97 protein-coding genes and 3 tRNA genes (1 of these 100 cut by a window edge) are annotated in these 113,721 nt (G+C 67.5%); 53 read left to right on the top strand and 47 right to left on the bottom strand.

Features of this window, described 5'->3' with window-relative positions; genetic code table 11:
• The first annotated feature begins 82 nt into the window (after positions 1–82).
• Genes AC5P7U_RS08720 through AC5P7U_RS08710 form a run of 3 tightly spaced genes read left to right on the top strand, consistent with a single transcriptional unit; the run spans position 83 to position 4,712 of the window.
• The gene (locus tag AC5P7U_RS08720) at positions 83–1,321 is read left to right on the top strand and encodes an efflux RND transporter periplasmic adaptor subunit (protein ID WP_053511439.1); all 1,239 of its coding nucleotides are present in this window, start codon (positions 83–85) and stop codon (positions 1,319–1,321) included.
• Positions 1,318–3,276 (top strand): MacB family efflux pump subunit, encoded by a 1,959-nt coding sequence (locus AC5P7U_RS08715; protein ID WP_006427858.1) that lies wholly within the window; start codon positions 1,318–1,320, stop codon positions 3,274–3,276. The genes AC5P7U_RS08720 and AC5P7U_RS08715 overlap by 4 nt, the downstream gene beginning before the upstream one ends.
• Positions 3,273–4,712, top strand: coding sequence for a TolC family protein (locus tag AC5P7U_RS08710; protein ID WP_053449236.1), 1,440 nt, complete (start codon positions 3,273–3,275; stop codon positions 4,710–4,712). The genes AC5P7U_RS08715 and AC5P7U_RS08710 overlap by 4 nt, the downstream gene beginning before the upstream one ends.
• A gap of 75 nt (positions 4,713–4,787) precedes the next feature.
• Here AC5P7U_RS08710 and rlmB read toward each other — a convergent pair whose 3' ends face one another.
• From rlmB to rnr, 3 genes are all read right to left on the bottom strand, one after another.
• Complete coding sequence (gene rlmB / locus AC5P7U_RS08705) at positions 4,788–5,531, bottom strand: 23S rRNA (guanosine(2251)-2'-O)-methyltransferase RlmB (RefSeq protein ID WP_006427854.1); 744 nt, start codon at positions 5,529–5,531, stop codon at positions 4,788–4,790.
• Positions 5,532–5,637: 106 nt separating this feature from the next.
• Entirely contained in the window at positions 5,638–6,120 is a 483-nt protein-coding gene (locus tag AC5P7U_RS08700) for a GFA family protein (RefSeq protein ID WP_049456573.1), read from the bottom strand.
• 94 nt (positions 6,121–6,214) lie between these two features.
• A complete protein-coding gene (rnr, locus tag AC5P7U_RS08695) occupies positions 6,215–8,674 on the bottom strand; it encodes a ribonuclease R (protein ID WP_197564795.1) in 2,460 nt (819 codons plus the stop codon).
• A 128-nt stretch (positions 8,675–8,802) separates the two neighbouring features.
• Between rnr and AC5P7U_RS08690 the strand changes: the two genes are divergently transcribed.
• Positions 8,803–8,887: transfer RNA gene (locus AC5P7U_RS08690), tRNA-Leu, on the top strand.
• A gap of 53 nt (positions 8,888–8,940) precedes the next feature.
• On the opposite strand, the gene AC5P7U_RS08685 is transcribed toward AC5P7U_RS08690, so the two are convergent.
• Both AC5P7U_RS08685 and AC5P7U_RS08680 read right to left on the bottom strand, forming a co-directional pair.
• Positions 8,941–9,327 (bottom strand): cupin domain-containing protein, encoded by a 387-nt coding sequence (locus AC5P7U_RS08685; RefSeq protein ID WP_049457565.1) that lies wholly within the window; start codon positions 9,325–9,327, stop codon positions 8,941–8,943.
• 76 nt (positions 9,328–9,403) lie between these two features.
• Positions 9,404–10,228, bottom strand: a complete 825-nt coding sequence (locus tag AC5P7U_RS08680; protein ID WP_006427721.1) for an AraC family transcriptional regulator — start codon at positions 10,226–10,228, stop codon at positions 9,404–9,406.
• Positions 10,229–10,350: 122 nt separating this feature from the next.
• Here AC5P7U_RS08680 and AC5P7U_RS08675 point away from each other — a divergent pair.
• Positions 10,351–10,435: transfer RNA gene (locus AC5P7U_RS08675), tRNA-Leu, on the top strand.
• Positions 10,436–10,620: 185 nt separating this feature from the next.
• On the opposite strand, the gene AC5P7U_RS08670 is transcribed toward AC5P7U_RS08675, so the two are convergent.
• Entirely contained in the window at positions 10,621–11,367 is a 747-nt protein-coding gene (locus AC5P7U_RS08670; protein ID WP_197564794.1) for a sulfite exporter TauE/SafE family protein, read from the bottom strand.
• Between the two features lie 99 nt (positions 11,368–11,466).
• On the opposite strand from AC5P7U_RS08670, the gene AC5P7U_RS08665 reads away from it, so the two are divergent.
• The gene (locus AC5P7U_RS08665) at positions 11,467–12,366 is read left to right on the top strand and encodes a LysR family transcriptional regulator (protein WP_197564793.1); all 900 of its coding nucleotides are present in this window, start codon (positions 11,467–11,469) and stop codon (positions 12,364–12,366) included.
• Positions 12,367–12,416: 50 nt separating this feature from the next.
• Positions 12,417–12,503, top strand: a tRNA-Leu gene (locus AC5P7U_RS08660).
• A 150-nt stretch (positions 12,504–12,653) separates the two neighbouring features.
• Here AC5P7U_RS08660 and emrB read toward each other — a convergent pair.
• From emrB to emrR, 4 genes are read right to left on the bottom strand one after another with little or no spacing between them, the layout of a single operon-like run.
• Positions 12,654–14,243 carry a multidrug efflux MFS transporter permease subunit EmrB gene (gene emrB / locus AC5P7U_RS08655; RefSeq protein ID WP_006427717.1) on the bottom strand — a complete coding sequence of 530 codons (1,590 nt, stop codon included), beginning with the start codon at positions 14,241–14,243 and terminating at the stop codon, positions 12,654–12,656.
• Positions 14,244–14,250: 7 nt separating this feature from the next.
• A complete protein-coding gene (emrA, locus tag AC5P7U_RS08650) occupies positions 14,251–15,432 on the bottom strand; it encodes a multidrug efflux MFS transporter periplasmic adaptor subunit EmrA (RefSeq protein ID WP_197564792.1) in 1,182 nt (393 codons plus the stop codon).
• Positions 15,433–15,443: 11 nt separating this feature from the next.
• Positions 15,444–16,937, bottom strand: coding sequence for a multidrug efflux transporter outer membrane subunit EmrC (gene emrC / locus AC5P7U_RS08645; RefSeq protein WP_197564791.1), 1,494 nt, complete (start codon positions 16,935–16,937; stop codon positions 15,444–15,446).
• Positions 16,934–17,377 carry a multidrug efflux system transcriptional regulator EmrR gene (gene emrR, locus AC5P7U_RS08640; RefSeq protein ID WP_005408766.1) on the bottom strand — a complete coding sequence of 148 codons (444 nt, stop codon included), beginning with the start codon at positions 17,375–17,377 and terminating at the stop codon, positions 16,934–16,936. The genes emrC and emrR overlap by 4 nt, the downstream gene beginning before the upstream one ends.
• A 172-nt stretch (positions 17,378–17,549) precedes the next feature.
• On the opposite strand from emrR, the gene AC5P7U_RS08635 reads away from it, so the two are divergent.
• On the top strand, positions 17,550–18,431 hold the full coding sequence (locus tag AC5P7U_RS08635; RefSeq protein ID WP_197564790.1) for a helix-turn-helix domain-containing protein: 882 nt from the start codon (positions 17,550–17,552) through the stop codon (positions 18,429–18,431).
• Between the two features lie 60 nt (positions 18,432–18,491).
• Complete coding sequence (gene parC, locus AC5P7U_RS08630) at positions 18,492–20,735, top strand: DNA topoisomerase IV subunit A (RefSeq protein ID WP_006427619.1); 2,244 nt, start codon at positions 18,492–18,494, stop codon at positions 20,733–20,735.
• Positions 20,736–21,059: 324 nt separating this feature from the next.
• Here the strand turns inward: parC and bfr are convergent, their stop codons facing one another.
• Positions 21,060–21,548, bottom strand: a complete 489-nt coding sequence (gene bfr / locus AC5P7U_RS08625) for a bacterioferritin (protein WP_004151115.1) — start codon at positions 21,546–21,548, stop codon at positions 21,060–21,062.
• Positions 21,549–21,673: 125 nt separating this feature from the next.
• On the opposite strand from bfr, the gene AC5P7U_RS08620 reads away from it, so the two are divergent.
• The gene (locus AC5P7U_RS08620) at positions 21,674–24,001 is read left to right on the top strand and encodes a penicillin acylase family protein (protein WP_197563065.1); all 2,328 of its coding nucleotides are present in this window, start codon (positions 21,674–21,676) and stop codon (positions 23,999–24,001) included.
• 82 nt (positions 24,002–24,083) lie between these two features.
• Here AC5P7U_RS08620 and asnB read toward each other — a convergent pair whose 3' ends face one another.
• Positions 24,084–25,775, bottom strand: a complete 1,692-nt coding sequence (asnB, locus tag AC5P7U_RS08615) for an asparagine synthase B (RefSeq protein WP_133934219.1) — start codon at positions 25,773–25,775, stop codon at positions 24,084–24,086.
• A 343-nt stretch (positions 25,776–26,118) separates the two neighbouring features.
• Between asnB and AC5P7U_RS08610 the strand changes: the two genes are divergently transcribed.
• Positions 26,119–26,997, top strand: a complete 879-nt coding sequence (locus AC5P7U_RS08610; RefSeq protein ID WP_197563067.1) for a tetratricopeptide repeat protein — start codon at positions 26,119–26,121, stop codon at positions 26,995–26,997.
• Between the two features lie 118 nt (positions 26,998–27,115).
• On the opposite strand, the gene dapE is transcribed toward AC5P7U_RS08610, so the two are convergent.
• The 6 genes from dapE to map are packed head-to-tail and all read right to left on the bottom strand — an operon-like array spanning position 27,116 to position 33,988.
• Positions 27,116–28,243 carry a succinyl-diaminopimelate desuccinylase gene (gene dapE / locus AC5P7U_RS08605; protein WP_197563069.1) on the bottom strand — a complete coding sequence of 376 codons (1,128 nt, stop codon included), beginning with the start codon at positions 28,241–28,243 and terminating at the stop codon, positions 27,116–27,118.
• Positions 28,240–28,611: a Spx/MgsR family RNA polymerase-binding regulatory protein gene (locus tag AC5P7U_RS08600; protein ID WP_197563071.1), complete on the bottom strand. Its 372-nt coding sequence runs from the start codon at positions 28,609–28,611 to the stop codon at positions 28,240–28,242. Before AC5P7U_RS08600 ends, dapE begins: the two co-directional genes overlap by 4 nt.
• A gap of 31 nt (positions 28,612–28,642) precedes the next feature.
• Entirely contained in the window at positions 28,643–29,509 is an 867-nt protein-coding gene (locus AC5P7U_RS08595; protein ID WP_197563073.1) for a hypothetical protein, read from the bottom strand.
• 2 nt (positions 29,510–29,511) lie between these two features.
• Entirely contained in the window at positions 29,512–30,573 is a 1,062-nt protein-coding gene (gene dapD / locus AC5P7U_RS08590) for a 2,3,4,5-tetrahydropyridine-2,6-dicarboxylate N-succinyltransferase (protein ID WP_197563075.1), read from the bottom strand.
• A complete protein-coding gene (locus tag AC5P7U_RS08585) occupies positions 30,573–33,182 on the bottom strand; it encodes a [protein-PII] uridylyltransferase (RefSeq protein ID WP_481458200.1) in 2,610 nt (869 codons plus the stop codon). The genes dapD and AC5P7U_RS08585 overlap by 1 nt, the downstream gene beginning before the upstream one ends.
• Before the next feature lie 20 nt (positions 33,183–33,202).
• Positions 33,203–33,988 (bottom strand): type I methionyl aminopeptidase, encoded by a 786-nt coding sequence (map, locus tag AC5P7U_RS08580; protein WP_006427380.1) that lies wholly within the window; start codon positions 33,986–33,988, stop codon positions 33,203–33,205.
• A 230-nt stretch (positions 33,989–34,218) separates the two neighbouring features.
• Here map and AC5P7U_RS08575 point away from each other — a divergent pair, with 230 nt between their 5' ends.
• The 24 genes from AC5P7U_RS08575 to AC5P7U_RS08460 all read left to right on the top strand — a co-directional run bounded on the left by AC5P7U_RS08575 (position 34,219) and on the right by AC5P7U_RS08460 (position 62,519).
• Positions 34,219–34,749: a Csu type fimbrial protein gene (locus AC5P7U_RS08575; RefSeq protein ID WP_006427378.1), complete on the top strand. Its 531-nt coding sequence runs from the start codon at positions 34,219–34,221 to the stop codon at positions 34,747–34,749.
• The gene (locus AC5P7U_RS08570) at positions 34,749–35,498 is read left to right on the top strand and encodes a fimbrial biogenesis chaperone (RefSeq protein WP_180878265.1); all 750 of its coding nucleotides are present in this window, start codon (positions 34,749–34,751) and stop codon (positions 35,496–35,498) included. Before AC5P7U_RS08575 ends, AC5P7U_RS08570 begins: the two co-directional genes overlap by 1 nt.
• Positions 35,499–35,505: 7 nt before the next feature.
• Positions 35,506–37,884, top strand: a complete 2,379-nt coding sequence (locus AC5P7U_RS08565; protein WP_197563077.1) for a fimbria/pilus outer membrane usher protein — start codon at positions 35,506–35,508, stop codon at positions 37,882–37,884.
• Entirely contained in the window at positions 37,881–38,912 is a 1,032-nt protein-coding gene (locus AC5P7U_RS08560; protein WP_495220997.1) for a Csu type fimbrial protein, read from the top strand. The genes AC5P7U_RS08565 and AC5P7U_RS08560 overlap by 4 nt, the downstream gene beginning before the upstream one ends.
• Positions 38,913–39,004: 92 nt before the next feature.
• Positions 39,005–39,250, top strand: a complete 246-nt coding sequence (locus AC5P7U_RS08555; RefSeq protein ID WP_414715700.1) for a hypothetical protein — start codon at positions 39,005–39,007, stop codon at positions 39,248–39,250.
• Positions 39,250–39,951, top strand: coding sequence for a molecular chaperone (locus tag AC5P7U_RS08550; protein WP_197563081.1), 702 nt, complete (start codon positions 39,250–39,252; stop codon positions 39,949–39,951). Before AC5P7U_RS08555 ends, AC5P7U_RS08550 begins: the two co-directional genes overlap by 1 nt.
• A 220-nt stretch (positions 39,952–40,171) precedes the next feature.
• Positions 40,172–40,978: a 30S ribosomal protein S2 gene (gene rpsB / locus AC5P7U_RS08545; protein WP_006427162.1), complete on the top strand. Its 807-nt coding sequence runs from the start codon at positions 40,172–40,174 to the stop codon at positions 40,976–40,978.
• Between the two features lie 126 nt (positions 40,979–41,104).
• Entirely contained in the window at positions 41,105–41,980 is an 876-nt protein-coding gene (gene tsf / locus AC5P7U_RS08540) for a translation elongation factor Ts (protein ID WP_006427160.1), read from the top strand.
• 250 nt (positions 41,981–42,230) lie between these two features.
• Entirely contained in the window at positions 42,231–43,769 is a 1,539-nt protein-coding gene (locus AC5P7U_RS08535; protein WP_008265479.1) for a sensor domain-containing diguanylate cyclase, read from the top strand.
• 121 nt (positions 43,770–43,890) lie between these two features.
• Positions 43,891–44,619, top strand: a complete 729-nt coding sequence (gene pyrH, locus AC5P7U_RS08530) for a UMP kinase (RefSeq protein ID WP_006427124.1) — start codon at positions 43,891–43,893, stop codon at positions 44,617–44,619.
• A 96-nt stretch (positions 44,620–44,715) separates the two neighbouring features.
• The gene (gene frr / locus AC5P7U_RS08525) at positions 44,716–45,270 is read left to right on the top strand and encodes a ribosome recycling factor (protein ID WP_008265041.1); all 555 of its coding nucleotides are present in this window, start codon (positions 44,716–44,718) and stop codon (positions 45,268–45,270) included.
• A gap of 5 nt (positions 45,271–45,275) precedes the next feature.
• Positions 45,276–46,043: a polyprenyl diphosphate synthase gene (uppS, locus tag AC5P7U_RS08520; RefSeq protein WP_049456922.1), complete on the top strand. Its 768-nt coding sequence runs from the start codon at positions 45,276–45,278 to the stop codon at positions 46,041–46,043.
• The gene (locus AC5P7U_RS08515) at positions 46,040–46,876 is read left to right on the top strand and encodes a phosphatidate cytidylyltransferase (protein WP_197563083.1); all 837 of its coding nucleotides are present in this window, start codon (positions 46,040–46,042) and stop codon (positions 46,874–46,876) included. The genes uppS and AC5P7U_RS08515 overlap by 4 nt, the downstream gene beginning before the upstream one ends.
• Before the next feature lie 2 nt (positions 46,877–46,878).
• Positions 46,879–48,069, top strand: a complete 1,191-nt coding sequence (locus AC5P7U_RS08510; protein ID WP_006426998.1) for a 1-deoxy-D-xylulose-5-phosphate reductoisomerase — start codon at positions 46,879–46,881, stop codon at positions 48,067–48,069.
• Between the two features lie 55 nt (positions 48,070–48,124).
• On the top strand, positions 48,125–49,483 hold the full coding sequence (gene rseP / locus AC5P7U_RS08505; protein ID WP_008264625.1) for an RIP metalloprotease RseP: 1,359 nt from the start codon (positions 48,125–48,127) through the stop codon (positions 49,481–49,483).
• Positions 49,484–49,557: 74 nt separating this feature from the next.
• Complete coding sequence (gene bamA, locus AC5P7U_RS08500) at positions 49,558–51,921, top strand: outer membrane protein assembly factor BamA (protein WP_049456919.1); 2,364 nt, start codon at positions 49,558–49,560, stop codon at positions 51,919–51,921.
• Between the two features lie 441 nt (positions 51,922–52,362).
• Positions 52,363–53,385 carry a UDP-3-O-(3-hydroxymyristoyl)glucosamine N-acyltransferase gene (gene lpxD, locus AC5P7U_RS08495; protein WP_006426903.1) on the top strand — a complete coding sequence of 341 codons (1,023 nt, stop codon included), beginning with the start codon at positions 52,363–52,365 and terminating at the stop codon, positions 53,383–53,385.
• Complete coding sequence (fabZ, locus tag AC5P7U_RS08490) at positions 53,382–53,840, top strand: 3-hydroxyacyl-ACP dehydratase FabZ (protein WP_006426901.1); 459 nt, start codon at positions 53,382–53,384, stop codon at positions 53,838–53,840. The genes lpxD and fabZ overlap by 4 nt, the downstream gene beginning before the upstream one ends.
• Before the next feature lie 15 nt (positions 53,841–53,855).
• The gene (gene lpxA / locus AC5P7U_RS08485; RefSeq protein ID WP_006426899.1) at positions 53,856–54,647 is read left to right on the top strand and encodes an acyl-ACP--UDP-N-acetylglucosamine O-acyltransferase; all 792 of its coding nucleotides are present in this window, start codon (positions 53,856–53,858) and stop codon (positions 54,645–54,647) included.
• A 53-nt stretch (positions 54,648–54,700) separates the two neighbouring features.
• A complete protein-coding gene (lpxB, locus tag AC5P7U_RS08480; RefSeq protein WP_312564150.1) occupies positions 54,701–55,903 on the top strand; it encodes a lipid-A-disaccharide synthase in 1,203 nt (400 codons plus the stop codon).
• Complete coding sequence (gene rnhB, locus AC5P7U_RS08475; protein WP_197563087.1) at positions 55,900–56,568, top strand: ribonuclease HII; 669 nt, start codon at positions 55,900–55,902, stop codon at positions 56,566–56,568. Before lpxB ends, rnhB begins: the two co-directional genes overlap by 4 nt.
• Before the next feature lie 353 nt (positions 56,569–56,921).
• Positions 56,922–60,512: a DNA polymerase III subunit alpha gene (dnaE, locus tag AC5P7U_RS08470; RefSeq protein ID WP_197563090.1), complete on the top strand. Its 3,591-nt coding sequence runs from the start codon at positions 56,922–56,924 to the stop codon at positions 60,510–60,512.
• Positions 60,513–60,576: 64 nt separating this feature from the next.
• Positions 60,577–61,446 carry a hypothetical protein gene (locus AC5P7U_RS08465; protein WP_197563092.1) on the top strand — a complete coding sequence of 290 codons (870 nt, stop codon included), beginning with the start codon at positions 60,577–60,579 and terminating at the stop codon, positions 61,444–61,446.
• A 113-nt stretch (positions 61,447–61,559) separates the two neighbouring features.
• Positions 61,560–62,519, top strand: coding sequence for an acetyl-CoA carboxylase carboxyltransferase subunit alpha (locus AC5P7U_RS08460; RefSeq protein WP_133934198.1), 960 nt, complete (start codon positions 61,560–61,562; stop codon positions 62,517–62,519).
• Between the two features lie 134 nt (positions 62,520–62,653).
• Here the strand turns inward: AC5P7U_RS08460 and AC5P7U_RS08455 are convergent, their stop codons facing one another.
• Positions 62,654–63,109 (bottom strand): CopD family protein, encoded by a 456-nt coding sequence (locus AC5P7U_RS08455; RefSeq protein WP_006426717.1) that lies wholly within the window; start codon positions 63,107–63,109, stop codon positions 62,654–62,656.
• 149 nt (positions 63,110–63,258) lie between these two features.
• On the opposite strand from AC5P7U_RS08455, the gene AC5P7U_RS08450 reads away from it, so the two are divergent.
• Together AC5P7U_RS08450 and AC5P7U_RS08445 are read left to right on the top strand one after the other, a co-directional pair.
• A complete protein-coding gene (locus tag AC5P7U_RS08450; RefSeq protein WP_197563094.1) occupies positions 63,259–63,849 on the top strand; it encodes a class I SAM-dependent DNA methyltransferase in 591 nt (196 codons plus the stop codon).
• Between the two features lie 93 nt (positions 63,850–63,942).
• Complete coding sequence (locus AC5P7U_RS08445; RefSeq protein ID WP_197563096.1) at positions 63,943–65,250, top strand: polyhydroxyalkanoate depolymerase; 1,308 nt, start codon at positions 63,943–63,945, stop codon at positions 65,248–65,250.
• 200 nt (positions 65,251–65,450) lie between these two features.
• On the opposite strand, the gene AC5P7U_RS08440 is transcribed toward AC5P7U_RS08445, so the two are convergent.
• Both AC5P7U_RS08440 and AC5P7U_RS08435 read right to left on the bottom strand, forming a co-directional pair.
• Entirely contained in the window at positions 65,451–66,440 is a 990-nt protein-coding gene (locus AC5P7U_RS08440) for a sensor domain-containing protein (protein WP_197563098.1), read from the bottom strand.
• Positions 66,437–66,802 carry a PadR family transcriptional regulator gene (locus AC5P7U_RS08435; RefSeq protein WP_049458153.1) on the bottom strand — a complete coding sequence of 122 codons (366 nt, stop codon included), beginning with the start codon at positions 66,800–66,802 and terminating at the stop codon, positions 66,437–66,439. Before AC5P7U_RS08435 ends, AC5P7U_RS08440 begins: the two co-directional genes overlap by 4 nt.
• A gap of 136 nt (positions 66,803–66,938) precedes the next feature.
• Between AC5P7U_RS08435 and AC5P7U_RS08430 the strand changes: the two genes are divergently transcribed.
• Positions 66,939–67,841, top strand: a complete 903-nt coding sequence (locus AC5P7U_RS08430) for a peptidylprolyl isomerase (RefSeq protein ID WP_197563100.1) — start codon at positions 66,939–66,941, stop codon at positions 67,839–67,841.
• Positions 67,842–68,416: 575 nt separating this feature from the next.
• Here AC5P7U_RS08430 and AC5P7U_RS08425 read toward each other — a convergent pair.
• A complete protein-coding gene (locus AC5P7U_RS08425; RefSeq protein WP_049456459.1) occupies positions 68,417–69,289 on the bottom strand; it encodes a DMT family transporter in 873 nt (290 codons plus the stop codon).
• Between the two features lie 115 nt (positions 69,290–69,404).
• Between AC5P7U_RS08425 and AC5P7U_RS08420 the strand changes: the two genes are divergently transcribed.
• Together AC5P7U_RS08420 and AC5P7U_RS08415 are read left to right on the top strand one after the other, a co-directional pair.
• Positions 69,405–70,349, top strand: a complete 945-nt coding sequence (locus AC5P7U_RS08420) for a LysR substrate-binding domain-containing protein (RefSeq protein WP_197563102.1) — start codon at positions 69,405–69,407, stop codon at positions 70,347–70,349.
• Between the two features lie 69 nt (positions 70,350–70,418).
• On the top strand, positions 70,419–70,712 hold the full coding sequence (locus tag AC5P7U_RS08415) for a hypothetical protein (RefSeq protein WP_005408721.1): 294 nt from the start codon (positions 70,419–70,421) through the stop codon (positions 70,710–70,712).
• A gap of 41 nt (positions 70,713–70,753) precedes the next feature.
• Here the strand turns inward: AC5P7U_RS08415 and AC5P7U_RS08410 are convergent, their stop codons facing one another.
• Together AC5P7U_RS08410 and AC5P7U_RS08405 are read right to left on the bottom strand one after the other, a co-directional pair.
• Entirely contained in the window at positions 70,754–71,536 is a 783-nt protein-coding gene (locus tag AC5P7U_RS08410) for a DUF4349 domain-containing protein (protein WP_006426389.1), read from the bottom strand.
• A 32-nt stretch (positions 71,537–71,568) separates the two neighbouring features.
• Positions 71,569–71,925, bottom strand: a complete 357-nt coding sequence (locus tag AC5P7U_RS08405; protein ID WP_006426388.1) for a GFA family protein — start codon at positions 71,923–71,925, stop codon at positions 71,569–71,571.
• A 112-nt stretch (positions 71,926–72,037) separates the two neighbouring features.
• Here AC5P7U_RS08405 and AC5P7U_RS08400 point away from each other — a divergent pair, with 112 nt between their 5' ends.
• A complete protein-coding gene (locus tag AC5P7U_RS08400; RefSeq protein WP_006426386.1) occupies positions 72,038–73,846 on the top strand; it encodes a DUF885 domain-containing protein in 1,809 nt (602 codons plus the stop codon).
• An 84-nt stretch (positions 73,847–73,930) separates the two neighbouring features.
• Here AC5P7U_RS08400 and AC5P7U_RS08395 read toward each other — a convergent pair whose 3' ends face one another.
• Positions 73,931–74,167, bottom strand: a complete 237-nt coding sequence (locus AC5P7U_RS08395) for a hypothetical protein (RefSeq protein ID WP_049456456.1) — start codon at positions 74,165–74,167, stop codon at positions 73,931–73,933.
• A 165-nt stretch (positions 74,168–74,332) separates the two neighbouring features.
• Here AC5P7U_RS08395 and AC5P7U_RS08390 point away from each other — a divergent pair, with 165 nt between their 5' ends.
• Positions 74,333–75,331: a polysaccharide lyase gene (locus tag AC5P7U_RS08390; RefSeq protein WP_006426384.1), complete on the top strand. Its 999-nt coding sequence runs from the start codon at positions 74,333–74,335 to the stop codon at positions 75,329–75,331.
• A 9-nt stretch (positions 75,332–75,340) separates the two neighbouring features.
• On the opposite strand, the gene agp is transcribed toward AC5P7U_RS08390, so the two are convergent.
• The 3 genes from agp to AC5P7U_RS08375 all read right to left on the bottom strand — a co-directional run bounded on the left by agp (position 75,341) and on the right by AC5P7U_RS08375 (position 80,076).
• Positions 75,341–76,552, bottom strand: a complete 1,212-nt coding sequence (gene agp, locus AC5P7U_RS08385; protein ID WP_197563104.1) for a bifunctional glucose-1-phosphatase/inositol phosphatase — start codon at positions 76,550–76,552, stop codon at positions 75,341–75,343.
• Entirely contained in the window at positions 76,549–78,381 is a 1,833-nt protein-coding gene (gene smrA / locus AC5P7U_RS08380; RefSeq protein ID WP_197563106.1) for a multidrug efflux ABC transporter SmrA, read from the bottom strand. Before smrA ends, agp begins: the two co-directional genes overlap by 4 nt.
• A 132-nt stretch (positions 78,382–78,513) precedes the next feature.
• Entirely contained in the window at positions 78,514–80,076 is a 1,563-nt protein-coding gene (locus AC5P7U_RS08375; protein ID WP_197563108.1) for a serine hydrolase, read from the bottom strand.
• Positions 80,077–80,186: 110 nt separating this feature from the next.
• On the opposite strand from AC5P7U_RS08375, the gene AC5P7U_RS08370 reads away from it, so the two are divergent.
• The gene (locus AC5P7U_RS08370) at positions 80,187–80,630 is read left to right on the top strand and encodes a VOC family protein (RefSeq protein WP_197563110.1); all 444 of its coding nucleotides are present in this window, start codon (positions 80,187–80,189) and stop codon (positions 80,628–80,630) included.
• Positions 80,627–81,502 (top strand): DUF72 domain-containing protein, encoded by an 876-nt coding sequence (locus tag AC5P7U_RS08365; RefSeq protein WP_197563112.1) that lies wholly within the window; start codon positions 80,627–80,629, stop codon positions 81,500–81,502. Before AC5P7U_RS08370 ends, AC5P7U_RS08365 begins: the two co-directional genes overlap by 4 nt.
• Here the strand turns inward: AC5P7U_RS08365 and AC5P7U_RS08360 are convergent.
• On the bottom strand, positions 81,423–82,037 hold the full coding sequence (locus tag AC5P7U_RS08360) for a Pr6Pr family membrane protein (RefSeq protein WP_197563114.1): 615 nt from the start codon (positions 82,035–82,037) through the stop codon (positions 81,423–81,425). The two genes, AC5P7U_RS08365 and AC5P7U_RS08360, sit on opposite strands and share 80 nt — an antisense overlap.
• A 79-nt stretch (positions 82,038–82,116) precedes the next feature.
• On the opposite strand from AC5P7U_RS08360, the gene AC5P7U_RS08355 reads away from it, so the two are divergent.
• On the top strand, positions 82,117–83,064 hold the full coding sequence (locus tag AC5P7U_RS08355) for a DMT family transporter (protein WP_006426303.1): 948 nt from the start codon (positions 82,117–82,119) through the stop codon (positions 83,062–83,064).
• A 30-nt stretch (positions 83,065–83,094) separates the two neighbouring features.
• Here AC5P7U_RS08355 and AC5P7U_RS08350 read toward each other — a convergent pair whose 3' ends face one another.
• From AC5P7U_RS08350 to AC5P7U_RS08325, 6 genes are all read right to left on the bottom strand, one after another.
• A complete protein-coding gene (locus AC5P7U_RS08350) occupies positions 83,095–84,255 on the bottom strand; it encodes an AAA family ATPase (RefSeq protein WP_197563116.1) in 1,161 nt (386 codons plus the stop codon).
• Positions 84,256–84,417: 162 nt separating this feature from the next.
• Positions 84,418–85,488: a sensor domain-containing diguanylate cyclase gene (locus AC5P7U_RS08345; protein WP_197563118.1), complete on the bottom strand. Its 1,071-nt coding sequence runs from the start codon at positions 85,486–85,488 to the stop codon at positions 84,418–84,420.
• Positions 85,489–85,611: 123 nt separating this feature from the next.
• Positions 85,612–86,334, bottom strand: coding sequence for a pseudouridine synthase (locus AC5P7U_RS08340; protein ID WP_005408708.1), 723 nt, complete (start codon positions 86,332–86,334; stop codon positions 85,612–85,614).
• 34 nt (positions 86,335–86,368) lie between these two features.
• Positions 86,369–88,033 carry a sensor domain-containing diguanylate cyclase gene (locus AC5P7U_RS08335; protein ID WP_006426225.1) on the bottom strand — a complete coding sequence of 555 codons (1,665 nt, stop codon included), beginning with the start codon at positions 88,031–88,033 and terminating at the stop codon, positions 86,369–86,371.
• 109 nt (positions 88,034–88,142) lie between these two features.
• Positions 88,143–90,563: a putative bifunctional diguanylate cyclase/phosphodiesterase gene (locus AC5P7U_RS08330; protein WP_053449187.1), complete on the bottom strand. Its 2,421-nt coding sequence runs from the start codon at positions 90,561–90,563 to the stop codon at positions 88,143–88,145.
• A gap of 227 nt (positions 90,564–90,790) precedes the next feature.
• Positions 90,791–92,737 carry a DEAD/DEAH box helicase gene (locus AC5P7U_RS08325; RefSeq protein ID WP_197563120.1) on the bottom strand — a complete coding sequence of 649 codons (1,947 nt, stop codon included), beginning with the start codon at positions 92,735–92,737 and terminating at the stop codon, positions 90,791–90,793.
• 268 nt (positions 92,738–93,005) lie between these two features.
• Here AC5P7U_RS08325 and AC5P7U_RS08320 point away from each other — a divergent pair, with 268 nt between their 5' ends.
• On the top strand, positions 93,006–93,227 hold the full coding sequence (locus AC5P7U_RS08320) for an RNA-binding S4 domain-containing protein (protein ID WP_006426190.1): 222 nt from the start codon (positions 93,006–93,008) through the stop codon (positions 93,225–93,227).
• Between the two features lie 11 nt (positions 93,228–93,238).
• Here the strand turns inward: AC5P7U_RS08320 and ubiM are convergent, their stop codons facing one another.
• The 4 genes from ubiM to AC5P7U_RS08300 form a co-directional block, all read right to left on the bottom strand.
• The gene (ubiM, locus tag AC5P7U_RS08315; RefSeq protein WP_197563122.1) at positions 93,239–94,417 is read right to left on the bottom strand and encodes a 5-demethoxyubiquinol-8 5-hydroxylase UbiM; all 1,179 of its coding nucleotides are present in this window, start codon (positions 94,415–94,417) and stop codon (positions 93,239–93,241) included.
• 80 nt (positions 94,418–94,497) lie between these two features.
• Complete coding sequence (locus AC5P7U_RS08310; RefSeq protein WP_197563124.1) at positions 94,498–94,887, bottom strand: MAPEG family protein; 390 nt, start codon at positions 94,885–94,887, stop codon at positions 94,498–94,500.
• A gap of 11 nt (positions 94,888–94,898) precedes the next feature.
• Complete coding sequence (locus AC5P7U_RS08305; RefSeq protein WP_164087909.1) at positions 94,899–95,444, bottom strand: DUF4019 domain-containing protein; 546 nt, start codon at positions 95,442–95,444, stop codon at positions 94,899–94,901.
• 58 nt (positions 95,445–95,502) lie between these two features.
• Positions 95,503–96,666: a COG3904 family protein gene (locus tag AC5P7U_RS08300; protein WP_197563126.1), complete on the bottom strand. Its 1,164-nt coding sequence runs from the start codon at positions 96,664–96,666 to the stop codon at positions 95,503–95,505.
• Between the two features lie 417 nt (positions 96,667–97,083).
• Between AC5P7U_RS08300 and AC5P7U_RS08295 the strand changes: the two genes are divergently transcribed.
• The 3 genes from AC5P7U_RS08295 to AC5P7U_RS08285 all read left to right on the top strand — a co-directional run bounded on the left by AC5P7U_RS08295 (position 97,084) and on the right by AC5P7U_RS08285 (position 100,418).
• Entirely contained in the window at positions 97,084–98,562 is a 1,479-nt protein-coding gene (locus AC5P7U_RS08295; protein WP_197563128.1) for a DNA-3-methyladenine glycosylase 2, read from the top strand.
• Positions 98,559–99,050, top strand: a complete 492-nt coding sequence (locus AC5P7U_RS08290; RefSeq protein WP_006426103.1) for a methylated-DNA--[protein]-cysteine S-methyltransferase — start codon at positions 98,559–98,561, stop codon at positions 99,048–99,050. The genes AC5P7U_RS08295 and AC5P7U_RS08290 overlap by 4 nt, the downstream gene beginning before the upstream one ends.
• A gap of 117 nt (positions 99,051–99,167) precedes the next feature.
• The gene (locus tag AC5P7U_RS08285) at positions 99,168–100,418 is read left to right on the top strand and encodes an alkaline phosphatase family protein (RefSeq protein ID WP_197563130.1); all 1,251 of its coding nucleotides are present in this window, start codon (positions 99,168–99,170) and stop codon (positions 100,416–100,418) included.
• A 100-nt stretch (positions 100,419–100,518) separates the two neighbouring features.
• Here the strand turns inward: AC5P7U_RS08285 and AC5P7U_RS08280 are convergent, their stop codons facing one another.
• Both AC5P7U_RS08280 and AC5P7U_RS08275 read right to left on the bottom strand, forming a co-directional pair.
• Positions 100,519–100,698, bottom strand: coding sequence for a 30S ribosomal protein THX (locus AC5P7U_RS08280; protein ID WP_004150462.1), 180 nt, complete (start codon positions 100,696–100,698; stop codon positions 100,519–100,521).
• Between the two features lie 110 nt (positions 100,699–100,808).
• Entirely contained in the window at positions 100,809–101,222 is a 414-nt protein-coding gene (locus AC5P7U_RS08275; RefSeq protein ID WP_008264835.1) for a MerC domain-containing protein, read from the bottom strand.
• Positions 101,223–101,357: 135 nt separating this feature from the next.
• On the opposite strand from AC5P7U_RS08275, the gene AC5P7U_RS08270 reads away from it, so the two are divergent.
• From AC5P7U_RS08270 to AC5P7U_RS08255, 4 genes are all read left to right on the top strand, one after another.
• Complete coding sequence (locus AC5P7U_RS08270) at positions 101,358–103,568, top strand: TonB-dependent receptor (protein WP_006426032.1); 2,211 nt, start codon at positions 101,358–101,360, stop codon at positions 103,566–103,568.
• Positions 103,569–103,795: 227 nt separating this feature from the next.
• The gene (locus tag AC5P7U_RS08265) at positions 103,796–104,362 is read left to right on the top strand and encodes a TetR/AcrR family transcriptional regulator (protein WP_049458880.1); all 567 of its coding nucleotides are present in this window, start codon (positions 103,796–103,798) and stop codon (positions 104,360–104,362) included.
• Positions 104,362–106,035: an MFS transporter gene (locus tag AC5P7U_RS08260; RefSeq protein ID WP_006426028.1), complete on the top strand. Its 1,674-nt coding sequence runs from the start codon at positions 104,362–104,364 to the stop codon at positions 106,033–106,035. Before AC5P7U_RS08265 ends, AC5P7U_RS08260 begins: the two co-directional genes overlap by 1 nt.
• A 10-nt stretch (positions 106,036–106,045) precedes the next feature.
• Positions 106,046–107,206 (top strand): HlyD family secretion protein, encoded by a 1,161-nt coding sequence (locus AC5P7U_RS08255; RefSeq protein ID WP_006426026.1) that lies wholly within the window; start codon positions 106,046–106,048, stop codon positions 107,204–107,206.
• Positions 107,207–107,313: 107 nt separating this feature from the next.
• Here the strand turns inward: AC5P7U_RS08255 and AC5P7U_RS08250 are convergent, their stop codons facing one another.
• The 6 genes from AC5P7U_RS08250 to creC all read right to left on the bottom strand — a co-directional run.
• Positions 107,314–107,805, bottom strand: coding sequence for a Fur family transcriptional regulator (locus AC5P7U_RS08250; protein ID WP_004150412.1), 492 nt, complete (start codon positions 107,803–107,805; stop codon positions 107,314–107,316).
• A 34-nt stretch (positions 107,806–107,839) separates the two neighbouring features.
• On the bottom strand, positions 107,840–109,243 hold the full coding sequence (gene gltX / locus AC5P7U_RS08245; protein WP_006426024.1) for a glutamate--tRNA ligase: 1,404 nt from the start codon (positions 109,241–109,243) through the stop codon (positions 107,840–107,842).
• 153 nt (positions 109,244–109,396) lie between these two features.
• On the bottom strand, positions 109,397–110,953 hold the full coding sequence (locus AC5P7U_RS08240; protein ID WP_197563134.1) for a M20/M25/M40 family metallo-hydrolase: 1,557 nt from the start codon (positions 110,951–110,953) through the stop codon (positions 109,397–109,399).
• A 242-nt stretch (positions 110,954–111,195) separates the two neighbouring features.
• Entirely contained in the window at positions 111,196–111,606 is a 411-nt protein-coding gene (locus tag AC5P7U_RS08235) for a hypothetical protein (protein WP_006426005.1), read from the bottom strand.
• 10 nt (positions 111,607–111,616) lie between these two features.
• Positions 111,617–112,936, bottom strand: a complete 1,320-nt coding sequence (creD, locus tag AC5P7U_RS08230; protein ID WP_006426004.1) for a cell envelope integrity protein CreD — start codon at positions 112,934–112,936, stop codon at positions 111,617–111,619.
• 81 nt (positions 112,937–113,017) lie between these two features.
• Positions 113,018–113,721 carry the end of a two-component system sensor histidine kinase CreC gene (gene creC, locus AC5P7U_RS08225; RefSeq protein ID WP_006426003.1) on the bottom strand. Its footprint extends 757 nt past the window's final position, so only the last 704 of its 1,461 coding nucleotides appear in the window; the start codon falls outside the window, past its right edge — the gene reads right to left on this strand; its stop codon occupies positions 113,018–113,020.

Raw genomic sequence — 113,721 nt, 5'->3', positions numbered from 1 at the left:
CCCCGAGGATTGGCCCCCTGCCGGTCGATCTTCACAATGCCCACCAACGCCGCTGCCGCGGCCCCGAGAGTGAAGCCACGACGTGAGTTTCCGCCTGCTGCCCGCGACCCGCCGGGGTCGACTGATACTGATCGCCCTGCTCGCCCTTGCCGTTGCCGTCGCTGCCTGGTGGCTGCTGCGCAAGCCTGCCGCCCCGGCGGTGGCGACCACCCCGGTCAGCCGCGGCGACATCGAGCAGACCGTGGAGGCCACCGGCGTGATCGATGCCTACAAGCTGGTCAGCGTGGGTGCGCAGGCCTCGGGCCAGATCAAGTCGCTGAAGGTGCAGCTGGGCGACACGGTGAAGGAAGGCGACCTGATCGCCGAGATCGACGCCACCACCCAGCAGAACCAGGTGCTCAACGCGCAGGCCTCGCTGGACCAGGTCACCGCCCAGCGCGCGGTGCAGCAGGCCACCCTGCGCCAGGCCGAACTGGAGTTCGCGCGCCAGCAGCAGATGCTGGCCGCCGAGGCCACCTCGCGCCAGGAATACGATGCCGCCGAGGCGCAGCTGAAGACCGCCCGTGCCCAGCTGCAGTCCTACGAGGCGCAGATCAAGGGCCGCGAAACCGAGCTGGGCACCGCCCGCGCCAACCTGGCCTATACCCGCATCACCGCGCCGATGGACGGCACCGTGGTCGCGGTGGTGGCCGAGGAAGGCCGCACCGTCAACGCCAACCAGACCGCACCGACCATCGTCATGCTGGCGCGGCTGGACGTGGTTACCGTCAATGCCGAGATCTCCGAGGCCGACGTGGTCAAGATCAAGGCCGGCATGCCGGTGTACTTCACCACGCTGGGCGACCCGGACCGCAAGTACCACGCCAAGCTCCGCCAGATCAATCCGGCGCCGGCCTCGATCGCCAACGAGAGCTCGTCCAGTTCCAGCAGCTCGTCCAGTTCCAGCTCCAGCAGCGCGGTCTACTACAACGCGCTGTTCGACGTGGAGAACCCGGACGGCACGCTGCGCATCGACATGACCGCGCAGGTCTCGGTGCTGCTGAAGCAGGCCAAGGGCGTGCTGATGGTGCCGTCGGTGGCACTGGGCCCCAAGCGCCGTGGCGATGAGCGCACGGTGCGGGTGCTGGACGACAAGGGCCAGCCGCAGCCGCGCAAGGTCACCGTGGGCATCAACAACGGTGCATCGGCCGAGATCCTGTCCGGGCTGAAGGAAGGCGAGCGCGTGGTGGTCGGCGAAGCCAGCGCGGCCGGCGCCGCCGGCGGCGGCAACCGAGGCGGCATGCAGATGCGGGTCGGTGGCCCGGGCATGGGGCGCCGATGAGCATGACGGCGCCGCTGCTGCGCCTGCGCGACCTGCGACGCGAATTCCCGGCCGGCGAGGATGTCATCGCCGTGCTGCGCGACGTGAACCTGGATATCCATGCCGGCGAGATGGTGGCCATCGTCGGCCAGTCCGGTTCGGGCAAGTCGACGCTGATGAACATCCTCGGCTGCCTCGACCGCCCGACCCGCGGCAGCTACCAGGTGGCCGGCCGCGAAACCGGAAAGATGGAGCCGGACGAGCTGGCCGAGCTGCGCCGCGAGCATTTCGGTTTCATCTTCCAGCGCTACCACCTGCTGGGCGACCTGGATGCGCGCGGCAATGTGGAAGTGCCGGCGGTGTACGCCGGCAGTCCCGGCCCGGTGCGCAACGCGCGTGCCGAGCAGCTGCTGCAGCGGCTGGGCCTGGGAGACCGCATGCACCACAAGCCGGGCCAGCTGTCCGGCGGCCAGCAGCAGCGCGTATCGATCGCGCGCGCGCTGATGAATGGTGGCGAGGTGATCCTGGCCGATGAACCGACCGGCGCACTCGACACGAAATCCGGCGAGGAAGTGATGGCGATCCTCGGCGAGCTGCACGCCGAAGGCCACACCATCATCATCGTCACCCATGACATGAGCGTGGCCCAGCACGCACAGCGCATCATCGAGATCCGCGATGGCGAGATCATCGCCGACCGCGCCAATCCGGACGCGCCGAGCTACCGCGCGCAGCGCGAAGCCAGCACCGGCGTCTCCCACGGCAACAGCTGGCGCGCCGCACGCGACCGCTTCACCGAAGCGTTCCGCATGGCGCTGCTGGCGATGAACGCACATCGGCTGCGCACCTTCCTGACCATGCTCGGCATCATCATCGGCATTGCCTCGGTGGTCTCGGTGGTGGCGCTGGGCAACGGCTCACAGCAGCAGATCCTGCAGAACATCAGCGCGCTGGGCACCAACACCATCGACGTGTACCCCGGCCGCGGCTTCGGCGACATGCGCTCGGCACGCGTGCAGACGCTCAAGGCCAGCGATGCCGACGCCCTGGCCAAGCAGAGCTACGTGGACAGCGCCACCCCCAGCGTGTCGACCTCGGTCACCGCGCGCTACCGCAACCAGTCCTCCACCGCCCAGGTCAGCGGTGTTGGCGAGCAGTTCTTCCGGGTCAAGGGCGTGACCCTGCTCAGCGGCAGCTTCTTCGATGCCGATGCGGTGAAGGGCCTCGGCCAGGTGGCGGTGATCGACGAGAATACCCAGACCCAGTTCTTCCCCGATGTCGACCCGGTCGGCCAGGTGATCCTGCTCGGCAACGTGCCGGCGCGGGTGGTGGGCGTGGCCAAGCGCCAGAGCTTCGGTTTCGGTGGCAGCACCAGCCTGAGCGTGTGGGTGCCGTACACCACGGTGATGTCGCGCATGCTGGGCCAGAGCCACGTATCCAGCATCACCGTGCGTGTGGATGACAGCACACCGATGGATGCCGCGCAGGAGGCGATCACCCGCCTGCTGACGATGCGCCACGGCACCGAGGATTTCTTCCTCAGCAACAGCGCCGAGATCCGCGACACCATCGAGCAGACCACGCGCACGATGACCCTGCTGATCGGCGCGATCGCCGCCATCGCACTGCTGGTCGGCGGCATCGGCGTGATGAACATCATGCTGGTCTCGGTGACCGAGCGTACCCGCGAGATCGGTGTGCGCATGGCCGTCGGCGCCCGCCAGAGTGATATCCGCCAGCAGTTCCTGATCGAAGCGGTACTGGTGTGCCTGCTCGGCGGCGTGCTCGGCATCGGCCTGGCCCTGCTGCTGGGCTCGATGATCGGCCGCTTCGCCAGCGACTTCCAGGTGCTGTTCTCCACGGCCTCGATCATCGCTGCGTTCGCCTGCTCGACCCTGATCGGCGTGGCGTTCGGATTCCTGCCGGCACGCAACGCGGCGCAGCTCGACCCGGTGGAGGCCCTGGCCCGCGAATGAAGATGATGACCCGACTGCCCTTCCCTGCTCCCTCGCGCCTGCTGCTGGCTGGCGCCGTGCTGCTCGCCCTGTCGGCCTGTGCGTCGGTCGGCCGCTATCCGATAAAGGAACCGGACGTGGCGGCCAGCTACGGCCGGGGCGATGCCACCCTGAACGCACCGGCCGACGACCCGCGCAGCAGCCTGGACACACCGGGCCGCGACATCCGCCAGGACACCTGGTGGACCGGCTTCGGCGATGAACGCCTGGACCGCCTGGTGGCGCAGGCACTGGCCGCCAACAGTGACCTGGCCGCCGCCGGCCTGGCGGTGCAGCGTTCGCGCCTGCAGGCCGGGCTGGCCAGCAACGCGCTATGGCCGCAACCGTCGTCATCCGGCGTCAGCGGCAGCGCCAGCCGCGCCACCGACCAGGCTGACGACTGGCGTCGCAGCTACTCCACCGGCGTCTCGCTGGGCTGGGAAGTGGACCTGTGGGGTCGCCTGCGCACCCAGCGCGACATCGCCCGCTGGGAGGCCGAGGCGAGCGAGGAAGACCGCCAGAACACCGCGCTGCTGGTGATCGGCGACACCATCAACCAGTACTGGAACCTGGCCTACCTCAACCAGTCGATCGCCACCGGCCAGGCCAACCTGGAGCGCCTGGAGCGCACCCGTGAACTGGTGCAGGCCCGCTTCGACGCCGGTGCGGTATCGCGCCTGGAAGTGCGCCAGGCACTGCAGAACCTGCAGTCGCAGCGCTCCTCGCAGAGCGCGCTGGAACAGCAGCGGGTGGAGGCGCGCAATGCACTGACCGTGCTGCTGGATGGCACGCCCTGGCCGCAGCAGGACGAACCGCAGGACCTGCTGGGCGCACGCAGTCCCGCCATCACCGAGGGCCTGCCGACCGACCTGCTCGGCCGCCGTCCCGACCTGCGCGCGGCCGAACTGCGCCTGCGCAACAGCCTGAAGACCATCAAGGTGACCGCCACCCAGTACTACCCGGCGCTGAGCCTGACCGGCAGCCTCGGTTCCAGCGCCACGTCATTGGGTGATGTGCTGCGCAACCCGGTGGCCACGCTGGGCGCCGGCCTGTCGTTGCCGTTCCTCAACCTGCAGCGCGCGCAGCTGGATACCGACATCGCGGGCACCGCCTACCAGATCGCCGCCACCAACTTCCGCAAGACGCTGTACACCGCGCTCTCGGAAGTGGACAACGCGCTGTCGGCACGTGAGCAGCTGGCGCGCCAGGTGGCGGCCTCGCAGGCCTCGTACGACGAAGCGGTGGAAGTGGAGCGCGCGCAGGAAGTGCGCTATCGCGTGGGTGCCACCGACCTGCGCACCTGGCTGGAGGCACAGCAGACGCGGCGCGATGCCGAGCTGTCGCTGGCGCGCGTGCGCCAGGGCCAGCTGAACAACGACGTGACCCTGTTCAAGGCGCTGGGCGGCAGCGCGGGGTGAGGCATTGGGAGCGCCAACCAAGGTTGGCGGCTACCGGTGGGTGTCGACCTTGGCCGACACGATCCCTCCTGCCGATCAACCGCGCTGGCGCACGACCTCGAACAGGCTGACGCCGGCGGCGACGGAGACGTTCAGGCTTTCGATCTCGCCCGGCATCGGGATCTTGACCAGGCCATCGCAGTTCTCGCGGGTCAGGCGGCGCAGGCCATCGGCTTCGCCGCCCAGCACCAGCGCGATGTTGCCCTTCAGGTCCAGCTGGTACAGCGAGGCGGTCGCTTCACCGGCCAGGCCGTAGATCCACACGCCCTGCTTCTGCAGGTCCTTCAGGCAGCGCGACAGGTTGGTCACCGCCACCACCGGGATGCGATCGGCGGCACCGGCCGAGGTCTTGCGCACGGTGGCATTGACCGTGGCCGACTTGTCCTTGGGAATGATCACCGCCGTGGCACCGGCAGCGGCCGCCGAGCGCAGGCAGGCGCCGAGGTTGTGCGGGTCCTGCACCTCGTCCAGCACCAGCAGCAGGGCCTTGCCCTCGGCCGCGGTGACCAGGCCTTCCAGCTCATTCTCGCTGTAGGTACGGGCGGCGGCATAACGCGCGGCCACACCCTGGTGGCGCACCGAACCGCCCACGCCATCCAGCGCCTGGGCGTTCACCTTGCGCACGTCGATGCCCTTGCGGCGGGCATTTTCCTCGATTTCGGTCAGGCGCGGATTCTTCGCACCGGCCTCGACCAGCACTTCGCGGACGTTCTCGGCGTCGTTCTCGATGGAGGAGGCGACGGCGTTGACGCCGACAATCCACTGGCTGTTCTTGCTCATGCGGGCGGGGACCGGAAAGGGGGTGGCTATGGTAGAGCATCGGCGGGCCGGGCGCTGCGGCGGCGGCCACCCGCCAGCCGAGCGTGGGCCCGGCTCTACAGGTGGGTCATCGGCTGCGCGGCGGCCAGTGCGGGGTGTCGTGGTCGGGGTGCTGGTGGGACACGATCGTGGCCAGGAACTCGAGGGCGGCGACGTCGTCCTCGGTGCGCCGCGCCGGCAGGCCGCCCAGCGCATCGACGAATGGCAGCTTGCGCTCCACCCCGTACTGGATCGTCGGCGGCAGGCGCTCGGGCTCGTCGAAGGCGCCGGCAGCGATTGCCACGCCGTCGGGCGCCTCGTAGGTCAGCGGGGTGCCACAGTCGGCACAGAATCCCCGCCGGACCACGTTGGACGACTGGAAGTAACGCGGCTGGCCGCGGGTCCAGCTGAACTGCACGCCGCGCACCGACACCAGCGGCGCGTAATAGGCACCGAAGGCCTTCTGGCACATCCGGCAGTGGCAGATCGAGCTGTCGGTCAGCGCACCGCGCACCTGGAAGCGGATCGCGCCGCACTGGCAGCCGCCGCTGTACTCGGGTTGGCCCTGCATGCGATGTCTCCTGGTGGTGCCGGCCGCTGGCCGGCAACCCGTCGGTGCCGAGGGTGCCATGGATGCCGGCCAGCGGCCGGCACTACCACGGCCATCAATATTTCTCTTTCTTCCGTTTGGCCGGCTTGCCACGCTCGGGCAGCGGCGGCAGGCCATCGCCTTCGTCCTCGCCCTTGTGCTCGACCAGGCGGAAGTCGATCTTGCGTTCTTCCATGCTGGCCTTCAGCACCAGGATGCGCACGCGGTCGCCCAGCCGGTAACTGCTGCCACGGCGTTCGCCGGTCAGCGTCTTGCGGGTGGCGTCGAACTTGTAATAGTCCTGCGGCAGCTGGGTGACATGCACCAGGCCCTGCACCTTCGACTCGTCCAGTTCCACGAACAGGCCGAAGCTGGTCACGCCGCTGATCACGCCGTCGAACTGCCCGCCGACGTGCTTTTCCATCCACGCCGCGCGGTAACGCTCGTCGACCTCGCGTTCGGCCTCATCGGCGCGACGCTCACGCTCGGAACACTGCAGCGCCAACGCGGCCATCTCGCGCGCGTTGTAGGTGAACTTGTCCAGCGGCTTGCCGGACAGCGCGTGCTTGATCGCACGATGCACCAGCAGATCGGGGTAGCGGCGGATCGGCGAAGTGAAGTGCGCGTAGGCCTCCAGCGCCAGGCCGAAGTGGCCGTGGTTGTCCGGGCTGTAGATCGCCAGGCTCTGGCTGCGCAGCAGCACCGATTCCAGCAGCGTGGCATCGGGGCGGTCGCGGATCTTCTTCAGCAGCTTGGTGTAGTCGCCCGGGCGCACCTTCGACCACGGCGGCAGGCTCAGCTTGAACTCCTTGAGGAATTCCAGCAGGTCGGCGTACTTGGTTTCCGGTGGCTTCTCGTGGATGCGGTACGGCGCCGGCACGTGGCGCGACAGCAGGTACTTGGCCGCCTCGACGTTGGCCGCGATCATGCATTCCTCGATCAGCTTGTGCGCGTCGTTGCGCACCAGCATGCCGGCCTGGGTCACTTCGCCGCGGTTGTCCAGCACGAAACGCACTTCGCTGCTTTCGAACTCGATGGCACCGCGCTTGGCGCGCGCCTTCGACAGCACCTTGTACAGCTGGTGCAGGCGCTGCACCTGCGGCAGCAGATCGCCCATCCAGGCCTTGGTATCGGCATCATCCTCGCCCACTGCCTTCCACACCTGGGTGTAGGTCAGGCGCGCGTGCGAGTTCATCACCGCTTCGTAGAAGCGCGAATGGGTGACCAGGCCGTCGCGGTCGATCTGCATGTCGCAGACGAAGCACATACGGTCGACCTTGGGCATCAGCGAGCAGATGCCGTTGGACAGGGTCTCCGGCAGCATCGGCACCACGAAGCCCGGGAAGTACACCGAGGTCGCGCGCTTCTGCGCCTCCTCGTCCAGCGGCGTGCCGGGGCGCACGTAGTTGGAGACATCGGCGATTGCCACCACCAGGCGGAAACCATCGGCATTCGGCTCGCAGTACACCGCGTCGTCGAAGTCCTTGGCATCCTCACCGTCGATGGTGACCAGCGGCGTGCTGCGCAGATCGACACGGTCGCCGATCATCGACGGCTCGACCACCAGCGGTACCGACGCAGCTTCGTCCAATACTTCCTGGGGGAACTCGAACGGCAGTTCGTGGCCGTGGATGGCGGTCTCCACCACCAGCGAGGCGGTCAGCTTGTCGCCGAGCACGGCGATGATGCGGCCGATCGGGGGGCGGCGGCTGTCCGGTGCCTGGGTCAGTTCGCAGACCACCAGCTGGCCATCGCGCGCGCCACCGGTCTGGTCCGGCGGCACCTGCACGTTGCGCTGCACGCGCTTGTCGTCGGGCACCACGTAGTTGATGCCCATCTCGACGCTGAAGCGGCCGATCAGGCGGGTCATGCCACGTTCCAGCACGCGGGCGATGCTGCCCTCGCGGCGGCCGCGGTGGTCGATGCCGGTCACGCGCGCCAGCACCTTGTCGCCGTGCATCACCTTGCGCATTTCATACGGCGGCAGGAACAGGTCGTCGCCGCCTTCGACCGGGCGCAGGAAGCCGAACCCTTCCGGGTTGGCGATCACCACGCCGGTGACCAGGTTCAGGGTCTGGATCGGGGCGAAGCCACCGCGCCGGTTCTGCACCAGCTGGCCATCGCGGACCATGGCGCCGAGCCGGCGCGACAGCGCTTCGGCCCGGTCCGGCGCACCCAGGCCCAGGCGCGCGCCCAGTTCTTCGGCGGTCTGCGGCCCTTCGCAACGCTCCAGCAGGGCCAGGATGGCCTCGCGGCTGGCGATGGGCTGCTCGTACTTTTCTGCCTCGCGGGCGGCATAGGGATCGTCGATCACCTTGCCGGTCGGCGGCAACTTGCGGCCCGGGGCCGGGCCCGGTGCATCATCACCATGGCGCTTGCGGCCACGCGGCGGCGCGCCGCCGTCATTCAATTCGGGGAACCAGCCCGGCAGCGGCTTGCCCGGCTTGGTGGTGCGGGCCGCGCCCGCCTTGGCGCCCTTCTTCGGGGCCTGGCTGCGGGACTTGCTCCCGCCCTTGCTTGGTTTTTTGGTAGTCATCGCCCTACATGGTAGCCGGTGACGGCGTGCAGAACGGGTCAGTGGCCGCCTTGAAGGCACTGCGTGAAAAAATTGCAGGAAGTCGTTGACAGCCTGCGGATTCATCTTCACAATTGCGCCTCTGGAACGCCCAGGTGGCGGAATTGGTAGACGCACTAGTTTCAGGTACTAGCGGGTAAAACCGTGGAGGTTCGAGTCCTCTCCTGGGCACCAAACATGAAAAACCCCTGAGAAATCAGGGGTTTTTTGTTATGCGCACAGTTGAATCATGCCCACACGTCGTTCGGCGCCGTACGCGCTCCCCCTGCGCTGCCTGTATTGGGTACCCCGCGCGGCTCGATAAGCATCAATTCCACCTCACGGTCAGCACACGTTCGATGCTCGACGCCTCGCGGCACCACGAAGAGCTCTCCCGCGCGCAACGCGACGTGCCTATCCCGCAGCTCAATGCGGAGCTCTCCCGTAATGACGATGAACGCCTCATCGGTCGTGGCATGGGCATGCCAGATGAACTCACCCTGCAGCCGCACGATTTTGAACTGATAGTCGTTGAGCTCAGCAACGACTCTGGGCATCCATGAGTCCTTCAGCGCGGCAAATTTTTCTGCGAGGTTGACCGGCTGGCAAACGGAGGGGCGGATCAGGGAATTCATTACATGGGCCTGCGATCTGGTTGGAAACACAAGCATCCGGATCTTGCCTGCAACCCTCTTGTACGATCGTGCAGCCTCATCGGCCATGAGGACCCCTCCCCAAACGCTGTAACCAGCGGGCCGGCGGAGAGCCGTAGACCGAAGCGAAATGCCTTGCCATGTGGCTCTGGTCATAGAACCCAGCCTCAAGCGCCGCGAGAGCGATGGGCGCGCCCTTGACCAACAGGGCCCTTACCCGGTCCAGACGGCGCATGGTGAGGAAGCGATAGGGGCTCGTACCCAGCACTGCGCGAAAATCCCGGCTCAACTGCCAGCGGTCCGTACCGGCAACTGATGCCAGGTCGTCCAAGGTCACCCCCTGGTTCAACCGATCAAGCATGTACTCACGCGCACGAGCGACCGCAAAGAAATCCGGACGCGTCTTTGTCTGTGGACGTCCCGCTGCAGCCACCAGGCTCCGGGCAAGATCATGGAGCGCATCCAGGTGCTGCAGCGGGTCCGGGCGGGCATGCAGGCGCTGCAGCAGGAGGGCGATCGCCGCCCTCAACCGGGGATCGCGCGACACGCCTCCGTCGATAAAAGGGAGCGACGTCCCGCCGAGCATCTGTTGGATGTGCCACGGTGATACGTAGGCCATTCGATACCGGAAACCCTCCGCCGTACCCGCCTGGCCGTCGTGAAGTTCATCAGGATGCAGCACCAACACGGTGCCGGGCAGCCCGTGCTGCTGGGTACGCCGATACTTGAAGCTCTGAACCCCCGACACGGTGTACCCGACGGCGTAAGTGTCGTGCCGATGCGGCGCATATCCATGGCCGCCGAAAAAGGCCTCAAGACGCTCTACCCCCTCCGCCCCTTCACCCTGCCGCACCCAGTCCAGAGAAGGCTTCGATGGAATCATTCAAAAAGCGGCACTTCGTCCCCTCCAAGCAGGCCATACCAGCCTGCCCTGCATCGTACCCCATCAAGCACTCCCACCTATTGACACCCCCGCAGCGACACCCCATAATCTCGCTCCTCGACGCCCAGGTGGCGGAATTGGTAGACGCACTAGTTTCAGGTACTAGCGGGTAAAACCGTGGAGGTTCGAGTCCTCTCCTGGGCACCATGTCGAGAATGAGAAAAACCCGCGAAAGCGGGTTTTTTCATGCCCGGAGTCCGGGCCTTTGTAGCGTCGAGCCATGCTCGACTGCACCGGTCCGTAGAGTCGAGCTTGCTCGACTGATGCCATGCAGGACGAAGCGCAAAGCAGTCGAGCAAGCTCGGCTCTACGTACACGCGCGGCAACGCGCTTCAGAACAGTGGCCGCAGTACCAGCTCCAGCCCGAGCAGCAGCAGGAACCCGAGGAAGCAGGCGCGGAACACCCGCGCACTGATCCGCTGCCGGATCAGCTGCCCCAGCCACATTCCCAGCAGCGCGGGTATCACCGCCAGCGCGCTCAGCCCCAGTTGCTGGATACCGAACGCGCCGTGCAGCACCAGGCCGGTGGTCAGCGAAATCGTCGACACGGTAAACGCCAGCCCCAGCGCCTGCACCAGTTCTTCGCGCTGCAATCCCAGCGACTGCAGGTACGGCACCGCCGGCATCACGAACACACCGGTCGCACCGGTCACCACGCCCGACAGCGCCCCCACCAGCGGCCCCAGCCAACGCTCGCGCCGCTGCGGCACACGGAACACCGGGGCCAGCAACGCATAGGCCGCATAGACCACCAGCGCCACGCCAAGCGCTACGCGCGACCAGGTGCGATCGACCCTCACCAGCAGCGCGGCCGAGCCCAGCGTCACCACCACCACCGCCAGCATCATCGGCCACAGCCGCCGCACGATGTGGCCCAGTGACGGCCCGGACACCAGCTGCCATGCATTGGTGACAAAGGTCGGGATGAACAGCATCGACGCCGCCGCCACCGGAGACAGCGCGCCCCCCAGCAGGCCCATGGCCACCGTCGGCAGGCCCATCCCGGTCACGCCCTTGACCACGCCGGCCAGCACGAACACCACCACCAGCAGCACGTAGAAGTACATCGATTCATTCATGCCTTCATTGGATCGGGCCACCGCCCGGCGCACAATGCGGTCTTCCCGGCCTCGCCTTCGGCTGATCCGAAGGCTCGGGCGTTGCAATGAGGGCACGACATGCGGATGGACATCGCCGACCTGCGCCTGTTCCTGGCCATCGCCGAAGCCGGCAGCATCACCGCCGGCGCGGCGCAGGCGAACCTGGCGCTCGGTTCGGCCAGTGAACGCCTGCGCACGATCGAAGCCGACGCCGGTACGGCATTGTTGAACCGGCACCCGCGCGGGGTCAGCCTGACCGAGGCCGGCGCTGCCCTCGCCCACCATGCCCGCCTGATCCTGCAGCAGCAGGCGCAGCTGCGCGGCGAGCTGCAGGCGTTCGCGCATGGCGCGCGCGGCACCCTGCACCTGTATGCCAACACTGCAGCGCTGACCAACTACCTGCCCGCGCGTCTCGCCCCCTGGCTGGCCGAGCGCCCGCGCCTGCATGTCGAACTGCTGGAACGCACCAGCCCTGAAGTCGTGCGTGCGATCAGTGCCGGCCAGGCCGAGGCCGGCATCATCAGCGATGCCGTCGACGCCGCCGGCCTGCAGCAGCATGTGGTGGCCGAAGATCCGCTGGTGATGCTGCTGCCCGCAGAGCATCGTTTCGCATCGCTGCGCAGCGTGGCCTTCGCCGACATGGCTGGCGAGACCTTTGTCGCCCTGGCCGACGGCAACGCCCTGCAGACCTACATTGAAGACCAGGCGCGCGACATCGGGCGCCGCCTGGACGTGCGCATCCGCATGAAAACCTTCGAAGGCGTGTGCATCATGGTCGGCCACGGCATCGGGGTCGGCATCGTGCCGCGTACCGTCGCCCGCCAGCATCGGCGCAGCACGCACACCGTCGCCGTACCGCTTGCCGATGCGTGGGCTCAACGTCGCCTGTGCGCCTGTTTTGCCGAGTGGACGCAGCTGTCGCCGGCGATGCGCAGCCTGCTGCATCACCTGGGCGTACCGCCGCAGAGAAAAGCGTGAAATCTTGTTGACACATCCTCTGACGTTCCCCATAATTCGTCTCCTGAGTCGCCCAGGTGGCGGAATTGGTAGACGCACTAGCTTCAGGTGCTAGCGGGGGCAACTTCGTGGAGGTTCGAGTCCTCTCCTGGGCACCATGACTCAGCAAATGATCAAACCCGCGCAAGCGGGTTTTTTCATGCCCGTCATCCGGGCGCATCCACGCGACGCGTGCATGCATCGCGATGAGGCTGCAAACAAAAACCCCGCCTTCCGGCGGGGTTTTGTTTTTCATCAACACTGGTCGGTCAATGCCCGCCACCGGCCGAGGCCGCACCTGCACCGGCGCCGAACGGTGGCTTGGCCAGCCACAGGAACGCGATGATCGCCAGGAAGATCCAGCCCAGCAGGAAGAAGATGTCGTTGAAGCCCATCTGCGATGCCTGGTGGTTGATCATGTTGTTCAGCACCGCCGCGCCATGTTGCAGGTCACCTTGCCCCATTGCCGCCACCTGGTCCTGCATGCCCGGCTGATAGGCCGAGATGTGCTCGGTCAGGTCGGCATGGTGCACCTGGGTGCGCCGCGCCCACAGCCACGTCGTCAGCGACGCCGCAAAGCTGCCACCCAGCGTACGCAGGAACGTTGCAAGGCCCGAGCCTGCCGCGATCTCGCGACCATCCAGGTCCGACAGCAGGATCTGCAGCACCGGCATGAAGAACAGCGCGACACCAATACCCATGATCAGCTGCACGCCGGCCACGTGCATGTAGTCCACCTGCAGGTTGAAGTTCGAGCGCAGGAAGCTGGTCATCGACAGCACGATGAAGGCCACCGTGGCCAGCATGCGCATGTCGAAGCGCGATGCGTACTTGCCCACGAACGGGGTCATGATCACCGGCAGGATGCCGATCGGCGCGGTCGCCAGTCCCGCCCAGATCGCGGTGTAGCCCATGTCACGCTGCAGCCACTGCGGAATCAGCAACGCCACGCTGAAGAACGCCGCATAGGCCACCACCATCGCCAGCGTGCCGGCGCGGAAGTTGCGATGGCGGAACAGCTTCAGGTCGACGATCGGATCCTTGTCGGTCAGTTCCCAGATCAGGAATACCGTCAGCGCCACCACAGCCACGCAGGCCAGCACCACGATCTTCATCGACGAGAACCAGTCCTCGTCATTGCCCAGGTCGAGCACCAGCTGCAGTGCGCCGACACCGATCACCAGGGTGATCAGGCCAACATAGTCCATCTTCGGCTTCTCGATCTGCTCCGGGCGACCTTTCAGCTGGTTGCCCACCACCAAGGCAGCGAAGATGCCCAACGGCACGTTGATCAGGAAGATCCATTCCCAGCTGTAGTTGTCGGTGATCCAGCCACCGAGGATGGGGCCGCAGATCGGCGCCACCACGGTGATCATCGCCAGCAGCGCCAGCGCCTGCCCGCGTTTCTCGCGGGGATAGATCGAGACCAGCAGCGACTGCGTGATCGGGTACATCGGGCCGGCCACGAAGCCCTGCAGCGCGCGCGATACCACCAGCATGCCCATGCTCTGCGCCAGGCCGCACAGCAGCGAGGTGATGACGAAGGCCAGCGTGGCCCAGACGAACAGCTTGCGTTCGCCGAAGCGGCGGCTGAGCCAGCCGGTCAGCGGCAGCGCGATGGCCGTGCTGACCGCGAACGAGGTGATGACCCAGGTCGCCTGCTGCGAACTGGCACCGAGATTACCGGCGATGGTCGGCAGCGAGACGTTGGCGATGGTGGTGTCGAGCACCTGCATGAACGACGCCATCGCCAGGCCCACGGTGCACAGGGCGACGCTGGGTGGCAGGAACCCGGAGGCCGCACCTGGCGCCGCCGGTGCGCCCGGAGCGCCGGGCGCGGCTGGAGCTTGTGCGGACATGGCGACCTCAGCCCGCCTTCGCCTGCTGCTGCGGCAGGTTGCCCTGGATGATCGTGTGGATCACCTCATCGGCATCATGCAGCTGCTTGGCATACACATCGGTGTCGAACACCGTGCCCTTGGCCGCTGCGCTCGGCAGCACTTCGCCCTTCTGGTCACGCAGGCTCACTTCGGCCTTCATCGACAGGCCGATGCGCAGCGGGTGCTCGGCCAGCTGCTTGGCATCGATGGCGATGCGCACCGGCACGCGCTGCACGATCTTGATCCAGTTGCCGCTGGCGTTCTGCGCCGGCAGCAGCGAGAACGCCGAACCGGTGCCCAGGCCCAGGCTCTGGATGCGGCCCTTGTACTTCACGTCACTGGCGTACAGGTCGGACTTCAACTCCACTTCCTGGCCCAGGCGCATGTGGCGCAGCTGGGTTTCCTTGAAGTTGGCCTCGACCCACATCTGCTCGGTCGGCACCACGGCCATCAGGGCATTGCCCGGCTGCACGCGCTGGCCGACCTGCACCGAACGACGGGCAACATAGCCGGTGACCGGCGCGACGATGCCGGCGCGGGCGTTGTTGAGGAAGGCCTGGCGCAGCTGCGCGGCCGCTGCCTGCACGTCCGGCTGGGTGGCGATCACGGTGTCGTCAACCAGCGCGCGGTTGCGCTCGACGGTCTCGCGCGAACCGGCCACGGCGGCTTCGGCGGCCGCCAGCTCATCGCGGGCATGGGCCAGTTCTTCGTTGGAGATGGCGCCGGTGGCGGCCAGGTCCTTGCGGCGGGCGAAGTCGTCGCGCACGCGCTTCAGGGTCACCTGGCGGGCATTCAAGTCTGCCTGCGCGCCTTCCACGCTGCGGTACAGGCCGCGGGTCTGGCGCACCGTCTTGGCCAGGTTGGCTTCGGCCTGCTGCAGCGCCACCGAGGTGTCGGACGGATCCAGCTGCACCAGCAGCTGGCCGCGCTCGACGCGCATGCCGTCATCGGCGTTGATGGCGACCACGGTACCGGCCACCAGCGGGGTGATCTGCACCTGGTTGCCCTGCACGTAGGCATCGTCGGTCTCTTCGAACCAACGGCCGAACATGAAGTACCACAGCGCCAGTGCGGCAAGCAGCAGCACGACGATCACGAACAGGCCGCGCAGCAGGTTGCCGCGGCGGTTGGAGGCGGCCGGGGCCGCGGTGTCTTGGGTCTGGCTCATGGCGGAGGTCTTCAGGAATGCGAGGAATCGGAATGGGAGGCAATCGGGGCGCGGTCGGCGTCAACGGGCTGGAAACCACCGCCCAAGGCCTTGCTCAGGCGCACCGAGGTCTGCACCTGCTGCGACTGCAGGCCGGCCAGCTGCTGCTGCGATTGCAGCAGGGTGGACTGCGCGGTCAGCACGTCCAGGTAGCTGCCGATGCCGGCGCGGTAGCGCTGCTGGGCCAGGTCGAAGGCCGAACGTGCGGTGTCCACGGCCTGCTGCTGCGCGTGCGCCTGCTGTGCCAGCGAACGCACCGCATTGACCTGGTCGGCGACGTCGCGCAATGCGTCGAGCACGGCCTGGTTGTAGTTGGCCACCGCCAGGTCGTACTGCGCATCGGTGTTGGCCAGGTTGGCGCGCAGCTTGCCGCCTTCGAAGATCGGCAGGCTCAGCGCCGGGCCGATGTAGGCGAAGGTGGAACTGCTCTTCAGCAGGTCGCCCACGTTCGGGGCGACCACGCCGGCCAGCGCGGTCAGGTTGAAGCTCGGGTAGAACTTGGTCCTGGCGACCTTGATCTGCTTGTCGGCCGCTTCCACGCGCCAGCGCGCAGCCACGATATCCGGGCGACGGCCAAGCAGTTCGCTCGGCAGCACGCCCGGCAGCTGCAACGCCATCGGGTTCAGCGGCTGCGGGCGCTGGATCGACAGGCCCCGGTCCGGCCCCTTGCCGACCAGCGCGGCCAGCGCGGTGCGGGCAGCGTCGATGCGCTGCTGCGCGGCCAGAACCTGCTGCTGCGCGGCCGGCAAGCGGGCCTCGGCCTGGCGCACCTGCAGGTCACTGTCGATGCCGGCGCTGCGGCGCTGGCGGGTCAGCTGCAGCGACTTCTGCGAGCGGGTCAGTTCTTCCTCGGCCACGTCATTGAGCTGCCACGCATACGCCAGATCGGCGTAGGCCTGGGCGATGCCGGTGGACAGGTTCAGGCGTGCCGCCTGGGCTTCGACCGTGGCGGCATGCGCGCCATCCACGGCCGCTTCCCAAGCGGCGCGCTTGCCGCCCCACAGGTCCACGCCGTAGCTGAAGTCGAAGGCGACCTGGCTGCTGCCGCCGTAGCGGCCGCCCATCTCGCTGCCGACCATCGATTCGGGCAGGCGCAGGCCGGTGTAGCCACCGGACACCGACAGGCTGGGCAGCTGATCGGCGCGCGCGGTGCCGACCTGGGCCTGGGCCTGGCGCAGGCGTGCATCGGCGGCGTCCAGGCTCGGGTGGCCGGCGAGGCCTTCAGCCACCAGCGCGTCCAGCTGCGCATCGCCCAGTGCCTTCCACCAGTCCTGCGCCGGGAAGCCGGTGGCGCTCAGGTCGGTGTCGGCCAGGGTGCGTTCGCTGTGCAGGCTGTCAACCTCAAGCACGTGGCCCTGCGGGGTGAGGCCGCGGCTGCTGGCGCAGGCGGCCAGGGCCAGGGCCAGCGCTGACACCAGCAGCGCGCGCCCGGACCGGCGGAGAATGGGATGCGGGATCGGGTTCATGGGGTCGTCAGTGAATCGCGGATTCGGGTAAGGAGGGACAGCAGCAGCGTGCGCTCATCGGCGGAAAGATCACGCAGCGCGTAATCCATCACCGCGTCGCCGCGCAGCTTCAGCCGCGCCCAAAGCGCGCGGCCTTCGTCGGTCAGCACGATCTGAAGTGCACGCCGGTCCTGCGCATGCGGCTCGCGGCGGACACAGCCCAGAGCCTCGAGCTTGTCCAGCAGGCGGGTGACCGCACTGGGCACCTGGTCGATGGCCTGGGCCAGTTCGTTGGCGGTACAGGGGGCCATGTGCGAAAGCACCTTCAGCCCGATGTAGTGGGTGAAGCCGATGCCCAGATCTTCTTCAGCCATGGACGCGTCGAGTTGGCGGACCAGGCCGTCGCGCACCTGGCGCAGCAGCAGGCCGAAGCTGGGGGGAGTGGTTGCAGGACAGATCATGGGGGAGCATTCTCTTCCAAAAAAAATATTTCTCAATGGAAATATTCGATCTGGCATCGAATGCTGTGTTGCAGCAGTGGGCTCGATCAGTGAAGGCGCCTACCTTAATGATCTGGTCAGGTGGCCCGGTAGTACAATCCAGCCAATGGATGACACATTTCAGCCAGCGGATATGATGAACAAGGCAGAAATCCCCCCTCCCAAGCGCCTGTTGCGGGACGACGCGCTGGACTGGTTCGAGCGCAACGATGGCCCTCCGGTCGTCGCCTTCCGCTTCGACAGCCCGCAGGGCCTGGTCCGCGAAGTGGACTGGCACCACCACCAGCGCGCACAGTTGATCTGCGTCGAGCGCGGCCTGCTGACCACCCGCACCTCGCACGGCACCTGGTCACTGGCGCCGGGTTCGGCCGGCTGGATGCCGCCGCTGGAGCCACATACGGTCACCCTCGACGGGCCGTTGCGTGGCTGGGGCATGGCCCTGGCGGCGCCTGCCTGCGCCAGCCTGCCTTCCGATCCCTGCGTGCTGGGCCTGTCCAAGCTGGCGCAGGCGCTGGCCGACCGCATCTGCGAATGGCCGCTGGGCTATGCCACCACGCCCGAACGCCAGCACATCATCGACGTGCTGCTGGACGAGATCCGCACCGCCCCGCGCCAGCGCATGCACCTGCCGATGCCGCATGACCGGCGCCTGCTGAAGATCGCCTCGCAGCTGCTGGCCGACCCGTCCGACGAGCGCAGCCTGGCCGAATGGGCGCATTGGGCCGGGCTTTCCCCGCGCAGCCTGACCCGCCACTTCCGCGACGAGACCACCCTCAGCTTCGCCCAGTGGCGGCAGCAGGCCCGCCTGTCCGAGGCCCTGCGCCAGCTGACCGACGGCCGCAGCGTGGCCGATATCGCCCATGCGCTGGGCTTCAGCAGCGCCAGCGCCTTCGTCACCGTGTTCCGCCGCCACTTCGGGCTGCCACCCGGGCGCTACCTGGCACGTGCCGGACATGGCCTGGAAACCGGGCTGGACCCTGCGCGCGGCTTGGCATCCCCCGCCGCATCCGGATAATCACAGGATTGCGAGCGGCGACCGCCGTCGCCGCCTCCCGACAACAGGTAACAACGCCGCATGACCGAACTTGCCCGCCCCGTGTTCCACGGATTCGAACAACTGCCGCTGCGCGAGTACGCCGAGCGCGCCTACCTCGACTACTCGATGTACGTGGTCCTGGACCGCGCCCTGCCGTTCATCGGCGACGGCCTGAAGCCGGTGCAGCGCCGCATCATCTATTCGATGAGCGAGCTGGGCCTGAATGCCGCGTCCAAGCCGAAGAAGTCCGCACGCACCGTCGGTGACGTCATCGGTAAATACCACCCGCATGGCGACAGCGCGTGCTACGAGGCACTGGTGCTGATGGCCCAGCCGTTCTCGTACCGCTACCCGCTGATCGAAGGCCAGGGCAACTTCGGCTCCAGCGATGACCCGAAGTCGTTCGCGGCGATGCGCTACACCGAATCCAAGCTGACCCCGATCGCCGAAGTGCTGCTGGGCGAACTGGGCCAGGGCACCACCGACTGGGCGCCGAACTTCGACGGCACCCTGCAGGAACCGACCTGGATGCCGGCGCGGTTGCCGCACCTGCTGCTCAACGGCACCACCGGCATCGCCGTGGGCATGGCCACCGACGTGCCGCCGCACAATCTCAACGAGATCGTCAGCGCGCTGCTGCACCTGCTGGACAACCCCGAGGCCAGCGTGCGCGACCTGTGCGAGCACGTGCAGGGCCCGGACTACCCGTCCAGCGCCGAAATCATCACCGCGGCCAGCGATCTGCGGAACATGTACGAGACCGGCAACGGCAGCGTGCGTGCGCGTGCGACCTTCACCAAGGAAGCCAACAACATCGTGGTCACAGCGCTGCCGTTCCAGGTGTCGCCGTCGAAGGTGATCGAGCAGATCGCCGCGCAGATGCGCGCCAAGAAGCTGCCGTGGCTGGAAGACATCCGCGATGAGTCCGACCACGCCAACCCGGTGCGCGTGGTGCTGGTGCCGCGCTCCAACCGCGTCGATGCCGAACAGCTGATGGGCCACCTGTTCGCGACCACGGACATGGAGCGCAGCTACCGCGTCAACCTCAACGTGATCGGGCTGGACGGCCGTCCGCAGGTGAAGAACCTGAAGATGCTGCTCAGCGAATGGCTGACCTTCCGCAGCAATACCGTCACCCGCCGCCTGCAGCACCGCCTGCAGAAGGTCGAGCGCCGCCTGCACCTGTTGGAAGGCCTGCTGGTCGCCTTCCTCAACCTGGACGAGGTGATCCACATCATCCGTACCGAGGACGAACCGAAGGCAGCGCTGATCGCGCGCTTCGGCCTGTCCGACGACCAGGCCGAGTACATCCTGGAAACCAAGCTGAAGCAGCTGGCCCGCCTGGAAGAGATGAAGATCCGCGGCGAGCAGGACGAGCTGGCCAAGGAGCGCGAGAAGATCCTCGGCATCCTCGACAGCAAGGCCAAGCTGAAGAAGCTGATCCGCGACGAACTGACCGCCGATGCCAAGAAGTTCGGCGACGCACGCCGTTCGCCGCTGGTGCAGCGCCAGGCCGCGCAGGCCATCGACGAGACCGAGCTGGTGCCGAGCGAGCCGATGACCGTCGTGCTGTCGGAGAAGGGCTGGATCCGTGCCGCCAAGGGCCATGATGTCGATGCGTCCGCCCTCTCCTACCGCGATGGCGACGCCCTGCAGGGCGCGGTGCGCGCGCGCAGTACCCAGCAGGTCGCGTTCCTTGACAGCGAGGGCCGCGCCTACTCGACGCCGGTGCATACCCTGCCTTCGGCGCGCGGCAATGGTGAGCCGCTGACCGGCCGCTTCTCGCCGGCGCCGGGCACCAGCTTCGTCACCCTGGCCAGTGCCGAACCGGAGACGCGCTTCGTGCTGGCCTCCAGCCATGGCTACGGCTTCGTCACCCGCTTCGAGAACCTGATCGGCCGCAACAAGGCCGGCAAGGCGATGCTGAACCTGTCGGCCGGCTCGTCGGTGCTGATCCCTTCGGTGGTTGCCAACGTCGCCACTGATCGCATCGTGGCGGTGACCAGCTCGGGCAACCTGCTGGCGATCGCTGCCAACGACCTGCCGGAACTGGACAAGGGCAAGGGCAACAAGATCATCGAGATCCCCAAGGCCAAGCTCGCCACCGAACGCGTGGTCGCCATCGTGGCGATCAGCCCAGGGCAGACCCTGCAGGTACGCAGCGGCCAGCGCACCATGGGCCTGAAGTTCAACGAGCTGGACGCGTATCTCGGCGCGCGCGCCACCCGCGGCCACCTGTTGCCGCGTGGCTGGCAGAAGGTGGAAGGCCTGTCGGTGGAGTGACCGGTAGGGCCGGGCGCTGGCCGGCAACTGCTGAATGTTGCTCGGATCCAACGTTGCCGGCCAGCGGCCGGCACTACCGGAATCCAGGGACGTCAGGCACGAAAAAGCCGGGGCATGCCCCGGCTTTTTCGTTGTCGGCTGGCGGGCGGTGGAGCAGCTGGCGGGCAAAGGCTGGCTGGCGGTGCTCCGGTGCTGGCGGGCGACAGAACGCTGTGCTTCTTCTGGTAGAGCCGACCGCTGGTCGGCTGTTTTTTTTGTAGAGCAGCCGACCAGCGGTCGGCTCTACCGGGTGGTCGCCGGGCATGGCCCGGCGCCACCTGCGGCTCAGTGCGCCGGGGCGCCGTTGCCGTCGATCTTGCTCAGCTGGTACAGCTCCAGGCCGATGCGCTTGATCAGGCCCAGCTGCTGCTCCAGCCACCAGGCATGGTCTTCCTCGGTGTCCTTCAGCTGCGCCAGCAGCATGTCGCGGCTCACGTAGTCACCCTTCTCTTCGCACAGCTTCATGCCGGCGGCGAGATTGTTCCGAACCGCGTATTCAGTATCCAGGTCCTTCTGCAGCATCTCCTCCACGGTCTTGCCCGGCTCGGTGGCATGCGGGCGCATGTCCGGGTCGCCGCCCAGGAACAGGATGCGGCGCAGCAGCGCGTCGGCGTGCTGGGTCTCTTCTTCCATCTCGTGGTTCAGGCGTTCGTACAGCGCGAACAGGCCCTGGTCCTCGTAGCGGCGGGAATGGATGAAGTACTGGTCGCGGGCAGCAAGCTCGCCGCGCAGCAGTTCCTTCAGGCAGGCGATGACGTCCGGGTTGCCTTTCATGGGGGGGGCTCCTGTGAATCGATGCGGCATAGGGTGACGCATTTCCGGCGACGGTGATCTAATCGGAATCAGTCGCAGTTGCGCCTGCGGCTACAATCGATCCTCGAGCGTGGAAAGGACGTGCGATGCGACGTACATGGCGTTGGGTGCTGGGCGTATTGATCGCCATCGTGCTGGTCACCGTTCTGGTGCCGTGGCTGCTGCTGCGCGGCAGCCTGGCCGACCTGGACGGCGAGCATGCGCTGCCGGGCCTGGCCAAGCCGGTCACCGTCGAGCGCGACGCGCTGGGCGTGGTCACCATCACCGCCGGCAGCCAGGCCGACGCGATGCGTGCGCTGGGCCGCGTGCATGCGCAGGAACGCTATTTCGAGATGGACCTGATGCGGCGCAGTGCCGCTGGCGAGCTGTCCGCGCTGTTCGGGCCGAAGGCCATCGACGCCGACAAGCGCATGCGCGTGCATCGCCTGCGCGCGCGTACCGAGGCGAACATGCAGGCCGCGCTGGGCAGCAACAGCGAGGCCGTGGGCGCCTACGTCGCCGGCGTCAATGAGGGATTGGCCGGACTCCCGGTACGGCCATGGGCGTACCTGCTGCTGCGGCAGGCGCCGCAGCCCTGGCAGGCCAGCGACAGCGTGCTCACCGGGCTGGCCATGTACGCCGACCTGCAGGACCCGGGCAACCAGACCGAACTGGCGCTGAGCCGCATCCGCGCGGTGGTGCCGCCGGCGCTGTACGCCCTGCTCGCCCACGATGGCAGCGAATGGGATGCCCCGTTGTTCGGCGAACCGACCGGCAACGCCGTGCTGCCCGACGCCAGCCAGCTTGATCTGCGCACATTGCAGGGAAAGCCGGGCACCAGGCAGGAAGAGGCCGACGCGGTCGGCAGCAACAACTTCGCCGTATCCGGTGCACTGACCGCCGACGGCCGCGCCATCGTCGCCGATGACATGCACCTGGGCCTGCGCGCGCCAGCGCTGTGGTTCCGCGTGCGCCTGCGCTACCCCGATCCGCAGGCCGCGGGCGGCCAGGTCGATGTCACCGGTTTCTCGCTGCCCGGCCTGCCGGCGGTGATCGTCGGCAGCAACGGGCATGTCGCCTGGGGCTTCACCAACAGCTACATCGACACGGCGGACTACCGCACTGAACCGGCCAACGCGGCGGTCACCGTGCATGACGAGCGCATCGCGGTGGCGGGCCAGGCCGACGTGCTGTTCCCGGTGCGCGAAAGCGCCTGGGGACCCATCCTGCACACGCATGCCGATGGCAGCGGCGATGCCCTGCGCTGGGTCGCGCAGCTGCCGGGTGCGGTGCGCCTGGACTTCGGTGACCTGGCCCGTGCCGGCGATCTGCAAGCCGCCCTGCACTTCGCAGACCAGGCCGGCATCCCCGCTCAGAACCTGGTGATCGGCGACCGCAGCGGACGCATCGCCTGGCGCTTGATCGGCGCCCGGCCCGACCGCGGCCCCGGCTGTGCACCGGCCGGCTTCAATACCGCCAGCAACCGGGACTGCGCGCCCTGGCCGATCCGCAGCGACGCCGCACCGGCACTGATCGACCCACCCGATCATCGCCTGTGGACCGCCAACGGCCGCGTCCTCGACGGCGAGGCCTTGGCCAGCGTCGGCCATGGCGGTTATGACCTCGGTGCCCGTGCGCGTCAGATCCGCGACCTGCTGGCCATCCAGGAGCGCTTCGACGAGCACGACCTGTTGGCAATCCAGCTCGACGACCGTGCGGTGTTCCTGCAGCGCTGGTGGGCACTGCTGCACGACGTCATCGAACGCAGTGACGATCCCGCGCTGAAGCGGTTGGGAGAAGCCAGCCATCAATGGGGCGGCCGCGCCTCGGCCAGCTCGGTCAGCTACCGGGTGGTGCGCGAGTTCCGCTCGCAGGTAATGCAGACGCTGTCTGACGCACTACTGGCCCCGGCCAACGTTCGACTGGGAGAGGACTACCTGGAACCGCGGCTGGCGCAGCTGGAAGGCGTCGCCTGGCCGATGCTGCAGCAGCGCCCGGCCAACCTGCTGCCCCCCGCCTTCGACAGCTGGGACGCACTGCTGGTCGATGCGGCACGACGTACCGAGGCCGAACTGTCCAAACAGGGCCCGCTGGCCCAGCGCGGCTGGGGCGAACGCAACACCGCAGCGATCTGCCATCCGATCGCAGGCGCGCTGCCGGACTTCGCAAAGCGCTGGCTGTGCATGCCGGCCGATCGCCTGCCCGGCGACCGCGACATGCCGCGCGTGCAGACGCCAAATTTCGGCGCGTCCGAGCGGATGGTGGTCTCGCCCGGGCACGAGGCCGACGGCATCGTGCACATGCCCGGCGGCCAGAGCGGCCATCCGCTGTCCCCCTACTGGGGTGCCGGCCATGAAGACTGGGTGCATGGCCGCCCGACCCCGTTCCTGCCGGGCAAGGCCCAGCATGTGATGACGCTGGTGCCTGCACGTTGAGGATCGCGGCCAGATCCTTCTCCCAAAGGAGAAGGAATCTGACCCCGCCATTGCCGGCCAGCGGCCGGCACTACCGCCGGCGCTAGGCCAGTGCCTGTTCGTGCACGCCGGCAATCGCACGCCCGGACGGGTCGGCCGCTGCCGCGAAACTGGCATCCCATGCAATCGCCGCCGGCGACGAACAGGCGATCGACTTGCCGCCCGGTACGGTTTCGGCAGCCGCACGGCTGGGGAAGAACTGCTCGAACAGGTGGCGGTAGTAGTACGCCTCCTTGGTCTGCGGCGGGTTGTGCGCGAAGCGCTTGTCTGCGGCCGCCAGCACACGGTCGCTCACCTGTGCTTCGGCATGCGCCTTCAGCCCGTCGATCCAGCCATAGCCGACGCCATCGCTGAACTGTTCCTTCTGCCGCCACAGGATGCTGTCCGGCAGGTAGCCGTCGAACGCCTCGCGCAGCACCGCCTTCTCGATGCGGCGGCCTCCGAACCCGGCGCCGACCATCTTGTGCGCGGCGTCGAAACGCATTGCCACGTCGAGGAATTCGCGATCCAGGAACGGCACGCGCGGCTCCACGCCCCAGGCCATCATCGACTTGTTGGCGCGCAGGCAATCATAGTTGTGCAGGGCATCGAGCTTGCGCACCAGTTCATCGTGGAATTCGCGCGCATCCGGCGCCTTGTGGAAGTACAGGTAGCCACCGAAGATCTCGTCGCTGCCTTCGCCGGACAGCACCATCTTCACCCCCATCGCCTTGATCCGCCGCGCCAGCAGGAACATCGGCGTCGATGCGCGGATGGTGGTGACGTCATAGGTCTCGATGTGGCGGATCACTTCCGGCAGCACGTCCAGGCCTTCTTCGAAGGTGTATTCGAAGCCATGGTGCACGGTGCCCAGCGCTTCGGCAGCAACCGCTGCGGCAGCCAGATCGGGCGAGCCCTTCAGGCCAATCGCGAATGAATGCAGACGCGGCCACCAGGCTTCGGTCTGGCCGCCGTCCTCGATGCGACGGCGTGCATAGCGCGCAGCCACGGCGGCGACCAGCGAGGAATCGAGGCCACCGGACAACAGCACCCCGTACGGCACGTCACTCATCAACTGGCGCTCCACCGCATGCTCGAAGGCCTGCCGCAGTTCGGCCAGGTCGGCCTGACGGCCCTGCACATCCGCATACTCGCGCCACGGCTGCTGGTAATAGCGCACCAGTTCGCCGCTGGCGCTGTCGAAGTAATGGCCTGGCGGAAATTGCGCGACATCGGCGCAGGAATCGACCAGCGCCTTCATCTCCGAGGCCACGCGCAGGCGCCCCTGCGCATCATGGCCCCAGTACAGCGGCACCACGCCGACCGGATCGCGCGCCACCAGCACGCGACCGCTGTCACGGTCCCACAGCGCGAAGGCGAAGATGCCGTTGAGCTGCTCCAGCCACTGCGCCGGCGATCCGCCCTGGCGGTACAGCGCGTTGATCACTTCACAGTCCGAGCCGGTCTGGAAGTCATAGGCGGTGGTCAGCGCGGCCTTCAGCTGCTGGTGGTTGTAGATCTCGCCGTTCACCGCCAACGCCAGCTGGCCGTCGGCCGACAGCAACGGCTGCGAGCCGCCGGCCGGATCGACGATGGCCAGCCGCTCGTGGACCAGCAGTGCGCCCTCGTCGAGGTACACGCCGCTCCAGTCCGGGCCGCGGTGGCGCTGGCGCTGCGACAGTTCCAGCGCGTGGCGGCGCAGGGCGGGAAGATCGTCACCGGCCTGCAGGCCGAAGATTCCGAAGATCGAACACATGGCGGAGCTCCTGTTGGGGGATTTCACGGGTGGGAAGGTGTTCGACCGGCCATCCAGGCCCGGGTGGGGCGGCGCCCGGGCACAAAAAAACCCGCATCGGCCGATGCGGGTTTTCTGGTGTCCGGGCGTATGTTGCTGTCTATCTACCCAGGGCGCAGTCCCGCATCGGCCGCGCACGATTATTCGCGCGCAGATTATTGCGGTTGTTGTTGACGGCGGTGGCCAGGCGGATCGACATGGCATCGACCCTACCCCGGTTTCCGGCACGGCGCAACAGTTGCGTCGGCAACCAGCTGGACCGCCTGGCGGCGCATAATGGCCCGCCCTGCAATGTGTAACTGGAATGCAACACCGCAATGGACGCACCGGGGCGCTGGCCGCCCTGCTCTGCCTGGGCCTGGCCGCATGCCAGACCCTGCCCCCGCCCTCGCCCCTGCCGCCAGCCCAGCTGCAAAGCCTGGAGCAACGCGGCACCGACGGCAGCTTCGACGGTGCCTGGAACACCGCGCAGACCTTCGAGCACTTCAACGATCCGCGTGCGATCACGTACTACGAGCGCGCCGCTGCGATCACGCCCTGGACCTTCCACAACACCAAGGCGGAAGAAGCACTGGGCCGGATCTGGACGTCCGGCACGCTGCGGCATGCCGACAGCCCCCATATCGACCCAGCGCCGGTTCTGCGTGCGTCGTGGCGACGTGGCGAACGCGCCTACCTGGCAGCGGCCAACCACGGCAATCCCTACGCGTTCCATGAACTCGCCACTGCCTATCGCGCGCGCAGCGACGCGCAGCTGGCATTGCGCTGGGACCTGCGCGCGATGATCTACCACCGCTATCCAAGCCGATCCTCGCGCCTGCCGGATGCGCTGGCCACGCAGGCCGGCACCGTGCACCCGCTGGTGGCCCGCATCCAGCGACGCGCCGAGCGCGGCGATGCCGAAGCGCAGGTCGACCTGGGCGCGCTGCTGGAAAGAGGCGTGGGCCTGCCGCGCGATCCGGCGCGCGCCCTGCAGCTGTACCAGCGTGCTGGTGAGCAGGGAAATGTGTTCGGCCAGTACTTTGCTGGGCTGTTGCTGGGGCGGAGCGCGCCGGGCGTGGAGAAAGATGCCGATACAGCGGCGCAATGGTTTGCCAGGGCCGAGGCGCAGAACTTCTACATGGCCGCGCCGAGCTATTGGAAGAAGGCGATCGAGCCGCCGTTCTTCATTTTCTCGGAGTAGTAGAGCCGAGCCATGCTCGGCTGCTTCTGCCAGGAAAAGACAGCCGAGCATGGCTCGGCTCTACAGGGAAGCAGCCTCAGCCGGAGGCGTGCCGACCAACGGTCGGCACCCACCCTCCTCACACCAGCAGCCGTTCCACCAGCCGCTGGTACACCCCCGGCAGTGCTTCCAGCTCGTCCACGCGCACGTTCTCGTCCACCTGGTGGATGCTGGCGTTGACCGGCCCCACTTCGATGCACTGCGCACCCAGCGGTGCGATGAAGCGCGCGTCGGAGGTGCCACCGCCGGTGCTTTCCTCCGGCGCACGACCGATGTGTTCGGCCAGCACGGCACGCGCAGTGGCGCGCAAGGTACCTTCCGGGGTGTAGAACGGCTCGCCGCTGCGATGCCACTTCAGCGTGTACTGCAGGCCATGCCGGTCGAGCAGTGCGGCGATCTCCGCCTCCAGCTTCGGCGCGTCCCAGTGCGGGTTGTAGCGGATGTTGAAATCCACCTCCAGCTCACCGGGAATCACGTTGTTGGCGCCCGTGCCGGCATGGATGTTGGAGATCTGCAGGCTGGTCGGCGGGAAGCTCTCGTAGCCCTCGTCCCAACGCCGCGCACTCAGTTCGGCCAGTGCCGGCGCGGCCTGGTGGATGGGATTGCGCGCCTTTTCCGGGTACGCCACATGCCCCTGCACGCCCTGTACGCGCAGCTTGGCCGACAGGCTGCCGCGACGGCCGACCCGCAGCAGGTCACCCAGCGTCGCGGTCGACGAAGGCTCACCGGTGATGCACCAGTCGATGCGCTGGCCACGCTCGGCGAACAGGCGTGCCACATGGCGCACGCCATCGATGGCATCGCCTTCTTCGTCGCTGGTCAACAGCACCGCCAGCGTGCCGGGATGATCGGGGTGCGCGGCCACGAACTGCTCGGCGGCGACCACGAACGCAGCCACGCTGCCCTTCATGTCGGCCGTGCCACGGCCATACAGCACGCCGTCACGGATTGTCGGCGTGAACGGGTCGCTCGCCCATGCCTCGCGTGGGCCGGGCGGCACCACGTCGGTGTGTCCCAGCAGCACCAGCACCGGCGCGCCCTGCCCGTGGGTCGCCCACAGGTTGTCGACCTCGCCCAGGCGCAGGTGATCGCAGTGGAACCCGGCCTGCTTCAGCCGTGCCGCCAGCAACGCCTGGCAGCCGGCATCGTCCGGCGTCACCGAGGGGCGTGCAATCAGCTCGCAGGTCAGGTCGAGAACAGCACTCATGCGCCGCCCACGCCGAAGCGTGCCTTGAATCCGTTGTCACTGAAACCCTGGCTGACCGTGCCGTCGGCGGTTACCACCACCGGGCGCTTGATCAGCTGCGGGTACTCACGCAGCAGCAGCTTCCACTCGGCATCCGAGTCGGCCGCCTTGCGGTTGTCCGGCAGCTGCCGCCAGGTGGTGGAGGACCTGTTGACCATCGCCCCCAGGCCACCCAGCTGCGCGGCCCATTCCAGCAGGTTTTGAGGGCTGGGCTTGTTGTCGCGGTAGTCGACGAAGGTGTACGGCACGCCGAAGCGGTCCAGCCACTTGGTTGCCTTCTTGCAGGTATCGCAGTTCTTCAAACCGTAGACAGTGGTGCTCATGGCCATCTGTGATGCTGGAAAACAGAGGGCCAGAATCTCACAACAGGCGCTCGGACACGACCCGGAACGGCACCGCCGGCAGCCGCAGCGCCAGCCCCTCGGCCAGGTTCACGCCCATCGCCTGCAAGCGCGGACAGTGCGCTCCGCCCTCCAGCTGCAGCGGTTGCAGCTGGGTGATATCCACCGGCAGATCGATGCGGGTGCTGGCCCAGCGCCCATCGCAGGTCCGTGCGATGGCCTCGTCCTGGCAGGTCAGGAATCGCAGCCGCGCGTCCTGGTCATCGCAGAACCCGGCCCATGCCGAAGGGTTCCAGCCTTCGGCGGCGCGCCACCGCAGATGCAGCGCCGGGGCACTGCCCTGCCCGCCTTCGATCCAGGTCTGCCCGCCGCCATCGGCGCGTATCTGGTGTTCGAAATGCGTGGACAGATGGGGCTGCATCGCATCGCTGAACGCGCGCGCACCGGCCACGAAGGCCAGCTGGTCCATCACGTTGCGGTCGAACAGCACCACCGGCGTCCCGTCCGGATCGTCGTCCCGGCGCAGGTACCAGCGCCAGTTGCTCTGGCGTGGCGAGGGCATCAGCGCGCGCAGCGGTCCGCCCATGCCGGGCCCGAAATGGCCATGGCGGTAGCTGAGGATGGTGTACGGCGTACGCCCTTCATGCACCTCGTAGTGATGGCCCGGCGGCGGTGGCGGTGCATGGCGCACATCGACCCACCAGCTCACATACACCACGTCGCGCACGTCGCTGACCAGCGCCGGCATCGGCCAGCGCCGCGACAGCGCACGCCGCAGCCGGGTCCAGCGCGGGGCGTGCAGCAGGCGAGGCAGCATCCGCCCGAACAGGGTGTCGGACGGATGCCGGTAGATCGCGGACTGCGCCAGGTCTTCCGGCGCCGTCACCTTCAGTCGGCCAGGCCGCGCAGCAGGTCGTTGACGCTGGTCTTGCTGCGGGTCTTCGCATCGACCTGCTTGACGATCACTGCGCAATACAGCGAATGGGTACCGTCCTTGCTCGGCAGCGAACCGGACACCACCACGCTGTACGGCGGGATGTAGCCGTAGCTGATCTCGCCGGTAGCGCGGTTGTAGATGCGCGTGCTCTGGCTGAGGAACACGCCCATGCCGATCACGCTGTGGTGGCCGACCACCACGCCTTCCACCACTTCCGAACGCGCACCGATGAAGCAGTGGTCTTCGATGATGGTCGGGCTGGCCTGCAGCGGTTCCAGCACGCCGCCGATGCCGGCGCCGCCGGACAGGTGGCAGTGCTGGCCGATCTGCGCGCAGGAACCGACGGTGGCCCAGGTGTCGACCATGGTGCCTTCGCCGACGTAGGCACCGATGTTGGTGAAGCTCGGCATCAGCACCACGTCCTTGCCGAAGTACGTGCCGCGGCGGGCGATCGCACCCGGCACCACGCGCACGCCGCCACGGCGGAACTTCGCTTCGTCATAACCGGCGAAACGCGATTCGACCTTGTCCCAGAACGGCGCCGGGCGCGCATCGACCACCGCCATGTCGTTGACGCGGAAGTACAGAAGCACGGCCTTCTTCAGCCACTCGTTGACCTTCCAGCCGCCGTGGCCGTCCGGTTCGGCAACCCGGAACTCGCCGCTTTCCAGGCCGTCGATCACCCGGTTCACCAGTGGCTTGGTCGAGCCTTCCAGCTCATGCAGGGTCAGCGTGGCGCGGCGCTCGAAGGCGCTCTCGATGCCGAACTTCAGCTCTTCCACGCCCGGCGCGGCCGGCTTGCGCAGCGACTTGCGGGCAATGGTTTCGGCGCGTGCGGCTTCGGCGCTCTTGGCCGGCACCTTCTTCGGTGCAGCCACCTTCTTCGCCGGGGCCTTCACCACAGCGGCCTTCTTCGGCGCAGCGGCCTTCTTCGCGGCCGGCGCGGCGGCAGGTTTCTTGGCCGCTGCGGCCTTCGGGGTCGCGGCAGTTTTCTTGGCGGTCTTGGTGGCCATCAGGCGGGGTCTCCAGCGTTTCGATCAGGGTCCAGGCAGGCCAGCATCGCGTCATGCAGCTGCTGCCGGGCAGGCTCAGTCAGGGGGAGGTCGTGTTCGTCACTGATCACGAAAGTGTCTTCGGCGCGTTCGCCGAATGTGGCAATGCGCGCGTCATGCACGCGCAGGCCCTGGTTGCGCAGCACGAACGCCACGTCGGCCAGCAGGCCGGGACGGTCGGGGGCGACCAGGGCAAAACGGGTCGCGCCGGGCTCATCGCGGAACTCGATGCGCGGGGCAAAGCGGAAATGGCGCAGCTGACGTGGCACCACCCGGCGCGAAGGCCGCAGCCGGGTCAGGTCACCGCTGAGCGCCTCGCGCAGCGCGGCCTCCAGGTTGGCGCTGCTGCCATCGGCGAAGGTATCGGCCGGGTTCACCTCGAAGGTATCGAAGATGGTGTCGGCAGGGCCATCCAGCACGCGCGCGCGGTGGATGCCATAGCCCTTGCGGTCCAGGGTCATCACGATGGCGGCGAACAGGCCGTCGCGGTCCGGCGAATGCACGAACACTTCCAGTGCCGGGTCGTCGACGCTGATCCGGCGCACCTTCACCAGTGCCTGGCCCTGCTTCACCGGCACCAGCGCGGCCGCCTGCCAGGCCAGCTGCTCCGGCCGCAGCCGGATGAAGCCTTCGTCGGGCATCACCGCGAACTGGCGGTCGATGGTGGCATCGTCGTAGCCCCGCTCGCGCACCAGCGCGCGCACGCTGTCACGCGCCTCGGCCACGCGCTCGGCCGCCGGCACCGGATGTTCCAGCCCTTCGCGCAGCGCGCGCCGGGTGGCGAAGTAGAGATCGGCCAGCAGGCGGTCCTTCCACGCGTTCCACAGCTTCGGGCTGGTGCCGGCGATGTCGGCACAGGTCAGCAGGTACAGATAGTCGAGGCGGTCGCGGCTGCCGACCAGGGTCGCGAAGCGATGGATCACCACTGGATCGGCGATGTCCTGCTTCTGCGCGGTCACCGACATGCGCAGGTGCTGTTCGACCAGCCATGCCACCAGCTCGGTATCGGTGCCACTCAGCGCATGGGCCTGGCAGAACGCGCGCGCGTCCACCGCACCCAGCTCCGAATGGTCGCCGCCACGGCCCTTGGCGATGTCATGGAACAGGCCGGCCAGCAGCAGCAGCTCCGGCTTGCGCAGGCGTGGCCACACTTCGTGCGCGATCGAGAATCGCTCGTCGGCACGGCTGCTGGCGAACAGGCCGATGTTGCGCAGGACCATCAGCGTGTGCTGGTCGACGGTGTAGACATGGAACAGGTCGAACTGCATGCGCCCACTGACCTGGGCAAACGCTGGAATCCACTGCCCGAGCACGCCCAGCCGCGCCATGCGCGAAAGCGTGTCGACCGGGCGCTGGCCACGCAGCAATGCCAGGAACTGCTCGCGCGCATCGGCGTCGGCCACGTCGTAGGCCGGCAGCACGGGCAGCGCTTCGGCCAGCGCGCGCGCGGTCAGCGAATGCAGGCCGCGCACCTGCGGATTGTTGGCCCAGCTGGCGAACAGCGCGAATACCTGGCCGATATCGCCACGCGGCCAGTCGGCATCGTTGGCCGCCAGGTAGCCGCGGCGCAGGGAAAAGCCCACGGTCAGCGGTTCCGGCTGCGCCTCGCCGTCGAACTGTTCCTCGAAGCGCTGCAGCAGGCGGTCGCTGATCCGGCGCACCACCAGTGCGGCGCGATAGAAGCCCTGCATCATCTTTTCGACACCGAGATTCTCGGCATCGTCTTCGAAGCCCAGGCGCGCGGCCAGGGTCTTCTGGTAATCAAAGCGCAGGCGCTCTTCCGGGCGGCGCGCCACCAGGTGCAGGCCGAAGCGCAGCCGCGCCAGCACCGCGCGTTCGCGCTTCAGCGCGGCCGCTTCATCGGCGCCCAGGTGGCCGAGCCCGACCAGCGCCTCCAGGTCACGCACGCCAAACGCGCGCAGCGCCATCCAGCCCAGCGTATTGAGATCGCGCAGGCCGCCGGGGCCATCCTTCAGGTCCGGCTCCAGGTTGTCGGCGGTATCACCGAAGCGCTGGTGGCGGTTGCGCAGTTCTTCCAGCTTGGCCAGGAAGAAAGTGCGCGCCGGCCACAGCTCGCGATCATCAATGGCCTCGCGCAGGGCGCGACGCGTGGCCTCTTCGGCCAGGATCGGGCGCGCCTCGATCAGCGCGGTCAGTACGGTCTGGTCGGCCGCCGCCTCGCGGCATTGCGCCGCCGACCGCACGGCATGGCTGACCGCCAGCCCGCAATCCCACAGCAGTGCGAACAGGCGCGCCAGTGCCGGCTCGTGGGCCAGCTGTGCCGGCGGCTCGCCGAACACCAGCAGGTCGATGTCCGAACGCGGGAACAGTTCGCCGCGGCCGTAGCCGCCCACCGCAAACAATGACAGGCCACTGTCGGCCGGCAGGCAGCGCTGCCAGGCCAGGCGGATCAGATGGTCGGCTGCGCGTGCGCGCAGCGCCAGCAGGCGTTCGATGTTGTCGCCCTGGTCGAAGCGGCGGTACAGGCGCGCGTCGGCCTGCTGCAGCGCCTGGCGCGCGGCAGCAGCCCAGTCCGGGTCGTTGAGCGACGCGGCCGGCGTGTCCAGCAGCGAACTCGCCGGCAGCATCCTCAGGAGACCTGCGACTCGCCCGGCGACAGGGTCAGCACATCCACGCCGGTCTCGGTGACCGCGATCATGTGCTCCCACTGCGCCGACAGCTTGCGGTCCTTGGTCACCACGGTCCAACCGTCCGGCAGCACCTTGTTGTAGCGGGTGCCCTCGTTGATCATCGGCTCGATGGTGAAGGTCATGCCCGGCTGCAGCACCAGGCCCTGGCCCGGGCGGCCGTAATGCACCACCTGCGGCTCGTCGTGGTAGACCTTGCCGATGCCGTGGCCGCAGTACTCGCGCACCACGCTGAAACGCTCGCCTTCGGCATAGCTCTGGATGGCATGGCCGATGTCGCCCAGGGTGGCGCCCGGACGCACCGCGCGAATGCCGCGCCACATCGCTTCGTAGGTGGTTTCCACCAGGCGGCGCGCCATCACCGACGGCGTGCCGACGAAGTACATGCGGCTGGTGTCGCCGTGCCAGCCGTCCTTGATGACGGTGACATCGATATTGACGATGTCGCCATCCTTGAGCACCTTCCCTTCACTGGGGATGCCGTGGCAGATGACGTTGTTGACCGAGGTGCACACGGTCTTGGGGAAGCCGCGGTAGCCAACGTTGGCCGGAATGGCGCCCTGCACGTTCACGATATGGTCGTGGCAGATGCGGTCCAGTTCCTCGGTGGTGACACCGGGCTTGACGTGGGGGGTGACGATGTCGAGCACTTCACTGGCCAGGCGGCCGGCGATGCGCATCATCTCGATTTCCTGCGGGGTTTTCAGATTCACGCTCATGGCGCCCATTATCGCTGATCCGGCCGCAATCTGAACGAACGCCACCCAACTGGCGATCCGGGCCATGCACGGTTCCGGCAAGGAAAGTGAAAGCGTGACGGACTCGGCCCTTTCGGGTCCCTTTTTATCACGGATTACAGACACTTGCGCTGCCTAAGCTGGCGCCAGCGTCGTCAAAGCGGCACCGATCGTGCCGTCTTCGCCTTGTTCAACAGACCTTCGGGTCAGGGAGGTTGTCCATGCGATCCCCACTTCGTTCCCCGCTGGCCTGGGCCATCGCCGGGCTGCTGATGTCCAGCCCGCTGCTGGCCGCCGACACCACCACCTTCAACGTCACCCTGGTGGTCACCAAGGCGTGCACGATCACCGCCGCGGCGGCCACCAACGTGGATTTCGGCACCGCCGCCTCCACCACCACCACGCCCACGCTGGGCCAGGGCACGGTGACCGCGCAGTGCTCGGCGCTGACCCCGTACACGATTTCGCTGAATGCGGGCGCCAACGCCAGCACCGCCAATGACGTCACCACCCGCCGGATGAAGAACACCAATGCGGCGGTGACCGCCAACAACTATGTCGGTTACCAGCTGTACCAGGATGCGGCGCACACGCTGGTGTGGGGGGCCACCACCGGCACCAACACCCAGGCCGGCATCGGCACCGGCCTGGCGGTGCCCTACATCGTCTACGGCCAGATCCTGAACCTGAGCACCAACAACCCGGCCACCGGTAACTACCTGGATACGGTCACCGCCACGATCACGTATTGATGGAGCACGCCCGCATGGCCGGATCCCGCCCGTGGCGCGCCACCGGCGTGGCGCTGCTCGCCCTCTGCCTGCTGGCGGCCCCCATGGCAGGCGCCACCAGCCTGCAGGTGGCCCCCACCAGCCTGCAGCTGGAAGCCCGCCAACGCGCCGGCGAACTGTGGCTGACCAACAGCGGCACCTCACCAGTGAAGCTGCAGGTGCGTGTGTTCCGCTGGGTCCAGCAGAACGGGCAGGAACAGCTGCTGCCCACCGATGAACTGGTCGCCACCCCGCCGATGCAGGAACTGGCGGCCGGACAGCAGCAGCTGGTGCGGGTGATGCGGCCCACCCGTGAGCCGCCGCCGGCCCAGCAGTACTACCGGCTGATCGTGGACGAGGTGCCCGACCTGTCCACCCGCACCGATGGCATGCAGTTCGTGCTGCGCTATTCGATTCCGGTGTTCGTGCAGCCGGCGTCGGGCAAGCTGGCCGCACGGCTGCAGGCCAGGCTGGTGCGGCTGGACGATGGCCGCGACGGCGTGGAGGTGTCCAATTCCGGCGACAGCTACGCGCAGATTGCCGACCTCGCGCTGGGCAGTGCCAAGCGCCCGCGCATCGTGCACCCCGGCCTGCTGGGCTACGTACTGCCCGGCCAGGTGATGCGCTGGCCACTCGAACGCACGGCGATCGACCGCGACAACGACCAGATCACGGCCAAGCTCAATGGCGAGTCGGAACAGACGCCACTGTCGCCACCACCGGCTCGCTGAGGCGTTGATGGGCGCGCTGCTTGCTGCCCTGGCTCCCGCGGCGACCGAGGCCGCCGATGTGTCCGGCGCAGGGGCCACCGGGGCTGCCGATGTATCCGGCGTGTCCGCCGATGCCATCCTGCCGCCTCCCACCCCGCTCACCGCCAGCCAGACGCTGTACCTGGACGTATCGCTCAACAGCACACCGCGTGGCCTGCTGCCATTCACCGACAATCGCGGTCGCCTGCAGGCCAGTCCCGAAGTGCTGCGCCAGCTCGGCTTCAATGCCAGCGGCGACGCGCCGGTGTACCTGGACCAGATCAGCGGCGCGGTGGTGCGCTATGACGCGCACATGCAGACCCTGGCACTGGACGTACCGCTGGACCAGCTGACCCTGCCAACCACCGTGCTCAGCCGTCCGCAGGCGCGCGCGCCTGCCGGCAGTGCATCGCCCGGTGTGCTGTTCAACTACGACGTGTATGGCAGCCGGGTGGACACGCTCGGCAACTTCAGCCTGAGCTCGGAACTGCGCCTGTTCGGCATCGGCAACGGCACGTTCGAGAACACCGCGATCAGCCGTCGCTACCAGCAGCCCGGCGACCGCCGCTGGCGTGGCGAAAGCGTGCGCCTGGATACGCGCTGGAGCCTGGATTTCCCCGACCAGGCAATGACCCTGGAGGTTGGCGACTTCTACAGCGGCTTCGTCGACTGGACCCGGCCGGTGCGCCTGGGCGGCCTGCAGATCGGCCGCAACTATGGCCTGCAGCCCTACCGCGTGCTGACCCCCACCCCCAGTTTCCTCGGCCAGGCGGTGGTGCCCTCCACGGTCGAGCTGTATGTCGATGGCCTGCGCCAGTACAGCGGCCAGGTGCCGGTCGGTCCGTTCCAGCTGGCCGCACAACCCGGCATCAGCGGTACCGGCAGCGCGCAGGTGGTGGTGACCGATGCGTTCGGCCGCATGCAGACGCTGGATTTCAGCTTCTATGGCACCCAGCAGCTGCTGGCCAAGGGGTTGTCGGACTGGTCGCTGGGCGTCGGCCATCTGCGCGAAGACTTCGGCCAGCGCTCGTTCGCCTACGACGACCGCACGGTTGCCAGCGCCAGCTGGCGCGGCGGCGTCAGCGATACATTCACCGGCGAAGCACATGCCGAAGGCGGCGCTGGCCTGGCCCAGGCCGGCCTCGGCGGCTGGTGGCTGCTCGGCAGTGCCGGCGTGTTCAACGCCGCCTATGCGCACAGCGACTACCACGGCCTGCAGGGCGGGCAATGGGCGCTGGGCTACAGCTGGAACAACCGCCGCCTCAACGTCAACCTGCGCAGCGTGCGCAGCCACGGCGACTACCGCGACTTGGGCGCGTTGCAGGGCAACCTGCCGCCGAGCATCAGCGAACAGGCCACGGTCGGCATGGATCTGCTGCGGCTGGGCACGCTCAGCGCCAGCTACCTGCGCCTGCGCTATCCCGATGGCGAGGACAACCGCTACGCCAGCCTGTTCTGGTCGCGCACCTGGAGCCAGCGCTGGTCGGCCTACCTGTCGGTGAACCAGAACCTGGACCAGAGCGACGACCGCAGCATCTATCTGTCGGTGACCGCCAGTCTCGGCAACAACCGCCAGGCCAGCCTGTCCAGCCAGCGCAATGGCGACAGCCAGAGCTGGGTGGCCGACGTCACCCAGCCGGTGCCGGGCGATGGCAGTGCCGGCGGTGTCGGCTGGCGCGCCCAGGTCCGTCATGGCGAAGACGGCAATGGCGGCCTGGCCGAGGTCGGCATCCTCAACGATGTCGGCCGCTACTCGTTCGGTGCGTCGCGCCAGGGCGGCCTGAACTATGCCTACGCCAGTGCCAGCGGCAGCCTGGTCTGGATGGGCGGGCACGCCTTCGCCACCCGCGAGGTCTCCGATGCGTTCGCGGTGATCAGCACCAACGGCGTCGGCGGCGTGCCGGTACGACTGGAGAACCGCCTGATCGGCGTCACCGATGATCGCGGCCTGCTGCTGGTCAGCCCGCTGCTGTCCTGGCAGCGCAACCGGGTCTCGATCGACACGCTCGACCTGCCCGAGGACATGCGCGCCGACCGCATCGAGGACTGGGTAACGCCGCGCCAGCGCGCAGGCACCCGTGTCACGTTCCAGCTGCGTTCGCGGCCCTCGCTGAGCCTGACCCTGCTGGGCATGGATGGCCAACCGCTGGAGGTCGGCAGCGAAGTGCAGCTGCCCGATGGCCGCCAGGCGACCGTTGGCTATGACGGCCTGCTCTACCTCGAGGATGTGGCTGCCGGCAGCATGCTGTACGTCACCACCAGCCGCGGCCAGTGCCGGCTGAAGGTGCCGGACCTGCCCAGGGTGGTGGCGTCCGGCGCCCGGCCGAAGCCAGCACCGCTGCACTGCATCCCGGAGGTGGCGCCATGAGGCTGCTGCTTGGCCTGCTGCTGGTGGCTGGGCTGCTGCCCGCGGCACCGGCGCGCGCCATCGCGGTCTGCACGGCCATCGCCGACCCGACACTGCCGTTCGGCAACGTCAACAGCAATGCGCCGGGCGCAACCACGGGCACGCTCAACATCACGGTGAACTGCACCACCTCCGCGCTGAGCCTGCTGGCCACCACCGGGGTGCGGGTGTGCGTGGGCATCGGTGCCGGCAGCGGTGGCGGCAGCAGCGCCAGCTGGCGGACGATGAAGACCGGCACCAGCGACAGCATGAATTTCCAGCTCTACAACACCTCCAACTTCAGCCAGGTGACCGGCCTGACCCCGCGCGGCACACCACCGGCGCAGGAACTGACCTTGACCTACAACGTGCCCCTGACCGGCGGCAACGGCACGCAGGCCACACAGCTGTTCGCACAGATCCCGGCCAATCAGATCCTGGCCTCGGGCGCGTACAGCAGCACCTTCAGCGGTGCCAGCGTGGTCCTGACGTGGGCCTGGAACGAAGTGCTGCTCGGCACCGCCACCGTGCCGGCCAACTGCAATGGCGGCGCCACCGGCACCAACAGCGCCAGCGCCGCGTTCAGCTTCACCGCCACCGCCAACGTGCTGCCGCAGTGCGGCAGCTACGTCACCACCAACATGAACTTCGGCAGCGTCACCGGTGGCATTCCCGCCAACATCGACCAGACCGCCACGCTGACCCTGACCTGCCTGAAGAACACCGCCTACCAGATCAGCCTGAACAACGGCCAGAACAACCCCGCTGCCACCAGCACGCGGCGCATGGCCACCACCCTTGGCACCGGCACCTACTACCTCACCTATGAGCTTTACCGCGATGCGGCACGCAGCCTGCGCTGGGGCAACACCCTCAACGTTGATACCGTTGGCGGCACCGGAAGTGGCAGCGCGCAGCAGCTGACCATCTATGGCCGGGTGCCGCCGGTCACCGGCCAGCCCCCTGCCGGCACCTACAACGATCTGGTACAGGTGACGATCACCTATTGACGCGCGTGCCGACCCGCGGTCGGCCCCCACCTACAGATCCGGCCGATCCGGCCGATACCGCGCAACGAGTCTTTCGACACACGGGATGGCAGGTGGTTCGCGCACTTCTGATCGCGGCGATGCTGGTCGCCAGTACGCCCGCGTGGGCCGACCCCAGCAGCAGTGGCGTGCAGATCCGGCTGACCGTGGTCGAGGCGTGCAGCGGTGACACCGGCGGCGACCACTGTCCATCCCCGCCTCAGCGCAGCGATGCACCGCAGCTGCCCCCCCAGGTCCGCGACCTTGCCCCGCCGGCAGCCGACGACGATGCAGCACCTGCCGTGACCGTCATCTACTGATGCGCACACGGCTGACCCTGCTGGCGCTGCTGCTGGCGTCGCCGGCCGCGGCGGCGCTGGACCTGCTGCCGACCACGCTGCAGCTGCCAGCCGACGGCGGCCATACCGCGCTGTGGCTGTACAACCCCGGCCCGGGTCGCTGGCAGGGCCAGGTGAGGATCCTGGCCTGGGAGCAGCAGGCGGACGCCGAGCGACTGCGCCCCAGCGACCAGATCGTGGCCAGCCCGGTCCAGCTGGACCTGCCACCGGGCGCCCGCCAGCGCATCTGGCTACTGCCGCGCCTGCCGTCTCCCGTGGCCAGCGAACGGGCCTACCGGGTCGTGCTCGCGCCCAGCGCGCCTGGCCTGCCGCGCTACTCGCTGCCCCTGTTCCGGGGGCATGCCGCGCCACTGGCGCAGCCGCAGCTGCGGTCCGAGGTCGGCCCCGAGCCGTCGCACCCTACCCTGCGACTGGCCAATACGGGTACCCTGCACGCCCGCCTGCACGACCTCGCCTTCGTTGCCGACGATGGCCAGCGCCTCGTACTGCTGCCCGGCCTGGCCGGCTATGTGCTGGCAGGCCAGGAGCGCCATTGGGCACTACCTGCGCATGCCCGCGGCTATGCCGGCGGCCATTTCCAGGCCCGGCTGCAGGACGGCCGCGTGGTCGAACTGTCCACACCGGGCCCGGCAATTGCAGCGAGCGCACCGAGCGGGCTATAATCGACCGGATTCCTGCCGCCTGCGTGCGCGGGAAACCCGTCCACACCGGACGTCACCGGTGAATCCACACCTGCTGCCCCCATCCGTGCCGGGGTGCTCCGCAAGGAGTTCGGCCACGGAGGCAACAGGGAAGCCCAACCCCGGAACCGATCGCGCTTCCATGCGCCCGCATACCTATCCCCGCGGGCGGAATCGCTGGTTCCATATCAGGAGTATTGCAATGCCCCAGGTCACCATGCGTCAGATGCTGGAAGCCGGCGTCCACTTCGGCCACCAGACCCGCTACTGGAACCCGAAGATGGCTCCGTACATCTTCGGCGCCCGCGGCAAGATCCACATCATCAACCTGGAAAAGACCGTCCCGCTGTTCAACGACGCGATGAACTTCATCTCGTCGGTGGCCCAGAAGCGCGGCACCGTCCTGTTCCTGGGCACCAAGCGCAGCGCCCGCGAAACCATCAAGGAAGAAGCCGAGCGTTGCGGCATGCCGTTCATGAACCAGCGTTGGCTGGGCGGCACCCTGACCAACTTCCGTACCGTCAAGCAGTCGGTTGCCCGCCTGAAGGAACTGGAAGCCGGTGAAACCGACGGCACCTTCGAGAAGCTGGTCAAGCACGAAGTGCTGGGCCTGCGTCGCGAGCGCGACAAGCTGGAAGCCTCGCTGGGCGGCATCAAGGACATGAACCGCCTGCCGGACGCCATCTTCGTGATCGACATCGGCCACGAAGACATCGCGATCAAGGAAGCCAAGAAGCTGGGCATCCCGGTCATCGCCGTGGTCGACACCAACTACAACCCGGAACTGGTTGATTACGCCATCCCTGGCAACGACGACGCCATCCGCGCTGTGCAGCTGTACGCCCGCGCTGCGGCCGACGCCGTGCTGGAAGGCAAGGCTGCTGCTCCGCACGCCGCCTCGGTGCGCGAGGAAGAGTTCGCTGAAGCCGCTGCTGAAGGCGAAGACAAGCCGGCCCGCCGCGCTCCGGCGAAGAAGGCCGCCAAGAAGGGCGACGACGCCCAGGCCTGATCCAGGCCCCGGGGTGGACGCCCGGCGTCCACCCTCCCTGCGCGCAGCCCTTGGCGCGTGACAGGACCGTGTCACACGGGCCGGCCACCATGCCGGCCCAACCCCTTTCTTTCGTGAGGTAATCCCGTGGAAATCACTGCTTCCCTGGTCAAGGAACTGCGCGAGCGCACCGGCGCCGGCATGATGGAATGCAAGAAGGCGCTCACCGAAGCCAACGGCGACATCAACGCCGCCGCTGAAGCCATGCGCAAGTCCGGCGCTGCCAAGGCCGACAAGAAGGCTGACCGCGTGGCTGCCGAAGGCCGTCTGGGCCTGGCCCAGGATGGCGGCAAGGCCGTGCTGGTCGAAGTCAACTCGGAAACCGACTTCGTCGCCAACGACGACAACTTCAAGTCCTTCGTCAACGCCGTCGCCGCTGCTGCCCTGGCATCGGGCGCCAACGACGTCGAAGCCGTGAAGGCTGCCAAGCTGGCCGACGGCCGCACCGTTGAAGAAGCCCGCGCCACCGCCGTGCAGACCCTGGGTGAGAACATCCAGATCCGTCGCATGGTGAAGGTTGATGGCAACAACACGATCGGCGCCTACGTCCACACCAACGGCAAGGTCGGCGTGCTGGTCGACCTGGTCGGCGGCGATGTCGAGCTGGCCCGTGGCCTGGCCATGCACGTGGCCGCGCTGAAGCCGCCGCACAACAAGGCTGCCGACGTGCCGGCCGAGTTCGTCGAGAAGGAAAAGGAAATCGAACTGGCGAAGATGTCCGAGAAGGACAAGTCCAAGCCGGCCGACATCCTGGAAAAGATCATCAGCGGCAAGATCAACAAGATCGTCAGCGACGTGACCCTGTACGGCCAGACCTACGTGCTGGGCGACACCACCGTCGAGCAGGTGGTCAAGGCCGCCGGCGCCGACGTGGCGGGCTTCAAGCTGCTGATCGTGGGCGAAGGCATCGAGAAGGTTGTGGAAGACTACGCCGCCGAAGTCGCCAAGGCGATGCAGGTCTGATTCCAGCCCTCCGGCTGTGAAGCGACCAGAAGGAGCCGCGGGAAACCGCGGCTCTTTTTTTTGTGCCCGCTGCACCTGTGGGTGCGCACACCGACGCCGGGCACACACCGGCGCCCAGGGGCCTTTGCGTTGCGCACGAATCAAGCCGATACTCGGCGCAGGGAAACCGCAGTCACTTAGCAGGAACAAAATTCGCGGACTGTGATGCATTCCTAGGTATTCTTGTCCCAATGGAATTGAACGACCCGACATGCCTCCCGAGCTGACAGCTGCCCTGGCGCTCTGCCGCAACCTGCCTTCGCCACCCGGTATTGCCCTGCGCATCATCGAACTGGCCCAGGACCCGGAAGCGGACATCGCCACCGCCGCCGACATCATCGCCATCGACATGGCGTTGAGCGCTCGCATGCTGCGCATCGCCAATTCCCCCCTGTACGCCAGCCGGCGCCGGATCGAGAACCTCGGCCAGGCGCTGACCATGCTCGGCCTGAATGCCACCATCAGCCTGGCCCTCGGCTTCACCGTCACCCAGGGCCTGACCGGTGGCAGTGGCGAAGGCCACGACCTGCGCCAGCGCGCCTGGAAGCGCAGCATCCTCAGCGCCCTGGCCGCCAGCCAGCTGGGGCAGGCGCGCGGCCTGCGCCGCCTGGAGGAACTGATGCTGGCCGGCCTGCTGCAGGACCTGGGCGTGCTGTGCCTGGCCCAGGCCGAGTCGGAACGCTACCTGCCCCTGCTGCGCGAAGCGCGCGACAACACCGACCTGGTCGCGCGCGAGCGCGAGGAGCTGGGCTGCAGCCATGCCGACGTCGGCGCCTGGGTGGCCGAGCAATGGGGCCTGCCGCGCTATCTGGTGGAGAGCATCAGCCACAGCGAGGACCAGGACGCGGTCGAATCGCCCTTCCAGGCCTGCGTGCAGCTGTCCGGCGCCGTCGCCGACATCTGGCTGGACGAGGATGCCGACACCGCCCGCGAACGCGCCCTGCAGCAGGTGCACGACCACCTGGAACTGGACAGCGCCCGCTTCGACCAGGTGCTCGCGCGCATCAGCGAGGCCCTGCCGGACATCGCCAGCCTGTTCGAGGCCGGGCTGAATTCGCCTTCGCGTGTGCGTGAACTGATCGACCACGCACAGGAGCTGGCCACCCTGCGCAACCTGCGCGAACTGCAGGATGCCGACCAGGCGCGCCGCCGCGCCGACGAATTCGAAGCCCGGGCCAAGCGCCTGGCCGACCAGGCCCACCGCGACGCGCTGACCGGCGTGCTCAACCGTCGCCAGCTGGAAGCGGTGCTCGAACAGGAGTTCCTGCGTGCCGGCCGCCAGGGCTGGCCGCTGTCGGTGGCGTTCATCGATCTGGACGATTTCAAGAAGATCAACGATGCGCATGGCCACCTGACCGGCGATGAGGTGCTGCGCGCCTTCGCTGGCAAGCTGCAGGGCCAGCTGCGCAACAGCGACACCGTGGCCCGTTTCGGTGGCGAGGAGTTCGTTGCGCTGCTGCCCAATACCAGCGAAACCGTGGCACTGGACGTGATCCGCCGGGTGCTGGCCAACATCGTCGCCACGCCGATGGCCGAGCTGGAAGGCGGCCCGCTGTTCGTCACCTTCTCGGCCGGCGTGGCCACCCAGGGCGGCTACGAGCGCTTCGCCGACGTGCAGGACCTGCTGCGCGCGGCCGACGACGTCCTGTATCGCTCCAAGAATCTCGGCCGCAACCGGGTGATCGCCCGCTCCCCTGGCGCTCTTGGCCACGACGAGCTGTCGGCGACCGCTGGCGCCGAGCTGGGCTGAACGGGGAGCCCCGGCTGACCGGGGCAAACGCCGGAATTTTGCGCCGCAGTGCACAAAACACTTTGGCAGGACGCTGCATGCGCGTAGAATCGCCCGCGATTTCCACGCACCCGAGGTCCCCATGTCCAAGCTCGCCTATCGCCGCATCCTTCTGAAACTGTCCGGGGAGGCGCTGATGGGAGATGAGGACTACGGCATCGACCCGAAGATCATCAACCGCCTGGCCCGCGAGGTCATCGAAGCCCAGCAGGCCGGTGCCGAAGTGGCCCTGGTGATCGGCGGCGGCAACATCTTCCGCGGTGCCGGCCTGGCCGCTGGCGGCATGGACCGGGTCACCGGCGACCAGATGGGCATGCTGGCCACGGTCATCAACGCCCTGGCCATGCAGGACGCCCTGGAGAAGCTGGGCGCCAAGGCCCGCGTGATGAGCGCGATCAAGATCAACGACGTGTGCGAGGACTACATCCGCCGCCGCGCCATCCGCCACCTTGAAAAGGGCCGCCTGGTGATCTTCGCCGCCGGCGTCGGCAGCCCGTTCTTCACCACCGATTCCGGCGCCGCCCTGCGCGCGATCGAGATCGGCGCCGACCTGCTGCTGAAGGCCACCAAGGTCGACGGCGTGTACGACAAGGACCCGAACAAGCACAGCGATGCGGTCCGCTTCGACAGCCTGAGTTACGACGAAGTGATCCGACGCGGCCTGGAAGTGATGGATACCGCCGCCTTCGCCCTGGCCCGTGACAGCGACCTGCCGATGCGCGTGTTCGACATGGGCCAGCCGGGCGAGCTGCTGAAGATCCTCAATGGCGAGAACATCGGCACCCTGGTCCAGGGCCGCGATCAGGCCTGAGCCTGAGCGCGAGGCGACAACCGGGCCGATCCAGGCCCGGCAGCGTCCCGTATTCGCCTATAATCGCCCGATTCCAGATACATCCAGGACCGGGCGATGCTCAACGACATCAAGAACAACGCGCAGACGCGCATGGCCAAGAGCATCGACGCTCTGAAGCACACCCTCACCTCCATCCGCACCGGGCGTGCCACTCCCGCCCTGCTGGACCGCGTGACGGTCAATGCCTATGGCAATGCCAGCACCCCGCTGAACCAGGTCGCCTCGATCTCCAACGCCGATGCCCACTCGCTGCTGGTCACGCCCTTCGACAAGAGCATGATCAAGGAAATCGAGAAGGGGCTGTACAACCACGAGTTCACCCCGAACACGCTGGGCGCCGCGATCCGCATCAACATGCCGCCGCCGACCGAAGAGCGCCGCAAGGAGCTGGTCAAGCAGGTGCAGAAGGAAGGCGAAGGCGCCAAGATCGCCGTGCGCAACATCCGTCAGGACGCGAACAAGGAAATCGCCAAGCTGGTCAAGGACAAGGCGATCAGCGAAGACGAGAAGAAGCGCGGCGAAGACGACATCCAGAAGCTCACCGACGGCAGCATCAAGGACGTCGACAAGGTTGTCGCCGAGAAGGAAAAAGAACTGCTGTCGGTCTGAAGTCGATGCCTTCAGTCCCGCCTCCGTTGCCGGCTGCCCTGCCCCGCCACGTTGCCATCATCATGGATGGCAACGGCCGTTGGGCACAGCAGCGCCGCCGCCCGCGCGTGATCGGCCACCGTGCCGGCGCGCGCGCGGTCAACCGCACCATCGAACGCTGCCTTGAACTGGGCATTCCCGCGCTGACCCTGTTCGCGTTCTCCAGCGAGAACTGGGGCCGGCCGCAGGAAGAAGTCGATGCGTTGATGAAGCTGTTCCTCGGCGCGCTCGACCGCGAAGTGGACGAGCTGCATCGGCGTGGCGTGCGCGTGCGCTTCATCGGTGAACGCGAACGCTTCGGTGCTGGACTGGTCAGCCGCATGCAGCTGGCCGAGCAGCGTACTGCCGACAACACCACCCTGACCCTGTCGATCGCCGCCAGCTACGGTGGCCGCCAGGATATCGCCCGTGCCGCGCGCGCCCTGGCCGTTGAAGTGGCCGCCGGCCGCCTGCTGCCCGAACAGATCGACGAATCGCTGCTGGGCAGCCAGGTGGCCCTGGCCGACCTGCCGGCACCGGACCTGTTCATCCGCACCGGCGGCGATACGCGCATCAGCAATTTCCTGCTGTGGCAGCTGGCGTACACCGAGCTGTGGTTCACCGAGGCCCTGTGGCCGGACTTCGACGCCGAGCTGCTGCAGCAGGCGCTGGACGCCTATGCCAGCCGCGAGCGTCGTTTCGGTTTGACCAGCGCCCAGATCGCCGCACTGGCCACCGAGACCTCCAGCCCATGACCAAGACCCGAGTACTCGCCGCGCTGATCATGGCGCCGGTGGCCATTGCCGCGATCCTGCTGCTGCCGACGCAATGGCTGGCCGCCGCCGCTGCCGCCGTGCTGCTGATCGGCCTGTGGGAGTGGCTGAAGCTGGCCGGCATCGAAGACACCCTGGCGCGCACCGTGCTGCTGGTGCTGAACCTGCTGCTGATGGTGCTGCTGGTGTGGGCCGATGGCAGCACACTGGTGCTGTTCCAGATCACTACATTGGCCGGTGTCGCCTGGTGGCTGGCCGCACTGGTCTGGCTGCGCTTCTTCAACTTCGGCGCACAGCCGTCGGCGCCTTCGCGGATCGTGAAGATGCTGGCCGGCACCCTGGCCATCGTGCCAGCCTGGGCCGCACTGGTGCTGATCCATGCCGGTGGCGATCCGCCGGGCAAGCAGGGCCACCTGTGGCTGCTGGCCGCGCTGGCCCTGGTCTGGGCGGCCGATTCGGGCGCCTATTTCGCCGGCCGACGCTTCGGCAAGCACAAGCTGGCCCCGCGCATCAGCCCCAACAAGACCTGGGAAGGCCTGTTCGGCGGCCTGCTGGCCGGTGTTGCCGTGGCCGTGGGCCTGGGCTGGCTGGCTGGCATCGACGTCGCACACCTGCTGGGCCTGCTGATCACCTCGGTGGTGGCGGTGTTCGCGTCGGTGCTGGGCGATCTGTTCGAGAGCCTGATCAAGCGCCACGCCGGTGCCAAGGACTCCGGCCACCTGATTCCGGGCCATGGCGGCGTGCTCGACCGTGTCGACGGCGTCCTCGCCGCCGTTCCGGTGTTCGCGCTGGGCAAGGAAATCTTCGGGTTCTGACCATGAATGCTGCCGCAGACCTGCGCCGGGTCGCCGTTTTCGGCGCCACCGGCTCGATCGGTGCCTCCACGCTGGACGTGATCGCCCGCCACCCGCAGCGTTACCAGGCGACCGTGCTGGCTGCCGGCCGCCAGCTGCACGCGCTGCTGGCATTGTGCCGCCAGCACAAGCCCGAGCACGCGGTGATCGCCGACGAATCACTGTATGCCGAGCTGCGCGACGGCCTGCGCGAGGCCGGCCTGGCCACCGAGGCCCATGCGGGTGCTGCCGCGCTGGACCAGCTGGCCGCCAGCGATGCCTGCGACACGGTGGTCGCGGCCATCGTCGGCGCCGCTGGACTGTCCTCGACCCTGGCCGCCGCCGCAGCCGGCAAGCGCATCCTGCTGGCCAACAAGGAATCGCTGGTGCTGGCCGGCGAGCTGCTGACCCGCACCGCCGAACGGGCCGGCGCCGAAATCATCCCGATCGACAGCGAGCACAGCGCGATCTTCCAGTGCCTGCGCTCGCGCGATGCCAGCATCGAGGGTGCCGGCGTGCGCCGGATCCTGCTGACCGCGTCCGGCGGCCCGTTCCGTGGCCGCAGCCGTGCCGAACTGGCCCAGGTCACCCCGGCGCAGGCCGTGGCCCACCCGAAATGGTCGATGGGCCCGAAGATCTCGGTCGATTCGGCGACGTTGATGAACAAGGGCCTGGAAGTCATCGAGGCGCATCACCTGTTCGCGGTGCCCGGCGAGCGCATCGAGGTGCTGGTGCACCCGCAGAGCCTGGTGCATTCGCTGGTCGAGTTCGTGGACGGCTCGACCCTGGCGCAGATGGGCCTGCCGGACATGCGCACCACGCTTGCGGTCGGCCTCGGCTGGCCGCAGCGCATCGAGTCGGGCGTGGCCGGGCTGGATCTGCTGGCCCAGGGCCGGCTGGATTTCGAGGCCCCGGACACCGACGCGTTCCCCTGCCTGGCCCTGGCCTGGCAGGCGATGCAGGCGGGCGGAACCGCACCGGCGGTGCTGAACGCCGCCAATGAAGAGGCGGTTTCAGCGTTTCTTCAGGGCCGGATCGGTTTCCTGACCATCCCGGAGCTGGTTGCTAACGCTCTTTCAACACTGCCGACCCAAGCAGCCGATACACTGGAGGTCCTGTTGTCCGCCGACCAGCGGGCACGCCAGCTGACCCTGAACGCCATCGACGCCGCCTGAACGACCGCCTCGCCCAGCATGACGACGCCGCCTCTGCCCACCACTGTGACCCTGCATGACTGACTTCATCGGATCGGTCTGGTGGATGATTGTCAGCCTCGGGCTGCTGGTCACGTTCCACGAATTCGGGCATTACTGGGTCGGCCGCCTGTGCGGGGTCAAGATCCTGCGCTTCTCGGTCGGCTTCGGCCGCCCGCTGTGGTCGCGCCGCGACAGGCACGGCACCGAGTTCGCCATCGCCGCCATTCCGCTGGGCGGCTACGTGAAATTCCTCGACGAGCGCGAGGTCGAAGTCCATCCGCACGAGCGCGGCCAGGCCTTCAACCACAAGACCGTCTGGCAGCGCATCGCGATTGTCGCTGCCGGTCCGATCGCCAATCTGCTGCTGTGCATCCTGCTGCTGTGGGCGATGTTCGTGATCGGCAAGCAGGACTATTCGCCGACCATCGGCCGGGTCAGCGGCATCGCCGCCACGGCCGGACTGGTCAGCGGCGACCGCGTGCTGCGGGTGGATGACCGCCAGGTAGTCACCCTCGGCGACGCCAGCATGGCACTGACCGCGGCCGCGATGGACCGCCGTGACGTGACGCTGGAAGTGCTCGATCCCGCCGACCAGGTGCGCGTGCGCACCCTGCCGCTGTCGCAGCTGCCGGCTGGCTTCGATGAACGACGGGTGCCGATCCTGGCCGGCCTGTACTGGCAATCCTGGCTGCAGCCGGCGCTGGTCGACTCGTTGACCGCCGATTCGGCGGTGGCCGGGCAGCTGCAGCCGGGCGATCTGATCGTGGCCATCGACGGCCAGCGCATCGACAGCGTCGATCAGGTCATTGGCGAAATCCAGGCCCTGGGCCGCGCCGGTGGCCCGGGCATGATCGAGGTCCTGCGCGGCGGTGAACGCCTTGCGCTGGAAGTGACACCGCGCCAGGGCAAGGATGGCAAGGGCAATCCGGTCTGGCAGATCGGCGTCGGTTTCCCCACCACCTACAGCCCCGCCTACGACACCCTGCTGCGCTATGGTCCGCTCGACGCGGTGACCGTGGCCGTTCGCGAAACCGGCCGCCTGGCCGCCGACTCGCTGGGCATGATGGGCCGCATCGTCACCGGCAAAGCCTCGCTGCAGAACGTTTCCGGGCCGGTCACCATCGCCCGCGTGGCCAACGTCTCGGCCAAGCGCGGCCTCGACTGGTTCCTGCAGTTCCTTGCCCTGCTGTCCCTCAGCCTGTGCATCATCAACCTGCTGCCGATCCCGATCTTGGACGGCGGGCACCTGCTGTATTACCTTATCGAGTTGGTCAAGGGCAGCCCGCTGAGCGAGCGTGCCATCGCCGCCGGCCAATACATCGGCCTGGCGTTGCTGGCCGGGCTGATGGGGTTGGCGTTCTACAACGACATCCTCGGCCTGGTCCCGCGATGAACTTTTCCACGTTGTTGCCGTCTACAGCGTCGGCATCCCGCACCAATGAAATCGACCTTCCTACCGGACGTGACATGACGCGACTCCCCAATCGCCGCCTGCTGGCCCTCGCCCTCGCCGCCGTCACCGGCGCTCCCGCCCTGGCCCAGGCAGCCGAGCCCTTCACTGTCAGCGACATCCGCGTCGATGGCCTGCAGCGCATCAGCTCGGGCACGGTGTTCACCTACCTTCCGGTGGAACGTGGCGAGACCATCACCGACAACAAGGTCGGCGAGACCATCCGCGCCCTGTACAAGACCGGCTTCTTCGAAGACGTGCAGCTGGACCGCCAGGGCAACATCCTGGTGGTGACGGTCAAGGAACGCCCGGCGATCAACAAGCTGACCGTCACCGGCAACAAGGACATCAAGTCCGAGCAGCTGCTGAAGGGCCTGTCCGACATCGGCCTGACCGAAGGCGGCACCTTCGACCGCCTGAGCCTGGACCGCGTGACCCAGGAACTGCGTCGCCAGTACAACGACCGTGGCAAGTACACCGTCGAGATCACCCCGACCGTGAGCCCGCTGGACCGCAACCGCGTGGACATCGCGATCGCCATCAAGGAAGGCAAGGCGGCCAAGATCCGTCACGTCAACCTGGTCGGCACCGAGAAGTTCGAGAGCAAGGACATCCTGGAGACCTGGGAGTCCAAGGAGCACAACTGGGCCTCGTGGTACCGCCGTGACGACCAGTACTCCAAGGAAAAACTGTCCGGCGACCTGGAAAAGCTCAACTCCTGGTACCTGGACCGCGGCTACGTCGACTTCAGCATCGATTCGACCCAGGTCTCGATCAGCCCCGACAAGCGCGACATGTTCCTCACTGCCGGCGTGACCGAGGGCGCGCAGTACAAGATTTCCGAGATCAAGGTCAGCGGCGACACCATCCTCCCGCAGGAGGACGTCGAGCGCATGGTGATCCAGAAGTCCGGCGACACGTTCTCGCGTGCGCTGCTGGAATTCAGCTCGGACACCATCACCAACTCGCTGTCCAACATCGGCTACGCGTTCGCCAAGGTGAACCCGATCCCGACCACCAACCGCCCCGACCAGACCGTGGCGATCAACATGCAGGTCGTGCCGGGCCCGCGCGTGTCGGTGCGCCGCATCCTGTTCCGTGGCAACACCCGCACGTCCGACGAAGTGATGCGTCGCGAAATGCGCCAGTTCGAGAACAGCTGGTACTCGCAGGCCGCGATCGACCGCTCCAAGATCCGCCTGCAGCGCCTGGGCTACTTCGAGTCGGTGGACGTCGAAACCCCGGCCGTCAGCGGCAGCAACGACCAGGTCGACGTCGTCTACAACGTCAAGGAAACCACCTCCGGCAGCTTCGTGTTCGGCCTGGGCTATTCGCAGTCCTACGGCATGACCACCTCGGTGCAGCTGTCGCAGAACAACTTCCTCGGCGGCGGCAACCGCGTGTCGGTCGAAGCCTCGCGCAGCAGCTACCTGCAGCGCTATGGCTTCAGCTACACCAACCCGTACTTCACCGATGACGGCGTGTCGCTGGGCTACAACCTGTCCTGGCGCGAGCTGGACTACTCCGACTTCAACACCGCGCAGTACAACAGCACCAATGGTTCTGCGCAGGTGGTATTCGGCGTGCCGCTGACCGAGACCGACACCGTCTCGCTGATGTTCGGCATCGACAGCAACCAGATCACCACCTACCAGGGCTCGACCCCGCAATCGATCATCGATTACATCAACGCGGTCGGTCAGCGCACCTTCCACGCCTGGCGTACCGAGCTGGGCTGGGCACGCGACTCGCGCAACGACTACTTCATGCCGACCCGCGGTACCTATCAGCGCATCGGCCTGGAAGCCACGCTGCCGGGTTCGACCATCGAGTACTACAAGCTGAACTACCAGATCAGCAAGTACTGGCCGATCATGCCGTCGCTGGTGATCAACACCCGTGCAGAAGTGGGCTACGGCGATGCCTATGGCAATGACTACACCCGCACGCTGACCAACCCGGACGGCACCACCCGCACCGTCACCGCGAGTGGCCTGCCGTTCTTCGAGAACTTCTACGCCGGCGGTACCAACTCGGTGCGTGGCTTCGAAGACAACACCCTGGGCCCGCGCGAAGTCACCAATGGCTATCCGGAAGGCCAGCCGCTGGGTGGTTCGCTGAAGACCGTCGGTTCGGTCGAAGCCTACTTCCCGCGCCTGTTCGACAGCCCGTCGGCACGCGTGTCGGCCTTCGTCGACTTCGGTAACGTCTACAACGGCACCAAGAACTTCAAGGCCAACGAACTGCGCGTCTCCACCGGTGTCGCCCTGCTGTGGCGCGCCCCGGTCGGCCCGATCTCGATCAGCTACGCCTTCCCGCTGAAGAAGGAAGACGATGACAAGATCGAACGTCTGCAATTCACCTTCGGTGGCCAGTTCTGAGGAACTTTGTTCCTCAGAACTGATCCACCTGCGGTGAATTGCCCCCGCATTTCACCTATCCCCCGCGCCGTTGGCGCGCCCCCCTTAACAGAAGGGGGGCTCTCCGCCAGACAGGGTGCGAAGCGCCGGGCTCTGCCCGGCGTTTTCGTTTGGTCCGGATGCCGGAAGCGCCCGCTCTGCTTTTGAGCTTTGATCTTTTCTGTTTTTCCGTGGCTGGCACACGCGCCACGCCGCCGGAGGTCGGACGGGGTGGGGCTGCGGGGGTGTGAGCCGCATGGATGCGGCGACCAAGGCTACATGGACGTACTTGCGCCGTCCCCCGCAGCCCTGCCCCGTCCGACCCAGCCCATGGGACTGGCTCTGCCGGCCGCGAGGGGCCCTGTCCTTGGCTGTATGCCCCCCCTGCATGACCGCAATGGCGTCACACGTTAAACTCCCGCCGTGAATACTCCCACCTACACCGCCCAGCAACTCGCCGAGCAGTTCGGCCTGCAGGTCCATGGCGACCCCGCCACCGCCATCCATGGCGTGGCCACCCTCGCCCATGCCGGTCCTGGCCAGCTGACGTTCCTCTCCAATCCGCGCTACCGCGCCCAGCTGGCCGACAGCCAGGCGTCGCTGGTGGTGCTGCGTGCCGACGACGCCGAGGCTGCCCCCGGCGCCGCGCTCGTCGCCAAGGACCCGTACACGGCCTTTGCCAAGATCGCCGCGCTGTTCGACATCGCGCCGACACGGCCGCCGGGCATCCACCCCAGCGCCGTCATCGATCCCAGCGCCCAGGTTGCAGCCAGCGCCCATATCGGCCCGTTCGTCTCCATCGGCGCGCGCAGCGTGGTCGGCGAGAACTGCATCATCGGCACCGGCAGCGTGATCGGCGAAGACTGCAGCCTCGACAGCGGCTGCGAGCTGATCGCCCGGGTCACCCTGGTCACCCGGGTCAGGCTCGGCAAGCGCGTGCGCGTGCATCCTGGCGCCGTGCTCGGCGCCGATGGCTTCGGCCTGGCGATGGACGCCGGCAAGTGGATCAAGGTGCCGCAGCTGGGTGGCGTGCGCATCGGCGACGATTGCGAGATCGGCGCCAATACCTGCGTCGACCGCGGTGCGCTGGAAGACACCGTGCTGGACGACGACGTGCGCCTGGACAACCTGGTGCAGATCGCACACAACGTTCAGATCGGCGCACACTCGGCCATCGCCGGCTGCACCGGCATCGCCGGCAGCGCCAAGATCGGCCGTTACTGCCTGCTCGGCGGCCACGTCGGCGTGGTCGGCCACCTCGAGATCTGCGACAAGGTCGTGATCACCGGCAAGTCCGTGGTCCGCAATTCCATCCATGAGCCGGGCGAGTACTCGTCCGGCACCCCGTTGACCGACAACCGCACGTGGCGCAAGAACGCCGCGCGCTTCAAGCAGCTGGACGCATTGGCTCGCCGCGTCCTGGCCGCTGGCAAGGAGAAAGAATGAACGACACGCTGCAGCTTCCTATCGACGTCTGCCAGATCCAGGAACTGCTCCCGCACCGTTACCCGTTCCTGCTGGTCGACCGGGTGCTTGAGCTCGACATCGAGGCCAAGCGCATCCTGGCGCAGAAGAACGTGAGCATCAACGAGCCCTTCTTCCAGGGCCACTTCCCGGGCCGTCCGATCATGCCCGGCGTGCTGATCATCGAAGCGCTGGCCCAGGCCGGTGGCGTGATGACCCAGCTCACGCTCGGCCGTGACTCGCAGTCCACGCTGTTCTACATGGTCAAGGTGGAAAACGCCCGCTTCAACAAGCAGGTCGTTCCCGGCGACGTGCTGATGCTGGATGTGCAGATGAAGCGCCTGATCCGCAACATGGGCTGGTACTACGGCGAAGCCAAGGTCAACGGCGAAGTCGTTGCCTCGGCCGAAGTCATGTGCGCCGGCGCCAAGGGCTGATCACTGGAGGCAGGAATGACTGACAACGTACCCCGGATCCACCCGACCGCCGTCATCGATCCGGCCGCGCGCCTGGCCGATGACGTACAGGTGGGCGCGTTCACCCTGATCGGTGCCGATGTGGACATCGGTGCCGGCACGGTGATCGGCCCCCATTGCAGCATCCATGGCCCGACCCGGATCGGCCGCGACAACCGCTTCATCGGCCACGCCGCCATCGGTGGCGAGCCACAGGACAAGAAGTTTGCCGGCGAGCGCACCGAGCTGGTGATCGGCGACCGCAACGTGTTCCGTGAGTTCGTCACCGTCAACCGTGGCACCGGCGGCGGCGGCGGCGTGACCACCATCGGCAACGACAACTGGATGCTGGCTTACACGCACGTGGCACACGACTGCCATGTCGGCGACTTCTGCGTGTTCTCCAACAACACCACCCTGGCCGGCCACGTCACCGTGGGCGACTACGTGATCATCAGCGGCTTCGCCGGTGCCCACCAGTTCTGCCGCATCGGCGCGCATGCCTTCCTCGGCATGGGCGCGCTGACCAATGGCGACGTGCCGCCGTTCACCATGGTCGGCACCGATTCGCTCGGTCGCCCGCGCGGCATCAACAGCGAAGGCCTGAAGCGCCGCGGTTTCGATGCCGAGCGCATCTCGGCCATCAAGCGTGCCTACCGCACCCTGTACGTGGCCGGCCTGCCGCTGGCCGAGGCCAAGGTGCAGCTGACCGAACAGGCGCGTGACAGCGACGATGTGAAGGCGATGCTGGACTTCATCGAGCATGCCGAGAGGCCCTTGCTGCGATGAGCAGCGCGACCGGCCAGGCGCCGGCCGGCGCCGCCGTGATTGCGCTGGCCTCGATGGCTGGCAGCGTTCCTGCGCAGCGGGTGCTCAGCGAGCGACCGTTGCGGATTGCACTGGTGGCCGGCGAGGCCTCCGGCGATCTGCTGGGTGCGGGCTTGGTGCGTGAACTGAAAGCACGGTTCCCGAACGCCGAATTCGCCGGCATTGGTGGCGACGCCATGCGCAGCGCCGGCTGCCAGACCTGGCACGATGCCAGTGAGCTGGCGGTGATGGGCCTGACCGAAGTACTGCGCCACCTGCCACGCCTGCTGAAGCTGCGCTCCACGTTCCGCCAGCGCGCACTGGAATGGCAGCCGGACGTGTTCATCGGCATCGACGCACCCGACTTCAACCTTGGCATCGAGCGCTGGCTCAAGCAGCGCGGCGTGCAGACCGTGCACTACGTCAGCCCCTCGGTCTGGGCCTGGCGCGAGAAGCGCGCCGAGAAGATCGGCAACAGCGCCGACCTGGTGCTGTGCCTGTTCCCGATGGAGCCGCCGATCTATGCCAGGCATGGCATCGATGCGCGTTTCGTCGGGCACCCGATGGCCGACGACATTCCACTGCAGGTCAACCGCGAGGAAGCCCGTGCCGCGCTTGGCCTGCCGACCTCGGCCAAGGTGCTGGCGGTGCTGCCGGGCAGCCGACTGGGCGAGATCTCGCGCCTGGGCGAACCGTTCTTCGAAGCCGCCTGGCAGGTCTCCGAACGCATCCCGGGCCTGCATGTGGTGGTACCGGCCGCCAACCCGGCGTGCAGGCAGCTGATCGAAGAACAGCTCTCACGCTCGGCGCTGCCGGTGGCCTATTCGCATGTACTCGACGGACAGGCGCGCAACGCGATGATCGCCGCCGATGTGGTCGTGCTGGCGTCGGGCACCGCCACGCTGGAGGCGATGCTGGTCAAGCGCCCGATGGTGGTCGGCTACCGCGTCAACGAGCTGACCTACCGCCTGGTCAAGGCGCTGGGCCTGATCAAGGTCGACCGTTTCGCGCTGCCCAACATCCTGGCCGGCCAGGATCTGGCCCCGGAGCTGATGCAGCACGACTGCACGCCGGACAAGCTGGCGGCGGCCATCCAGCAGTGGTTCGACCATCCGCAGCGCGCGGCCGACCTGCAGGGCACCTATGCCCGCCTGCATGAACGCCTGCGCCGCAACGCCTCGGCACGGGCCGCCGACGCCGTCGGCGAGCTGTTGATGCGCGATCGGGCAGCTGCATGAGCCGTCGCCACGCGGCAACGGCCAGCCTGGCCCTGTTCGATGGCGCGGCCGTGATCGAGCCGGAGCGGTTGATCGCCGGCGTCGACGAGGCCGGCCGTGGACCGCTGGCGGGGCCGGTCGCGGTGGCGGCGGTGGTGTTCGACCCGGCAAGGCCACGCATCAACGGCCTGGATGATTCCAAGCAGCTCGCCGCCGCACGCCGCGAGCAGCTGCATGACCGCATCATCGAGCGGGCCCTGGCCTGGCACGTGGTGCTGGTCGACGTGGACACCATCGACCGCCTGAACATCTACCAGGCCACCCTGCAGGGCATGCGCGAGGTGGTCGCCGCCGTGGCCCATGTCGCCGGCTTCGCCCGCATCGATGGCAACGTGGTGCCGAAGGGGCTGGTACTGCCGGCACAGGCGCTGATCGGCGGCGATGGCATCGACCGCGCGATCATGGCCGCCTCGATCCTGGCCAAGGTCTCGCGCGACCGCTACATGCAGGACGTGCACGCTCGTCACCCGCAGTACGGCTTCGAGCAGCACAAGGGCTATGGCACCCCGGCCCACCTGGCCGCGCTGCGCACGCACGGCCCCTGTGACGAGCACCGGCGCAGCTTTGCCCCGGTGCGTGACTGCCTGGAAGCGCCGCAGGCGTCGGCCGACATCGCGATTGCCTGAATCGCCTGAACGCCCGCTGCAATCCGTCTGGGGAAGAGTCCCCCTGAGCCAGGGGGACGCGCCCCTGGGAATCGCAGGAGCGATTCCCAACGTTGCTGTGCAACGGCCCGAAGGGCGCATGCCATGGATGGCATGCGTAACGGCGCGGGGGTCTGGAAGCATGGTGAGACGGGGCCCGCGGTTCGCCTGCGAGCCGTGGGAAGCGATAGCGCGAATGCGATATCGCGTGCCGTCAAGAGCTTGTCGCGCCCCCCTGCCCTCGCTACCCTGACCGGGCACTCCAGCGCTTCCCGACCCCGGCGACGATTCCCCCCGTCGGCACCCGGGGCCCGCGCGCTCCAACCTGGCCCGGCATGTCCAACTCCCGCTTCGTACATCTCCACGTCCACACCGAGTTCTCGCTGGCGGACTCGACCATCCGTGTGCCGGCCAAGCCGGACCAGGCCGACCCGAAGAAGGCCAAGCAGGCCAACCTGCTGTCGCGCTCGGTCGAGCTCGGCCTGCCCGCGCTGGCGGTGACCGACCTCAACAACCTGTTCGCCCTGGTCAAGTTCTACAAGGCCGCCGAAGGCGTGGGCATCAAGCCGATCGCCGGCGCCGACGTGCTGATCGCCGAGGAAGGCCAGGACCCGTGGCGGATGACCCTGCTGTGCCGCGACCGCGAGGGCTACCTGAGCCTGTCGCGGCTGCTGACCCGCGCCTGGATGGAAGGTCATCGCCCGGAAGGCGGCGTGGCCGTGCACCCGGACTGGCTGAAGGCCGGCAACGCCAACCTGTTCGCGCTGGCCGGGCGGCAGAGCCTGGCCGGGCGGCTGGCGCTGGACGGCAAGCATGAGCTGGCCGAGCAGCAGCTGGCCGACTGGCAGCGCGTGTTCGGCGATGGCCTGCACCTGGAACTGACCCGTACCGGCCGCGAAGGCGAGGAGACCTTCAACCAGTTCGCGCTGATGGCCGCCGGCCAGCGTGGCCTGCCGGTGGTGGCCAGCAATGACGTGCGCTTCCTGTCACCGTCGGATTTCAGCGCGCACGAAGCGCGCGTGTGCATCTCCACCGGCCGCGTGCTGGACGACCCCAAGCGCCCGCGCGAGTACAGCGACCAGCAGTACCTGAAGTCGGCCGAGGAGATGTGCGCGCTGTTCGCCGACATCCCCGATGCGATCGACAACACGCTGGCGCTGGCCGAGCGCTGCAACATCGAGATGCGGCTGGGGACCTACTTCCTGCCCAACTACCCGGTGCCCGACGACGAGACCCTGGACACCTGGATCCAGAAGATGTCGCGCGATGGCCTGGAAGAACGCCTGGAGAAGAATCCGCTGGCGCCGGGCAAGACCCGCGAAGAGTACTTCGAGCGCCTGGAGTTCGAGCTCAACACCATCATCAAGATGGGCTTCCCGGGCTACTTCCTGATCGTGGCCGACTTCATCCAGTGGGGCAAGAACCAGGGCATTCCGATCGGCCCCGGCCGTGGTTCGGGTGCCGGTTCGCTGGTGGCGTGGGCGCTGAAGATCACCGATCTGGACCCGCTGCCGTACAACCTGCTGTTCGAGCGCTTCCTCAATCCGGAACGCGTGTCGATGCCCGACTTCGACATCGACTTCTGCATGGATCGCCGCGACGAGGTGATCGACTACGTCGCACGCAAGTACGGGCGCGAACGCGTCAGCCAGATCATCACCTACGGCACCATGGCCGCCAAGGCGGTGGTGCGCGACTCCGGCCGCGTGCTGGGTTTCCCGTACGGCCTGGTCGATGGTGTCTCCAAGCTGATTCCGAACATCCTCGGCATCCACCTGAAGGATGCGCTGGGCAAGGGCAAGGAAGGCCCCAGCTCGGAAATGGCCTCGGCCGAACTGATCCAGCGCTACGAGACCGAGGACGATGTCCGCGACCTGATCGACCTGGCGCTGCAGCTGGAAGACCTCACCCGCAACGCCGGCAAGCATGCCGGTGGCGTGGTGATCGGTCCCGAGCCGCTGAGCGAGTTCTGCCCGCTGTATGCCGAACATGACGAGAACGGGCTCGGCAAGAACCCGGTCACCCAGTTCGACAAGAACGACGTGGAAGAAGTGGGCCTGGTGAAGTTCGACTTCCTCGGCCTGCGCACGCTGACCATCATCGACTGGGCGGTGAAGGCGATCAACAAGCGCCATGAGCGCGCCGGCATCCCGCCAGTGGACATCGCCGCGATCCCGCTGGACGACACGCCCACCTACAAGGACATCTTCGCCAACGGCAATACCGGCGCGGTGTTCCAGTTCGAATCCTCGGGCATGCGCCGCCTGCTGAAGGACGCGCGTCCCGACCGTTTCGAAGACCTGATCGCGCTGGTGTCGCTGTACCGCCCCGGCCCGATGGACCTGATTCCCTCCTTCAACGCGCGAAAGCACGGCCAGGAGGAAATCATCTATCCCGATCCGCGCACCGAAGCGATCCTGAAGGACACCTACGGCATCATGGTGTACCAGGAGCAGGTGATGCAGATGGCGCAGATCGTCGGCGGCTACTCGCTGGGCGGCGCCGACCTGCTGCGCCGCGCGATGGGCAAGAAGGTGCCGGCGGAAATGGCCAAGCACCGCGAGATCTTCCGCGAAGGTGCGGCCAAGGACGGCGTGGACGAGGCCAAGGCCGATGCGATCTTCGACTTGATGGAGAAGTTCGCCGGCTACGGCTTCAACAAGTCGCACGCCGCTGCCTACGCGCTGGTCAGCTACCAGACCGCGTGGCTGAAGCGCCATTACCCGGCCGAGTTCATGGCGGCCACGCTGTCCTCGGACCTGGACAACACCGACAAGGTGGTGGGCTTCCTTGACGAGGTGCGCAACCTCGGCCTGACCGTGCTGCCGCCGAAGGTGAACCAGTCGGCCTTCATGTTCGAAGCGGTGACGCCGGACACCATCCAGTACGGCCTGGGCGCGATCAAGGGCGTTGGCCAGGGTGCCTGCGAAGCCGTGGTCGACGAGCGCCTGAAGGGGGGCGAGTACAAGGACCTGCTCGACTTCTGCACGCGCGTTGGCTCGGCCAAGCTCAACCGGCGCACGCTGGAAGCGATGATCAACTGCGGCGCGCTGGATGAGCTCGGCCACAACCGCGCCTCGCTGATGCTGCAGCTGCCGGAGGTGATCAAGGCCACCGACCAGATGGCGCGCGAGCGCGCGTCCGGCCAGAACTCGCTGTTCGGCGGCCCCGACCCGAGTGCAACCACGATCCAGCTGGACCTGCCCCAGGCCGAGGAATGGCCGTTGCTGCAGCGCCTGAACGGCGAGCGCGACACGCTGGGCTTCTACCTCAGCGGCCACCCGTTCGATCCGTGGCGCGACGATGTGCGCGACCTGGTCGGCAACGACCTGGGTTCGGTGGAGAAGATCTGGAGCGCCAACAGCGGCGGTGGCGGTGGCGGCGAAAAGCGCTGGCGCCCGGAAGTGCAGACGGTGCTGGCCGGCCAGGTGGTCGGCGTGCGCCGCAAGGGCGAAAGCCAGATCTTCATCCAGCTCGAGGACGGTCGTGGCCGCGTCGAGTGCAGTGCGTTCTCCGACGCGATGGCCGAGTTCGGCCACCTGATGACCAAGGACCGCATCCTGGTGGTCAAGGGCGGCCTGCGCGAGGACGAGTTCAACGGTGGCTTCGCGCTGCGCATCCGCCAGGTCTGGGACTTCGACGAAGTCTGCGCCAACTACGCCACGCGGCTGTCGCTGCGCCTGGACCTGCGCCAGCAGCGCCCGGTCTGGGAACGCATCGATGCCCTGCTCGATCGCCATCGCCCGGGGCGCACCCCGCTGCGCCTGGACCTGCTGCTGAAGGGCCCGCAGGGCGGCGTGGCCGGCATGCTTGATGTCTCCGGGCAGAGCGCGGTGCGCATCGACTCCAAGCTGATGGAGGCGCTGCGCGCCGATCCCGCCGTGCGCACGCTGAAGGTGCGCTACAGCCCGCCGTGGGCCAGCTGAGGCGGCCGCTCCGGGTGTCCTTTCACCCCTGTTTTCCCGTTCCAGATATCAAGGACGATTGCCGATGAAGACCCTCCTGTTCCCGTTTGCCGCCGCGCTGGCGCTGGCTGCCTGTTCGCCGTCGAAGATCGAGTTCCAGATCGACAATCCGACCGCCACGCCACTGGCGCTGAGCATTGACGGCAAGGAGCTGCCGGTGGCCGCGCACGGTTCGCGCCCGATCTCGCTGGCCGTGGGCGAGCACCGCCTGCACAGCGAGAAACTCGGTGACGTGCGCTTCATCGTCTACGTCGACGGTCGTGGTGGCCTGATCAACCCGACCCTGAGCGAGTACGTCATCGCCCGCGAGATCTATGTCACCGACCAGAGCAAGCTGAAGAATTTCGGCGTTGGCAACAAGGGGATCGAGCTGGGCGGGGTCGACTTCGAAGGCCCGTTCGAGAAGAGCCACGCGCTGTTCATCGACAAGACCTGGACCTACGGCGTGCGCGAACCATTCCCGAAGGAAAAGGTGGTGGCCCATGTCGACTCCAGCGGCGGCCAGATCGTGGCAAAGGTGTTCACCGCCCCCGACTTCATCACCTACGTGGAAGAAGGCATGGGCGAACCCGGCGCGTTCAAGCGCGAGCAGCCGGCCGGCTACGTGGCCCCGGTATTCAGCCTGGAACCGGCTCCGGCCAGCCTTCCGGCGCTGGTGCCCGCCTTTGAAGCGCATGCCGCGCCCCTGCGCGAGGTCTATGCGCGCTGGCTGAAGGCCACCACCGCCGATGAACAGAAGGCCCTGCGCAAGCAGGACTTCGCCGCACAGATGGCCTTCACTTCGGCCACCGCCAGCCTCGGCAGCGGCCTGGGCCGGGAGGCCAACGAGGCTTACAACGACTTCGTCTCGCAGCGCAGCCAGCTGATGGGGCACAGCGCCCTGGTCGTGCCCTGAGCTGACTGGCGCCCCCTGCCCGGCTGCGCTACCGTCGCCTTCCAGACGAGGGCGTACGGGTGGTTTGCACGCATTCGGCTAGAATTCCCCTCTTCTTTACACGACGGCTTCCGATGAATCCGAACTACCTCGACTTCGAGCAACCCATCGCCGACCTGGAAGCCAAGATCCAGGAACTGCGCAACGCCAGTGCCGGGCCGGCGGTCAATGTCGAGGCCGAAGTGCACGCGCTGCAGGACAAGCTGCGCATGCGCACCGCGCAGATCTTCCGCAACCTGACCTCGTGGCAGGTGCTGCAGCTGGCCCGCCACCCGTCGCGCCCGTATACCGCCGACTACATCCGCATCATCTGCGATGAGTTCCAGGAACTGGCCGGTGATCGCGCCTTCGCCGACGACAAGGCGATCATGGGCGGCCTGGCCCGCATCAACGGCCGCGCGGTGATGGTGATCGGCCACCAGAAGGGCCGCGACACCAAGGAAAAGATCAAGCGCAACTTCGGCATGCCCAAGCCGGAGGGTTACCGCAAGGCGCTGCGCCTGATGAAGATGGCCGAACGCTTCGGCCTGCCGGTGCTGACCCTGATCGACACCGCCGGCGCCTGGCCGGGCATCGACGCCGAATCGCGCGGCCAGTCCGAAGCGATCGCACGCAACCTGATCGAGATGGCTGAACTGAAGGTGCCGATCATCTGCACCGTGATCGGTGAAGGCGGCTCCGGCGGTGCGCTGGCGCTGGGCGTGGGCGACCGCACCGTGATGCTGGAGTACTCGGTGTATTCGACCATCACCCCGGAAGGCTGCGCTTCGATCCTGTGGAAGGACGCCGGCAAGGCCAAGGACGCGGCCGAACAGCTGGGCCTGACCGCCCCGCGCCTGAAGAGCCTGGGCCTGGTCGACAAGGTCGTGCGCGAGCCGACCGGTGGCGCACACCGCAACCCGATGCAGATGGCCAAGCGCCTGAAGGCGGTGCTGCTGAACGAACTGGACGCGCTGGAAAAGCTGTCCACCGAACAGCTGCTGGAACAGCGCTACACCCGCCTGCGCAGCTACGGCACGTACGAAGCCGCGTAAGCCCGGTAGTGCCGGCCGCTGGCCGGCAACATCCGTGTGATTGCAGAAACGAAAGAGCCGGGCAGATGCCCGGCTCTTTTTCGTTGCGCCTGCGCGATGTATCCAGGCATGGCGTGGATGCACGGAAGGCTTGCTCAGAACGGCTTGGCCAGCACCAGCCACACGATCGGAATGAACGCCAGCAGCGGAATCTCGTTGATCCAGCGCAGTGCGCGCGACGACGGCAGCGCCCTGCCCTGGGCCACGCCCTTCAGCAGGCGCCCGATCCAGATGAAATACGCCAGCAGCACCACGACCAGCCCCAGCTTGGCATGCAGCCAGCCGGCACCGCCCGGCGCCACCATGGTCGGGAAATCAGGGATGACCTTGTAGCCCAGCCACAGCACCAGGCCCAGCAGGAAGGCCAGGCCGAACATCGAATGGCCGAAGCGGTACAGGCGCAGGCCCATCAGCTGCAGGCGCTCGGTCACGGCCGGCTGGCCCGCGGTTTCGGCCAGGTTGACCAGGATGCGCGGCAGGTAGAACACCGTCGCCATCCACGCCACCACGAACACGATGTGGAAGGTCTTTACCCAGTAGTAGCTCTGCATGCGCTTGCTCCGGCGGCTGGCGTAGATGGGCGGTCATTCTCGCATGCCGTGGCCGGACCACCCCGCGTGCCACCGCCGCGACACATCGACGCATGGCGCGCCGCAACACCGTACGATAGGCGCCGTTTTCTCCAATCATGCACCGCCCCATGGACAAGACCTACGACGCCGCCTACTTCCAGCGCTGGTACCGCCGCGCCGACATCGGCGGCAGCGCCCGCCTGGCACGCAAGGTCGCGTTGGCCGTGGCCAGTGCCGAGTACTACCTGGAGCGGCCGATCCGCAGCGTGCTGGACATCGGCTGCGGCGAAGGCGCCTGGCGCGCGCCGCTGCTGAAGCTGCGTCCGAAGGTCGAATACCTCGGCTTCGACAGCAGCGAGTACGCTGTGCGCCGCTACGGCCGCACCCGTAACCTGCATCTGGCCCGCTTCGGTGATTTCGCCTGGTTGCGGCCCTGCGCCCCGGTCGACCTGCTGGTCTGCTCGGACGTGATGCACTACGTGCCCAACCGCGAACTGCGCGCCGGCCTGGCCGGCGTGGCCGAGCTGACTGGCGGCGTGGCCTTCCTGGAGACCTTCGCCGCCGAGGACGCGTTCGAAGGCGATCACGACGGCTTCCAGGCCCGCCCGGCGCGCTGGTACCGGCGCGAACTGGCCCGCCACGGCCTGCAGCCGGTAGGGTCGCACTGCTGGCTCGGCCCCGCCCTGGCAGGTGATACGGCCGCGCTGGAACGGATGTGAATCCGGATTCACTATTTTCAGCCAACTTAACCTGCGGGACACCCGGATGGGATATGCTGCGCGGCAACATATGACCATACATATTCGGTCGTCATGCTCTATCAACTGCACGAACTGACCCGCAACCTGCTCGCCCCCTGGGTGCACCAGGCCCAGGCCAACGCCAAGTTCTTCGCCAACCCGGGCCACTGGTGGTCGCAGATGCCGGGTGCCGATCGCCTGGCCGCGGTCAACGAGTTGTTCCATCGCATCGGCAAGGATTACGAGAAGCCCGAGTGGGGCATCAACGAAATCGACGTCGATGGCGAGCGCGTGCCGATCGTCGTGCATGAGGAAGTGAGCAAGCCATTCTGCAAGCTGCTGCGCTTCAAGCGCCACAGCAATGAAGCCGACCAGCTGCACACCATGCTCAACCAGCCGTTCGTGCTGGTGGTCGCGCCGCTGTCCGGCCACCACGCTACCCTGCTGCGCGATACCGTGCGCACCCTGCTGCGCGACCACCGCGTGTACGTCACCGACTGGGTCGACGCGCGCATGGTGCCGTCCAGCGAAGGCGAGTTCGGCCTGGACGACTACATCGCCTACATCCAGGAATTCATCCGCCACCTCGGCGTTGAGCGCCTGCATGTGGTGAGCGTGTGCCAGCCGACCGTGCCGGTGCTGGCCGCGGTTTCGTTGATGGCCAGCCGTGGCGAACCGACGCCGCGCACGCTGGTGATGATGGGCGGCCCGATCGATGCGCGCTGCAGCCCGACTGCAGTGAACAACCTGGCCACGCAGAACCCGCTGTCGTGGTTCGAGAACAACGTCATCCACACCGTGCCGCCCAGCTACCCCGGCGCCGGCCGCCGCGTGTATCCGGGCTTCCTGCAGCATGCCGGCTTCCTGTCAATGAACCCGAGCCGCCATTTCAGCTCGCACTGGGATTTCTACACCGACCTGGTCAAGGGCGACCTGGAAGACGCCGATGCGCACCGTCGTTTCTATGACGAGTACAACGCGGTGCTGGACATGCCGGCCAAGTACTACCTGGATACCATCCGCGTGGTGTTCCAGGACTTCCTGCTGCCGCGTGGCGAGTGGATGGTCAATGGCGAGAAGGTCGATCCGTCGGCCATCCGCGATACCGCGCTGCTGAGCATCGAAGGCGAGCTGGACGACATTGCCGGCCTCGGCCAGACCGAAGCGGCACAGGCACTGTGCACCGGCATCAGCGCAGACCGCCGCGAGCATTTCATCGTCGAAGGTGCCGGCCACTACGGCATCTTCAGCGGCCGCCGCTGGCGCGAAGTGGTGTACCCGAAGGTGCGCGACTTCTTCGCCGCGCATGCCGAGGCGCCGGCTGCCAAGGTCCCGAAGAAGAAGAGCAACGTCACCCCGCTGCGCCGCAAGGCGGGGTAACTCGCCCATGGTGGGTGCCGACCTGGGTCGGTACGCCCTGGTAGATGCCAACCTTGGTTGGCGCTCTACCGTAAACCCTGGCATCTGATGGAGTGTGCCAACCAAGGTTGGCACCTACCGAAGCCGAGCCCGCCAGGTATGTCGATGGCGGATGGAGCGTGCCAACCGAGGTTGGCACCCACCCAAGCGTGGATTCGCGCTTACAGCCGCACCAGCAGGTGCTTGGCGATCAAGCCGTGCAGCTTGCCGATGCCGCGCGCCAGGTGCAGGGTCAGCACCAGCAGCAGCGCACCCACGGCGGCAACCACGATCGCTACCAGCGGCGAGGCCGCCATCGGCAGCACATTCACGCCGTCGATATAGATGCCCGGGATGTCGCCGCTGAAGATCGCCGCCACCGGTGCCCAGATCATGCCCAGCGACAACGACAGCAGCGTCACCGCGATGGTGAAGTAGATGATGCCCAGCGGCAGCATCAGCACGAAGTACAGCAGGGTCAGCCAGGTGCGGCCATCGGTGAACATGTCGCCGATACGCTGCAGCCAGGTGCGGCTGCGGTCGGTGTAGCGTGGACGGCGTGGCATGCGTTCGCCCAGCAGTGCTTCCACCAGCCGCCCTTCCAGCAATGCCAACCCGCGCACCGAGCCGAAGAACAGTACGGTCAGCGGAATGCCGACGATCAGGATCAGCAGGCCCAGCGACAGCGACAGGCCGGTCACCACCCAGGTGAAGAAGAAGATGCCGGTGGCCAGCGACAGCAGCATGTAGAACAACGCGCCATAGGTGTGCGGATCCGCCACCACGCCGAAGAAACGTGCCAGCAGCGAGCGCTGTACCGGCGCCGGCGGCGGCGCGGCCGGCTCGACGCCGCTGGCCTCGGCTGCCGCACGCAGCACCGGCGAGGTATCCGCACGCGGCGTACGCAGCGCGCGGTTCACCGTCACTTCGGTCTCGCGGTAGATCTCGGCCACTTCGTCCGGAGCGCCATAGCTGCCGGCGACGTCGGCGATCACCTCGGCCTCGCTGCGGCCGGGCTGTGCAGCCAGCTCCGAACGCAGGTATTCCTCGGCGTCGTACAGGGCATCCTGCACCATCGCCGGATCGGCGCCTTCCAGCGCCGCGCGCAGCTGCGCCAGGTACTGAGGAATGGTGGTCGGCAGGGCACGGCCTGCCAGGCTCGGGTCGTTCATTGCGGTACCCCCTCCAACACGGAATCGACGGAATCGCGGGTGGCCTGCCAGGCCTGGCGCCATTGCGCCAGCACCTCGCGGCCACGTTCATTGATGCGGTAGTAGCGCCGCGGCGGCCCGCTGCTGGACGGCTCGACATGGCTTTCCAGCAGGCCGGCCCCTTCCAGGTTGCGCAGCACCGGGTACAGCGCGCTCTGCTTGCCGCTCAGCACGCCCTCGCCCACCCGCTCCAGCTCCTTGGCAATCAGGTAGCCGTACAGCGGCTGCCCGGCCCGGGCGAGCACCGCCAGCAGGGCCAGCGACACGGTTCCAGCGCTCAGCTCCTTCTGGAACTTCTTCAGGTGGACATCGTCTTCGACCATGACCGGCCCTCCACTACGTTGAAGTCCACAGTAGTGCGAAGTTCGGTATAGCGAATGTGTCGTTAGTCATCGTGCCGGTTGGCGTGGCCGGGACGCTCGCGCAGAATCGAAGCTTCGTTCATGTTCCGGGGTTCCCATGCCGCACCGCCGTCGCCTTGCCCTGACCGCCCTCGCCCTTTCCTGCCTGCTTCCCGCGCTGGCCAGCGCGGCCACGCCCTACCGCAGCCCGCAGCAGATCCTCGACGCGTCGGCGGCCAACGACTGGCGCACGCCGGACCCGGCCAACCTGCTGTACATGGACCTGCCGGCCGGCCGGGTGATCATCGAACTGGCGCCGCAGTTCGCCCCGCGCCATGTCGCCAACATCCAGACCTTCGCCCACGAGCACTTCTGGGACAGCACCAGCATCTACCGTTCGCAGGACAACTTCGTGGTGCAGTTCGGCGATGCCGACGCCGATGACGCGGCCAAGGCCAAGCCGTTCGGCAGCGCCGCACGCAAGCTGCCGGCCGAATTCGAACGCACCAGCGCCGGCCTGAAGGTGAGCGTGTTGCCGGACAGGGATGGCTGGGCGGCGCAGACCGGCTTCGTTGACGGCTTCCCGGTCGGCCAGGACCCGCAGGCCGGCAAGGCCTGGCTGGCGCACTGCTACGGCATGCTCGGCGCCGGCCGCAGCAACGAGGAAGACAGCAGCATCGGCGCCGAACTGTACGTGGTGACCGGGCAGTCGCCGCGCCAGCTGGACCGCAACATTACCCTGGTCGGCCGCGTGCTGAAGGGCATGGAGCTGCTCAGCGCGACCCCGCGCGGACCGGCACCGATGGGTTTCTACACCGACCCGAAGCTGCGTACGCCGATCGTGTCGATCCGCCGTGCCAGTGACGTGCCGGTGGCCGAGCGCACGCCGATACAGGTGCTGCGTACCGATTCGAAGACCTTCGCCGAAACGGTGGAGGCGCGACGCAATCGCGTGGATGATTTCTACAAGCGCCCGGCGGGGCATATCGATCTCTGCAATATCCCGGTGCCGGTGAAGTAACGCCGTCGCGGGTTCTGCACGTGGCGCGTGCTGAAGGCGCTTCATCGTTCATGGGCGTCACTTTTCTTTTCGCGCGAAAAGAAAAGTAACCAAAAGAAACGCGCCGCCACACCGCGAGCCGCCGTGCTTCGCACGTCGGTACCCTGCGCTTCTCGGTGAATCAGGGGACGGTGCCGAACTCGCTGCGCTCAGACATCGGCACCTCTTCGCCCCTGATTCCCCTGCGATGCTCGGCTCGCTCAAGGCGGATCCAAGATCAAAGGCCGCAGCTGCACCCAGTAGATCCACGCCATGCGTGGATGCCTTTGCCGTTGATCTTGACCTTCCAGTCCGCCTTGAGCGAGCCGAGCACCGCAGGTCCGGCGAGGGCGAAGAGGCGCGGGTGTTTGAGCGCAGCGAGTTCCCGCGCCGTCCCTCGGCGGGCCGAGGAGCGCAGGGCACCGATGCGCAACGCGCATCGGCTCGTGACCGGCGGAACGTTTCTTTTGGTTACTTTTCTTTGCGTACAAAGAAAAGTGACGCCCATGAACGATGAAGCACCTTCAGCACGTGCCACGCGCAAAACGTCGACGCCCTCAGCCCTTCTGGCTCACCGCCACGCTGCCCAGAATCAACGCACCGGCAATCAACATCTGCACCGTCACCGCTTCCCCCAGGAACAGCCACGCGAACGCAGCGCCGAACAGCGGAATCAGATAGGTCACCGTCGATGCGCGCGACGGGCCGATGCGACCGATCAGGCGGTAGAACATCAGGAACGCCAGGCCGGTACACGCCACGCCCAGCGCGATCGCCGCACCCCACGCCTTGAGCGGAATCGCCGCCTGTGGCCAGTGGCTCACCGCCATTGGCAGCATCCACAGCGAGGCGCACGACAACGTCGCCGCAGCAGCGGCCGCCGACGGCAGGCCGGTCATGTGCCGCTTCACCAGGTTTACGCCGAGGCCATACAACAGCGACGCCGCAGCGCCGGCGATCACCGCGGTGCCGATGCTCAGGCCGGACACCTTGGCCGTGGCCAGCACCACCACGCCGGCAAAACCAACCAGCAGCGCGCCGGCACGGCGCATGCCGATCTTCTCGCCGAAGAACAGGAAGGCGATCAGCGCGGCGAACAGCACCGTCATCGCATTGCAGATCGCGCCGATCGCAGCCGGCGCCTGCTCGGCGGCATAGGCGAACAGCACGAACGGCAGCGCCGAATTGATCAGGCCGATCGGTGCCAGCCACAGCCAGCGCCGCGGCGGGAACTGCGCGCGTGCACGCCAAAGGAAAGGCAACAGCACCAGAGCGCCCAGCACCAGCCGCACCTCGACCAGCGCGAACGGGCCGAACGACGGCACCGCCACCCGCATGAACAGGAACGAGCAACCCCAGATGGCGCCCAGCAGGGTCAATTCCAGCGGTGTGCGCCAGTCGCGCTCGGCCGCCTGTGGGACCGCGTTCATGCCCTGCCTCCGTCCATCGCCGTTTCCTCGCCAAGGCACACAGGATCGGGCGAAGACGCCCGCCACACAAGCGCGTAGTATCGCTGCCAGCCACAAATATGGTTTGAGGCTGGACATGCAGCTACGCCCTTCCCTGCTCCCCGCGCTGGCCGTGTTCGCGGTCGCCGCACGCCACCAGAACTTCGCCCAGGCCGCGCAGGAACTGCACCTGACCGCCAGCGCGGTCAGCCACCACGTGCGCCGCCTGGAAGAAGTGCTGGAGACCCGGCTCTTCCTGCGCCACGCCCGAGGCGTGCGCCTGACTGCAGAAGGCCGGCAGCTGGCCGACGCGGCCAGTGCCGCGTTCACCGACGTCGCAGCGGTCGCCCACCATCTGCACCCGGATGCCGACAGCGTGCCACTGCGGATCACCACCCTGCGTTCGCTGTCCTACTGCTGGCTGCTGCCCCGGCTGCCACGCTTCACCCAGGCCCATCCGCACATCCGCATCGAGCTGCACACCGGCAGCGGGCTGGATCGCTACGACGACAACGGCCCGGAAGTCGGCATCCGCTATGGGCTGGGCCAGTGGCCCGGCCTGCGCGCGCAGCACCTGATGGACGACTACCTGTTCCCGGTGGCGTCACCGGCGCTGGCCGGCGTTGAATCGCTGGCCGATCCGGCACGCATCGCCGACCTGCCGCTGCTGACCGATCTGTCACCACAGGGTTGGCGCGACTGGTTCCGCCATGCCGGCGTGCGCCCGCCCTCGCCGCTGCCGCCGATGCATACCTTCGCCGACAGTACCGATGCGATGCGCGCCGCGGTGTACGGCATGGGCGCGGTGCTGGCGCGCACCCACATCGCCCAGCCCTACCTGCAGCGCTACGAGGTCGTACGCCTGCCCGGCCCGGCGCTGAAGGCGCGCTACGCGTATCACGTGGTGCATGCCGAAGGGCAACCACCGAGCCAGGCCGCGCGCCTGTTCATCGATTGGCTGCTGGAGCAGGCGCAGGACGAACGCACGCCGATACCCGCGCTGCCGGACAGCCTGCTGGGGCGCCCGGCCACGCGCGACTGACTGCGCCCTCACCCGTTCTTTGCTTCGCGCTGGCTAGGCTGCTGACGAACCCCACAACGTACCCATGCCATGGCCATGCTGCGACTGCGCATCACCGGAACCGAAGACGACGCCCGCGCCATCAGCGACCTGCTGCTCGGCCTTGAGGGCATCGAACACGTCGAGGAAACCGACGACCTGATGCCGCACATGGACGACGACGATTCCAGCTCGGCCGGACTGTCCGATGACATCGGCCCGGGCATCCACGAACTGGAAGTGGAAGTCGGCAACGAGAGCACCGCGCAGAAAGTACGCGACGCGGTGCAGGAACTGGCACTCGAGCTGGACGTGTTCGTCGAATACGAAACCGACGAAGGCTGACACTGGCAGTGCCGGCCAAGGGCCGGCACGCCACGGTCGGGTCAGGGAGTGGGCGGCAGCTTGCGGCGACGACGACGGCGCAACCACGCACGCACGCCCCAGGCGGCGATCAATGCCAGCACGCCCACCGGCAACAACGCGGCGGCGGCACGGATCAGGAACGCAACGCTGGTGCTGAGGATGCTGCCCGACTCGCTCAGGGCCTCGCCGATCTCACTGCGGCTGCGCTGGCCGGAGGTGGTGTCGAAATGGAGCGTCACCAGCTGGGTATCGATGCGGCGGCGCTGCTGTGCGGCATCCTTGTTGGCCTGCTCGACGCCGGCCTCGATCTCCGACAGGCGCGTGGTGATCGCCATCAGGTCCTCGACCTTCAGATCCTTGCGGTCCTGGTAGGACAGCAGCCGCGCATGCTCCTTCTCCAGCCGCGCCCTGGTCAGCGCGGTGTCGGCCACCTGCTGCGCGAGGTCCTCGGCGCGCGTACTGCGCGACTGCAGCGTGCCGCCCTCGCCGGCCATGGCGATCAACGGCTCGGTCCCCTTGGGCGCGATACGCACCTTGACCTCGCCACTGGGCTGCTCGCCACTGCGCTGGTCGACCTGCAGCACCGCGCAGTCGCCGAACGTCGCGCTCTGGCAGGCCTGTGCGATCTGCCGGATGCGTGGCGCAATCTGCGCCGCGTCCAGCTGTACCTGCACGTCATGCTCGTAGGCAAGGAACGCGCCTTCCGGTGAAGCAACGGCGGCGTCGGCCGCACTGGCGCCTGCTTCCGCGGCCCGCTGGCCACTCTGGGCGCAGGCAGCCAGCGCCAGCAGCAGCACCGGCATCGCCGCGGCCCGCGTCCACGCATGCAGCGGGCTCAAAGCGCAGCTCCGTCATAGGACATCACCGCCAGCGTGGCCAGGTCCACCTGCGGCACGCAGCGCACGTTCACCGCCACCATCGGCGCGCCGGTACGCGGATCCACCGCTTCGCTGTAGGGCGCGATGCCGCATTCACGGCAATGGTGGTGGTCGATGTGCGCCTTGTTGAAGTGGTAGGTGGCCACGTCGGCCGGGTCGGTGGTCAGCTGGAACGCCTCGCGCGGGGCGAACCACAGCAGGCCGCCGCGGCGCCGGCACATCGAGCAGTTGCAGTCGATGACATCGCTGATCGGCGTTTCGGCCTGCACGGTGAATGCGATCCTGCCGCAATGGCAGCTTCCCTGGTATTCCATGTCCTGCGCTCCGCTGGAGAGTCCTTGTCGGCGCCCATGGTAATCCTATGGCACGGGGACAAAGCAGCCCCAGCGGCCTATGCTCGGGGTTTGACCCTGTACAGGAACGCCGATGCGCCCGCATCTCCTTGCCCTCGCCCTGGTCGCCGCCCTGGCCGGTTGCCAGCCGGCCGACGCCCCTACCACCGGTTCCACCCCGGCCGCCAGCCAGCAGGCCGGTGACGCCGCCGTCGATGCCGCCTTCGCCGATCTGTCCAAGCGCGCCCTGGACACCTGGATGCAGCTGTCGCCGGTCAGCGCCACCCAGATCGGCGACCACCGCTACGACAGCGAGCTGGACGACTTGAGCGCCGCCGGCCAGCTGAAGACCGTAGCCGCCTACAAGGCGCTGCTGGGCGAGCTGGACAAGATCGAGGTGGCCAAGCTGGGCCGCGAGAACCAGGTGGACGCGGCAATCCTCCGCAACCAGTTGCAGTCGGAAATCTGGAACGCCGAAGTGCTGCAGTCCGGCAAGTGGGACCCGCAGCTGTACAACGGCATTGCCGGCAGCGCGATCTATGGCCTGATGGCACGCGAGTTCGCACCGCTGCCGGAGCGCCTGAAGTCGGCTACCGCACGCATGGAAAAGCTGCCGGCGATCTTCGCCCAGGCCCGCGAGAACCTGGACCCGGCCCGCGTGCCGAAGATCCATGCCGAGACCGTGGCCAAGCAGAACAAGGGCATCCTCAGCATCGTCGATACCTTCATCACCCCGCACATCGGTGAACTGCCGCAGGCCGACCAGCAGCGCCTGCAGGCCGCCATCGACGGCCTGAAGAAGGCAGTGGACGAGCAGCAGACCTGGCTGGACAAGACCCTGGTGCCGAACGCCAAGGGTGACTTCCGCATTGGTGCGGAAAAGTACGACCAGAAGCTGAAGTTCGCGCTGAGTTCGTCGCTGTCGCGCCAGGAGATCGGTGAGCGTGCACGCGCCGAACTCAAGCGCGTGCGCGAAGACATGTATGGCATCGCGCAGACCGTACTGAAGGACAAGCCGGGCGCGCCGGAGATGCCCGCCCAGCCGACCGACGAGCAGCAGCAGAAGGCGATCGAAGCCGCGCTGGAACTGGCCTACGCCGACAAGCCGGCACGCGACAAGGTGGTCGACGATGCCAAGGCCGCGCTGGAGCAGTCCACCGCGTTCGTACGCGAACACGACCTGGTGACCCTGCCCGACGCGCCGGTGGACATCATCCTGATGCCGGAATTCCAGCGTGGCGTGGCCGTGGCCTACTGCGATTCGCCGGGCCCGCTGGACAAGAACCTGAAGACCTTCTACGCCGTCTCGCCGATTCCGGACGACTGGAACGAAAAGCAGGTCGACTCGTTCCTGCGTGAGTACAACTCGCGCATGATCCACCTGCTGAGCATCCACGAAGGCACCCCGGGCCACTACCTGGAGGGCTGGCACTCGGCCAAGTTCCCCTCCACCCTGCGTGCGGTGCTGCGATCGGGCCTGTTCGCCGAAGGCTGGGCGGTCTACACCGAGCGCATGATGCAGGAGCAGGGTTACCTCAACAACGACCCGCTGTTCCACCTGGTGCAGCTGAAGTTCTACCTGCGCACGATCTCCAACGCGATCCTCGACCAGGGCGTGCACGTGGACAACTGGGATCGCGAAAAGGCGATGCACCTGATGACCCACGACGCGTTCCAGCAGGAAAGCGAAGCAGCGGGCAAGTGGGTGCGTGCGCAGCTGACCTCGGCGCAGCTGCCGACCTACTTCGTCGGTGCGCAGGAACACTTCGACACCCGCAAGGCGGTGCAGGAAAAGCTGGGCGACAAGTTCAACCTGAAGGCGTACCACGACCAGGTGCTGTCCTACGGCGCACCGCCGGTGCGCTTCGCCCGCCAGCTGATGCTGGACCAGCCGATCGAGTGATCGGGACGGTGTGAGATGAAGCGGAGCGGCCCGAGGAAACCCGGGCCGCTTTTTTTGTTCGCCCCTGCTTGGGCTGCTGCCGGGTCAGAGCAGATGGATGTACATTTTCTTTGAGCCCAGCCGCAGATCTACGAAGTACTCAACACCACAGCCACGACAGGCTGCAGGGCAATCCTCATCGCTGCCCCGCTCGTTTTCCAATGAGCCAGCCACTACCGGGTATCCGCACTCGAAACAGTTGAAAGCCACATGGTTGCCATGCGGATCAGCAGGGATCTCGTCACCCTCACCGTCCATCACGAGAAAATCCGTGATTTTCATCGCCACTCCCTCCCGCTGAATTGATGACGACAGACTAGCCGACTCTTGAGCTTCAGGCGCCGCTCCGGTCCTGAACACTTGCAGAGCGGGCTTGCGCGGCCTCACAACTGGCAAACGACTCCGGGCGCATCGTTCGCACGGCCTTCCCTTTCCCTGCAGGTTCCAATGCGCATACTCGCGCTACGCCTCGGCCTCCTTTCCGCTGCCTTGGCGGCCGGCACTGCCTTCGCCACCTGCCCCTCCCCACCGATCGGACACCCCGACATCCGCGCCCTGGGCTACTACACCGACAAGGCCGGTTCGGTGATCGACCCGGCACTGCACCAGCAGAATCACGATGCCACCGCGCCGTTGGACCGTTATGCCGCCGACGTGGCGCGCATGAGCGACGACTACCTGCGCGATGGTGATTCCGCCGCCGCGCAGTGCACGCTGGCCTGGCTCGGCGCCTGGGCGAAGGACGGCGCGATGCTCGGGCAGATGATCCGGGTCAACAACGATCAATCGTTCTACATGCGGCAGTGGATGCTCGACGCGGTGGCGATGGCCTACCTGAAGGTGCATGACCAGGCCGACCCGCAACAGCGCGCGCGGATCGATCCGTGGCTGCAGCAGCTGGCACGTGCCAACCTGGCGTACTGGGACAATCCGAAACGGCGCCGCAACAACCACTACTACTGGGGCGGCCTGGGCGTACTGGCCACCGGCCTGGCCACCGATGACGAGGCCCTGTGGCAGGCCGGCCACGCTGCCTTCCAGAAGGGCATCGATGACATCCAGGACGATGGCAGCCTGCCGCTGGAAATGGCGCGCGGGCAACGCGCCCTGCACTATCACGACTACGCGCTGGCGCCACTGGTGATGATGGCTGAACTGGCGCGGCTGCGCGGCCAGGAATGGTACGCCAGCCGGGATCACGCCATCGACCGCCTTGCCCGCCGCGTCATCGAAGGCAGCAAGGACCCCGCGTGGTTCAACGAACGCACCGGCGTTGCACAGCTGCCGCTGCAGGCCAGCGGCTGGGTCGAGTTCTACCGGTTGCGCTCACCGGATGGTGGCCTGTTCGACGCGGCACATGCACGCGGGCCGTTCCACTCGCCGCGGCTGGGGGGCGATCTTACCCTGATGGCCACGCACGGCATCGTGCGCACGCCGCTGCGTTAGCGGCGTGCCTCAGCGGGCTGCCGGATGCAGCAGGCGCTGGAACTCGGCGACGGTGCAGCCCTGTGCCGCGCACCCCGGCACACGCAGCGCGACCCGACCCGGCGGCTGCGCCTCGGTCAGCGGCTGCGCATCACGCAGCTGCGCGCTGGTTGGGTAGACGTAGGCCAGGCGGATCCGCTCCACGCCGCTGTGGCGGTCACGCCAGCGCTCGAACTGCAGCAGGCCACCGATCGGTGTCTTCTCGTACTGCCCCGGCAGCGTGTAGTCGCTGATTCCCAGCGCTGCCAGAACGGAACCGATGTTGGAATCGTGGCCAACCAGCAGCATCACCTTTGGCGAGGCCGCATCTTCAAACAACGCGCCCAATCGTTCCAGCAGCGGCCCGGCCACATCCCGCGCCACCTCGGGTGTTCCGAACAGGATGTCCTGGTAGTGGTTGCGGATCTGCGCCAGTGCCTGCCATTGCGCCTCCGTGTTCAACCGGCCCCAGCCTTCGCGCGGAATTCCACTTCCCTGGTAGTGCTCCATCAGCAGGGCATCGACCAGCCCGCTGGCCAGGGCCAGGGATCCGAAGACGCGCGGCTCCTTGCCCGCCTCTGCGCTGAAGCGGGTGCCGGCCAGGGTCAGACGGCAGTCACTGTGGCCCTCGCACGCCGCCGACTGCGGATAGCGGGTGATCGCCTCCACCACGGACAGGGCCGGCTCCAGCTGCGAACGTACCAACGCCTGCTGCATCGCCGACTGCGCGCGTTCGCGGAACGGCGCGTCATCGCGGCGGATCACCGGATTGAACAGCGGGTCCATCGTGCCCAGTGGCATGCGCTGTTCGACCGTGACATGGCAGCCCGGGAAGGCACCGGCCACGAAAAACTGCGCGGTGGCCTGGGTGCGCTGCAGGCTGTTGGCATGGGCGTGGAAGTCGGCCGGCTGCGGGCAATCCGACACCGGCAACAGCTGTGCCTGCCGCAGCCACTGGCCCATGTAGCGGCCCATGTAGACCTCCAGCACGCCGCCCTTGGTGGTCAGCTCACCCGCAGCGACGTCCCAGCGCGGCCAGGTTTCCGGTGTCGCGTTGGCAAGAGCGCCGGAGGCCACCACCGGCGCGCGCAGGTTGTGGCGGCTGAGCAGGACGACCTGCTCGAGCTGGTCGCCTTCCACCGGCGCTGTCGCCGCCGTTGCGGCCGGGGTCGCCAGGCTGAGTGCCAGCAGCAGGGCAATCACTGATCGGCCGCCACGAAACCACCGGTCTGCCGCGCCCACAACCGCGCATACAGGCCGCCGGCCGCAATCAGTTCGGCATGGGTACCGGTCTCGACGATGCGGCCCTGGTCCATCACCACCAGCCGGTCCATGCGCGCGATGGTCGACAGCCGGTGCGCGATCGCGATCACCGTCTTGCCGCCCATCAATTCATCCAGGCTGTCCTGGATTGCCGCCTCAACTTCAGAATCCAGCGCCGAGGTCGCCTCGTCCAGCACCAGGATCGGTGCGTCCTTCAGCAGCACGCGGGCAATGGCGATGCGCTGGCGCTGGCCGCCGGACAGCTTCACGCCACGCTCGCCGACGTGGGCGTCGTAGCCCCGACGGCCCTGCCCGTCCACCAGCGTATCGATGAAGGCCTCGGCACGTGCCTTGGCCACGGCAGCACGCAGCTGTTCCTCGGTCGCATCCGGGCGTCCGTACAGCAGGTTGTCGCGGATCGAACGATGCAGCAGCGAGGTGTCCTGGGTGACCACGCCGATCTGCTGCCGCAGGCTTTCCTGGGTGACGTGCGCAATATCCTGGCCATCAATCAGGATGCGGCCGCTTTCCAGGTCGTACAGGCGCAGCAGCACGTTGACCAGGGTCGATTTGCCGGCGCCGGACGGGCCAACCAGGCCAATCTTCTCGCCTGGCTTCACCACCAGGTCCAGGCCGGCGATCACGCCGCCCTTCTTGCCATAGTGGAAGTGGATGTCCTGGAAATGCACGCCACCGCGGGTCACCTGCAGCGGCACCGCATCCTCGCGGTCCTGCACGGTCAGCGGCTGGGCGATGGTGGTGATGCCATCCTGCACCGTGCCGATGTCCTCGAAGATGCCGTTGATGGTCCACATGATCCAGCCGGACATGTTGTGGATGCGGATCACCAGGCCGGTGGCCAGGGTGATCGCGCCGACCGTGATGTGGCCGCCGTTCCACAGCCACAACGCCAGCCCGCAGGTACCGGCAATCAGGAAACCGTTGACGACGGCGATGGTCAGGTCCATGCCGGTGGTGATGCGGGTCTGCGCGCGGTGCTTGACCGCCAGTTCCTGGATCGACTCGGCCACGTAGGCCTGCTCGCGCCCGCCATGGGCGAACAGCTTCAGCGTGGGGATGTTGGTGTAGCCATCGACGATGCGGCCCATCGCCTTGGAACGCGCTTCGGAGGCGATCCAGGCCCGTTCCTTGGCGCGCGGCACGAAGTAGAACAGGATCACCGCATAGGCCAGCAGCCACAGGATCAGCGGCACCATCAGCCGCCAGTCGGCCTGCGCGAACAGGTAAAGCGCGGTGCCGGTGTAGACCACGATGTACCAGAGCGAATCGACCATCTGCACCGCCGACTCGCGCAGCGAGGTGCCGGTCTGCATCACGCGGTTGGCGACGCTGCCGGCAAAGTCATTCTGGAAGAAGCTCAGGCTCTGCCGCACCACATAGTTGTGCATCAGCCAGCGCGAACGGTTGCTCAGGCCCGGCACGATGGCCTGGTTGACCAGCAGGTTGTGCAGGCCGACCAGGATCGGCCGCGCGATGACCGTGATGAACAGCATCCAGCCCAGTTCATTGGCGTGGCGCGTGAAGAAATCGGCACCCGGCTGCTCGGCGACCATGTCGACGATGCGGCCCAGGTAATCGAACATGGCCACTTCCACCAGCGCAAGCAGCAGGCCGGCGATGAGCGTGGCCAGCAGCACCGGCCACACCGGGCGCAGGTAGTGCAGGTAGAACGGCAGCACCTTGCGCGGTGGCATGCGCCCATCCACGGGCGGGAATACCGGAATCAGGGATTCAAACCAACGGAACATTGCATTCCCTCGCCTCTTGCAAGCGGCGGAGTATCCCACGCCGCATGTGTACGCCAGCCGACGATCGCCTGATCACTCCGGTCGTCGCCCGCCTTGGCGGGCGCCCTACCGCAGGCCAACCAAGGTTGGCCTCTACCGGGCCACCGGGGTGAACAGCAGGTCCTGGAAATCGAAGCTGAAATCGGTCAGGTCGGAGATCGACTGCATGCGCACGTCACGTACCTTGCCGTCCGGGTCCAGGGTGAAGCTCACGAACGCGTCGGCGTTGAGCGAACGATCATCCCAGCGCACGATGAAGGTGTCGTGCTGCCAGTGCTCCAGGCGACCGCTCAGCTGCGCGGTCTTCATGAAGCGCAGGCGCAGGCCCTTGCCCTCGCTGCTGACCTGCATGTCGCCATACCAGCGGTCGCGGAACGTCCCGGTGTAGCCGGCCAGCGCCAGCGACGGCGCGCTGCGCTTGTCCCGTGCAGCCTGGTGCTTGGCCCAGGCTTCATCCGCCTTGTCCTGGCCCTTGGCCACGGCCTTGGCGTAGGCATCGACCCAGTCGTGCTTCTCCCCGCCCAGGTAGGCATCGAGCACGCTAAGGGTGATCGCGTTGAACGCCGCGCCCACTTCCTGGTTGGTCAGCACCACCACGCCCAGCTTCTCGCCCGGCACCAGGGTCAGCCGCGAGACCATGCCCGGCCAGCCACCGGTATGCCAGACCAGCTTCTGGCCGCGGTAATCACTCAGGCTCCAGCCTTCGCCATAGCCGGCAAAGTTGGCCCGCGCCGGGCCCAGCTCCGGCACGCTTGGCGCCGGGATCGACTGCGGCGTGATCATCCGCCACATCTGCTGCTGGCTCTTCTCGGTGAACAGCGGCGTGCCATCGGCCAGCTTGCCCTCGGCCAGCTGCACCTGCATCCAGCGCGCCATGTCATGCGCGCTGGAATAGATGCCACCGGCGCCGGCATTGTTCGACCAGGTCAGCGGCGCAACGGTGCGCAGGTCCTTGAAATCGTACTTGGCGTGGCCGACGGCCGCCGTGTCGCCCGGCTTCAGGTGATCGGCGTTGTAGCGCGTGCCGGCCATGCCCACCTTGTCGAAGATGCGGGTCTGCAGGAACTGCTGGTAGCTCATGCCCGAGACGTGCTCGATCACCTGCTGGGCCACCGCGTACAGGATGTTGTCGTAGGCATAGCTTTCGCGGAAACCTCCCTTCAGCGGCACCTGGCCCAGCCGCTGCACCACTTCGGCGTTGCTGTAGGACGTGGTCGGCCAGAACAGCAGGTCACCGGCGCCCAGGCTCAGGCCACTGCGGTGCGAGAGCAGGTCGCGGATCGTCATCTGCCCGGTCACGAACGGGTCGGACATGCGGAACGACGGCAGGTGGTCGATCACCTTGTCGTCCATTTTCAGCTTGCCGTCTTCGGCCAGCAGGTTCAGCGAAGTGGCAGTGAACGCCTTGGTGTTGGACGCAATGGCGAACAGCGTGTCGGCCTGCACCGGCTCCGGCCTGCCCTGCTCGCGCACGCCCCAGCCGCGTTCCAGCACCACCTGGCCATCCTTGACCACGGCCACGGCAATGCCGGGCACGTCGAACTGTGCGCGCACGCGCTCGACCGTCGCATCCAGATCCTGCAGCGGCGTCGGGGTCGACGCGCTCGCCATGGTCGTGCAGGCCAGCAGCACGGCGCCTCCAATCCAGGTTTTCATCCAGCACCATCTCCGAACAGGGGTCGCGGCCATGTGCAGGCCGTCACCGGGGTTTCGCGGAATGGTAACGGTCAGCGGCGCACCCTGCCCTGTGCCATAGGAGGGGTGTCATGGGCGAGAACAGCCAGCCGGGCAACGGCTCCACCATCATTCCGTGCCTGCGCTACCGCGACGCGCTGGCCGCCATCGACTGGCTGCAGCGCGCCTTCGGCTTCCACGCCCAGGCCGTCTACGCCGATGGCGAGACCGTGTTCCATGCGCAGCTGGCCTTCGGCCACGGCATGATCATGCTCGGTTCGGCCAGCAACCAGAGTGCGTGGACCGAGCACACCGCCATGCCTGATGAGGTCGGTGGGCGCCAGACCCAGAGCGCGTGCGTGATCGTCACCGATGCCGATGCGCACTACGCCCGCGCCAAGGCCGCCGGGGCACGCATCGTCATCGACATCGCCGACCAGGACTATGGCGGCCGCGGCTACGCCTGCGCCGACCCGGAAGGCTACCTGTGGTGGTTCGGCAGCTACGACCCGTGGCGCGCGGACCACGGCCAGTGACGGCCGCTTCCCGGCAGGCGGCCATCCGCTGCGGCATCGGTGGCTGGGTATTCCCCGAATGGCGCGGCGGCATGTTCTATCCGGCCGGGCTTGCGCAGCGCGAAGAACTTGCGCATGCCAGCCGTGCGTTGCGCTGCATCGAGATCAACGGCACCTTCTACCGCACGCCCACGCCGGCCCAATGTGCGCAATGGGCGGCGCAGACGCCGCAGGACTTCCGTTTCTCGATGAAGGCACCACGCTACCTGGTACAGCGCCGCGACCTGTCCAGCACGGTAGAGGCCGCCGCCCCATTCCTGCAGGCTGCGCTCGCGCTGGGCGACCGGCTCGGTCCGTTGCTGTGGCAGTTCGATCCGCGTCATCCGGCCGATGCCGATGCACTGGACGCGCTGATGGCGCAGCTGCCGAAGCAGCTGGACGGTGTGCCGCTGCAGCACGCGCTGGAAGTACGCAACGCCGCCGCGCACGGCCCGGCGCTGGTTGCTGCCGCGCGGCGCCATGAGGTGGCTCTGGCGATCGAGGACAGCGACGAGGCGCCGCTGCACGGCGATGTCAGTGCCGGTTTCGTCTACGCGCGGATCAAGCGCAGCCAGGCCCGCTTGAAGGAGGGCCTGCCAGCGTCGGTGCAGCAACGCTGGGCCGAACGCGCACGGCGCTGGTCACAAGGCGCGCCCGTGGACGACCTGCCCTGCCTGGCCGAACCGCCCCCGGCCAGACCCCGCGAGGTCTATCTGCTGTGCATCGGCGCAGGCAAGGCACGCAATCCGGCGGCGGCGATGGCGTTGCAGCGGCTCATCGACGGCGCCAGCGATCCAGCGCCCACAGCATCGTCCAGCCCAGCACGAACACTGCGGCCACGCGCAGCACGTTGATCGCGAAGGCCACCGCGCCGATCCGTTGCACCTCAAGGAACGGGTACGGCGCCTGTCCCAGCAGCCAGGCCAGGGTCATCGCCCAACCGAGATAGGCCAACGGCAGCCACAGCACCACCGCCAATGCACGCCAGCGAAGGCCGCCGTGCGGCAACAGCAGCAGCCAGCCGCCCAGGTACAACAGTGGCACGGCGTAGTGCAGCCCCATATCCACCCACCACTGCAGGCCAGTGGGTCGCCAAAGCGCCTGCAAGGCCAGCATGTAGACCAGACAGGTCACGCCGATGCACAGCGCCATGGCCGCGGCCACGGTCGCGCCCAGCGCGCGGCCGCGTGCCAGCCATGCACACCCCAGGCACACGCCCAGATTGCTGAGGATGGTGAAGTAACCGAAGAAGCGCAGGGTCGCCGCGACCACGCCCGCCTCGCCGCCGGGCCCGCCCAGCAGCAACAGGTACTGCAGCAGCAGCGAGGTGGCAGCGACCAGGGCGGTCAGCGCCGCCCATCCACGCACGAACATCGGGCCTGCAGGCATGCGGATACCTCGCCGGGAACGGGGCGCAGCGGCGACCATGACCATCGCCGCGAACCTGCGCTTGCCGCACAATACACGGATGAGCACACCCGACACCCGCAAAGCACTCTGGCAGATCCATTTCTGTGTCCTGCTGTGGGGCGTCACCGCCATCCTCGGCAAGCTGATCACCCTGCCCGCGCTGCCGTTGGTGTGGTGGCGCATGCTGCTGGTGACGGCAATGCTGGCCCTGCTGCCGCGGGTCTGGCGCGGGTTGCGCACCCTGCCCTTGCGACTGGTGGCCGGCTACGCCGGCATCGGAGCGCTGGTCGCCCTGCACTGGCTGACCTTCTATGGCGCGGTGAAGCTGGCCAATGCGTCGGTGGCCGCCACCTGCATCGCGCTCGCACCGGTGTTCACCTCGATCATCGAACCGTGGGTGGCCAAGCGGCCGTTCCAGCTGCGCGAACTCGCCTTTGGCCTGGCCGTGCTGCCCGGTGTTGCGCTGGTGGTCGGTGGCGTACCCGATGGCATGCGCCTGGGTGTGTTGATCGGCGCAATTTCGGCTCTGCTGGTGGCGGTGTTCGGCTCGCTCAACAAACGCATGGTCAGCCACGCCGATCCGCTGACAGTCACCGCGCTGGAGCTGGGTGCGGGTACCCTCACCCTGACCCTGCTGGCACCGCTGATGCCGTACCTGCTGCCGGCACTGGCCAGCCCGCTGTGGATCGTCCCGGACCTGCACGACGGCATCCTGCTGCTGGTGCTGGCCGGCTTCTGCACGCTGCTGCCGTTCGCGCTGGCGCTGGTCGCGCTGCGCCACCTGAGCGCCTACACGGTGCAGCTGGTCACCAACCTGGAACCGGTCTATGCCGTGCTGCTGGCGGTGGTGCTGCTGCGCGAACAGCACGAGGTCACCCCGTGGTTCTACCTGGGCGTGGCGATCATCGTCGGCGCGGTGTTCCTGCATCCGCTGCTGAACCGACGCAAGCCGGTGCAGCACCCGGAGATTCTCGGTACGGCCGAAGCACGCAACATCGCTGATTGAACGCATCCACGCGGGGCATCGATTGCCGTATCACCGCTGCGGCCAGTGCCATGCCGGAACATCCAGAAGGCCCTGTCCGCTCAGCAGCGTGCGCCCATGTTCCTTGTGCAGGTGCAGCGAATGGCACCCCGGCGCCTGTTCCAGCGCCGCGATCAGGCGGCTGGCGTGTGACACCACCCATACCTGGCTGCGCGCACTGGCGGCAATGATCAGCCGTGCCAGTGCCGGCAGCAGGTCCGGATGCAGGCTGGTCTCCGGCTCGTTCAGCACCAGCAGCGGCGGCGGCCGTGGCGTGTGCAGGGCGGCGGCCAGCAGCAGGAAGCGCAGGGTGCCATCGGACAGTTCCGCCATCGACAGCGGCCGCAGCAGGCCGGGCTGCTGGAAGCGCAGGGCCAGCCGACCGTCCAGCTCGTCGAAGCCCACGGAGGCACCCGGGAAGGCATCCTCAACACTGCGAGCCAACCCGACCGGATCTCCGATCTCGACAATGGTGACCCAGGCCGCGGCCAGATCGCGGCCGTCGTGATGCAGCACCGGCGTCCGCGTGGCCATCGCCGGCTGTCGCGCCGGCGCATCGGCATCGCTGCGGAAGTGATCATAGAAGCGCCAGCGGCGGATGTACTCACGCAGGGCGATGGTTTCCGGCATGCGCTGCGGATCACCGACCTGCGTGAACAGGCTGTCGAACAGCGACAAGCGGTCATCGATCAGATCCCAGCCGCGCGCATGGCGTTGCCGCACCCTCGCCCCGCGGCGATCGACCAGCAGGTTGGCGCTGCGCAGGAACGGCCCGGCCCAGATCGCCTCGGCCTTGATCTGCGGGTCCAGTGCAAACGCCGAACGACTGGGCGGCGGGTAGCCCAGATCGATGGCGTAGCCGAATTCGTCGGTGGCAAATCCCAGTTTCAGGCCCACGGAAGCCTGCCGCGGGCCGCCCTGCAGCGGAATCTCGCCGGCCATCACCCGGCGATCAAGGGTTTCGGGGCCGGCCCATAGCGCCGAACCGAGCCCGCCTTCACGGGCCAGCACCGCCGCAACGCCGCCCTGTGCGGTTTCCGCCAGCAGGCGCAGCGCGCGGTACAGGCTGGATTTGCCGCTACCGTTGTCGCCGGTGACCACATTCAACTGCTGCAGCGGCAGCACCAACCCATGCAGCGAGCGATAGTGCGCGATGGCCAGGGTCTGCAGCATGGGCGCTTCCGGGGGAACAGATGGGCCATGCTGGCCGGTTCTGATCGCAGGAGCTGCGACACGATGTGAATCGGGGAGAGCATCCACGCATGGCGTGGATCTACTGGAACGGGATTGAATCACCACGCCTCGCATGCGTTCAGCGCGCGAGTCGCAGGTGTTTCAGCTCGCCAGCTCCACGCGGTTGCGGCCGTTGCCCTTGGCGCGGTACAGCGCCTTGTCGGCGCGTGCCAGCATCTGGTCCACGCTTTCGCCGGACTGGTGCTGGGCAACGCCGATGCTGATGGTCACCGGGAAACCGAGCGGCAGCTCGGCTACCGCCAGGCGAAGGAACTCGCATTGCCGTTCGGCCGCGCGCAGGTCGGTGGCGGGCATCACCGCGACAAACTCCTCGCCACCGTAGCGTGCCGCCATGCCGCGACCGGCGAAGTGCGAGCGCAGCAGCGTGCCCAGCTCGGCCAGCACCCGGTCGCCGGTGGCATGGCCCTGGAAGTCGTTGATGTGCTTGAAGTGGTCGATGTCCAGCAGCGCGACACAGGCTGCACCCGGCTGCGCGCCGTTCATCGCCACGGCCTCCTCCAGCGCCGCCGCCATCGCGCGCCGGTTGGGCAGGCCGGTCAGCGCATCGGTGCGGCTCTGTTCGGCCAGGTCGGCATTCTGGGCCAGCAGCACGTCCTGGTACTCCGACAGCAGTCGCTCGTAGTCGTCGCGTTCCAGCATGTGCTTCTGGATGTCGAGCGCGAAACGGCGCAGCTCCATCACCAGCATCACCTGCCGCGACAGCGCGGCCAAAGCCTCGGCCTTGTCACTGGCCAGGCGTTGCGGATGCGCGTCGAACACGCACAGCGTACCCAGTGGCAGGCCGTCGGAACTGATCAGGGGCGCACCCGCGTAGAAGCGGACATGCGGATCGCCGGTCACCACCGGATTGTCATGGAAGCGGATGTCCTGCAGCGCGTCCTCGACCACCATGATCTGTTGCGGCTGCAGGATGGCGTGGCCGCACATCGATTCGCTGCGCAGGTTCTCCGCAGCATCAATGCCCTGGATCGACTTGAACCACTGCCGCTCGACGTCGATCAGGGTGACGGCGGCCATCGAGGTGCCGCAGACCGCCTTGGCGATCACCACCAGGTCATCGAAGGATTTCTCGCGCTCCGAATCCAGGATGCGGTAGCGGTACAGCGCCTCAAGCCGAAGGGCTTCGTTGGCAGGCTTGTCGGGCTTGATCATGCAGCGTCATGTTCCGGCAGGTCACTGCGAAGTCTAGCCGATGCGGGCGCGCAATCCGCGCACCGGGTGGTGCCGGCCACGGGCCGGCATCCCGGGTACATCGCAGGCACGTTGCAGCCGGCCCTACCAGTCCAGCTGCTTCGGCAGCAGGCCCTGCAGCTCCTGCTCGGTCAGGTTGCGCCACTGGCCCGGCTTCAGCGCACCGATCTTGATGTTGTCGATGCGCACGCGGCGCAGCTGGGTCACGCGGTAGCCGAATTCAGCCGCCATCAGGCGGATCTGCCGGTTCAGGCCCTGCTGCAGGGTGATGCGGAAACCGAACTTGGCGATCCGCGAGGTCTTGCACGGCAGCGTCATCTGGTCGTGGATGCGTACGCCGCGCGCCATGCCGCGCAGGAACTCGTCGGTGACCGGCTTGTTCACCGCCACCAGGTATTCCTTCTGGTGCCCGTTCTCGGCGCGCAGGATCTGGTTGACGATGTCGCCGTTGCTGGTCATCAGGATCAGCCCTTCCGACTCCTTGTCCAGGCGGCCGATCGGGAAGATGCGCTGTTCGTGGCCCACGAAGTCGACGATGTTGCCCTTGACCGATGTTTCGGTGGTGCAGGTGACGCCCACCGGCTTGTTCAGCGCGATGTAGACGTGGCGGCGGGCGCCGGGCTTGCGGGCGACGCGGGCGCGCAGCGGCTGGCCGTCGACCAGCACCTGGTCTTCCTCGCCCACCACCGCGCCGGTGCCGGCCGGATGGCCGTTGACGGTGACGCGGCGGGCGGCGATCAGGCGATCGGCCTCGCGGCGGGAGCAGAAGCCGGTGTCGGCGATATGTTTGTTGAGTCGGGTGGTCATCGCCCTATTATCCGGCATCGCCGTCCGCCGCGCTTCATGCCGGTGCGGCCGGATCAAGCTCTTCGCCGTCGAAGACCCGGTTGCGGCCGGCGCGCTTGGCCACGTACATGGCATGGTCGGCCCGGCGCAGCAGCCCGGCCAGATCGTCCTCGCCCGGTCGCCATTGCGCCAGTCCAATGCTGGCGGTCACTTCCAGCCCCGGTACCTGCAATGCCTGGCCGGCCTCGGTGATGCGCTGGCGCAGGCGGTCCAGCCGCGCCGACGCGGCTTCGCGCGGCATGCCCGGCATCAGCAGCAGGAACTCTTCGCCGCCCATCCGCACCACTTCGTCCTGGCTGCGCACCGCCGCGCGCAGGGCGCGCGCGACCGCCACCAGCACCTGGTCACCCACCGCATGGCCGTGGCGATCGTTGATGTCCTTGAACAGGTCGATGTCGAGGAAGCCGATCACCAGCGGGCCGCGCTCACGGTCAACCTGTGCCAGGTGGCGGGCCAGCTGCTGCAGTCCTGCGCGCCGGTTGGGCAGGCCGGTCAGGCCATCGGTCTCGGCCAGCTGACGCAGTTCATCGCGCTGCTGGCGCAGCCGCCCGAGCCGTTGGTTCATGGCGTAGGCGGCCATCATCAGCAGCCAGGTCACCGCCAGCTGCAGCGCCTCCACCCGGTACTCCAGCAACCATTCGGCTGCACTGGCGTCGGCGATGATCAGTACCAGCATCGGCGCCAGCGCGGCCAGCCCGGCCTGCGCCCAGCGGTCGCCGCGCCAGCGCGCCCAGACGCCGGCCAGCAACGCCAGGCCACACCCCAGCAGATAGGTCACCTGCAGGCCCTGTGCTACCCAGGCCAGCTGGCCCCAGCGCAGCCACGGCACCAGCACGGCCAATGCCAGCAGCCCCCACAGCACGATCGCCTGCAGCGGCCGCGAACGGGGCAGCGCGCGGTCGCCGCCGTTCAGCCGCCACAGCGCCGGCAGCACCAGTGCCTGGGTGGCCGCGGTCAGCGAAAGCAACCACCAGGCCCCGCGCTCGCCCACCGGCAGCCAGGGCTCCGGATAGCCGCTGAGGCCACCGAGGATCGCCTGCCACAGCACCAGCACGGTGGTGCCGGCGATGTAGACCAAGAAACTGCGGTCGCGCGTGGTCAGGAACGCCATCAACGCCGACAGCGCCAAGGCGATGGCCACCGCGATGCAGGCGGCGCGCACCAGCAGGCGGGCGGTGTCGTTCTGCTGCACCGGGCTGGGCGCGCCCAGCCGCAGGGTCGGCACCCAGCGCGCCTTCAGCGGCGTCTGCCAGGAGACCAGGAACGGCGCGTGGCTGCCGGCCGGCGGCACCGCGACCAGGCCGATGCCTGCGCGGAAGCGCGAATCGCGGGTGCGGGCGTCGTGCATGTTGCCGCAGATTTCGCGGTCACCGTGCTGTACCCGGACCTCGCCGGCGAAGACGTTGAACACGTCCAGCGCCTGTGGCTCGCCCGACCAGCCCCCGGGCGGCGCGGGCACTTCCACCTGCTGGCGGGCGCCGGACAGCATCTGCGGCGTGCACGCGCGATGTGGGGTCGGCGCGTCGGTGGCGCCCCCGACCAGCAGGTAATCGCGGCCCGATACGGCCTCGGCAGCCTGAAGCGGCCACGGTATCGCCCACCACATCAGCAGGACGGCCAGCACCACTCCTGTTCCATACCGCCACTGCCTGCTGCCCACGCCACGTCCTGTTCCTGCTTACGTCCGCGCCCACTGCACGTCGCCCCTGGCGCGCATTATCGCAGCCGGGCGCGCCGCGCATGTGTAGACCAAAGTCGCCGCCGGCCGTTCAGCCCGCGCCCTGCGGCCCGTTCACCGCCACCAGCCGGAAGGGCTTCAGGTCGGTCAGGGTCATCCGTTCCAGCGGCTGCGGCCGTTCGATCGCATAGCCCTGCAGGCCCTGCACCCCGAGCCTGGTCAGCGCACCGGCCACCTCGGCGGTCTCCACCCATTCGGCCACCACTTCCATCTGCAGCTCGCGCCCCAGCTCGCTGATCGCCCGCACGGTGGCGTGGCTGACCGGGTCGGTGTCCATGTCGCGCACGAATGCGCCATCGATCTTCAGGATGTCGGCCGGCAGCTGGCGCAGGTAGCCGAACGAGGACAGGCCGGAACCGAAGTCGTCCAGCGCCATCCGGCAGCCCCGCGCCTTCACCGCATCGATGAAGGCGCGCGCCTGGCTGAGGTTGCTGATCGCGGCGGTCTCGGTGATCTCGAAGCACAGCTTGGACGCCAGTGCGCGGTTGCGCTCGAGCAGGTCGCAGACGAACGCCAGGAACCCTGGCTCGGCGATCGACTGGGCCGAAACGTTGACGTTGCACAGGCCCAGCTGGCGCACATGCGCCGGACAGACCTGCAGGTGCCGGAACAGCAACCCGAGCACGTGGCGATCGAGCGCCACGGCCATGCCGTAGCGTTCCACCGCCGGCATGAACTGGCCGGGCAGATGCAGGCTGCCGTCGGTGCCGCGCATGCGCACCAGTACCTCGTAGTGCAGGTAGGACGGATCTCCCACCCGGGCGATGCGCTGCGCATACAGCAGCATGCGGTTCTCGGCCATCGCAAGGCTGACGCCCTGCAGGCGTTCAGCCTCCAGCCGCCGTTCTTCCAGCGCCATGCGGTTCTCGTTGAAGCAGTGCACGCGGTTGCGGCCCGCCTGCTTGGCCGCGTAGCAGGCACTGTCGGCGGCACTCATCAGCCAGTTCACGTCGGGCGCATCGGCACTGACCTCGACCACGCCGATGCTGCAGCTCAGCTGCGGGCTGCCCTCGCTGATCGGGAAGGTGGCCTGGCCCAGGTTGCGGATCACCCGCTGCAGCACCCGCTTGGCTTCGTCCTGGCCGGCATGGGCGAGGAACACGGCGAACTCATCGGCGCCGAGCCGGCCGACCCAGTCGCCATCGCGCACGGCCGCCACCAGGTAATCGGCGAAACTGCGCAGCATCTGGTCGCCGGCGGCATGGCCGAAGCTGTCGTTGACCAGCTTGAAATGATCCAGGTTGATGTAGCACAGCGAATGCGTGCCGCCGTCGCTGCGCACCTGCAGCAGCGCGCGTTCCAGCAGCCGTTCGATCTCGCGGCGGTTGATCAGCCCGGTCAGCGGATCGTGGCTGGCGTGGTGCTCGATCTCACGTGCCAGCGCATGGTTCTGGCTGACATCCTCGATGATCGCGAACACCGACAGCCCCCCGCTGCTGTGCACGCCGGTACCACTCCAGCGCCCCCAGACCAGGCTGCCGTCGCGCCGCCGGAAGCGCAGTTCGCTTGGCCGCAGCTGCCGGTCCCAGTCGATGCGGCCGACACCGTCGATGACCAGTTCGCCGTCCATCAGCAGATCGTGCAGTGACATCTGCAGCAGCACATCGCGACGATAATCGAGAATATCCGCCATGGCCTGGTTGGCCTCGATCACCTTGCCATCGGTGTCGAGCTTGAGCATGCCCACGTTGGCCTGGTAGAACGCCGCGCGGAAACGGCTCTCGTGCTCGGTCAGGTCCTTGCCGACGCGACGCGCCAGCGCCACGGCCATCAGGCTGATCGCCAGCACCGACAGGCCCGCAACCATCAACGTGGCCAGCCTCACCAGCGTCGCCATCCGCAACAGCGCCTGCGAGAACGCCTGGCTCTGCACCTGCATCCGCCGATCAAGGTCACCCAGTTGCTGCAGGTAGCGGTCACGCGCGGCGATCGGCAGCGGGCCACTGTCGTGCCGCAGCTGCAATTCATCGACCAGGCGCTGCACCGCCATCAGGTCGCCGTCCGTCTTCCGCCACAGCGCGGTTGCTTCGCGGAAGGCACCGATATCGCGTGCATAGCGGAACGAGAACACCAGGCGCGGAATGTCGGCGCGCGCATTGCCACCCTGCAGGAACCCCTGCCTGGCCTTGGCTTCATCCGGCTCGGCCTGTTCCAGCGCCAGGCGCGCCTGCAGATCGCCCAACGGCACCTGCAGGGCCTGGCGCGCGTCGTCCAGGTCCTGGGCATCGCCCCGCGCCAGGTAACGACTGAGCGCGGCGGTTGCATCCTGCTGACCGCGCGACCAGTAGCCCTGGCCGGCAATCCAGGCGGTGGAGGCCGCCTGCAGTTCCTGGATCAGCGCGGACAGTGCGACCAGTCCAATCGCCATGCCCGTCAGCAACGCAAATCGCAGTCCCAGGCCACGGGTCATGGGAACCCGTCGGCTCTGTTGGTCCGTGCCACTCCTACCCATCCCGGATCCCCCCGAATGTGCTGCGGTGACAACCTCCCTTGGAACCGCCCCAGCCTAGGACCGGGAATGTGTTGACCATGCGAAAAAGGGGACGGAGGGGATTAAGTCGTTTATGGCATAAGCACCTGGCCTGCCATTTACGACTTAATCCCCTCCGTCCCCTTTTTGCAGGCCCGGAACGGGCAACGCCAGCCCGAAGGCTGGCGCTGTCAGGGCTGCTGTGCGGCTCAGTAGCTGCGCGGGCCGCGCGGCTTGAAGCCGTCACGACGCGGCGGGCGGCTGTCGCGGTCACCGCCGCGGTCGCCACCGTGACCACCCGGACCACCCGGGCCGCCACGACGCGGGCCACCCGGGCCGCCCGGGCCACGCTTGTCGAAGCGCGGCTTGAACGGACGCGGGGCCGGGTTGGTGTCTTCACCCGGCGCCAGTGCACGCATCTGCAGCTGCTGGCCGGACACCCAGACCTTCTGCAGGTGCGACAGCACGTCCGGCGGCATCTGTGCCGGCAGGTCCAGCAGCGAGAAATCGTCGTGGATGTCGATGCGGCCGATGAAGCGGCTTTCCAGGCCCGCTTCGTTGGCGATGGCGCCGACGATGTTGGCCGGCTTCACCCCGTGCTGGTGGCCGACCGAAATACGGTAGGTCTCCATGCCCTGCTCCGGCGCGCCACGCGGCGGAACCTCACGGCGCGGGCGCTGCTCGAAACCACCTTCGGCATCGTCACGACGCGGGCCACGCTCGAAGCGCGGGCCGCGATCGTTGCGGTCGAAGCGATCACCACGCTCCGGGCGGTCGCCACGGTCGAAGCGCTCGCGCGGCGCACGCTCTTCGCGCGGCGCACGCACCGGCGGCTGCAGCAGGAACGGGGTGTCACCCTGCAGCATCTTGGCCAACGCGGCGGCCACTTCGATGGCCGGCACGTTCTGCTCGTTCTCGAAGCGCTCCAGCAGCTGGCGGTAGAAGTCCAGGCCGCCGGCGCCGAGGGTTTCGCTGATGCGCGAGGTGAACTTGTTGATGCGGGTGTCGTTGACCGCTTCCACGCTCGGCAGCTGCATTTCTTCGATCGGCTGGCGAGTGGCGCGCTCGATCTGGCGCAGCATGCCCTTCTCGCGCGGGGTGGCGAACAGGATCGCCTCACCGCTGCGGCCGGCACGGCCGGTACGGCCGATGCGGTGCACGTAGCTTTCGGTGTCGTACGGGATGTCGTAGTTCAGCACGTGGCTGATGCGTTCCACGTCCAGGCCGCGGGCGGCCACGTCGGTCGCAACCAGGATGTCCAGCTTGCCTTCCTTCAGCATGGCGATGGTGCGCTCCCGCTGGGCCTGCTGCATGTCACCGTTGATCGCGGCCGCGGCCAGGCCACGGGCCTGCAGCTTGCTGGCCAGTTCTTCGGTGCCGGCCTTGGTGCGGGCGAAGATGATCATCGCATCGAACGGCTCGACTTCCAGGATGCGGGTCAGCGCGTCCAGCTTGTGCATGCCGCTCACCCACCAGTAACGCTGGCGGATGTTGGCCGAGGTGGTGGTCTTGGCCGCGATGGTCACTTCCACCGGGTCCTGCAGGTAGGTCTGCGCGATGCGGCGGATCTGCGGCGGCATGGTGGCCGAGAACAGCGCAACCTGGCGCTGTTCCGGCAGCTTCTTCAGCACGGCCTCGACGTCATCGATGAAGCCCATGCGCAGCATTTCATCGGCTTCGTCCAGCACCAGCGTCTTCAGCTCGGACAGGTCCAGGGTGCTGCGGTCCAGGTGATCGATCACGCGGCCGGGGGTACCGACCACGATGTGCACGCCGCGGCGCAGCGCCGACAGCTGCTGGCCATAGGGCTGGCCGCCGTACACCGGCAGCACGCGGAAGCCCGGGATCTTCGACGAATACGACTGGAACGCCTCGGCGACCTGGATGGCCAGTTCGCGGGTCGGTGCCAGAACCAGGGCCTGGGGCTTGATCTGCTGCAGGTCGATGTTGGACAGTACCGGCAGTGCGAACGCTGCGGTCTTGCCGGTGCCGGTCTGGGCCTGGCCCAGCACGTCGCGGCCTTCCAGCATCGCCGGGATGGTGGCGGCCTGGATCGGCGACGGGGTTTCGTAGCCGATGGCGGTGACCGCCTGCATCACGGGCTCGGACAGGCCGAGCTGCGCAAACTGCAGCGGCGCTTGGGAATCTTGGGACATGGGGAACTCCGAAGGCACTGCCGTCGTTCTGGCAGTGCGATAAAAAAGGGATGGTCCGCGCTTTGGGCGCCCTTCTTATCGCGTGCCCTGGCGCTGCTCGGTCGGAGGAGATTTCACTCGCTCAGAGCGGAATGATACCGCATTGATCCTGAACGAGGCGTACAGCTTTCCAGGCGCGTGCCGTCATGCCCGGTGCTGGCGCACAATACGCGCCCTCTTCCCCCGGCCTGGCCGCTGGCCTGCGCCCTCTTCCCAGGAACCCCGCTCCATGCAGATTCTCGAATTCGACCTCGACGGCGACTACGTCGAACTCAAGCAGCTGCTCAAGCTGGCCGACCTGGTCACCAGCGGCGGCGAGGCCAAGATGGTCATCAGCGAAGGCCAGGTATTGGTCGACGGCGAGGTTGAACTGCGCAAGGCCTGCAAGATCCGCGCGGGCCAGGTGGTCGAATTCGCCGACAGCCAGATCCGCGTGCTGGCTGCCGGTTGATCTGAACCCGTTCAGGCCACGCGCTGGGTCAGGTGCGAGGCGATCAATTGCCTGAACGGCGCCACGCCCTGCGCCACGCGCAGGCCGGCCGCACGCAACAGCCGCGCCGGACGGCGATCGTCGGTGTACAGGCTGGCGATCGCATTGGTGGCCTCGTACAGCGGCCGCGACGCCAGTCGATGGCCACGCTGGTAGCGGGCCAACATTCCGTCGGCCGCGATGTCGGCACCACGCCGCTGCTGCGCGACGATGCCCTGCGCCAGCCGCTGTGCGCTGGCCAGGCCCAGGTTGAAGCCATGCGCGGTGACCGGGTGCATGCCCACCGCCGCATCGCCGACCAGCGCCGAGCGCTCGCCCACGAACCGGTGCGCGTACACCCCTACCAGCGGATACGCCTGCGGCGTGGCCACCGGCTGCATCCGGCCCAAGCGGTGCTCGAAGCAGGCACTGATGGCCTCACCGAACGCCACCTCGTCCATCGCCAGCAGTTCCTCGATCTGCCGCGGCGGCAGCGTGATCACCGCCGATGCCTGGCCCTCGTTGAGCGGCAGCAACGCCATGGTGCGGCCATAGCCGAACCACTCCCACGCAGTGTGGTGATGATCGCGCTCGACCTGCATGCGGCAGACCAGCATCGACTTGCCGAAGTCGCGCATCTGCGCGCCGATGCCGAGCATGCGACGGGTTGCCGAAAAGCGGCTGTCGGCGGCCACCAGCAGCCGCGCATGCAGCTTGCTGCCATCGTCCAGCGTAACCACGTGGCCCTGCGCATCGGCCTGCACGCCGAGCACCTTGCGGCCATCGAACAGCTCCAGTCCGTCCTGGCCCTGCACGGCATCCCATGCGGCGCGGCGGATCAGATGGTTGGGCACCAGCCAGCCCAGCGGCTGGCCGTCGACCTGGCTGCTGGCGAAGGTCAGCGCGAACGGCGAGCCGCCGTTCATCACCCTTGCATCGCGCAGCTCGGCCACTTCGGCCTGCGCCAGGCGCTGCCACAGCCCCAGCTGCTCCAGGCTCTGCCGCGAGGCATGGGTCAGCGCGATCTCGCGACCATCAAAGGCCGCCTCGGCCAGTACCTGGCGCGGCTGCACGTCCACCAGCCCGACCTGCAGGCCACTACCGGCCAGCGCGCGTGCGAAGCACAGGCCCGCCGGGCCCGCGCCGACCACCACCACGTCCATCCTGCGCATGCGCGCCTCCTGCCGTTGATCCAGTCCGCGCCAGCATAGCGCCACGCAGCTGACCGGCCTTGATCTGGATCAGGCCCGGCTCACAACAACGCGAACACCAGCGCCAGGATGGCCAGCAGCGATACCGCCCAGACCAGGCTGCGCACATAGGGCACCCCGGCGGCATACAGCGGCAGATAGACCACCCGCGCCCAGAAGTACGCCTGTGCGGCCAATGCGGTGGTGTCGTTGCCGCGCCCGGCCAGCACCACCGCGATCGCGGCGACGGCGAAGAACGGGAAGGTCTCCAGGAAGTTGGCCTGGGCCCGCTGCAGGCGGCCGGCCAGCGCACTGAGCGGCCGGGCCTCGCCATCACGCGCCGAGGCATTCCACTTCAGGCCGCGCTCGCGGGTGACCACGGTGGAGGTAGCGAAGATGTAGACAAAGCCCAGCAGCACCGACCAGGCCAGCATCGTCAGTTCAGTTGCCATCATTGCGCTCCTCAGGGTGCCGATGCACGCAGGCTGTAACCGGCCAGGCGCCACACCTGGTCCTCGTCGAAACGGAACGACACCAGTTCGCGTACCGGCTGCGCGCTGTTGGCAAAGCGGGTCGGGAAGCTGACGTTGATGTAAAGGCCCTCGGGCACGGCGGCACCGGCGCCGTACTTGACCCGGGTGATGGTCGGCTGGCCGCGGCCGGCCATCGCCCCCAACCGCGTGCGCTCGGTGGTCAGCTGGCTGACGAAGGCCGCCTTGGGCACCGCACGTCGCGCGACGGCGGAGGCGCCTTCCCACAATTCGCCGGCACGATTGGCATCGACCAGCTGCGCCGCCTTCACTGCGGCCGCGCCCATTTCCGCGTCCTGCTTCTGCACCTGCGCCTGCTGCGCGGCGGTCAACGCCGGGGCACCGGCCGTGGCCGGCTTCGCGGCCGCTGGCGATGCCGGCGCCGGGCGCGCGGGTGCAGGAGCGGGCGTGGCCGGCGCAGGCACCTGCGCCAACGCAGTGAAGGGCATCAGGGACAGCAGCAGGAGCACGCGCTTCATGGACACCGCCGGTTACCGGGAAAGAACCGCAGTCTACGCCAGCACAGTGAGCTGTTCGTCAGCGCGCGTGGGCGCTGCCCTCGACCACCGCAGCGTCGGCCTGCGCGGCAGGCTTTCCGGCGTCCGTCGGCAACTGCTCGGCCACCGGCGGCGGCTCGGACGGTGCCGGCGGCAGCGTAGCCACATCGATCTCCGACAACGGGCTCTCTTCGGGACACACCGCATCCGGGAAACCGAAGCGCTGCTTCAGTGCCTGGCCACAGCTGTTGATCGATTCCATGTCAGCGCCTTCGCGCTTGCACTGCTGGTCGAAAGCGATCAGGAACGCATCCTTGCGCTGTACGAAATCATCACCGCAGGCCCGCATCTGCTTGATCCGCTCCAGGTCGTCCTGAACCGCGTTGGTGCCATCCAGGCCGTACTGGCGCAGCTCGTCGGGGGTCAGCAGGCGCAGGCTGCGGTTGGGCACGGTCATCATCAGATCGGCCACGCCTACCGCCACGCCGTTGCGCTGCAGGTAGTCCTTCACGTTGTCGTAGACCTCGTGCAGTTCGCGGTTGAGTTCGGCGCGCGAGGTGGCCTTGGAACTGATGCGCATCATGCGGTGGATGCCGACCTTGCCTGACAGCAGGCGGTTGTCGCCGGCAGCCAGCACGAACACGCAGGCGCTGTGGCAGATCGAGCCCTCGCGCACCCAGATGGTCCAGCCCGATTCGCCGATGCTGTCACCGGCCACGATCGCCGATTCCACCTGGCCGCCGCTGGAATCCAGATCGAGGATGCGCTTGTGGATCTTCTGCTCATCGGCAACCACGGCCAGCCGCCACATCATCTCGGCGAAGCCCGGATTGATCTTTCCGGAATAGCGCACGCGCATCAGGCCACGCTCGGTACACGGCGCCAGCGCCTGGCTGATCTGATCGCGCTGCAGGCCTTCCAGCTCGGCGCCATCGCCGGCCTCGCCGGCGTACTCGGTGCTGCAGCTGACCCACGCGCGACCGTTCTCCAGCTGCGCCTGTGGCCACGGCCGATCGGCCCGGCTGCGCGGCGCTGGCGGCGGCAGCGGCGCGTCGGCCGCATTGATCGACACCATGTTCTCGCCATCGCTGGCCGGCGCGCGCGCCGCCTTGTCAGCGGCGGTCACATTGCCCGGATTCTCCAGCTTGCTGCAGCCCGCCAGGGCCAGGCACAACAGGGGCAACCAGCGGAGTTTGGCGGACATCGGGCAACCGGTCTTCAGGGAAGCAAGGGCCACAGTCTACCTTTCCAGCGCGCGCATTCAGCGCGCGGCACTGAACCCCTTCTGACCCTTGGGAAAGCGTGTCGACCAAGGTCGACACCCACCAACAGCAGCGCAGAACACTGTTCCGGCAGATCGCAGGAACCTGTCGAAGGCGGGGTGGGTCCGGTTGAGGGGGTGTGAGCGGCATGGATGCCGCGACCAAGCCCCCATGGATGGGTTTACGGCGTCCCCCTCAACCGGATCCACCCCGCCATCCCGCAGGAAACCAGCTTTTGCCGTTGCTTCAGCCGTTGCGTTGATTCTGCGGGTGCAGGGCGCGGCCCTGCCAGAACCCTCTCCAGCATCCATGTCCGAATCCGGCGAGTATCCCCGCCCGCACCCGCCTAGACTGGCGTCATGGACACCACCCTCGCCCTCGACACCGCCGCCTGCGACCGCGCCCGCCTGGCCCGCGACGCACGCTTCGACGGCGTGTTCTTCACCGCCGTGCGCAGCACCGGCATCTACTGCCGCCCGGTGTGCCCGGCGCCACCACCGAAGCCGCGCAACATCACCTATTACCCGACCGCCGCTGCAGCCGCTGCGGCCGGCTACCGGCCGTGCCTGCGCTGCCGTCCGGAACTGGCCCCCCAGGCGCAGCAGGCACTCGCCGGGCAGACCGTGCAGCGCGCCCTGGCCCTGATCCAGGGGGGCTTCCTGCAGGAACAACCGGTGGCAGACCTCGCAGAGAAGATCGGACTCAGTGCACGCCAGCTGCAACGCCTGTTCGTCGAACACCTGGGCGCGACACCCGGACAGATCCATGCCACCCATCGCCTGCTGCTGGCCAAGCAGCTGTTGACCGAAACCACGCTGCCGGTGACCGACGTCGCGCTGGCCGCCGGCTACAACAGCCTGCGCCGCTTCAATACCGCGTTCCTGCAGGGATGCGGCATGGCCCCCACCGCGCTGCGCCGCCAGCACCAACCCCTCGCCGCCGATGAGGGAGGACTGGTGCTGCGCCTTGCCTACCGGCCACCGCTGGACTTCCCACGCATGCTGGCCTTCCTGCGCAAGCGCAGCCTGCCCGGCATCGAACTGATCGGCGAAGACAGCTACCAGCGCGTGCTGGGCACGCCTGAGCGGCCCACCCTGCTGCGCGTCACCGCCGATCCGAAACGGCCGGAACTGCACCTGCAGCTGAGCGCCGTCGATCCGCGCCTGATTCCGGATATCGTGCGCCGCGTGCGCCGCGTGTTCGACCTGGATGCCGACCTGCAGCAGGTGCACGCCGCACTGGGCGAAGAACCGCTGCTGGCGCGCGGCATCGCCGAACGCCCCGGGCTGCGTGTTCCGGGCGGCTGGGATGGATTCGAAGTGGGCGTGCGCGCGGTGCTCGGCCAGCAGGTCAGCGTCGCTGCGGCCACCACGTTCGCGCGGCGGCTGGTGGATGCCTTCGGCGCGCACCTGCCGGGCATGCCGTCAGACTTCGATCGCCAGTTCCCCGCACCCGAGGTACTGGCCGAGGCACCGCTGGAATCGATCGGCCTGCCGCGCAGCCGTGCCGCCACGGTGCGCGCGCTGGCAGCCGCCTGCGCCAGCGGCCAGCTCGATTTTGGGCCTGGCCAGGCGCTGGAAGAGTTCGTCACCCGCTGCGTGGCATTGCCTGGCATCGGCCCGTGGACCGCGCAGTACATCGCCCTGCGGGGTCTCGGCCAGCCTGATGCCTTCCCCGCCGGCGACCTGGTGCTGCAGCAGGTCCTCGGCCATGCGCAGGGCCAGCGCCTGAGCGAGCGTGCGACCGAAGCACGCTCGCAACCCTGGCGGCCGTGGCGCGCGTATGCCGTGCTGCACCTGTGGCACCTGTCCGGCACTTTCGTTGGAGAACCGACATGACCCTGTTGTTCGACCGTTTCGACAGCCCGATCGGCGTGCTGACCATCGCCGGTGACGAGCGCGGACTTGCGCATGTGCTGTTCCCGGAAAACCGCCATCCGGCGCGTGGCCGCGACGACTGGCACTACGCGCCGGATGCGCTGCCGGAAGCCCGCGAGCAGCTGCTGCAGTTCCTGCACGGCGAACGCAGCAGCTTCGATCTGGAACTGGCACCGCGCGGCACGCCGTTCCAGCTGCGCGTGTGGCAGGCGCTGGCGCTGATCCCGTTCGGGCAGACCTGGAGTTACCTGCAGCTGGCGCAGCACCTGGGACAGCCCAGCGCAACGCGCGCGGTGGGCGCCGCCAACGGCCGCAACCCGTTGCCGATCATTCTGCCCTGCCATCGCGTGATCGGCAGCAACGGCGCACTGACCGGGTTCGGCGGCGGCCTGGAAACCAAGGCCGCACTGCTGCGACTGGAACAACGCCAGGCGCCGCTGTTCGCCTGAACTCCGGGGTCAGATCCCTTTTCCAAAGGAAAAGGGATCTGACCCCGGATGGGACCACGGGTGGCGGTGGGTGCAACGTGTCTCGGCTTGGTCATTGCGGCGGCTTATCATGCGTGGATGACTTCCGTACGCCTGACCTGCGCGCTGGCGCTGCTGCTGCCCCTGGCCGCCTGCACCACCGCGCCCGCCCCTTCCGCCTCCGTTCCCACGCCCGTCGCTGCGGCTGCGCCGCCGAAGCTGCTGCTGATCTCCATCGACGGCCTGCGCGCCGACGCGCTTGATCGCGGCCTGACCCCGAACCTGCAGCGGCTGATCGACGGCGGCGTGCGTGCACGCTGGATGACCCCGTCCTATCCGTCGCTCACCTTCCCCAACCACTACACCATCGTCACCGGCCTGCGCCCGGACCACCACGGCATCGTCAACAACAGCATGGACGACGAGGCACTGGGCCGTTTCGAACTGAGCAACCGCGAGGCGGTCACTACCAGCGCGTGGTGGGGCGGCGAGCCGATCTGGGTCGGCGCCGAGAACGCCGGCGTGCGTTCAGCCACCACCTCGTGGCCGGGCAGCGAGTCGGAAATCCGCGGGGTGCGCCCGAGCCAGTGGCGCATCTACGACGGCCAGGAACCGCTGGAACAGCGTGCCGGCATCGTGCTTGACTGGCTGGCGCAGACCGACGCCGATGCGCCGCGCCTGACCACGCTGTACATGGAGCACGTGGACAAGGCCGGCCACCACTACGGCCCGGACTCCAAGCAGTATGCCGACGCCATCGTGCGCGCCGACCAGATCGTCGGCCAGGTGCTGGATGGACTGCAGCAGCGCGGGCTGGCGTCGACAACCAACGTGATCGTGGTGTCCGACCATGGCATGGCCAGCGTCGCCGACGGCCACGTGATCGCCACCGAATCGATGGCCGATCCGGCCATCGCGCGCAACGTCAGCCAGGGCCAGTCGGTGGGCTTCGCACCGGTCGCCGGTCGCGAAGCCGACGCCGAACGCGCCCTGCTCGGCCGCCACGCGCACTACCAATGCTGGAAGAAGGAAAACCTGCCGCCGCGCTGGCACTACGGTACGCACCCGCGGGTGCCGCCGATCGTCTGCGCCATGGACGAAGGCTGGGATGCACTGCATCGGGACCGGATCGCCAAGCGCACCAAGCAGGATCGCGGTTCGCATGGCTACGACAACGCCCTGCCGTCCATGCGTGCGGTGTTCGTCGCCAGCGGCCCGTCATTCCGCCAGGGCCTGGTGATCGATGGCTTCGACAACGTCGATGTCTACCCGCTGCTGGCACATCTGCTGCAGGTGCCGGCCGCGCCGAACGACGGCAACCCGGAAACGCTGAAACAGACCCTGCGCTGACGCCGCCGTAGAGCCGGGCCCACGCCCGGCTCGGCGAACAGGGATAAAAAAACGCGGCGCCAGGCGCCGCGTTTTTCCTTGAAGCGGTCGGTCGGCCGGATCAGGCCTTGGCGACAGCCTTCTTCGCCACAGCCTTCTTCGCCGGAGCCTTGGCCACGGTCTTCTTGGCAACCGGGGCGGCGGCGCCTACGGCGACCTTGCTCGCGGTGTGCGAACGGGCGTTGCCGTAGCTGGCGTTGTAGCGCTTGCCCTTGGCGGTCTTGCGGTCACCCTTACCCATGTCTTCAACTCCTCAAGTGTGAAATCTGGTTACCCCGTACTGACACGGGTTCGGCGGGGCCGCCTTGCTGGGCGCCCCCGCGCACGATCGGAAATCCTATCACGGAGCGCCTAGTGCGCGCAGCTGGCGTCGTGCACGTGGCCGTGGTTGAGGCGCAGGTTGACCAGGTGCGCGACACCCACCAGCAGACCACCGATGGTCATCACCACCGCATGCGGCACCGCGTTGTGATGCAGCGGGTCGTACAGCACGCCGGCCCACAGCGCGACCAGGCCTGGAATCAGGAAACCCAGCGCGCGCAGCGCGCCATGCCGGCGATAGCCCCATACCAGGCTGAACAGCCCGAGCAGGGTCACGAACACCACCAGCGCCTGCTCCACGCCGTCGCTCAACCAGAACGACAGGCCCAGCGAAGGCGCCGCCGCCAGCAGCACGGGGATCACCGCGCAATGCACCGCGCACAGCATCGAACCAGTGGCGCCGAATCGGTCGAGCAGGTGGCGCAGGCGTGAGGACAGGGACATGACTTCCAGCAGGGTCGGCGAATCGTTATGGAATAATATAACATCCGTTCCCGACCCGCACGGTTTCCCTCCCCCTGTCCCATCGACGGGATTCGTGCGCCCCGCGATTGATACATTGTAACAAAGGACCTGTCCATGCCCGCCCACACCCCTCGGCTCAAGCCGCATTCCCTGGCCCTGGCCCTCGCTGCCCTGCTGCCGTCCGTCGCCTTTGCTGCCGGCCAGGACAGCGTCCATCGTGACCGCCACCTGACCGAGCTGTCGTCGGTCCAGGTCACCGCATCGCCGCTGCAGGGCGATGCCGAATCGCTGGCGCGCCCGGTCGAGGTTCTCGCCGGAGAACGCCTGGACGAGCAGAAGGCCGGCACCCTCGGCGATACCGTGGCCAAGCTGCCCGGCGTACAGAGCACGTTCTTCGGCCCCGGCGTCGGCCGCCCGATCATCCGCGGCCAGGAAGGCCCGCGCGTTGCGGTGCTGTCCAACGGCATGGGCAACATGGATGCCTCCACGGTCAGCGCCGACCATGCCACCAGCATCGAGCCGTTCCTGGCCGACCAGATCGAAGTGCTGAAGGGGCCGGCCACGCTGCTGTTCGGCAGCGGCGCCATCGGTGGTGCGGTCAACGTGGTCGATGGCCGCATCGCGCGCGAACTGCCGGAGCGTCCGCTCAGCGGCCGTGCCGAACTGCGCGGCAATTCGGTGAACAACGAACGCAGCGGCATGTTCCGCCTCGATGGTGTCAGCGGCAACGTCGTGCTGCATGTGGACGGCCTGGTGCGCAATGGCGACGACTACCGCATCCCGGGTTACGCGGTGATCGACAGCCTGGAAGATCACCACGACCACGACCACGATCATGACCACGATGCGGCCGAGGGCGAAGAACCGCGCCGTGGCCGCCTGGACAACAGCTCGATCCGCACCCGCGCTGGTGGCGTCGGTGCAACGTGGCTGGGCGACGGTGGTTACTTCGGCGTATCGGCCAGCACCTATCGCACCAACTACGGCATTCCCAATGGCGCGCACGTGCACGCCGACGGTGATGATCATGGCCATGACCACGGCCACGACCACGGCGATGAAGAGGAAGGCGGCGATGAGCATGACGTGCGCATCGACATGGTGCAGAACCGCTTCGAGACCAAGGCCGGCATCTACGACCCGGTCTCGTTCCTGAAGAATATCAACGCGCGCGTGGCCTACACCGACTACGAGCACGTGGAGCTGGAGGCTGGTACGCCGTCGACCCGCTTCACCAACCGTGGCATTGAAGCGCGCCTGGAAGCGGTGCAGCAGCAGATCGGTGGCTGGGACGGCGCCTTCGGCCTGCAGTTCGGCAACAGTGATTTCGGCGCCAAGGGCGAAGAAGCCTTCGTTCCGGATACGGGCACCAGGAACATCGGCCTGTTCGTGCTGCAGGAAAAGCAGTTCGGCCCGTTCAAGCTGGAACTGGGCGGTCGCCACGACCAGGTCAAGCTGGACCCGACCGGTGACTACCGTCGCCGCACCTTTGGCGCCACCAACCTGTCCGCGGCGGGCATCTGGAAGCTCAACGACGCGGTGGACCTGCGCATTGGCGTGGACAGTTCCGAGCGTGCGCCGACCAATGAAGAGCTGTACGCCGCTGGCGCACACATCGCCACCCGTTCGCTGGAAATCGGTGATGCCAACCTGAAGACCGAGCGCGGCCAGCGCATCGAGCTTGGCATCCACACCCACAGTGACCGCCTGGACTTCTCCGCATCGGTCTACCAGACCAAGTTCAAGGACTTCATCTACCTGGCCGACACCGGCGTTACCGAAGGGCTGCCGGTCCGTGCCTGGACCCAGCAGGACGCGGTGTTCCGCGGCGCCGAGGCCGAAGCGCTGGTGCACCTGTTCGAAGGCGGTGCCGGTGATTGGGACCTGCGCCTGTTCGGCGATTACGTGAAGGCCAAGCTGGATGGCAGCGGCAGCCGCAACCTCGACATCGCCGTGCCGCACGGCGACCACAACCACAACTACACGGTGGAACTGGCCAACACCGGCTACCTGCCGCGCATCGCTCCGGCCCGCGTCGGTGCCGACCTGCGCTGGTCGAAGGATGGCTGGCGCGCGTCGGTCGGCGCGGTGCGTTACAGCCGCCAGAAGGACGTCGCGCAGAACGAGGAACCGAGCAACGGCTACACCCTGGTCGATGCGCACCTGGCCTACCGTTGGGATCGCAACGCCAGCAACAGCTACGAGGTGTTCCTGGATGGCAGCAACCTGACCAACCGCGAAGTGCGCCCGCATACCTCGCTGCTGCGCGACTACTCGCCGCTGCCGGGTCGTGGCGTCGCTTTCGGCATCCGCGCGTTCTTCTGATCGCGCACGGCGGGGTCGGAGCCCATTGCGCAGGAAAGGGCTCTGAACCTCCACCATCCACGCCTGGCGTGGATCTACAGCATCTCCAACGGGGGCCTTCGGGCCCCCGTTTTCATTTCCGCCAACACCATCACGCAAGCGTCACAAAGATGTGCGTACGACAACAAACGGACAATCCCGTCACTCAATGTCTCGCCAAACGGACATTAATGTCCGAAAATGAACCCATGACCGCCCAACGTGCCGATGCCGCTGCCCGCCGTGCCCTCATCCTCGACGCCGCCGACCATGTGTTTGGCCAGCATGGCGTCACCGCTCCGTTGGACCTGGTGGTCGAACGCGCACAGGTGGGTCGCGCCACCCTCTACCGCAACTTCCCCGACCGCACTGCGCTGATCCAGGCGCTGCTGCAGCGTACGGTCGACCGCATCCGGCGCCAGGTCGAGCAGCTCGGCGACCGCGACGACGCCCTGTTCGAGGTGTTCGAGGGCATGGCCCAGCGCATCATCGATTCGCCTGCCCTCGCCGATTACTGGCGTGCGGTGGATTCGGACGTGCCGGCCATGCGGACCGCGCGCGAGACCGTGCGTGACCTGCTGGAAGCGCCGATCGCCCGTGCCAAGGCCGCCGGCCTGTGCCGCGCCGACCTGGAGAAGACGGATATTTCACTGATCTCGGGCATGCTGGGCGCAGCCCTGCGCGGCAAGACCCGCGACGAGCGCGCCCAGTTGGCCGGGCGAGCCCTGCAGCTGCTGCGCGGCGGCCTCCAGGGAGAACCCAGCGAGGCGCGCTGATGGTCCAGCCGTATCTGAAGCCGGTTCCGGATTGGGAGGAGCACGAGAAGCCGACCATGCCCGGTTCGGCGTCGATGCCCTGGCATCCGCCCTATCGACGCGTGGCCTACGCGCTGGTATCGCTGCTGGTGGCGATCACCGGTGGCCTCGGCAATGCGCTGGTCACCGCCAACCTGCCATTCCTGCAGGGCCAGCTGGCACTGACGCCGACCCAGGGCAGCTGGCTGGTGGCGGCCTACGCGATGGTCAATGTCACCGCCAACCTGCTGGCCTTCAAGTTCCGCCAGCAGTACGGCATCCGCCTGTTCGCCGAGATCGGCCTGGGCCTGTACGCAGCGCTGGCGGTGCTGCATCTGTTTGTCGGCAGTTTCGAGACCACCCTGCTGACCCGCGCCGCCAGTGGCTTCGCCGGCGCCGCATGCTCGACACTGGGCACGCTGTACATGCTGCAGGCGCTGCCGCGCCGCTTCACCGGCAACCTGCTGGTGGTGGGTGTGGGCCTTTCGCAGCTGGCGGTGCCGATTGCCTGGATCGTCTCGCCGGGCCTGGTCGATACCGGCCAGTGGCACCAGCTCTATTCGTTCGAAGCCGGCCTCGCCCTGTGCGCGTTCGCGGCGGTGGTGGTGCTGAAGCTGCCGCCCGGCATCCAGATCAAGGCCTTCGAGCCGATGGACTTCCTCACCTTCGCCCTGCTCGCCCCTGCCGTTGCCCTGCTGGTGATCGTGCTGGCACAGGGCTATACGCGCTGGTGGCTGGATACGCCGTGGCTGGGGTGGGCACTGGTCGCCTCCATCGCGTTGTCCACCACCGCCTTCATCATCGAACACTACCGCCGCAATCCGCTGCTGCAGACGCGCTGGCTGGCCAGCCTGCCGGTGCTGCACTTCATCGTCGGCGCGTTCCTGATCCGCTTCCTGACCACCGAGCAGTCCTACGGCGTGGTCAACCTGATGCGCACGCTGGGCATGGGCCCGGACCAGCTGCGACCGCTGTTCGGCGTGATCCTGGCCGGCGTGATCACCGGCATCGCGGCGGCGGCACTGACGTTCGGGCCGAAGCGGCTGATCGCCCAGTTGCTGATGGCGATCCTGCTGCTGGGCACCGCCGCCTTCTTCGACCAGCACCGCACCAGCCTGGACCGGCCGCACGACTTCTACGTCAGCCAGTTCCTGGCCTCGGTCGGCGCCGGCATGTTCATGGGCCCGCTGATCATGCTCGGCATCTCCGCCGCGCTGAAACAGGGCGTGGACCACATGATCACCTTCCTGGTCACGCTGTCGATCACCCAGACCCTGGGCGGCCTGGCCGGTTCGGCGGTACTCGGCACCTTCCAGCTGCATCGCGAGCAGCTGTACTCCAGCGCGTTGACCAGCCAGCTCGATCCGGCCGACCCGGTGGTCGCGCAGCGCCTGCGCGTGCAGCAGCAGCTGTACAGCGCGCAGATCACCGATCCGGTCCTGCGCAGCGCGCAGGGCAGCGCGCAGCTGGCGCAGATCACACGCCGCGAAGCCAATGTGCGCGGCTTCAATGATGTGTTCACCCTGAGCGGCTGGCTGGCCATCGGCTTCCTGTGCTGGTTGCTGCTGCTGTCGCTGCGTACCGCCGTGCTCAAGCAATGGCGCAAGCGCCACCCCACGTCCCCTGCTGCGGCCACGCCGGCCGCGCCCCGTTGAGTTGATCGCCATGCCCCCCGTCCCGCCCCGCCCCGACGACATCGACGCCGACAACGTCACCCCGCCGCCACCGACCGATGCGGCGCCTGCGCCCACACCCGCGGCGCCGGCGGCCGCGCCGAAATACCTCAAGCCCAGCGCGCGCAGCGTGGTGGTGATGGTGGTGGTGGCGTTGCTGGGGATCGCGCTGATCCTGCGTGCCTGGCACCTGTGGCCGTTCACCAGCAGCGTGATGGTGACCGACAACGCCTATGTGCGCGGGCAGATCACGGTGATGGCGCCGCAGGTGAACGGCTACGTGACCGAGGTGCTGGTGAAGGACTTCCAGCATGTGAAGAAGGGCGAACCGCTGCTGCGCATTGATGACCGCATCTACGCACAGCGCGTTTCGCAGGCCCAGGCCACGCTGGACAGCGCGCGCGCGGCGCTGGCCAACTCGGACCAGTCGCAGGCGCAGAACCGTGCGCAGATCGCTTCGGCACACGCCACGCTGTCGGCGGGCCAGGCCGAACTGCAGCGCTCGCGCAACGAGGCCCGGCGTTACGAGGAACTGGCCGCGCAGCAGCTGGTGTCGATCAATGACCGCGACAAGTTCCGTACCAGCCAGGCCTCGGCGCAGGCCAGCGTGCAGCAGGCGCAGGCGCAGATCCGCATTGCCGAGGAAACGTTGGTATCGACCCAGGTGGCACGCAAGAGCCTGGAAGCGCAGGTGGAGAGTGCGCAGGCCCAGCTGGAACTGGCCCGCATCGACCTGGCCAATACGGTGATCCACGCACCGCGCGATGGCCAGATCAGCGAGGCCAGCGTGCGCGTGGGCCAGTATGTGGCCGCCGGTTCGCAGCTGCTGTTCCTGGTGCCTGACACGCTGTGGGTGGTCGCCAACTACAAGGAAGGCCAGACCTGGCAGATGGCGATCGGCCAGCCTGCCTCGTTCTCGGTGGACGCCTTCCACGGCCAGGTGCTGAGCGGCCGCGTGGAGGAGATCGCGCCCGCCACCGGGTCGGAGTTCAGCGTGCTGCGCCCGGACAACGCCAGCGGCAACTTCACCAAGGTGGTGCAGCGGCTGCCGGTACGTATCAGGATCGACGGGGAGCAGAAGCTGGCAGCACAGCTGCGGCCGGGCATGTCGGTGATCGTGCGGGTGGATACCGCGACCAAGCCGATGGACTAGGGTACAGGCCCGGTTGCGCGATATGAAACGGGGTCAGATCCCTTTGCCAATGGCGAATGGATCCGACCCCGCTCCTATGCCGGCCAGCGGCCGGCACTACCGTTGCGTTACCCCGCGCAGCGGGCGCAGAGCCCGTGCACTTCCAGGGTCTGTGCCTGCGGCTGGAATCCCAGCTCCTTGGCGCGCTTTTCCAGCTGGGTGACGATTTCGCGGTCTTCCAGTTCCACCGCGCTGTGGCAGCTGTTGCAGATCAGGAACGGCACCGAATGCGCCGCGCTGCTGGGGTGATGGCAGGCCACGAAGGCATTGACCGATTCCAGCTTGTGCACGAAGCCGTTGGCCATCAGGAAGTCCAGCGCGCGGTACACGGTGGGCGGGGCATCGGCGCCCACGCCCTTGCCGTTGCGCACCCATTCCAGCAGCTCGTAGGCCTTGACCGGCTTGCCGGCCTCGGCGATCAGCTTCAGTACGTTGGCGCGGATCGGGGTCAGGCGCAGCCCGCGTTCGCGCGAGACACGCTCGACCACCGCCACGAAATCCGATGCGTCGTGGACGTGGTGGTGCGGGGCGGTACAGGCAGTGGCGGTCTTGGCGGGCATGCGTGTTCTCCGGTTCGGGCCTGGCAAGGATGCCTCAGGCCGTTGCTACCTTGGTGATGGCCACATCGATGCGTTTCAAGGCCTGCTCGCGGCCGGCCAGGTACACGGTCTGGGAAATGTCAGGGCTGACCTGGGTGCCGGTGATCGCCACGCGCAGCGGCTGGGCGACCTTGCCCATGCCGATTTCCAGCGCAGCCGCGGTGTCGTGCAGGGCCACGCCGACCGCTTCGGCGGTCCATGCCGGCAGCGCTGCCAGCAGTTCGCGGGCCTTGCCCAGCGCCACCTCGGCACCGGCCTTGAAGTGCTTGGCCACCGCCGCTTCGTCGTAGACGGTCAACGGCTGGTACCAGACCACCGCGCTCTCGGCCATGTCCTTCAGGGTCTGCACGCGGTCACGCAGGGCGAACACCACGTCCTCCGGCGCCGGGCCGGCGGCCAGGTCCAGGCCCAGCTTCTGCAGCTGATGGACCAGGTGCGGGGCGACCGCCGCGGGGGCTTCGCTCTTCAGGAACTGCTGGTTGACCCAGCCCAGCTTGGCCATGTCCAGGCGCGAGGCCTTGGAATTGCAGTCCTTCACGTCGAACAGGTCGATCAGCTCCTGGCGGCTGAACAGCTCCTGGTCACCGTGCGACCAGCCCAGGCGGGCCAGGTAGCTGAGCAGCGCGTCGGGCAGGTAGCCGGCGTCCTTGTACTGCATCACGTCGGCCGCACCGGTGCGCTTGGACAGCTTGGCGCCCTGCTCGTCCAGGATCATCGGCATGTGGCCGAACTTCGGTACCGGAGCACCGATGCCTTCGTACAGATTGATCTGGCGCGGAGTGTTGTTGATGTGGTCGTCGCCGCGGATGACCTCGGTGATGCCCATGTCCCAGTCGTCCACCACCACCGCGAAGTTGTAGGTGGGGAAGCCGTCCGGGCGGAAGATGACCATGTCATCCAGCTCGCTGTTGGCGATCTCGATGCGGCCCTTGATCAGGTCGTCGAACACCACCGTGCCTTCCAGCGGGTTCTTGAAGCGGATGACGCGGTTCGGGTCATCCTTGTACGGCAGGCCCAACTCGCGCGCGGCACCGTTGTAGCGCGGCTTTTCCTGCCTGGCCATGGCGGCTTCGCGCATGGCATCGAGCTCTTCGCGGGTTTCGTAGGCGTAGTACGCCTTGCCGTTGGCGATCAGCTGCTCGGCCACTTCCTGGTAACGGGCCACGCGGTCGGTCTGGTAGATCGGGCCCTCGTCGTAATCCAGGCCCAGCCACTCCATTGCCTCCAGGATGGCGTCGATCGCGCCCTGGGTGCTGCGTTCACGGTCGGTGTCCTCGATGCGCAGCACGAACTCGCCGCCACGGTGGCGGGCCTCCAGCCAGCAGTACAACGCAGTGCGGGCACCACCGATGTGCAGGTAGCCGGTGGGACTGGGGGCGAAGCGGGTGCGGCAGGTCATGGAGGGCTCGAGGAACGGGAATCCCCCGATTTTACCAGCCCACCGCCCCCGACGGAAAAAGGGGACGGAGGGGATTAAGTCGCGATTGCCGAGCCGATGCGGCGACGGGCGGAAAGCGGAGGGGAGAAACGACTTAATCCCCTCCGTCCCCTTCTATGGTTCAGCCTTGCGCGGGAACGGCTGCTCGCGCATGGCGGCGTTGTAGGCGAACGAGGCGACGATGGCCGCGGCCTGCTTCAGGTCTTCCGGTTCGGCGTGGTCCCAGGTGTCCAGATGGCTGTGGTGGACATTGGTGAAGTAGTCCAGACGGTCCTGGATGAACTGGAAGCCCGGCAGGCCGATGCGGTCGAAGCTGATGTGGTCGGTGCTGCCGGTGTTGCGGGTGGCCACGGTAGTGGCGCCCACGTCATGGAACGGCGCCAGCCAGGCTTCGAAGATCGGCATCGCCGCCAGGTTCTCCTGCGCATAGATGCCACGGAAGCGGCCCGAGCCGTTGTCCATGTTGAAGTAGACCTGGAACTTGCTGTAGTCGCGGGTCTTGCGCAGCGCACCGGTCGGCTCGCGCAGCGAGGCCGGCAAGGCCTTCTGCGCCGCGTCGGTGGGCTCCGGGAACTGGCCGAAGTGCCTGGCCACATAGGCCTGCGAGCCGATCAGGCCCTGCTCCTCGCCACTCCACAGCGCCACGCGGATGGTCCGCTTCGGCTTGGCACCGGTGGCCTTGAGGATGCGCATCGCCTCCATCATCACCGCCACGCCGGCGGCGTTGTCGGCCGCGCCGGTGCCGCTGTGCCACGAATCCATATGCGCGCCGATCATCACCACCTCATCGGGCTTGCTGCTGCCGCGGATCTCGGCCAGCGTGTTGTAACCGGGCTGGTCGGCTTCATCGGTGAAACGTGCGGCCACGTCCACGCGCAGGCGCACGGTCTGCTTGGCCTCCAGCGCGCGCACCAGCGGGTTGAAGTGCTCGCTGATCATCGCCAGTTCCGGGATGCCCACCGATTCGCCGGCCTTGCGCGACCCACCACCGGCAACCCGGATGATGCCGTTGTCCCAGCTGCTGATGCTGATCGAGGCCAGCGCGCCTTCTTCGACGAAGAACGCATTGACCTTGCTCGCCAGCGTCTGCCGCTCCTGGTACTCCTTGACCCGCTTGGCGCGCTCGGCGGTGGCGTCCTTGTCCTTGGGCAGGGTGAATTCCTGCAGGCCCTCCAGCGAGGTGGCGTCGTGCCGATGCGAATCGGGCTCGGTGCCGCGCTTGTACTCGCGCGCCTCACCCAGCAGCAGGATCCTGCCACGCAGCTTGCCGCGGTACTTCTCGATGTCCTCGGGCTTCTTGATCGCGACCTGCACCAGTTCACCTTCGACCGGGCCGTTCGTCCCCGGTGTCCAGGCCTTGGGCAGCGCATGCAGCGGTTGGATGCGGTCGCCCAGCATTTCCACGCTGGCCGAGGTGAACTCCCAGCCACGGCCGAAATCATCGAAGGCTTCGTCGTGGACGTTGTCCAGCTTCCAATCGTTGAACTTGCCGCGGGTCCAGGCGTTGGCGCGGCCCATTGCCGGCGAATTGGTCAGGCGCGGGCCGATGCGTTCGGTGAGGTAGCTGAAGGTAGCCATCACCTGCGAACGGTGGAAGGCCTCCTGGCGGATGCGGCTGACCATGTCCAGGTCCACCGACTCGCGCTGCTGCGCCCCTGCATTGCCACCCATCGCCAGCGCTACCGCCAGCACGCCCCACTTCAGCCCGCTCCACTTCAACACGCCGCACCCCTGCCCTTCGGCTCGATCATCAACCCGTCGAGTCTAGCCAGCAGGGGCGCGGCGATACCGTCCCATCGGTCATGGGCAGGAGCATGCGAACCAAGGTTCACACCCACAGGAGAGTGGTTGGTTCGCACCCACAGGAGAATGGCCACACAGGAAAGTTGTTGGTTCGCATCTCCCAAGCCACCTCATCCACTCCAGCCCAGCCACAGCTGCGCCCGCGCCGGCAGCAGCAGCAACCAGTGCCGCCGGTCGATGCTGCTGCAGCCGTACACCGCCGCGTGTGCCGGCCAGTCCTCCGGCAGGCCGCCGATGCCGATCTCGCACAGCGCTTCCGCTCCGGCCTTCCATGGCCGGTAGCGCGGCACCCTGCCCGCCAGCGCGCCGCGTCCCTGCCGCGCGCCCTGCAGCCACGCCAGCCCATGATCCTGCAATCCCTCGCAGGTGACCGCGGCCAGCTGGAAGCGGACCAGGCCGGGGGCGATCCGTGCCCCCGGCAGGGCAGCCAGCACGCCATGTGCCTGCAGCAGTGCATCCACTTCCAGCAGGGCCGGAATGCCCTGCCGTGCCCGTTGCCGCAATCCGTGGCGCCAGCCCATGGCGAACTCCTTACTTCAGCTCCGCGCCAAGCGCGTACCAGTCGACCCGGCGGGTCACCCACATCGCCAGCGCCAGGATCACGAACAGCAGCAGCGAGCCCATCAGCAGCGCGTTGTTCTCCGACACCAGCAGCCCATACAGCGCGCCATACAACACGGTCAGCAGCGCGGCAAAGCCGAGGCCACGCTTCCAGTGGCCCAGCACGTTGGCCAGGTACACCGCCTGCAGCCCGATGCAGGCCACGGCCGAGACCAGGTAGGCCTTCCAGAACGCGATGTGCTCGGACAGGCTGATCAGCAGCAGGAAGAAGATCGCCAGCGCCAGGCCCACCATCAGGTACTGCAGCGGATGGATGCGCAGCGACTTGATCAGTTCGAACAGGATGAAGCCGACGAAGGTGAGCAGCACGAACAGCACGCCATACTTCGAGGCGCGGTCGGCCTGGGTATAGGTGTCTACCGGATCGACCAGCGACACGGTCACCGCCTGCGAATCGATCGCGCCGTCGCTGCGCAGCTGGCGCTGCGCGTCGGACGCCAGCGAGGACACCGCCCAGCGTGCATCGAAGCCCTGTGCATCGACGCGCCGCTCGTTGGGAAGGAATGCACCACTGAACGACGGATGCGGCCAGCTCGAACGCAGCGCGATGCGGGTGTCATCGCCCACCGGCACCACCGACAGCATGCGGCTGCCGTCCAGGCGCAATTCCAGTTCGACGGTACTGGCGGCCAGGCTGCCGCCCTGGTCGCTGGCGAACCCGGCCACGGGCGCATGCAGGCCGCGACCGACTTCGCTGGCCGCTTCGACGCCCGGCAGCAGCCGCAGCTGCTTTCCGTCCACGCGCAGGTTGGGCGTGCCGACCAGCCCGCGCACATCGGAGACACCCAGCGCCACATACGGCTGTCCGTAGCTGCGGCCGGCCTTCACCGGGTAGTCGTCGACGGCGAAGGTCGCCTTCAGCTGGCCGTTCCAGCTGTACACCGGCACCTTGAACAGGCCGACTTCGCGCTGGCTCGGCAGCATCTCACCGCCCACTTCCAGCGTGGCCGGCATCTGCAGCCAGTGGCCTTCGCTGACCTGCACCTCGGTCTTCTTGTTGCCCTTGGCGTCGACCACTTCGACCTGCTGGCGCTCCACCCACGGCACCACCCGCACCGGCCCGACCAGGCGCTGTACCCCGGCGCGGCTGTCGGCAACCCGCGAAAAGGCCTCGTCGCGGTATGCGCTGCGCTCGGTGATGACCCCACGGATCATCATCAGTGGAACCAGCAGCAGCAGGATCAGCCCGCCGACAATGGCGAACCGCAGCAGCATTTTCAGGGATTTCATGGTCCATCCTCGTTGGAGAGGGCTGCAGGATGGACCGCTGCAGTGAGCAGGGTTTGTGGCGAATTTGAAGCGAGTGTGAAGTCAGCGCCGCGGGCGCTGGCCCGGCACGCTCAACGGCAACCATAGGCTGGCCACGGTGCCGCCGCCGTCACGGACCTCGACGCTGGCACGGCCGTCATGCAGGCGCGCGACCTCCTGCACGAACGGCAGGCCCAGGCCCGAGCTGCGCCGTCCACTGGCGGGGCGCGCCAACGAATAGAAGCGCTCGAACACCCGATCGCGCGCATAGTCCGGAATGCCCGCACCGCGGTCAGCCACCTGCAGGTGCACGCCCTGACCGTCCACCTCGGCCTGCAGCGCGATCTCCGCGCCGGCCGGCGAGAATGCGATGGCATTGTCGATCAGGTTGTGCAGCGCCTGCCGCAGCAGGTAGGCATCGCCCTGCACGGACAGGTCGGGCGCGCTGCCGATGCGCACCTGTACGCCCGCCGCCTGCGCGCGCACCTGCGCCGCAGCCGCCGCCTCGGCCAGCAGCACCGGCAACGCGATCGGGTCGCGGGTCTGCAGCCAGCCATGCTGCTCCACTTCGGCCAGCGCCAGCAGCTTGTCGATGGTCTCGGTCAGCCGCTCCTGCTGGTCGACGATGCTGCGCGCGAAATGCACGCGGTCGGCCTCGGGCAGTGGTTCCTGCAGCAGCTCGGCGGCACCGCGGATCGCCGCCAGCGGGCTCTTCATCTCGTGCGTCAGTGATTGCACGTACTGCTCGACGTAAGCCTTGCCTTCCA

This window comes from Stenotrophomonas sp. YJH_SMC_57 (assembly GCF_059369755.1).
This window is presented reverse-complemented; position numbering and strand designations above follow the sequence as displayed.

What these genes read in the sequence shown, in the direction of transcription:
- AC5P7U_RS08715 (WP_006427858.1), top strand. Translation starts at nt 1,318, where the DNA reads ATGAGCATGACGGCGCCGCTGCTGCGCCTGCGCGACCTGCGACGCGAA.
- AC5P7U_RS08710 (WP_053449236.1), top strand. Translation starts at nt 3,273, where the DNA reads ATGAAGATGATGACCCGACTGCCCTTCCCTGCTCCCTCGCGCCTGCTG.
- rlmB (WP_006427854.1), bottom strand. Translation starts at nt 5,531, where the DNA reads ATGAGCAAGAACAGCCAGTGGATTGTCGGCGTCAACGCCGTCGCCTCC.
- AC5P7U_RS08700 (WP_049456573.1), bottom strand. Translation starts at nt 6,120, where the DNA reads ATGCAGGGCCAACCCGAGTACAGCGGCGGCTGCCAGTGCGGCGCGATC.
- rnr (WP_197564795.1), bottom strand. Translation starts at nt 8,674, where the DNA reads ATGACTACCAAAAAACCAAGCAAGGGCGGGAGCAAGTCCCGCAGCCAG.
- AC5P7U_RS08685 (WP_049457565.1), bottom strand. Translation starts at nt 9,327, where the DNA reads ATGAATTCCCTGATCCGCCCCTCCGTTTGCCAGCCGGTCAACCTCGCA.
- AC5P7U_RS08680 (WP_006427721.1), bottom strand. Translation starts at nt 10,228, where the DNA reads ATGATTCCATCGAAGCCTTCTCTGGACTGGGTGCGGCAGGGTGAAGGG.
- AC5P7U_RS08670 (WP_197564794.1), bottom strand. Translation starts at nt 11,367, where the DNA reads ATGAATGAATCGATGTACTTCTACGTGCTGCTGGTGGTGGTGTTCGTG.
- AC5P7U_RS08665 (WP_197564793.1), top strand. Translation starts at nt 11,467, where the DNA reads ATGCGGATGGACATCGCCGACCTGCGCCTGTTCCTGGCCATCGCCGAA.
- emrB (WP_006427717.1), bottom strand. Translation starts at nt 14,243, where the DNA reads ATGTCCGCACAAGCTCCAGCCGCGCCCGGCGCTCCGGGCGCACCGGCG.
- emrA (WP_197564792.1), bottom strand. Translation starts at nt 15,432, where the DNA reads ATGAGCCAGACCCAAGACACCGCGGCCCCGGCCGCCTCCAACCGCCGC.
- emrC (WP_197564791.1), bottom strand. Translation starts at nt 16,937, where the DNA reads ATGAACCCGATCCCGCATCCCATTCTCCGCCGGTCCGGGCGCGCGCTG.
- emrR (WP_005408766.1), bottom strand. Translation starts at nt 17,377, where the DNA reads ATGATCTGTCCTGCAACCACTCCCCCCAGCTTCGGCCTGCTGCTGCGC.
- AC5P7U_RS08635 (WP_197564790.1), top strand. Translation starts at nt 17,550, where the DNA reads ATGATGAACAAGGCAGAAATCCCCCCTCCCAAGCGCCTGTTGCGGGAC.
- parC (WP_006427619.1), top strand. Translation starts at nt 18,492, where the DNA reads ATGACCGAACTTGCCCGCCCCGTGTTCCACGGATTCGAACAACTGCCG.
- bfr (WP_004151115.1), bottom strand. Translation starts at nt 21,548, where the DNA reads ATGAAAGGCAACCCGGACGTCATCGCCTGCCTGAAGGAACTGCTGCGC.
- AC5P7U_RS08620 (WP_197563065.1), top strand. Translation starts at nt 21,674, where the DNA reads ATGCGACGTACATGGCGTTGGGTGCTGGGCGTATTGATCGCCATCGTG.
- asnB (WP_133934219.1), bottom strand. Translation starts at nt 25,775, where the DNA reads ATGTGTTCGATCTTCGGAATCTTCGGCCTGCAGGCCGGTGACGATCTT.
- AC5P7U_RS08610 (WP_197563067.1), top strand. Translation starts at nt 26,119, where the DNA reads ATGCAACACCGCAATGGACGCACCGGGGCGCTGGCCGCCCTGCTCTGC.
- dapE (WP_197563069.1), bottom strand. Translation starts at nt 28,243, where the DNA reads ATGAGTGCTGTTCTCGACCTGACCTGCGAGCTGATTGCACGCCCCTCG.
- AC5P7U_RS08600 (WP_197563071.1), bottom strand. Translation starts at nt 28,611, where the DNA reads ATGGCCATGAGCACCACTGTCTACGGTTTGAAGAACTGCGATACCTGC.
- dapD (WP_197563075.1), bottom strand. Translation starts at nt 30,573, where the DNA reads ATGGCCACCAAGACCGCCAAGAAAACTGCCGCGACCCCGAAGGCCGCA.
- map (WP_006427380.1), bottom strand. Translation starts at nt 33,988, where the DNA reads ATGGGCGCCATGAGCGTGAATCTGAAAACCCCGCAGGAAATCGAGATG.
- AC5P7U_RS08575 (WP_006427378.1), top strand. Translation starts at nt 34,219, where the DNA reads ATGCGATCCCCACTTCGTTCCCCGCTGGCCTGGGCCATCGCCGGGCTG.
- AC5P7U_RS08570 (WP_180878265.1), top strand. Translation starts at nt 34,749, where the DNA reads ATGGAGCACGCCCGCATGGCCGGATCCCGCCCGTGGCGCGCCACCGGC.
- AC5P7U_RS08565 (WP_197563077.1), top strand. Translation starts at nt 35,506, where the DNA reads ATGGGCGCGCTGCTTGCTGCCCTGGCTCCCGCGGCGACCGAGGCCGCC.
- AC5P7U_RS08560 (WP_495220997.1), top strand. Translation starts at nt 37,881, where the DNA reads ATGAGGCTGCTGCTTGGCCTGCTGCTGGTGGCTGGGCTGCTGCCCGCG.
- AC5P7U_RS08550 (WP_197563081.1), top strand. Translation starts at nt 39,250, where the DNA reads ATGCGCACACGGCTGACCCTGCTGGCGCTGCTGCTGGCGTCGCCGGCC.
- rpsB (WP_006427162.1), top strand. Translation starts at nt 40,172, where the DNA reads ATGCCCCAGGTCACCATGCGTCAGATGCTGGAAGCCGGCGTCCACTTC.
- AC5P7U_RS08535 (WP_008265479.1), top strand. Translation starts at nt 42,231, where the DNA reads ATGCCTCCCGAGCTGACAGCTGCCCTGGCGCTCTGCCGCAACCTGCCT.
- pyrH (WP_006427124.1), top strand. Translation starts at nt 43,891, where the DNA reads ATGTCCAAGCTCGCCTATCGCCGCATCCTTCTGAAACTGTCCGGGGAG.
- frr (WP_008265041.1), top strand. Translation starts at nt 44,716, where the DNA reads ATGCTCAACGACATCAAGAACAACGCGCAGACGCGCATGGCCAAGAGC.
- uppS (WP_049456922.1), top strand. Translation starts at nt 45,276, where the DNA reads ATGCCTTCAGTCCCGCCTCCGTTGCCGGCTGCCCTGCCCCGCCACGTT.
- AC5P7U_RS08515 (WP_197563083.1), top strand. Translation starts at nt 46,040, where the DNA reads ATGACCAAGACCCGAGTACTCGCCGCGCTGATCATGGCGCCGGTGGCC.
- AC5P7U_RS08510 (WP_006426998.1), top strand. Translation starts at nt 46,879, where the DNA reads ATGAATGCTGCCGCAGACCTGCGCCGGGTCGCCGTTTTCGGCGCCACC.
- rseP (WP_008264625.1), top strand. Translation starts at nt 48,125, where the DNA reads ATGACTGACTTCATCGGATCGGTCTGGTGGATGATTGTCAGCCTCGGG.
- bamA (WP_049456919.1), top strand. Translation starts at nt 49,558, where the DNA reads ATGACGCGACTCCCCAATCGCCGCCTGCTGGCCCTCGCCCTCGCCGCC.
- fabZ (WP_006426901.1), top strand. Translation starts at nt 53,382, where the DNA reads ATGAACGACACGCTGCAGCTTCCTATCGACGTCTGCCAGATCCAGGAA.
- lpxA (WP_006426899.1), top strand. Translation starts at nt 53,856, where the DNA reads ATGACTGACAACGTACCCCGGATCCACCCGACCGCCGTCATCGATCCG.
- lpxB (WP_312564150.1), top strand. Translation starts at nt 54,701, where the DNA reads ATGGCTGGCAGCGTTCCTGCGCAGCGGGTGCTCAGCGAGCGACCGTTG.
- rnhB (WP_197563087.1), top strand. Translation starts at nt 55,900, where the DNA reads ATGAGCCGTCGCCACGCGGCAACGGCCAGCCTGGCCCTGTTCGATGGC.
- dnaE (WP_197563090.1), top strand. Translation starts at nt 56,922, where the DNA reads ATGTCCAACTCCCGCTTCGTACATCTCCACGTCCACACCGAGTTCTCG.
- AC5P7U_RS08465 (WP_197563092.1), top strand. Translation starts at nt 60,577, where the DNA reads ATGAAGACCCTCCTGTTCCCGTTTGCCGCCGCGCTGGCGCTGGCTGCC.
- AC5P7U_RS08460 (WP_133934198.1), top strand. Translation starts at nt 61,560, where the DNA reads ATGAATCCGAACTACCTCGACTTCGAGCAACCCATCGCCGACCTGGAA.
- AC5P7U_RS08455 (WP_006426717.1), bottom strand. Translation starts at nt 63,109, where the DNA reads ATGCAGAGCTACTACTGGGTAAAGACCTTCCACATCGTGTTCGTGGTG.
- AC5P7U_RS08450 (WP_197563094.1), top strand. Translation starts at nt 63,259, where the DNA reads ATGGACAAGACCTACGACGCCGCCTACTTCCAGCGCTGGTACCGCCGC.
- AC5P7U_RS08445 (WP_197563096.1), top strand. Translation starts at nt 63,943, where the DNA reads ATGCTCTATCAACTGCACGAACTGACCCGCAACCTGCTCGCCCCCTGG.
- AC5P7U_RS08440 (WP_197563098.1), bottom strand. Translation starts at nt 66,440, where the DNA reads ATGAACGACCCGAGCCTGGCAGGCCGTGCCCTGCCGACCACCATTCCT.
- AC5P7U_RS08435 (WP_049458153.1), bottom strand. Translation starts at nt 66,802, where the DNA reads ATGGTCGAAGACGATGTCCACCTGAAGAAGTTCCAGAAGGAGCTGAGC.
- AC5P7U_RS08430 (WP_197563100.1), top strand. Translation starts at nt 66,939, where the DNA reads ATGCCGCACCGCCGTCGCCTTGCCCTGACCGCCCTCGCCCTTTCCTGC.
- AC5P7U_RS08425 (WP_049456459.1), bottom strand. Translation starts at nt 69,289, where the DNA reads ATGAACGCGGTCCCACAGGCGGCCGAGCGCGACTGGCGCACACCGCTG.
- AC5P7U_RS08420 (WP_197563102.1), top strand. Translation starts at nt 69,405, where the DNA reads ATGCAGCTACGCCCTTCCCTGCTCCCCGCGCTGGCCGTGTTCGCGGTC.
- AC5P7U_RS08415 (WP_005408721.1), top strand. Translation starts at nt 70,419, where the DNA reads ATGGCCATGCTGCGACTGCGCATCACCGGAACCGAAGACGACGCCCGC.
- AC5P7U_RS08410 (WP_006426389.1), bottom strand. Translation starts at nt 71,536, where the DNA reads ATGCCGGTGCTGCTGCTGGCGCTGGCTGCCTGCGCCCAGAGTGGCCAG.
- AC5P7U_RS08405 (WP_006426388.1), bottom strand. Translation starts at nt 71,925, where the DNA reads ATGGAATACCAGGGAAGCTGCCATTGCGGCAGGATCGCATTCACCGTG.
- AC5P7U_RS08400 (WP_006426386.1), top strand. Translation starts at nt 72,038, where the DNA reads ATGCGCCCGCATCTCCTTGCCCTCGCCCTGGTCGCCGCCCTGGCCGGT.
- AC5P7U_RS08395 (WP_049456456.1), bottom strand. Translation starts at nt 74,167, where the DNA reads ATGAAAATCACGGATTTTCTCGTGATGGACGGTGAGGGTGACGAGATC.
- AC5P7U_RS08390 (WP_006426384.1), top strand. Translation starts at nt 74,333, where the DNA reads ATGCGCATACTCGCGCTACGCCTCGGCCTCCTTTCCGCTGCCTTGGCG.
- smrA (WP_197563106.1), bottom strand. Translation starts at nt 78,381, where the DNA reads ATGTTCCGTTGGTTTGAATCCCTGATTCCGGTATTCCCGCCCGTGGAT.
- AC5P7U_RS08375 (WP_197563108.1), bottom strand. Translation starts at nt 80,076, where the DNA reads ATGAAAACCTGGATTGGAGGCGCCGTGCTGCTGGCCTGCACGACCATG.
- AC5P7U_RS08370 (WP_197563110.1), top strand. Translation starts at nt 80,187, where the DNA reads ATGGGCGAGAACAGCCAGCCGGGCAACGGCTCCACCATCATTCCGTGC.
- AC5P7U_RS08360 (WP_197563114.1), bottom strand. Translation starts at nt 82,037, where the DNA reads ATGCCTGCAGGCCCGATGTTCGTGCGTGGATGGGCGGCGCTGACCGCC.
- AC5P7U_RS08355 (WP_006426303.1), top strand. Translation starts at nt 82,117, where the DNA reads ATGAGCACACCCGACACCCGCAAAGCACTCTGGCAGATCCATTTCTGT.
- AC5P7U_RS08350 (WP_197563116.1), bottom strand. Translation starts at nt 84,255, where the DNA reads ATGCTGCAGACCCTGGCCATCGCGCACTATCGCTCGCTGCATGGGTTG.
- AC5P7U_RS08345 (WP_197563118.1), bottom strand. Translation starts at nt 85,488, where the DNA reads ATGATCAAGCCCGACAAGCCTGCCAACGAAGCCCTTCGGCTTGAGGCG.
- AC5P7U_RS08340 (WP_005408708.1), bottom strand. Translation starts at nt 86,334, where the DNA reads ATGACCACCCGACTCAACAAACATATCGCCGACACCGGCTTCTGCTCC.
- AC5P7U_RS08330 (WP_053449187.1), bottom strand. Translation starts at nt 90,563, where the DNA reads ATGGGTAGGAGTGGCACGGACCAACAGAGCCGACGGGTTCCCATGACC.
- AC5P7U_RS08325 (WP_197563120.1), bottom strand. Translation starts at nt 92,737, where the DNA reads ATGTCCCAAGATTCCCAAGCGCCGCTGCAGTTTGCGCAGCTCGGCCTG.
- AC5P7U_RS08320 (WP_006426190.1), top strand. Translation starts at nt 93,006, where the DNA reads ATGCAGATTCTCGAATTCGACCTCGACGGCGACTACGTCGAACTCAAG.
- ubiM (WP_197563122.1), bottom strand. Translation starts at nt 94,417, where the DNA reads ATGCGCAGGATGGACGTGGTGGTGGTCGGCGCGGGCCCGGCGGGCCTG.
- AC5P7U_RS08310 (WP_197563124.1), bottom strand. Translation starts at nt 94,887, where the DNA reads ATGGCAACTGAACTGACGATGCTGGCCTGGTCGGTGCTGCTGGGCTTT.
- AC5P7U_RS08305 (WP_164087909.1), bottom strand. Translation starts at nt 95,444, where the DNA reads ATGAAGCGCGTGCTCCTGCTGCTGTCCCTGATGCCCTTCACTGCGTTG.
- AC5P7U_RS08300 (WP_197563126.1), bottom strand. Translation starts at nt 96,666, where the DNA reads ATGTCCGCCAAACTCCGCTGGTTGCCCCTGTTGTGCCTGGCCCTGGCG.
- AC5P7U_RS08295 (WP_197563128.1), top strand. Translation starts at nt 97,084, where the DNA reads ATGGACACCACCCTCGCCCTCGACACCGCCGCCTGCGACCGCGCCCGC.
- AC5P7U_RS08290 (WP_006426103.1), top strand. Translation starts at nt 98,559, where the DNA reads ATGACCCTGTTGTTCGACCGTTTCGACAGCCCGATCGGCGTGCTGACC.
- AC5P7U_RS08285 (WP_197563130.1), top strand. Translation starts at nt 99,168, where the DNA reads ATGACTTCCGTACGCCTGACCTGCGCGCTGGCGCTGCTGCTGCCCCTG.
- AC5P7U_RS08280 (WP_004150462.1), bottom strand. Translation starts at nt 100,698, where the DNA reads ATGGGTAAGGGTGACCGCAAGACCGCCAAGGGCAAGCGCTACAACGCC.
- AC5P7U_RS08275 (WP_008264835.1), bottom strand. Translation starts at nt 101,222, where the DNA reads ATGTCCCTGTCCTCACGCCTGCGCCACCTGCTCGACCGATTCGGCGCC.
- AC5P7U_RS08270 (WP_006426032.1), top strand. Translation starts at nt 101,358, where the DNA reads ATGCCCGCCCACACCCCTCGGCTCAAGCCGCATTCCCTGGCCCTGGCC.
- AC5P7U_RS08265 (WP_049458880.1), top strand. Translation starts at nt 103,796, where the DNA reads ATGACCGCCCAACGTGCCGATGCCGCTGCCCGCCGTGCCCTCATCCTC.
- AC5P7U_RS08260 (WP_006426028.1), top strand. Translation starts at nt 104,362, where the DNA reads ATGGTCCAGCCGTATCTGAAGCCGGTTCCGGATTGGGAGGAGCACGAG.
- AC5P7U_RS08255 (WP_006426026.1), top strand. Translation starts at nt 106,046, where the DNA reads ATGCCCCCCGTCCCGCCCCGCCCCGACGACATCGACGCCGACAACGTC.
- AC5P7U_RS08250 (WP_004150412.1), bottom strand. Translation starts at nt 107,805, where the DNA reads ATGCCCGCCAAGACCGCCACTGCCTGTACCGCCCCGCACCACCACGTC.
- gltX (WP_006426024.1), bottom strand. Translation starts at nt 109,243, where the DNA reads ATGACCTGCCGCACCCGCTTCGCCCCCAGTCCCACCGGCTACCTGCAC.
- AC5P7U_RS08240 (WP_197563134.1), bottom strand. Translation starts at nt 110,953, where the DNA reads ATGGGTGGCAATGCAGGGGCGCAGCAGCGCGAGTCGGTGGACCTGGAC.
- AC5P7U_RS08235 (WP_006426005.1), bottom strand. Translation starts at nt 111,606, where the DNA reads ATGGGCTGGCGCCACGGATTGCGGCAACGGGCACGGCAGGGCATTCCG.
- creD (WP_006426004.1), bottom strand. Translation starts at nt 112,936, where the DNA reads ATGAAATCCCTGAAAATGCTGCTGCGGTTCGCCATTGTCGGCGGGCTG.